This is a genomic window from Modicisalibacter sp. 'Wilcox' (assembly GCF_010993675.1).
GTDB lineage: Bacteria > Pseudomonadota > Gammaproteobacteria > Pseudomonadales > Halomonadaceae > Modicisalibacter > Modicisalibacter tunisiensis.
Window position 1 is genome coordinate 1 of record NZ_WNXF01000007.1, and the last position, 114007, is coordinate 114007.

The window sequence follows — 114007 nt, forward strand, 5'->3', positions numbered from 1 at the left end:
GTCCCTCCACCCCGGCAAGTCTTCTCCATACTGCCCGTGTTGGGTCATTTCCAACATACAAGCGACTTCAGTCGCGACGGGTCGACCGCCGGGCACCGCCGTCGGGAATAACCCCCTCCCACAGGTTGGGGATGCCTGCACCGGAGAACCGGGATTTGTGTGGGAACGACTTCAGTCGCGAGGAACCGGCCACGGGGCCACCGCCGTCGGGGATCAATCCCCTCCCACGAGACCACCGATCAGGTCGGGCAGCATGGACAAGCCGTTGTGGGAGCGACTTCAGTCGCGAGGAACCCGCCACGGGGCCACCGCCGTCGGGGATCAATCCCCTCCCACAAGACCACCGATCAGGTCGGGCAGCATGGACAAGCCGTTGTGGGAGCGACTTCAGTCGCGAGGAAAAGCCATCAAAGCCACACTGCATCCCAGTGAGGATATTGCCCCACAGTCTCGACCAGACCAGCCCGCAAGGGATTGGCAATGATATAGCGGGCCACCGTCTTCAGGTCCTCCTCGCGACGAAGCAGCCGATCATGAAAGCCAGTCTCCCAGACAGGTCCCTGACGTTGCAGGTAGTGATTGATGCTCCGGGCAGAGCGCCCCTTGAATCGCCTGACCACCTGACTCAGAGAGCGCACATCGCCCAGGGTGAACAGCCAGTGCACGTGATCCGGCATGACGACGAAACTCTGCGAACACAGCCATGCTTCTTCATGCAGTTGCTGCATTTCACGAATGACCAATCGCGCTGCCCGCCAGTCCACCATCAGAAACGACCGCTGATGGGTGCAGGTGGTGACAAGGTAAGCATGCCCGGGCATGGAGCGGCGTCCTGAGCGCAATGCACGATATCCCGGTGCCGCATCCAACCATTTTCCTCCCCTGTTCAGCGCCACTCTGAGCCTCCGCCTGGATGTACAAGCTCATCAGGATGCTCATGGCCGGGACACCCATCCCGGCAACGCTCGTTTCGTGCCTGACTCATCGCGACTGAAGTCGCTCCCACAAGCATCTGCCTTCCCGATACCATTGGACTTCGCCTTGTGGGAAGGGATTACCGCCGTCAACACAGCCCCCGGTGGCCGATTCATCATGACGGGAGCCGCTCCCATCACTATTACCGCAGTCCCGCTGCTTCCGACAGCCCTGGCCTGGCGGCAAACTCGCCCTCCTCTCTCACGCCGGCTCGGCGCCCGGATTTTTCTGCAGCTGCTGGAGGCCGAGCCCGGCGAGGATCAGCACCAGCCCCACCAGGGTCGAGGCGAGAATCGGCTCGCCGACCACCCAGTGCAGCAGCAGCAGCGAGACCGGCGGCGAGAGGAAGATCAGATTGGCGACCCGGGCGGTGCGCGAGACCTGATGCACCGCCATCTGCCAGAGCACGAAGGCGAAGCCCATCTCGAACAGCCCCACGTAGACCCCGGCGCCGAGGCTCGCCCAGCCGTGCCAGGCGAAGCCCGGGCCGGCGGCGACGATCAGCGTCAGCACCGGCAGGCCGACGCTGAAGTTCTGCCACTGGGCGATGAGCGGCTCGCGGTGATCGCGGGCGTTGAGCAGCCAGTAGAGCGCCCACAGCAGGGTCGAGGCCAGCGCCAGCAGCACGCCGAGCGGGTCGGCGAAGGCGACGTCGAACACCCGGCCCCGAGTGGCGATGGTCCATACCCCGGCGTAGGCGACCAGCCCGGCCAGCACGTCGCGCGGGGTCAGCCGCTGGCCGAGGATCGGCACGGCGAGAAACGCCATGGCCAGCGCCCAGGTGTAGTTGAGCGCCATGGCCTCCTGACCGGGCAGGCGGTCGTAGGCGGCGAACAGCGTCAGGTAGTAGGCCACCGGGTTCATCAGCCCGGCCCACAGCGCGGTGCGCCAGCCGCCACGCAGCGCGCTCGTCAGCTGGCCGCGATGCGCCACCAGCGCGCCGATCAGCAGCCACGAGACCAGCGCGGCGATCCACATCAGCTCGACCGGGGTCATCGTCGTCAGGGCCAGCTTGAAGGCGGTGGCCACGGTCGACCACAGCCCCACCGCCCCCGTGCCGTAGAGTATCGCGCGCTGATCCCGGGTCATGGTCGCTCCCTGCTTGTCTGATCCTGCGGGTACATTAGGATGATGCCGGACAGCCTAACCGGCCCATGCCCGGCTGGCGACCGCGTTCCCCCTTCACCCCCCCGACCCGCAGGAGACGCCATGGTGACCGCTTCCGCTTCCCTCGATCCGCCCGCCAACGGCAGCGCCTTCGTCAGCGCCTATCGCCTCGACGCTCGGGGCGGCGGCACGGCGCTCGACGACGCGACCCTGCGGCGGGCCTGGCATGAGGACGAGGCGCCGCTGTGGCTGCACCTGGACTTCCGTCAGGCGGATGTCACCGACTATCTGCAGACGGTGGCCGAGCTCGACGAGGCGGTGATCGAGGCGCTGCTCGAGCCCGACACCCGGCCGCGGGTCGCCCGCTTCGGCGATGGCGTGGTCACCACCCTGCGCGGGCTGGGCCTGGAAGCCGGGGCGCGGCCGGAGGAGATGATCTCGCTGCGCGTGTGGGTCACGCCCCGGAGGCTGATCACCCTGCGACGCCTGCCGCTGCGCGCGGTCAGCGTGGTGCGCCAGCGCATCGATGCCGGCGAGGGGGCGCTGTCGATCCCCGATCTGCTGGCCTGGCTGGTCGAGACCCTGGTCGACCAGGTCGGCGACGTCACGCATCAGCTGGAGGACCGCATGGCCGAGCTGGAGGACGCCCAGCTCGGCGACACCGACATCGACGCCGACGACCTGACGCGCCTGCGCCGCCCGCTGATCACGCTGCGCCGCTTCATGGGGCCGCAGCGCGACTGCCTGGCCCAACTGGCTCAGGGGCCGACCTGGCTCGACGAGGACAGCCGGATCTCGATCCGCGAGAGCGCCAACCAGCTGTCACGCTACGTGGAGGATTTCAACGCCATGCAGGAGCGTGCGCTGATCCTGCAGGAGCAGCTGTGGAGCGAGCACAACGAGCGCCTCAACCAGCGCATGTACATGCTGGCGATCATCACCACGGTGTTCCTGCCGCTGAGCTTTCTCACCGGCCTGCTGGGGGTGAACGTCGGCGGCATCCCCGGCGCCGACAGCCCTCACGGCTTCGCCATCTTCCTGCTGATCACCCTGGGGCTGGGCGTGGCGGTGATGGTGCTGCTCAAGCGCAAGCGCTGGTGGTAGCCGTCCGGGGCCTGACTGGAAGCTAGCTGAACGGCCGCGGGAGCGACTTCAGTCGCGACGAATCGGCCACCGGGCACCGCTGTCGGGGATGAATCCCCTCCCACAAAGCACGAATGCCTCACCGAAAAGCCAGTGCTTGCGGGAGCGACTTCAGTCGCGATCAATCGACCACCGGGCACCGCCATCGGGGATGAATCCCCTCCCACAAAGCACGAATGCCTCATCGAAAAGCCAGTGCTTGTGGGAGCGACTTCAGTCGCGATCAATCGGCCACCGGGCACCGCCATGGGGATGAATCCCCTCCCACAAAGCACGAATGCCTCACCGAAAAGCCAGTGCTTGTGGGAGCGACTTCAGTCGCGATCAATCGGCCACCGGGCACCGCTGTCGGGGATGAATCCCCTCCCACAGGATGGCCAGGCGAGCCTAGCGATCGACATGCCCGAGGTCGCGCTCGGGATCGAGCCGGTCGCGGACCCGGCGCTTGAGTTCCTTGACGTCGGGGAACCCGCCGTCGCGCTTGCGCTCCCAGAGCGGTTCATCGTCGTAGAGCACCTCGAAGTGACCGCCGTGACTGGGCGCCAGCGCCACCTCCGCAAGGTCCTCGCCGAACGTGGAGAGCAGCTCCTGGGCGTACCAGGCGGCGCGCAGAAGCCAGTTGCATTGCGTGCAATAATGGATGCGAATATGGGCCATGAGGACCTCCCGGGGTTGAGCATGGCTCGATGATAACAAGCAGCAGCGCCCGGCGACGCCCCGGGCAGCGACATTCAGCAGACGAGGGAACGCGACATGGGTGATGCCAACGCCAGCCAGTCCCGGCTCTACGAGTGGCTGACCGGCGACGAGGACGCCCGGATGTGCCGGGATATCTCCGAGGCCGCCTGCAACGAGCAGCCGGGCAACTTCTTTCGTCATCTGCTGGCCTCGCTGGGCAACAAGCTGGCCGACGAGCTGTCGAGCGCCCGACTGGTGCTGCCGTGGCTGCTGGGGGCCATCGGCGCGCCGGTGTGGATGGTGGGGCTGCTGGTGCCGATCCGCGAGGCCGGGGCGCTGCTGCCGCAGGTGCTGATCGCCGGCGTCGCCCGCCGCCTGCCGCAGCGCAAGTGGATCTGGGTGATCGGCGGGCTGATCCAGGCGTTCAGCGCCGCCCTGCTGGCCGCGCTGGCGCTGCTCGGCCACGGCGGCCTCGGCGGCGCGCTGGTGCTGGCGGTGCTGGTGGCGCTGTCGCTGGCCCGCGGGCTGTCGTCGATCGCCACCAAGGACGTGCTGGGCAAGACCATCGCCAAGCAGCGCCGCGGCAACCTGATGGGCTGGAGCGGCAGTGTCGCCGGCGCCGTGACGCTGGCCGCCGGGGCGGTGCTGATGCTGTTCAACGACCGCCCCGGCCAGCTGGCGCTGGCGGTGCTGCTGGCCGTCGCCGCGCTGGGCTGGCTGGTCAATGCCGCCTGTGCGGCCGCGATCCGCGAGGAACCCGGCGCCGTCGAGGGCGGCGAGAGCGCCTGGCAGAGCCTCGGCGAGGGCATCGCCCGGCTGCGTCGCGACCGGGCCTTCCAGCGCTTCAACCTAGCCCGCGCCCTGCTGCTGTCGAGCGCCCTGGCGCTGCCCTACATCGCGCTGCTGGGCCAGCATCAGGGCGGAGCGCAGCTGGGCGGGCTGGGCGTGCTGATCCTGGTCTCGGGCATCGCCGGAATGATCGCCAGCCCCGTCTGGGGCAAGCGCGCCGATGCCTCCAGCCGCCGGGTGATGCGCGATGCCGGCCTCGCCGCCGCCGTCTGCTGTCTGGCCGCCGCGGCCGTGGCCTGGGCGCCGGGCGCCTGGAGCGCAACGATCTGGCCCTACGCCCTGCTCTACGGCGCGCTGGTGATCGCCCACGCCGGGGTGCGCCTGGGCCGCAAGACCTATGTCGTGGATCTGGCCGGGGCCGAGGACCGCGCGCTCTACGTGGCCCTGTCGAACACCCTCACCGGGGTGCTGATGCTGCTGGTCGGCGGCCTGATCGGGGCACTGGCGCAATGGATCGGCAGCGCGGCACTGCTGCTGGTGCTGGCGGGCTGCGCGCTGGCGGCGGCGTTCTGCGCCCACGGCCTGCCCGAGGTCGAGTCGTGACACGTCGCCGCGTTGCATTCCCGTCATCCACTGGTCAAGATGACGGCAAAAACGCCGTCGGGATCTCCCGCCACGGCCATCGTCAAGGACAGCCGCACCATGAAACGACCGCCGATGATCGACGCCAAGCTCCTGGAACGCATTGTCGATGCCTCCGAAGACGGCATCGTGGTCGCCGAGCAGGAGGGCGACGAGCACATCCTCATCTACGTCAACCAGGGCTTCGAGCGGCTGACGGGCTACAGCACCGACGAGATCCTCTACCGCGACTGCCGCTTCCTGCAGAATGACGACCGCGATCAGCCGGCGCTCGCGCGCATCCGCCAGGCCCTCGCCGAGAAGCAGCCGTGCCGCGAGGTGCTGCGCAACTACCGCAAGGACGGCAGCCTGTTCTACAACGAGCTGTCGATCACCCCGGTCTTCGACGAGCAGGACCAGCTGACCTATTTCATCGGCGTGCAGAAGGACGTCACGCCGCTGATCGAGGCCCTGGAGGAGCTCGAGACCCTCAAGGCCGAACGCAACGCCGGCTGAGCGCCTGCCGGGGCCTCGGCGGCCCCGGAAAAAACATCGACCTCCCCTCTTGTGCACGGCGCCGAGTGACGCTATATAGCGAGCAGAACAGTCCGGGCACGTTCGCCCGCCAGCCAGGGTCATGGGAGGTCATCATGAGCCGTGAGTCCTTCATCGAAGAAGCCGACTTCTTCGACGCCGTCAACGACGCGCATTTCTCCCGTTCACGCACCAGCCGCCACGATACGCTGCGCGCCCGTCGCCGGGTCGAGGCCCTGCTGGAAGAGCGCCGCCTGAAACGCGCCATCGAGGATGACTGGCTCAACGAGCTGGACGGCGAGGAAGAAGAGGAAGAGTGAGCCACGGATCGGCCGCGGCCGCCGCGGTCGATAACCCGGTCCACTGGCCTTTCGAGGTTGCCGCCACTATCATCGGTGGGCTTTACCTTCATCTCCAACCGACCGGATATCCATGGCGCAATACGTCTTCACCATGAACCGGGTGGGCAAGATCGTGCCCCCCAAGCGCGAGATCCTCAAGGATATCTCGCTGTCCTTCTTCCCCGGCGCGAAGATCGGCGTGCTCGGCCTCAACGGCGCGGGCAAGTCGACGCTGCTGCGGATCATGGCCGGGGTCGATACCGAGTACACCGGCGAAGCACGGCCCATGCCCGGCCTGAACATCGGCTACCTGCCCCAGGAGCCCGAGCTCGATGACAGCAAGACGGTGCGCGAGACCGTCGAGGAAGCCGTCAGCGAGATCAAGGACGCCCAGACGCAGCTGGATGCCGTCTACGCCGCCTACGCCGAGCCGGACGCCGACTTCGATGCGCTCGCCGCCGAGCAGGCGCGTCTGGAGAACCTGATCGAGGCCGCCGACGCCCACAACCTGGAGCGCAAGCTCGAGGTCGCCGCCGAGGCCCTGCGTCTGCCGCCCTGGGAGGCCAACGTCGGCGTGCTGTCCGGGGGTGAACGCCGCCGCGTGGCACTGTGCCGCCTGCTGCTCTCCAATCCGGACATGCTGCTGCTCGACGAGCCCACCAACCACCTGGACGCCGAATCGGTGGCCTGGCTCGAGCGCTTCCTGCACGACTACTCGGGCACGGTGGTGGCGATCACCCACGACCGCTACTTCCTCGACAATGTCGCCGGCTGGATTCTCGAACTCGACCGCGGCCACGGCATCCCCTTCGAGGGCAACTACTCCAACTGGCTGGAAGCCAAGGAGAAGCGCCTCGAGCAGGAAGCCAAGCAGGAAGCCTCGCGCCAGAAGGCGATCAAGCAGGAACTCGAATGGGTACGCAGCAACGCCAAGGGCCGCCAGGCCAAGAGCAAGGCGCGCCTCAACCGCTTCGAGGAGATGCAGTCCGGCGACTTCCAGAAGCGCAACGAGACCAACGAGATCTACATTCCGCCCGGCCCGCGTCTCGGCGACAAGGTCATCGAGCTGCACGGTGTCACCAAGCGCTACGGCGACAAGCTGCTGTTCGAGGACCTGTCGTTCCAGGTGCCCAAGGGCGCGATCGTCGGCATCATCGGCGGTAACGGCGCCGGCAAGTCGTCACTGTTCCGCCTGATCAACGGCACCGAGACGCCGGACGCCGGCGAGGTGGTGGTCGGCGACACCGTGCAGGTCGCCTACGTCGAGCAGATGCGCGACGCCCTCGACAACAAGCAGACCGTCTGGGAAGCGGTGTCCGACGGCCAGGACATCCTCAACATCAACGGCTACGAAGTGTCGTCGCGGGCCTACGTGGGCCGCTTCAACTTCAAGGGCAACGACCAGCAGAAGCGCCTGTCGGAGCTGTCCGGCGGCGAGCGGGGGCGCCTGCAGCTGGCCCAGACCCTCAAGCAGGGCGCCAACGTGCTGCTGCTCGACGAACCCTCCAACGATCTGGACATCGAGACGCTGCGCGCCCTGGAAGAAGCCCTGCTGGCCTTCCCCGGCTGCGCGCTGGTGATCTCCCACGACCGCTGGTTCCTCGACCGCATCGCCACCCACATCCTCGCCTACGAGGGCGACTCCGAGGTGGTGTTCTTCGAGGGCAACTACAGCGACTACGAGGCCGACCATCGCAAGCGCGTGGGCAACGACACGCCGCACCGCATGAAGTACAAGCGCATCGACGCCTGACGGCATCGCGGCATCGATCGCTTGACACAGACGGCCCGCGGGGACAACCCCGCGGGCCTTCTTTCGTGGAGAGCTTGCGTGAAGAGCCCGCCCCGCCCTATCGCCGGCTGCGGATGAGCGACACGATGAACAGGATCAGGAACACCACGAACAGGATCTTGGCGATGGTCGCGGCGACGCCCGCGACGCCGCCGAAGCCCAGCACGGCGGCGATGATGGCAATGACGAGAAAGATGATGGCGTAGTTGAGCATGCGTGTCGTCCTTGTATCGGCAGGGTTTCCCTGTGATCGATTCGGCCGGTCCGGGCCGATGGCCCGCCCTCGGCCATCGATCACGCGACTTGAGAATCGTCGGGAAATGCCCAAGCGTCAAGGACGGACGGCGCCGCTCGCCGTCAGTAGAAGCCCGGCTCGCCGCGCGGGCGCGTCTTGAAGCGCCGGTGCAGCCACAGGTACTGCTCGGGGTGGCGACGGATCGCCGCCTCGATCACCGCGTTGATGCGCGCGGCATCGGCGACCTCGTCGCCGCTGGGGAAGCCGTCCAGCGCCGGCAGGTACTCCAGGGTGTAGGTGCGGTCGTCCGGGTTGCGGTGGAAGATCAGCGGCATCACCGGGGCGCCGGTCATCCGCGCGATCTTGGCGGTGAGCTTGATGGTCGCCGCCTCGATGCCGAAGAACGGGGCGAAGACGCTGGCCTCGCGCCCGAAGTCCTGATCCGGCGAGTACCACACCGCATGACCGGCCTTGATGCGCCGCACCACGCCGCGCAGGTCGTGGCGATCGATGGCCCGGCCGAAGATGTGCGAACGCGCCCGGGTCATGAAGCGCTCGAACAGCGGATTGTCGTGGGGCCGATAGACCACGTCGGCGGGAAAATACAGCGAGTGCAGCGCCCCGCCGAGGTCCAGCGTCGAGAAGTGGATGCCGATGATCAGCGCGCCCTTGCCGCGGGCCAGCGCCTGGTGCATGTGCTCCTCGCCGCGGAAGGTCACGCGGTGGCGCAGGTGCTCGGGGTCGCGACACCAGCCGGTGGCGGTCTCGAGGATGCCGATGCCGTTGGCGAGGAAGGTGCGCTTGACCAGCCGCGCGCGCGCGTCATCGCTCAGCTCGGGAAAGCACAGCCGCAGGTTGGTCTCGGTGATGTGGCGGCGCCGCCCGGCGAACCGCCAGGCCAGCCAGCCGATCAGCCGCCCCGCGGCCAGCTTGAGCCGCCACGGCAGCCAGGCGCCCAGGCGCATCAGGCCGATGGACAGCCAGGTGGGCCAGTAGCGGGGATGGGCGAAGGACGGCGAGGAGGACGAATCGGCCATGGAAACGATAACTTCCTGCTGAGAAAAGTGCCTAGTTTACCCAGCGGCACCGGATTCGTCAGCGCGCCGGCCGGGAGGCGAGCCGGTTCGTGCTGAGCCACGTTCCTGTGGAAGCGACGTCAGTCGCGATGAACCAAGTACTTGTGGGAGCGACTTCAGTCGCGAGGAACCCGCCACGGGGCCACCGCTGTCGGGGATGAATCCCCTCCCACAAGACCACCGAACAGACCGGGCAGCATGGACAAGCCGTTGCGGGAGCGACGTCAGTCGCGACACGACACTCGCTCCATGTCAGGAGGACTGGTAATACCGCGGCACCCGCGGCAGGATGCCGGTCATCAGCGTGTAGCTGATGGTGTCGCAGTAGCGGGCCACTTCGTCCACCGAGAGCACGGCGCCGCTGTCGTCACGCCCCCACAGCACCACCCGGCTGCCGATACCGGCGTCCGGCAGGTCGGTGAGATCCACCGTGGCCATGTCCATCGAGACCTTGCCCGCCAGGGCGCAGCGCTGGCCGTCGACCAGCACCGGCGTGCCATCCACGGCATGGCGGTCGTAGCCGTCACCATAGCCGACGGCGATCACGCCGATCCGTGAACGCCGCGGCGCCCGCCAGCGGCCGCCGTACCCTACCGGCTCGCCGGCGTCGATCTCGCGCACGGCGATGATCTCTGAGCGCAGCGTCATCACCGGGTGCAGGTCGCGGGCGGCGTCGTTGTCGCCTTCCAGCGGGTTGCTGCCATAGAGCATCACGCCGGGGCGGTTCCAGGCGCCGTGGGCCCGCGGCCAGGCCAGGGTCGCCGGGGAATTGGCCAGGCACAGTGGCGCGCCGAGCTGACCGGCCAGCGCCTCGACCTGGGCCATCTGCTGCTGGAAGTAGCCGGGATCCAGGGCATCGGCGGTGGCGAAGTGGGTCATCAGGTGCAGGTCGGTGACCCGCTCGGGCGCCGAGCGCAGGCGTTGCCAGGCCGCCGCGGCCTGTGCCGGCGGGAAGCCCAGGCGGTGCATGCCGGTGTCCACCTTGAGCCAGGCGGGAATCGGCCGGCGCGGGCGATGGGCCAGCAGCGCGTCGAGCTGCCAGTCGCTGTGCACGGCGACCCACAGGTCCAGCGCCTCGACCCGCTCGAGCTCGTCGGCGGAGAAGATGCCCTCGAGCAGCACGATCGGCTGCCGGATGCCGGCGGCCCGCAGCGTCTGTGCCTCCTCGAGGCAGGCCACGGCGAAGGCCGGAGCCAGCCCCTCGAGCGCCCGTGCGCAGGCGACGGCGCCATGGCCGTAGGCGTCGGCCTTGAGCACCGCCAGCGCCCGGCTGCCGGGCGCGAGCTCCTGAGCCAGGCGGTAGTTGTGACGCAGGGCGGCGAGATCGATGTCGGCGTGCAGCGGCCGGGCCATGGCGGGACTCCTGACAGGGCAAAAGACCTCATTATTTAGCAGCCGCCCGGGGATTTCACCCCTGATAACACCCAAAGAAGAGGCCCCGGACAGATGATTCATCTGCCCAGGGCCTGCCGGCGTACGGGATCACTCGGCCGGCGGGGTCGGCGGCGCGCCGATATCCATGACGGCGGCGTCCCCGTCGCCCGCGTCGGCGGGCAGGTCGAGACGCACGTTCTCGGTCTCGCTCAGCCAGTCGTTCACGGTGCGCAGCGCCTCGGTATCCAGGGTGCCCGACTCGCGGCGCAGCCTTAGCATGTCGGTGACGTAGGCATAGCGCGACTGGGCGTAGCTGGCCAGGGCGTCGTAGAGGTTCTGCTCGGCCTGCAGCACGTCGACGATGTTGCGCGTGCCCACCTGGTAGCCGGACCGGGTCGCCTCGAGCGCGCTGCGGTTGGAGACCACCGCCTGGCGGCGCGCTTCCACCGTCTGCACGTCGTTGACCACCTGGGTGTAGAACGAGCGCACCTGCTGGGTGGTCTGGCGGCGCTGCGCCTCGAAGTCGTACTGCGAGGCCTCGAGCTTGTAGGTGTTGCTCTTCACCTGGGCGCTGGTGCTGCCGCCGTGGAAGATCGGCACGCTGGCCTGCAGGCCGATCTCGGCCCCGGAGTTGTGCCCCGAGAGATAGTCGATGTCGTTGTTCGAGTAGTTGTAATCGGCGTAGGCGTCGAGCGTGGGCAGATGGCCGGCACGCGCGATATCGACGTTGTCGCGGGCGATGTCGATCCCCTTGCGGGTCGCCAGCAGCGTGGGATTGTTTTCCATGGCCATCGACACCCAGGCATCGCGGGTCGCGGGCCTGGGCGTCTCGATGGGAATATCGCCGGCCAGCCCCTCGATCGAGTCGTAACGCTTGCCGGTCAGGCGTTCGAGGGCCTCGAAGCTGACCTGCAGGTCGTTGGCGGCGGCGATGCGCTGTGCCCGGGCCAGATCGTAGGAAGCCTGGGCCTCGTGCACGTCAGTGATCGCGATCAGCCCCACCTGGAACTGCTCCTTGGCCTGCTCGAGCTGGCGACGAATGGCCTTCTCCTGGGCCACGCGGGCGGCAAGGATGTCGCGCGCCTGGAGGATCGCGAAATAGGCATCGGACACGTCGAAGAGCACCTGCTGGCGCGTCTGCTCCAGGGTCAGCGACTGCTGGTCGACCTGCTTCTCGCTGCGCTTGAGCTCATACCAGTTGGTGGCGTCGAACAGCGCCTGGGTCGCCTGAACGCTGACGCTGGCCGAGTTGTAGTTGTCGTCGCTGGGTGTGGCAGTGGGCTGGGGCTGGCTGCTGGTCTGCCGATCGAAGGTGCGGTTGTTGGCGACGCGGGCCTGGGCGTCGATCTGCGGCAGCAGGTCGCCGCGCTGCACGTCGCGGCTGGCTTCGGTGCTCTGGTAGGTGGAGCGGGACGAGGCCAGCGTGGCGTTGTTGTCGAGGGCGTCGCGGGCGATCGACCAGAGATCGGCGGCCTGGGCGGGCGAGGCGAGTGCCGCCGCCACCAGCAGCGGCAGCAGGCGCCAGCGAGCGCCGGGCACGCGCGAGCGACGCGTGAAGAGAGCTTGTCGGGACGGCATCAGTATTATTTCCTTTCACTAGAAGCAAGCCGAAACGGCATTATACATACAATGCCGCATGTTAGATTGCGAATCAAATGCGTGAAACGCCCGCTGCAACGACGAACGCGGGCCGGGGCCCGCGTTCGTCGTCATCGTTGCCTTGTCGCCGCCGGGGTCACTCGAAGATGGCGTCCAGGGAGAGCCCCTGCTTCTCGAGCACGCGGCGCAGCTTCTTCAGCGCCTCGACCTGGATCTGACGGACCCGCTCGCGGGTCAGGCCGATCTCCTCGCCGACTTCCTCGAGGGTGGCCGCCTCGTGGCCACGCAGGCCGAAGCGGCGCACCACGACCTCCATCTGCTTGTCGGTCAGCTCGGCCAGCCAGTCCTCGACGTGCTCCTTGACGTCGACATCCACCAGCGAGGACTCCGGGCCGCTCTCGTTCTCGTCGGCCAGGGTCTCGATCAGCGGCTTGTCGCTTTCGGTGCCCAGCGGGTAATCCACCGACGAGATGCGCTCGTTGAGACCCAGCATCTTCTTGACCGTGGCCACCGGCTTGTCGAGAAACTCGGCGATCTCCTCGGCGGTGGCCTCGTGATCGAGCTTCTGGGTCAGCTCACGGGCGGCGCGCAGGTAGATGTTGAGCTCCTTGACCACGTGGATCGGCAGGCGAATCGTGCGGGTCTGGTTCATCAGCGCCCGCTCGATGGTCTGGCGGATCCACCAGGTGGCATAGGTGGAGAAGCGGAAGCCGCGTTCCGGATCGAACTTCTCGACGGCGCGGATCAGGCCCAGGTTGCCCTCCTCGATGAGGTCGAGCAGCGACAGTCCGCGATTGAGGTAGCGGCGGGCGATCTTGACCACCAGGCGCAGGTTGGATTCGATCATGCGCTGCCGGCCGGCCGGGTCCCCCTTCTGTGCCAGGCGGCCGAAATGCACCTCCTCCTCCGGGGTCAGCAGCGGCGAAAAACCGATCTCGTTGAGATAGATCTGGGTGGCATCCAGACTCTGGTGGTAGTGGTTGTCCTCGCGGCTCAGCGCCTTCTCGAACGCTGCCTCTTCCTTGGCATCCGCGTCATCGTCAATGACCTGCACCTCGTCATCCGTATCGTTGAGATCGACATCCTGAAGGTCCCGTTCAAGCATGCTCATGTCGCTACCCCGTTAGTCTGCTGCTCGGCTGTGCAGCCGTGATTCGGCTCGGTGTTGTTATTGTCGACCTGTCTCTGGGGCGACCGGATGTGCGGTCGTCCGTCCCTGTAACAGGAAGCCGCCAAGGCGGCTTCTTTCCACTCCCCTCGCCGCGGCGCCTCAGCGCGCCGGCAGGTAGTCGAGGGGATCCCGAGGCTGGCCATCCTTGCGGACCTCGAAATGCAGCTTGACGCCATCGGCATCGGAGTTGCCCATCGTGGCGATCACCTCACCCGCCTTGACGACATCGTTTTCCTTCACCCTCAGGCTGTCGTTGTGCGCGTAGGCACTCAGGAAATGGTCGTTGTGCTTGAGGAGGATGAGGTTGCCGTAGCCGCGTACGCCACTGCCTGCATAGACGACGATACCCGGGCCGGCAGCCTTGACAGGTTGCCCCTTTTGCCCGGCGATATCAATGCCGGCGGTGATGTTAGAGTTGTCAGAAAAACGTCCAACGATCTTGCCCTCGGTCGGCCACTGCCAGGGGATGTTCGCCACCGGCTGATAGCTGCGCTGCGCCGGTTTCGGCGCCTCGGCACCGCCCGCGACCGCCGTGCCGGCATCGGCCTGCTTGCCACTGTCAGCCTGCGTCGTATTGGCGGATGCCACCTTGGCGTCCTGGCCAGTATCGCCGCCGCCCGATGACACGGCGGTGTCGGTTTTCTTGCGCGTGGACGACGACGCGGATGCGGTGGCGACCTTCGGCGTGTCCGCGCTCGCCGTGTCGCGGGACGCCGAGGCGGTCGTTGATGCCTTGTCGGCCGTCCCGGACGGTTCGCTCTTGCTTGAGCCCGCGTTTTCATAGACCGGGCCCGGGGCTTGCATCGTGCCGGAACGGGTACCGACGCCGGCGGCCGTGGCCAGCGCCCCGCGCGCCGGCGAGCCGTCATCCTGCGAACCGGCCGCCGCCGTACCGGAAGCCTCGCCCCCGGTGCCGGCCAGCAGCCAGTCGGGATTCTGCGGCGATGCCGCGCCGCCCGCGCTGCCCGCCCCATCGCCGGTACGGGCCACCGCCGGCGCGGCACTACCACCGCTCGGCGCACCGGCGTCGGCGGACTCGCTCAACCGCAGGGTCTGGCCGGGCTGGATGCGATAAGGCGGCGTGATGCCGTTGAGGCGCGCCAGCTCGCGGAAATCCATGTTATTGCGCCAGGCGATGCCGTAGAGGGTGTCGCCCGCCTCCACGGTGACGGTCTGCCGGGGTGCCTGTTCCCGGCTGGTCGACAGATCGCTGACCTGGGGCGGGGCCTCGGGGGCCGCACAACCTGCCACCGTCAGCGACAGCATCGAGATCACAACGGCCTTGCGCATGGGCTCATGACTCCTTGAAAGATGACGTGGAACGTTCCCCCACCGCCAGCACCAGCACCAGGCCGACGGCCATCAGTGCCAGGGCCGCGGCCAGCTGCGCCGGCTCGCCGGTCAGGGCGCTGTAGTCGCCGGGCAGCAGGTAGCGGTAATCCAGCGGGATCACCTGCTGGTCCGGCCCCAGCTGGTAGCTGACCATCTCGCGCCAGGGCCACAGCAGCGGCAGCGAGCCGAGGATGAAGCCCACCAGCAGCTGCAGCGTCGCCGTGTGGTAGTGGCGGAACAGCCAGGACAGCAGCCGCGACATGGTCAGCAGGCCGACCAGGCAGCCGGCGCCGAACTGGAGGATCAGGCCGGCATCCATTCCCTTGATGCCGGTCATCACCGTGCCGTAAAGCCCCATGGTCAGCAACAGGAAACTGCCCGAGACGCCGGGCAGCAGCATGGCGCTGATGGCGATCGCCCCGCCGACCATCAGTCGCAGGCTGCCCAGGCCGGACAGCGCCGGCATCAGGCTGGGCAGCCATTGCGCCAGCAGCATGCCCACCGCCAGCGGCAGCACGTGCCACAGCCGCCAGCCATCCACATGGCGCATCACCACCACGGCCGAGGCGGCGACCAGGCCGAAGAAGAAGGCGTTGAGCAGCAGCGGGTGCGCCGCCAGCAGGTAGGTGACCAGGTGCGCGACGCTGATCAGGCTGGCGGCGATCCCGGCGAGCAGCGGCAGCAGGAAGGCCAGGTTGAGGTGCGCCACCAGCCCGCGCGCACCGCCGCGGCGCCAGGCCGTCCAGGCGGTGGGGCCGAACCGGCGGATGGAGTGGATCAGCTCCTCGTAGATCCCGGTAATGAAGGCGATGGTCCCGCCGGAGACGCCCGGCACGGCGTCCGCCGCCCCCATGCCCGCGCCCTTGAAGAACAGCTTAAGCGCTCGTTTCAACGCCCGACTCCTCTGGATCAATGTCAAAAAGTGGCCGCCCCGTGAACGCTCCGTCACACCGGGATACCCGCACCGGCATCACTGGATGATGCCCTCCAGCAGCGGCACGAAGCGAACCTGTTCGAGGCGCTGCTGCGCATAGCCGTCACCGCGCCGCACGATGCGGGTCAACCACTGGACGCCGTCGGCATCCGCCAGCGGCGCGACCAGGGTCCCGCCATCGCTCAACTGCGACAACAATGCGCCGGGAAGTTCACTCGCGCAGGCGGTCAGCAGGATGGTGTCGAAGGGGGCGGCTTCGGGCCAGCCGTGGGCGCCGTCGGTCAGCCGCAGGCGCACGTTGTGCGCACCGAGCCTGGCCAGGCGCATCCGCGCCCGGGTCTGCAGGCTGCGGATGCGCTCCAGCGACCACACCGTCTCGACCAGCCGCGACAGGATCAGGGTCTGGTAGCCGGAACCGGTGCCCACCTCCAGCACGCGCCGCGCGCCGCCGGCCAGCACCAGCTCGCTCATGCGCGCCACCATCCAGGGCTGAGATAGCGTCTGACCGAAACCGATGGGCAGCGACGTATCCTCGTAGGCGCGATGCGCCAGCGCCTCGTCGATGAACAGGTGGCGCGGCTCGCCGGCCAGCGCCGCGAGCACCCGGGCGTCCTTGATGCCGGCCTCGGCCAGGCGCCCCACCATGCGATCGCGGGTGCGCTGCGAGGTCATGCCGATGCCGCTGAGCTCACGCGAGTCGTGACAGCGCATCGAGCCAGCCCTGTACGTCATGCAGCGCCCCGTGGCGGGTCAGGTCGGTCTGCAGCGGCGTGATCGAGACATAGCCCGCCTCCACCGCGGCGAAGTCGGTATCCGGCCCGTCGTCGGCATTCTCGCCCACCGCCGCGATCCAGTAGCGAGTGCGTCCGCGCGGGTCGGTGACCGCCAGCGGGCGCTGCGCCGGGCCGCGATAGCCCAGCCGGGTGACGCGAAAGCCGCGCACGGCCTCCCACGGGCAGTCGGGAACGTTGACGTTGAGCAGGCTGCGCGGCGGCAGCGACAGCGAGTCCGCCGCGCCCACCAGACTCGCCGCGACCCGCCCGGCGGTGTCGAAGTGACGCGAGCCCGCCAGCGACACGGCGATCGCCGGCATGCCCAGGTTGCGGCCTTCCATGGCGGCGGCCACGGTGCCCGAATAGAGCACGTCGTCGCCCAGGTTGCTGCCGTGGTTGATCCCCGAGATCACCAGGTCGGGCCGCTCGTCCCAGACGCCGTTGACCCCCAGGTAGACGCAGTCCGCCGGCGTGCCGTCGACGCTGTAGAAGCCGTTGTCCAGCGCGGTCAGCGCCAGCGGCCGGGTCAGGGTCAGCGAGTTGCTGGCTCCGCTCTTGTCGCGGTCCGGCGCCACCACGCGTACCCGGGCGTGGTTCACCAGCGCCTCGTGGAGCGCCTTGAGCCCCGGGGCGTGAACGCCATCGTCGTTGGAAAGCAGCAGTTTTCGCATCGATCGGTCTCCTCGGGCCGCAGGCTACAGGGTGGGATGACACAGCAGCTCGCGCAGCACGGCGGTGGCGAAGGCCCCGCGCGGCAGGGTGAAGGCAAGCATCGCCGTCTCGCCGTGGTGATGCAGCTCGGCCGCCGCCGGACGCACCCGCAGGGCGCGACGCGCGGTGCGCACGCCGCTCGCCGCCAGCGCCGCGCACAGGCCCGCATGGGCCTCGCCGAGGCACTGCTCGAGCGCGGCGGCCGTCTCGCGCGCCGTGCTTTCCCCCACGCCCCACAGCGGCCCGGCCGGATGCACGTCCCCCGTCGCGACGCGCGAGGCCAGCTCGGCGTCCGGCGTGTCGGCCACGAACAGGCTCTGGGTGCCGTCGAGCATCAGCACCTCGCCCGGCAGCGCCCGGTCCCAGTCGCCGCGGCGCACCCGCTCGGCCAGCAGCTCGTTGAACAGGTAGCTGCGCGCCGCCGAGAGCATCATGCCCTGGCGGTCGTCGCGCTTGCGCCACCCCCGGGCGAGTATGCCACAGGCGCGCTGCAGGTTACGGCCTTCGGGGCCGAAACGCTGGGGGCCGAAGTAGTTGGGCACCCCCGCCTCGCGGATGCGTTCCCAGCGCGACGCGAAGGCGGGATGAACGACCGCCGACCCACCGAGGCGCAGGCGAAAGCGGTTGCCGCGATGCACGCCGCGCTTGAGCTTGCGCGGATGGCGGGCCTGCTCGAGCAGCGTCACCTGCGCCGCGGCCAGCCGCTCGGCCAGGTCCGTCGGGGCCTCGCGCCCCGGCAGATGCACCGACAGCCACTGCCGGGTCACCGCGAAGCGATCCTTCATGCCCGCGTAGCCGACGTCCCGCGGCGTCACCTCGCAGGCCCGAGCCACCCGGCGCGCCAGCTCGGGCGTGCCCAGGTCGCGCTTTTCCAGCCACAGCCAGAGATGCTCGCCCTCGCCTTCCGGAGCGAAGCCCAGCCACTCCTCGACCACGAAGTCCTCGGGCACGAGGCGGTACTCGCCGGCGACCGGCGGGTCGCCATGGGCCCGCGGCCAATCGGGGGGCCAGGCCGGAACGGGAATCGTGTGCCTTGTACTCACCCGGCCGCCTCCGTCGTCGTCAGCAGCACCACCGCCTCGGCGGCGATGCCCTCGCCGCGGCCGGTGAAGCCCAGCCGCTCGGTGGTGGTCGCCTTGACGTTGACCGCGTCGCGCGCCACGCCCAGGTCGCCGGCGATGGTCTCGCGCATGGCGGGAAGGTGGGCGGCGAGCCGCGGCGCCTGGGCGATCACCGTGGCGTCGATATTGGCGACGGCGTAGCCCGCCTCGGCGACCCGCGCCATCACGTCGCGCAGCAATGCCCGGCTGTCGGCACCGGCCCAGCGGGGGTCGGTATCGGGAAAGTGCCGGCCGATGTCGCCCAGCGCGCACGCGCCCAGCAGGGCATCGCACAGGGCGTGCAGCAGCACGTCGCCGTCGGAGTGGGCGATGACGCCGTGATCATGGGCGATACGCACGCCGCCGATCATCACCTGGTCGCCCTCGCCGAAGCGGTGAACGTCGAAACCGTGGCCGATTCGCATCATGCGGGAGTCTCTCCGGAACAGGCAGGGGCCTCCTGGGCGGCGAGAATCTGCGCCGCCAGGGCAAGGTCTTCGGGATGGGTGATCTTGAGGTTGTCGCGGCGCCCGGCGACCAGGCGCGGTGCCAGGCCCAGCGCCTCGACCGCCGAGGCCTCGTCGGTGACCGCCACGCCGGTGGCCCGGGCATGGTGCAGAGCCCGGCACAGCAGGCCGTAGCGGAAGCCCTGGGGCGTCAGGGCGTGCCACAGCCCATCGCGGGGCTCGGTGGCGACGATGCGCCCGGCGGCGTCGGCGCGCTTCATGGTGTCGGCCACCGGTGCGGCCAGCAGCGCGCCGACCGGCTCGTCGGCCAGCGCCTCGCGCAGGCCCGCCAGATCCGCCGGATGCACGCAGGGCCGTGCCACATCGTGCACCAGCACCAGATCGTCGTTCGCGGCCTCCTCGGCCAGCGCGTCCAGCGCATTGACCACGCTGTCGGCGCGCTCGGCGCCGCCCTCGACCCGCCGCCAGTCGGCGAAGGGCACCATCGTCGGCGAGAACCAGGCGTCCTCGGCATCCAGGCACAGGCACAGCCGCGCCTCGGGGAAGGCACGATGCAGGCGCTCCAGGGTCCGCGCCATGACGCTGGCGCCGGCCAGCGTCAGGTACTGCTTGGGCCGGGCGGCCCCCATGCGGCGACCGCGCCCGGCCGCCGGCACGATCAGCCATACCCGCTCGCTCATGGTCCCGCCTCCGTGTCCGTCCCGGGCCGGCTCGGTGCCGGCTCGCCGTCGGGCACCGACACCTCGGGTACCCAGAAGAACTGTTCATCCTTGCGGATCATGCCGATATCGCTGCGCGCCCGCTCCTCGATGGCGTCCAGGCCGTTCTTGAGGTCGATCACCTCGGCCGCCAGACGCTGGTTGCGCTCGCGCAGGGTCGCGTTTTCGTCGTCCAGGGTATCGGCACGCGCGCGGATGTGGGTGAGTTCGCGCACGCCCCCCTCCCCCAGCCACAGGCGGTACTGCAACAGGCCGAGCAGCGCGAGCAGCACCACGGCGAGCCACTTGAGCATCGAGGCCATCCCTTCCAGTCGAGGCAATCCGGCGCATTATGCCATCATGACCGATGACTTGCCGACGACCGGCGGTCACGATGTCACCCGACAGTCAGGAGCCCTGCATGTACAAGCTTGCCTTCTTCGTCCCCGTCGAGGACGCCGAACCGGTCAAGGAAGCGGTGTTCGCCACCGGCGCGGGCCGCATCGGCGACTACGAGGCGTGCTGCTTCCAGACCCGCGGCAGCGGACAGTTCCGCCCGCTCGCCGGCGCCGACCCGCACATCGGCCGGGTCGGCGAGCTCGAGCACGTCGAGGAGCTGAAGGTGGAACTGGTGTGCGAGGACGGCCGCATCCGCGACGCCGTGGCCGCCCTGAAGACGGCGCATCCCTACGAGGAACCGGCCTACGAGGTGTGGCGGCTGGAAGATCTATAGTCGGAAGTAAGCATTAACGCTGATCATGCTATTTAGAGGGTGTTTACAAAACAGTCGAACGACGGCAAGACAAGGCGAAATTGTCCGAGAAAGCGGACTGGGCTCGCACGCGAGTTTACGAACAGTAAATGAGCATTTCGAGGTCAATTTCAACGCAGTATTGCCGAGTGCAGACGTTTTGTAGACTCCCTATCAGGCACTGCCGAAGTAACGCTCTCTATCCTCCGGACTGATATCGCTCATGTGCAATGGATACGCACCGTGCCGGCGGTCGCTGAAATAGTGGCGCAGGGTGCGTTCGATGGTCGGGAAGGCCAGCTCGTCCCAGGGGATCTCGTCCTCGCCGAACAGCGCCACCTCGAGGCTCTCCGACCCGGCCGCGAAGCCGCCTTCCAGGTCGGCCAGGAAGATCATGAAGACCTGATTGATGTGCGGCAGATTGATCAGGGTGTAGAGGCCGTGAATCGCCACCTCGGCACAGGCTTCCTCGCGCGTCTCGCGGGCGGCGGCCTCGAGCGTGGTCTCGGCGTTTTCCATGAAGCCGGCGGGCAGGGTCCAGTAGCCGCGCCGCGGGGCGATGGCGCGGCGGCAGAGCAGGATGCGGCCGTCGTGAACCGGCAGCGTCCCGGCGACGATGCGCGGATTCTGGTAGTGGATGCTGCCGCAGGCATCGCACAGGTAACGGGGTCGATCATCGCCCTCGGGGATGGCGAAGCGCACGGGTTCGCCGCAGTGGCTGCAGAAGTTCATGAGGTCCTCTTGCGGCAGGCGAGCATTGACGGCCCGGAGGTAGCTGGGTACAAGGAACAAAATCCGCGGAACGTCCATGTTAGAGAAACTCCACGAGCGCCTGCAAGCGCACACGCCCCGTCGACTCAATCCGGCCCTGCCCCAGGCGGCCGTGCTGATCCCGCTGGTCACGCGATCGGTGCCGACCCTGCTGTTCACGCGCCGTGCCGGCCACCTGCACCAGCATGCCGGCCAGGTCGCCTTCCCGGGCGGCAAGCGCGAGCCCGGCGATCCCGACCTGCTGACCACCGCCCTGCGCGAGGCCGAGGAGGAGATCGCCCTGCCCCCCGCGCGGGTACGCTTGCTCGGCCGGCTGAGCGACGTGCTGTCGCTGCACGGGCTGAGCGTCACGCCCTTCGTCGGGCTCATCCCCCCGGACCTGCCGCTGCGCCCGCAGCTCGACGAGCTCGACACCATCTTCGAGGTGCCCCTGCCGCTGTTTCTCGAGGACCGCCGCAGTCACACCGATGTCATCACCGTCAACGGCCACTCCTGCTATGTGCCCAGCTACGCCGCCGAGGGGCATGTGATCTGGGGGCTGTCGGCGATGATGCTGGTGGAACTGCTCGCCGAGGGCTTCGGCTGCCCGGTCAGCCTCGACGCGCCGCCGCCCGGCAGCCGCCTGCACCACCACCCGGAACGGCGTCGCTCGGTTCCCGACCTCGATGACTGAGCCCGGCTGCGTTTCGCGCCGCCCCCCTCACGCCCGCAACCACCGCCCCACGTCATGGATGCCCTGCCGATGCCCCTGGATGCCGCGACGCTCAACCGCCTGATCGACGGCCTGGTCGACCACGGCTACTTCGTCGGCCCCGATGTGATCGACGCCGGGCTGTGCCGCGCCCTGCACGCCGAGCTGGCCCATCTCGCTGCCCACGACGGCCTGAAGGCGGCCGGCATCGGCCGCGGCGAACAGCATCAGTTGCGCCGCGACATCCGCGGCGACGCGATTCGCTGGCTGACCCGCGACAGCCAGGCCCAGCGCGACTACCTGGCACTGATGGACGACCTGCAGCGCCAGATCAACCGCACCCTCTACCTCGGCCTGTTCGAGTTCGAGGCGCATTTCGCCCGCTACCCGCCGGGCACCTTCTACCGCACCCATGTCGACAGCTTCCAGGGGCGTGCCAACCGGGTGATCTCGACGGTGCTCTACCTCAACCCCGGCTGGCCGGGCAACGGCGGCGGCGAGATGGTCATCTATGCCGACGACGCCAGCCGCGAGCTGGCTCGCATCCCGCCCGAGTCCGGCACCTTCGTCTGCTTTCTCGCCGACCGGGTGCCCCACGCGGTGCTGCCGACGCGTCACCCCCGCGCCAGCATCGCCGGCTGGTTCCGCCGCAACGCCTCGCTGGGCGGCCATGTCGACCCTGCCCGCTGAGGCCGGCAGGAAGCCGCCCGTCGCCTGCCGGCACAGCGAGGAGGCCGATTAGCCCGCGTCGCCGAAACGCGCGGGACGCTTCTCGACGAAGGCGCTCATGCCCTCGTGCTGCTCGGTGCCGGCGAAGCCCAGCGCGAACAGGCTGGTCTCCAGCGCCAGGGCACTGTCCAGCGGCTGATTCATGCCGTCGTGCACCGCCTGCTTGGCGGCGCGCACCGCCTGCGGGCCGTTGGCGCCGAGCTGCCCGGTGAGCTCGTCGACCAGGGTTTCCAGCTCCTCCCGGGGCACCACCCGGTTGACCAGCCCGATGCGCAGGGCCTCGGCGGCATCGATCCGGCGCCCGGTGGTGATCAGATCCAGGGCCATGGCCGGGCCGACGCGCCGCGGCAGGCGCTGGGTGCCGCCGAAGCCCGGGATCACGCCCAGCCCCACCTCGGGCTGGCCGAAGACGGCATTGTCGCCGGCCACCGCCCAGTCGCAGGCCAGTGCCAGCTCGCAGCCCCCGCCCAGGCAATAGCCGTTGACCAGTGCCACCACCGGCACCGGCAGCCGCTCCAGGCGCTTCAGGGTGGCCAGGGCGTTGACGGCGAAGCGGCGGGCCTGGTCGGGGGTCTTGTCGCGCATCTCGGCGATGTCCGCCCCGGCCACGAAGGCCTTGTCACCGGCCCCGGTGATCAGCACCGCCCGCAGGTCGCCACGCGCCTCCAGGGCGGCCAGGGCGGCATCCAGCTCGCCGAGCAGCTCGCTGTTCAGGGCGTTGAGCGCCCGGGGCCGATTCAGGGTCAGCCGGACCACGCCGGCGGTGTCCTCCTGCAGGACCAGTGCCTCTTCCATCACCCTCTCCTCGTCAGTCGCATGATCCCTGGAGAATAGGTGCCCGGCTTTCGCTCCCGCCATTACCGAAAAGCCGCAAGCGGCCGGGTCACTCGCTGTCCGCATGGCTGACTCGCGGCCGCGTGGCGGTCGCCGCGTCGTGCGACTCCGACGCGTCCGCCTCCGGCTCGGCCACGCTGACGGCGTCCGGCTCGGCGACCGGCACATCGGGCACCAGCCCGGAAAGATCCTCGATGTGCTCGTGCTCGATCGCCCCCTGCACCAGCGCCTCGGTCACGTTGAGCTCGGCACCCACCACCGTCTGCGGGGGATTGGGCGTGAACGGCGCCATCGGCACCGGGGCGGGCCGTCGGCTGCGTCGCCAGGTGAAGAACAGGGCCAGGAAGGCGCCCACCCCGGCCAGCGCGGCGAACAGCCCGGCGTCGCCCGTGCCGCTGATCACCGCGGTGATCAGCGGCGGGCTGACCACCGAGCCCAGGGCGTTGATCAGCAGCAGGCCCTGGCTCATGCGCACCAGTGCCCCGGCCGGCGCCCGGTCCGCGGCATGACTGACGGCGACCGGGTACAGGGCGAAGATCCCGCCGCCCAGCAGGAACAGCAGTCCCGCCAGCCCAACAGGCTGCGTGGCCAGCGAGATCACGCCCAGCGACAGCGCCAGGCAGGCCAGGCCGATCAGGATCAGCACCAGCTGGCGATCATGGCGATCCGACCAGCGGCCGATCGGGTACTGCAGCAGCATGCCGCCGAGCACCACCACCGCCATCATGAGGCCGATACGTTCCACCGCCAGGCCGCTGCGCTGCAGGTACAGCGGCAGCAGCGAATAGACTGCCGCCACCGCCACTCCCGAACCGAAGCACCCCATCACGCCGGTCGGCGTCAGCCGGATCAGCCGCAGCGGCGGCAGCGGCTCGGCATGCTCGATCAGCGGCGAGACCCGCGGGATCACCGCCATGGGCAGCACCGACAGCGAGGCCAGCAGGCCGACGATCATGAAGGGCGCCTGTATCCCCGCACCCTCGGCGGCCCCCAGCAGCAGCTGGCCGACCACGCCGGCCCCGTACAGCGCGATCATGTACATCGCCAGCAGCCGACCGCGCACCCGAGGGTCCGCGGCGGTCAGCAGCCAGCTCTCGATAACCAGATAGACCCCCACCGTCGCCCAGCCGCCGATCAGGCGCAGCCCGAACCACCAGTACGGATTCAGCCACAGCCCGGCGAGCAGTACCGTGACCGCCACCAGCGAGGCGAAGCCGGCATAGGCGCGGATATGGCCGATGCGCAGCAGCAGCCGGTCGTTGAGCACGGCACCGATCGCCAGGCCGATGAAGTAGGCCGACGAGACCCAGCCGATGGTCGGCGCCGAGGCGCCGGCGGCGTCCAGCCGCAGGGTGATCAGGGTGGCCAGAAAGCCATTGCCGATGCCCAGGATGAATAGCCCCAGCAGGGGAGCCAGGGCCATGGCCAGCAACTGTGATGACATGCGCGATGCCTCGAGCGCGAATGGGAGCAAGTCGGGAATGGGCGCCCGCACCATGCCGACGGGGGAGTCGGGCCGAGCACCGCGCGCGACTATACGTGGGTATGGACCCGGCGCAAAGCGTTTTCCAGGCGTGGCCGCGCGTCGGTTCCGCTTGCGCCGACAAGGCCGGACGGGACAGGATATCTCAGGCGCTCTGCCGACCGATCATCGATCGTGCGGCGTGTCGGCCGTTGCGGCCACATGCACGCACTGCCACGGGGGAAGACATCATGCTAGCGGGCCTGGATCATCTGGTCGTCGTGGTCACCGACATATCCCGAGCCGTGGACTTCTACACCCGCGTGCTGGGCCTGGAGGTGCGCTACCGCGATATCGAGCGGGTCGACCTGATGCTGGACGACCTCGCCCTGCGTCTGCATCAGGTGGATACCACCATCACGCCGCGTGCCGGCTGCCCCACGCCCGGCAGCCTGGACATCTGCTTTCGCAGCCTGCTGCCGCTGGAGTCGGTGCAGGCCCATCTCGAGGCGCTCGACATCGAGCTCGAGGCCGGACCCGTGGCGCGTCAGGGCGCATCCGGGCCGATCGTGTCGCTGTACCTGCGCGATCCGGACAACAACCTGATCGAGCTCTGTCGCCCCGAACGCTGATCCCGACCCACAAGGAGCCCCGCCATGGCCCGCGACCCCGTCGCCGACACCCCGCACTCCTCGGATACCACCATGCCGCTGGTGGTCTACATCCTGCTGCTGGCCGGCTTCGTGGTGGGCATCACGCCGTTGATCGGCGTGGTGATCGCCTACGTCTACCGCGGCAAGGGGCCGGCGTGGCGCGATGCCCACTACCGCTACCAGATCCGCACCTTCTGGATCGGCCTGCTCTACAGCCTCGTCGCCGTCGCGCTGTCGCTGCTCGGCATCGGCCTGCTGGCGATGATCGTGCTGGCCGCCTGGCTGATCGTGCGCTGCGTGAAGGGCATGATGGCCCTGCAGGAACGCCGGCCGCCGGCCCGGGTCACCACCTGGGCCTGGTAGATCGCCGGGCGGCTGATACTCGCCCGGTATCCGCGCTATACTGCCCCGCTTTGTGAGCCGTGATAGCCGTTCCATGAGCGAGACATCCCGTTCGAGCCTTCTCAAGGCCCGCGCCATCCAGGCCCTGTGGCACCTGCTGTCGCACGGGTCGCCGGCCACCCTGTGGCGCCTGGCCCGCCGCCTGGGACCGCTGGTGCACCGCTTCAGCCCCCGTGAGCGCCAGGTGACCGAGGCCAACCTGCAGGTCGCGTTTCCCGACCAGGAGGCGTCGACGCGCCGCCGCCTCGCCCGCGACAGCCTGCGCCACTCCTCGGCGACGATGCTCGAGCTGGGGCTGGCCTGGATGGCGCCGCCGGCCCGGGTCGAGCGGACGATCCGCGCCGTCCACGGTCGCGAGCTGCTGGATGCGGCGCGCGCCGAGGGGCGCGGCGTGATCGTCCTGGCGCCGCACTTCGGCAACTGGGAAGTCCTCAACTTCTGGCTGTCCAGCCACTTTCCCTTCACCGCCATGTATGAACCCCCCAAACTCGACGCGCTCGACCCGGTCATCCGTGCCGGCCGCGAACGCATGGGGGCCTCGCTGGTGCCCACCAACCCGCGCGGCGTCGCCGCCCTGCTCAAGGCGCTCAAGCGCTGCGAGGCGGTGGGCATCCTGCCCGACCAGGAACCGGACTGGCGCGGCGGGGTCTTCGCCGACTTCTACGGCCGCCCTGCCTACACCGCCACCCTGCTGCCCAAGCTGGTGGCGCGCACCCGGGCTCGGGTGGTCACCGGCGTCGCCCGACGCACCACCGGCGAGGGCTTCGAGATCCACTTCCTGGATGCCGACGCCCGCGTCCACGACGCCGACGAGACCATCGCCGCCCGCGGCGTCAACGCCAGCGTCGAGGCGGTCATCGCGCTCGACCCCGCCCAGTACCAGTGGGAATACAAGCGCTATCGCAAGACCCCCCAGGAACAGCAGGACGACCCCGACCATCGTCGCTATCGACTCTATCATCGCTGACTCGCTGCCCCCGGTGACGGGCAGCGGCTACACTGGCGAGACGCATCCACGCTTCCGGAGGTTGTGCATGGCGGCCCGGCTCCCCGCTCGCATCCGGCGCGGCGCGCTGTTCGCCGCGCTGCTGATGGCCCCCCTTGTAACCACACTCGCCGAGGCACAGCCCGCGGCCCGGGAGACGCTCGCCGTGACCGGCACCCCTCGACGCCTCGAGGCGCCGGCCGGCGTGCACATCGACAAGCGGGTCGCGCTCGACTATCCCCGCCTGATCAGCCTGGGGCAGGACGGCGAGATGTTCATCGGCAGCAAGGCCGGTATCGTCTATCGGCTGACGCCGCCCTATGACAGGGCGCAGGAACTGGTCCACCTCGACGACTACCCGCACAGCGCCGTGCGTCGCGGCGACGCCCTCTACGTGGCCACCACCGACGCCCTGCTGCGCGCCGACTACCACACGGGGGCAGCCCTCACCGCCGCCGACTTCCGCGAGGTGGCGGCGATCCCCGGGGGCGGCGGCCACAACTCGCGCTCGCTGAGCCTCGGTCCCGACGGCCGGCTCTATGTCTCGCTGGGCATCCAGGGCAACTGCTCGAACCAGTACCTGGGCAGCGGCTACGGGCCCGACCGGCGGCGCGGCGGCGTGATGGTGCTCGACGAGAGCGGCGCCGAGCCCGTCTGGCGGCCCTACGTCAGCGGCCTGCGCAATCCCGTCGGCCTGGCCTGGCGCGACGACGCCACCCTCTACGCCAGCAACAACGGCCCCGACCACTGGGGCTTCGAGCGTCCCCGCGAGGTGCTGGTGCGCGCCGAGCCGGGACGCTTCTTCGGCATGCCCTGGTTCCAGTGGATCGATAACAAGGTGACGCGCGACGACTGCATCGGTGTCGCTCCGCCGAAACCGGCAAGCGAAGTCACGCCACCGGTCGCCACCTTCCCGGCGCGCAGCGCCCCGATGGGTCTGGCCTTCCTGCCCGACGGCCACCCGCTCGGCGTCGACCTGATCGTCGCACTTCACGGCAGCTGGGCCACCGCTCCCACCGGCGGCGCGGGCGGCGATCCGGCGACGCGCCGTGAACCGGCGCTGATGGGCGTGCGTCTGGACAAGACCGGCCGCCACGGCGAGGCGGTGCCGCTGGTCACCGGCTTCCAGGACGCCGCGGGCCGGCGCTGGGCCCGCCCGGTGGGCGTCGCGGTGGGGCCCGACGGCGCCGTCTACTTCACCAGCGATAGCGGCGAGACCGGGCTCTACCGGCTGACCGTCGACACCTCAGGGGAGAATTGACCATGCTCAGGCAATCCCGCATGCACTCGCCGCTCGGCGAGATGCTGCTGCGCGCCGAGGGCGACGCCCTTACCGGGGTCTATTTCGTCGGCCAGCGCCACTATCCCAACGACATTCTCGGCGACATCGACGACGCGGCCACCGGCGACGCCCCCCTGCTTGCCGAGGCCGGGGCCCAGGTCGATGCCTATTTCGCCGGGCGCCTCGAGCGCTTCTCGCTGCCGCTCGCGCCGTCGGGCAGCGACTTCCAGCAGCGCGTCTGGCAAGCCCTCGCCGCCATTCCCTACGGCGAACGCGCAACCTACGGCGAACTCGCCCACCGGCTGGGGCTGGCGCCCGGCGCGGCCCGCGCGGTGGGTACCGCCGTCGGACGCAACCCGCTGACCATCGTGGTGCCCTGCCACCGGGTGGTCGGCAGCAAGGGCGCCCTGACCGGCTACGCCGGGGGGCTGGAACGCAAGCGCGCGCTGCTCGACCTCGAGGCCGGGCAGCGCGTCGAACCCGGTGTGGCTCAAGCCTGATCGCCGGCACCCGGCGCTGCACCTGCCCGCCGTGGTGCCGGCTTGAAGAGGATCAGCCACAGCGCCACGGCGATCAGCGCGCCGCCGATGCCGTGGGCCAGGGTCACCCGCTCGCCGAGGAACAAGGCCCCCCAGAGCACGCCGAACGCCGGCACCAGCATGGTCACCGTCAGTGGCTTGACCGGCCCCAGCTCCTGCAGCAGGCGGAAGTAGAGCAGATAGGCCAGCGCCGTGCAGGCCAGCCCCAGCGCCAGCATTGCGCCCCAGACGTCGGGTTGTACCCAGGTCGACAGCGACGGCCGGGTCGCGACCTCGGTCACCATCAACGGCGCCAGCGCCAGGCTCGCGCCGAGCTGGGTGCCCAGCGCCAGCAACCGCGAATCCAGCCCGCCCCGCTCGGCGATGAAGCGCTTGACCAGAAAGCCCGACAGCCCGTAGCAGCCCGCCGCCACCAGGCAGGCCAGCGCACCGCCCGCAAGCTGCCAGCTCAAGGGTACCGGGCCGGCCTGCACCAGCACGCCGACGCCCACCACGCCCAGAGAGACGCCAATCAGCCGCTCGCGGGTCATTGCCTCGGAAAAGAAGGCCGCGCCGATCATCACCCCCATCAGGGGCGTGGTGGCGTTGAACATCGCCGAATAGCCGGCCGGGAGCACCTGGGCGGCGAGACAGAACATCGCGAAGGGCACCCCGGAGTTGACCACACCGATCAGCAGCGTGGCCCGCCCCCTGCCCTGGAAGCGCCACGGCACACGCAACACCGCGAGAATCGCCATCAGCCCCAGCGCCCCCAGCAGCACACGGAAGAAGGCGGTGGAGAAGGCGCCCAGTGCCGGTGCAGCGATGCGCATGAACAGAAAGCTCGCACCCCATAGGGCGGAAAGCAGCAACAGGCGAAGCGAGGCATCCAGTGGCATGGCGGGTTCCCGGCGTAGTGATCGAATCGACGCTTATATTACCCGCAATGCCGCGCCGCGACCGGTCGCTTTCGGCCAACGAAGCCTCACCGCAGCCGCTTGACCCGCCGCCCGCCCTGCACCAGACTGCTCCGGCGCGTGAATTGCGCGCAACGCTTGACGGGGTGCCGGTGGAACCGGCTGAGATCACCCTATGCCCGCGGGCATCACGGTGGATCCCGATGAACCTGATCCGGCTAGTACCGGCGTAGGGATCAAGCGGAGGACCCGAACCGTGCTGTCCGCCATCCGGCTCCTTCCCGCCTACGCTGTGCGCCGCCCAGACCGTGTGGAGCACAAGAGCATGTCCAACGATACCTCCCTGACCCGCCACGCCCTGGCCGAGACCGCGCGCGTCGACGCCGCCGCCGTGGCCCCGCTGCCCGGTTCACGCAAGGTGTACGTCGAAGGCTCGCGGCCCGATATCCGCGTGCCCTTCCGCGAGATCAGCCTGTCGCCGACCCGCACCTCCGGTGCCGACGAGGAGAACCCGCCGCTGCTGGTCTACGACACCTCCGGCCCCTACACCGACCCGGAGGCCGCCATCGACCTGCGCAAGGGGCTCCCCGAGCTGCGTCGCGCCTGGATCGAGGCCCGCGGCGACACCGACTACCTCGACGGCCCGACCTCGGAGTATGGCCGCCGGCGCGCCAACGACCCGCGCCTGGCCAACCTGCGCTTCGACCTCCAGCGCACCCCGCGCCGCGCGAAGGAAGGCCGTAACGTCACCCAGCTGCACTATGCCCGCCAGGGCATCGTCACCCCCGAGATGGAATTCATCGCCATCCGCGAGAATCAGCGCCGCCAGGCGCTGGGGACCGACGAGGTCGAGCGCATCCTCGGCCACCAGCACCCGGGCGAGAACTTCGGCGCCCGCCTGCCCGAGGAGATCACCCCGGAATTCGTGCGCGACGAGGTGGCCGCGGGCCGCGCCATCATCCCGGCCAACATCAACCACCCGGAATCCGAGCCGATGATCATCGGCCGCAACTTCCTGGTGAAGATCAACGGCAACCTGGGCAACTCGGCGGTGACCTCCTCCATCGAGGACGAGGTCGACAAGATGACCTGGGGTATCCGCTGGGGCGCGGACACCATCATGGATCTCTCCACCGGACAGAACATCCACGAGACCCGCGAGTGGATCATCCGCAACGCCCCGGTGCCCATCGGCACCGTGCCGATCTACCAGGCGCTGGAGAAGGTGGGCGGCGTCGCCGAGAATCTCACCTGGGAGATCTTCCGCGACACCCTGATCGAGCAGGCCGAGCAGGGGGTGGACTACTTCACCATCCACGCCGGCGTACTGCTGCGCTACGTGCCGCTGACCGCGAAGCGCACCACCGGCATCGTCTCCCGCGGCGGCTCGATCATGGCCAAGTGGTGCCTCTATCATCACCGCGAGAGCTTCCTCTACGAGCACTTCGAGGAGATCTGCGAGATCTGCAAGCGCTATGACGTCGCCTTCTCGCTGGGCGACGGCCTGCGCCCCGGCTCGGTGGCGGACGCCAACGACGCGGCCCAGTTCGCCGAGCTCGAGACCCTGGGCGAGTTGACCCGCATCGCCTGGCGGCACGACGTGCAGGTGATGATCGAGGGCCCCGGCCACGTGCCGATGCACCTGATCAAGGAGAACATGGACAAGCAGCTTGCCGAGTGCGACGAGGCGCCCTTCTACACCCTCGGGCCGCTGACCACCGACATCGCACCGGGCTACGACCACATCACCTCCGGCATCGGCGCGGCGATGATCGGCTGGTACGGCTGCGCCATGCTCTGCTACGTCACGCCCAAGGAGCACCTGGGGCTGCCCAACAAGGACGACGTCAAGACCGGCATCATCACCTACAAGATCGCCGCCCACGCCGCCGACCTCGCCAAGGGCCACCCAGCCGCCCAGCGTCGTGACAACGCCCTGTCCAAGGCGCGCTTCGAGTTCCGCTGGGAGGATCAGTTCAACCTCGGCCTCGACCCCGACACCGCCCGCGAGTACCACGACGAGACCCTGCCCAAGGACTCGGCCAAGGTGGCCCACTTCTGCTCGATGTGCGGGCCCAAGTTCTGCTCGATGAAGATCAGCCAGGAAGTGCGCGACTACGCCAAGGACAAGGGGCTCGAGGGTGACCGCGAGGCGGTCGAGCGCGGCATGGCGGAACAGGCCGAGAAGTTCCGCGAGCAGGGCGCCGAGCTGTACAAGGAGGTGTAAGAAGGCTTGTGACGTGGCTATCTCATGACGACACCTAGGCCCGACGCTAAAGGGAATCGGGAACAGGTCCGAAGAGGGGTCCGACGCCAGGCCGAAAAGAGATCCCTCCCATTTCGGCATTCCCGCCATCCATGGCGGTCAGATAGCGTCGGTAGCCTCCAGGGAAGGATTCATGGCGCCCCGGAGGGCCGGCCCCGCTCGCAGGCCTGTCGACGATTCGCTCCGCGGGCCGAGCCATTGGCGCAAACGTCCATATCCCCGGCAGGGCTCTTCACGCTCCCAACGGCGATCCACTCGCCGGTGCTTCCCTCGATGTCGGTGACGGCTCCGCCCTGCCGCCGGGCCGGGCCCGCAGCAGGCGCAACGCATTGAGCGTGACCAGCACGGTCGCCCCGGTGTCGGCGAGGATCGCCAGCCACAGCCCGGTGATGCCCAGCACGGTGGTGACCAGGAAGATCCCCTTCAGACCCAGCGCGATGGCGATATTCTGGCGGATGTTGGCCATGGTCTCGCGGGCCAGGCCGATCATCGCCGCGACATCGCCCACCCGGTTGCGCAGCAGCGCGCCGTCGGCGGTCTCCAGGGCCACGTCGGTGCCCGAGCCCATCGCCACGCCGACATGCGAGGCGGCCAGCGCCGGGGCGTCGTTGATGCCGTCGCCGACCATCATCACCCGCTCCCGCGCGGCCAGCTCGCGGATCATTGTCACCTTGTCGTCGGGCAGCAGCCCGGCGCGGTGTTCGAGCCCCATGTCACCGGCGATTGCCGCTGCCGTACGCGGGTTGTCGCCGGTGAGCATCAGCGAGCGCACGCCCATGGCGTCCAGCGCGCGCACCGCCTCGACGGCATCCGGCCGCGGCTCGTCGCGCAGCGCGATCAGGCCGACCGCCACGGCGTCGTCGATCACCACCACGGCGGTCTTGCCGGCCTGCTCGCACTCGGCGATGCGCGCGCTCAACGCCTCCGGCAGCGCAACCTGCTCGGCGGCATGACGCGGCGAGACGACCTGCACACGCCGTCCTGCCAGGCGCGCCGCCATGCCCTGACCGGCGATGACCTTGGCCTCGCTCACCCGGGTCAACGGCAGCTCGCGTTCCTGCGCGTGCCGGAGGATCGCCTCGGCCAGCGGGTGGCTGGAGCCCTGCTCGACACTCGCGGCCAGCGCGGTGACGGCATCGGCCCCACCCGCTTCGTCGGCCGGAATGACATCGGTGACCACTGGCTGCCCGGCGGTCAGGGTCCCTGTCTTGTCGAAGGCCACCATACTGGCCCGGGCGGTCGCCTCGATCACCGCACCGCCCTTGAGCAGCAGACCGTGGCGCGTGCCCACCGACAGCGCCGAGGCGATCGATGCCGGCACCGAGATCACCAGCGCGCAGGGGCAGCCGATCAGCAGCAGCGCCAGGGCGCGATAGGTCCACTCGCCCCAGGCGCCGCCGAAGGCCAGCGGCGGAATCACGGCGACCAGCACCGCAATCCCCACCACGATGGGCATGTAGACACGGCTGAAACGGTCGACGAAGCGCTCGGTGGGCGCACGGGCCTCCTGGGCTTCCTCCACCAGTCGGATGATCCGCGCGATGGTGTTGTCCTCGGGAGGACGGGTCACGCGGACGCGCAGCACGGCGTCGCGGTTGATCGATCCGGCGTAGACGGCAGCCTCGACGCCCTTGGCCACCGGCACCGATTCGCCGGTCACCGGCGATTCGTCGATCGCCGAGTCGCCCTCGAGGATCTCGCCGTCCGCGGGAATCCGATCACCGGGACGCACCACCACCACCTGGCCAACCTTGAGCTGCGCTGCATCCACCGAACGGGTCTCGCCGGCCTCGGTCTCGAGCCGGGCGCTGCGGGGCACCAGATCGGCCAGCGAACGGATGCCCGCCCGGGCCCGGTCGGCGGCCACGCCTTCGAGGATTTCACCGATCGAGAACAGAAAGATCACCAGCGCCGCCTCCTCGGCGGCGCCGATGATCAGGGCGCCGCTGGCGGCGATGGTCATCAGCATCTCGATGGTGAAGGGCATGCCGACCCGGGCGGCGGTCAGCGCGCGCCGAGCGATCGGCACCAGCCCCACCAGACAGGCGGCGAAGAAGCCCCAGTAGGCCACTGTCTCGCCGCTGAACAGCCGCAGCAGCGTCGCGGCGGCCAGTGCCCCGCCACTGGCCAGTACCAGCCGCCCCTTACCGGTGGCGTACCAGCGCGGGCGCGACGCTTCGCCCGAGCCTGCCTCGGTGGCCGAGGTCTCGCTGCGCAGCGCCACCTCGTAACCCAGCTGGCTCACCGTGGTCGTGACCGTCTCGGCCGAGGTCCGCGCCTCGTCCAGTGACAGCGAGAGGGTCTCGTTCATCACCGAAACGCGAATGTCGGCGACGCCGGGCAGCTTTTCCAGCGCGCCGCGAATCGTTGCCGCGCAGCTCGGGCAGTCCATGCCGCCCACCGACCAGACCCGCTGGTCCTCAGCGGGTGACGCCGGCGCCTCGTCCGCGCCAGGTTCATGACCGCCACAGCAGTCGCCGGCGGCGTGATCGTGACCGTGGCCGTGGCCGTGGCCGTCGGCATGCTCGTGCCCCGAACAACAGTCGTCGGCATCGTGGCCAAGCTGATCATCATGGCCATGGTCGTGGGTGTGCTCGTGTCCCGAACAGCAGCCGGCGCCGTGTTCGGCACCCCGGGGCGCCGTCCGGGGCGCAGTACGATGAACGCCATAGCCCAGACGCTCGACGGTCGTCTCGACCATTTCCGGACTCGTCTGCTCGCCCTCCAGTTCGAGGGACAGGCGTTCCTTGATGACCGAAACCTGAACATCGCTGACGCCTTTCAGGCGCTCCAGCGCACCGCGGATCTTGCCGGCACAGCTCGGACAATCCATGCCCTCGACACGCCATTCGTGATGCCCTGCCATGGTCTGCTCGGTTACCGCCATTGGAAATCCCCTCGTGTCGCCATGCCTATCGCTGACGCAAAGGCTATTGTCTGTAGCTGCTACAGACTCAACCCCCGCATCGTCATGGACCCCGACCCCGCCTTGCGGTAGCTTAGGCGGCTCGTGATTCCACGGATCCAAGGAAGAGACAGTCGATGCAATCCCAGCGATTTCGGCGGATCGCCGCGGCCCTGATGGGGAGCGCCCTGCTCCTGTGCGGCGCCGCGACGGCGCGGGCGGCCGAGGATGCGCCCCCCGTCGGCCACTACCCGCTGCCCGAATCGGGCGACATCGTCGGACACACCCAGATCGTCACGGCCAGCCATGACGATACCGTGGTGGATATCGGCCTGAACCACGGCATCGGCTTCGATGCCATGCGCCTGGCCAACCCGACGCTCAACATGTGGCTGCCCGGCGAGGGCACCGACGTGGTGGTGCCGACCCGCTTCATCCTGCCGCCCGGCCCCCGCCAGGGCGTGGTGATCAACCTGGCCGAGAAGCGCCTTTATTTCTACCCACCGGCCGGCAAGGACGAAGCCGCCCGCGTGGAGACCTATCCGGTCGGCGTGGGGCGCATGGACTGGCAGACACCGCTGGGCACCACCACCATCACCACCAAGATCGAGAACCCGGCCTGGTACCCGCCACAGAGCATCCGCGAGGAACGCGCCAGGACCGGCAAGCCGGCGCTGCCGCGGGTGGTGCCGGCCGGCCCGGACAATCCGCTCGGCGACTACGCCATGCTGCTCGACATCCCCGGCTACATGATCCACGGCACCAACCGGCCGCGCGGCGTGGGCATGCAGGTCTCCCACGGCTGCATCCGCATGCTGCCCCGGGACATCGACAACCTGGTGCATCGCCTCCCCGACGGCACCCAGGTTCGTATCATCAATCAACCGGTCAAGCTCGGCTGGGACAACGGCCTTCTGTACGCCCAGATCTATCCGCCCGCCGAGGGCGAGAGCCAGGCACAGGAAGTCAGCGATGCCCTGGCGGCGGTAAACAAGGCGGTCAAGGGCAAGGATTTTCTGGTGGACTACGCGCACCTGATGGCGGAGCTGAAGTCACCCAGCGGCCGGGTCACGCCGCTGCTGCTCGAGGGCCGCCCCTTCCCGCTGCCCGAACCGCTACCGACCTTCCTCGACCGGGTCGACGCCGTGCAAGGCCTCTACGATCGCCTGCCCGGCGCTCTCGCCGGCTGAGAGCTGGATCGCCGGGCGCGCGTGGTCAACAGCACCCCGGCGATCACCACCAGGCTGCCGAGGATCTGGGCGGGCAGGATCACCTCGCCCAGCAGCCACCAGGCGCCGAGCATGGTGAACACCGGCAGCAGGTTGAGAAAGACCGCCGCCTGCGACGGCCCGACATCGGCGATGGCGCTGTTGTAGAGCAGCAGCGCCACCACCGACGGGAAGACGCCGAGATAGGCCAGCCCCAGCCACTGTTCGCCGGTCAGTACCAGCGGTTCCGGGCGCAGCAGGTTCTCGATCCAGGCGATCGGCCCCATCACCGCCGTGGCGATGACCAGCATCACCAGCAGCCCGCCATAGCGCGGGAACTTGGCCATGTGCGACTTGACCAGCAGCGAGTAGCCGACCCACACCAGCACCGCCAGCAGCATTACCGCATCACCGCCGTTGACCCCGGCCAGGCCAGCGCCGGCCGCACTGCCCAGGGTGATCACCGCCACCGCGCCCGCCAGCGACAGCACCACCCCCACCCATTGCGCCGTTCGCGGGCGCTCGCCCATCAGCAGCACGCTGAACAGCAGCGTCACCACCGGGATCAGGCTCTCGAGAATCGACACGTTGGTGGGCGACGTATGGCCCAGGGCCACGTAGATCAGGGCGTTGAAGAAGGCCACCCCGGTCAGCGACAGGCCCACCAGCGGCTTCCAGTGACGGCGGAACAATGGCCAGTCACGCCGGGCCTGATGGGCACCGATGGGCAGCATGAGGCACAGGGCGATCGAGACCCGGCCGAAGGACAGGGTGAAGGGCGGCAGGTCGCTGAGCGCCTTGCCCACCAGGATATTGCCGGCAAAGATCACCACGGTCAGCAGCAGAAACAGATAGGGTCGCAGCGTCGTCACTCGGCTCTCCGGGCAGTCATCGTCGAACGCTTACGGTAACGCGGCGCACGCCGGGAAGGAATCACGCCCGGCGACGGCAAAAACCCCCGTGCCGCTCTGGTCGAAACCCCTGTCACCGAATACCCTGAATGCCTTCCCGCGTTTGTGTCGATTGTGGACTCTATTTAGGAGACGAAAGATGCCCGGCCTGCTTCCCGATGTCGATCCCGATGGCCTGCTCGAATATTCGGTGGTCTACACGGACCGTGCCCTAAATCACATGTCACAGGCCTTCCAGAATGTGATGCGCGACCTGTCGCGCTCCCTGAAGGCCGTCTACAAGGCCGAGGCGGTGGCCATCGTGCCCGGCAGCGGCACCTTCGGCATGGAGGCGGTGGCCCGCCAGTTCGCCACCGGCAAGCGCTGCCTGGTGCTCCGCAACGGCTGGTTCAGCTACCGCTGGACCCAGATCTTCGAGATGGGCGACATCCCCGCCGACAGCCAGGTGCTCAAGGCCCGGCGCCAGGACGACGGGGCCCGCGCGCCCTTCGCCCCGGCACCGATCGACGAGGTGGTGGCGCAAATCCATGCCGACAGGCCCGATCTGGTGTTCGCCCCCCACGTCGAGACCGCCAGCGGCATGCTGCTGCCCGACGACTACCTTCGCCGGGTCGCCGAGGCCGTCCACGCGGTCGGCGGGCTGCTGGTGCTCGACTGCATCGCCTCCGGCACCCTGTGGGTGGACATGCAGGCCACCGGCGTGGACATCCTGATCAGCGCCCCGCAGAAGGGCTGGAGCGCCTCGCCCTGCTGCGGCCTGGTGATGCTCGGCGCCGAGGCCCGCCGGCGCATCGAGGCCACCACCAGCACCAGCTTCGCCGCCGACCTGCGCAAGTGGCTGTCGATCATGGAGGCCTACGAGAACGGCGGCCACGCCTACCACGCGACCATGCCCACCGACGGCCTGACCCGGCTGCGCGACGTGATGGCCGAGGCCGAGGGCTACGGCCTCGAGCGGCTGCGCGACGCCCAGTGGGAGCTCGGCAATCGCGTGCGGGCGCTGCTCGTCGAGCGCGGCTTGCCCAGCGTGGCGGCCGAGGGCTTCCAGGCGCCGGGCGTGGTGGTCAGCTACACCGACGACGCCGGCCTCGCCGGGCGCTTCATGGCCGCCGGCCTGCAGGTCGCCGCCGGGGTGCCGCTGATGTGCGACGAGGGCGAGGACTTCCGGACCTTCCGCATCGGCCTGTTCGGCCTCGACAAGCTCTATGACGTCGAGCGCAGCGTGGCCACGCTGGAAAAGGCGCTGGACAGCCTGTCAGGGTAACGCGAGATGAGCAGGGGGCGCGACACCGCCCCCGTCGACCGGATCACGAGAGACAAGGATAAAAAAAGCCACACGCACGAGCGTGTGGCTTTTTCATGAATCGGCCGGGCATCGGCCGAATCAGCGCAGCGAGGTCCACAGCACCGGCGAGTCGGGCAGCTGGAAGTCGATCGACATCATCACGCTCAGAGCGGTGATGGTGAAGATCGAGAAGACGAAGACCTTCTTCGCCCAGGCCTCGTCGTTGCCGGACCGATAGCCGGCCAGCGCCATGTACAGCCAGTAGCCGCCCATCGCCGCGGCGATGATGAAGTAGCCGTACCCGGCATAGCCGGCCAGGCTCAGCATCAGCGTCGCCCCCAGGAAGGCCAGGATGTAGCCGATGATGTGGTGCTTGGCGGTCTTCACCCCCTTGAGCACCGGCAGCACCGGAATCGAGGCCGCCCGGTAATCCTTGAAGCGGAAGATGGCGATGGCGTAGGAGTGCGGCATCTGCCAAAGGCAGAAGATCAGCAGCAGGGTCAGCGCGCCGAGGTCGAACTGGTTGCTCACGGCCACATAGCCGACCACGGGTGGTGCCGCGCCGGACAGGCTGCCCACCAGGGTGCCGTAGACCGAATGGCGCTTGAGATAGAGGCTGTAGAGCCCGACATAGACGCCGAACCCGATGGCCGCGAACAGCACGGCCAGCAGGTTGGTTCCCCAATACAGGACCGAGAAGCCGGCGACCCCCAGCAGGGTCGCGAACACCAGCGTCGCCCGCGGCGAGACCAGCCCCTGGACGAGAACCCGGTCGCGGGTCCTCTCCATCAGGCGGTCGATGTCGCGATCAATGTAGTTGTTGAACGCGCACCCCGAGGCGATGACCAGTGCCAGCCCGACCACCGTGGCGAGAAGGAGGAGCGGGTCCACCTCCCCGCGGGCGGCGAGAAAGAACCCGCCGGCCACGGAGATCAGGTTGCCGAAGATGATCCCCGGCTTGGTCAGGGACAGATAGCGTTTGATCATCACGATCAGCCGCTCACATCATGTTGAGCATGAGGTTGTGCATGATCCAGATCGAGCCACCGACGATCAGCACCAGGATGATGCCCGCGAAGATGATGGCATTGAAGTTCCAGCCATCCTCGGACTTGGTATCCAGGTGCATGAACATGACCAGCTGAACGAGTACCTGCAGCACCGCCATGATCAGGATCGTCACGACCGTGGTCGAGGTGCTGAACCCGCCGCTCATCACCACGCCGAACGGGATCACCGTCAGCACGATCGACAGGATCAGGCCGGCCACGTAGGACTTGACGCTGCCGTGGCTGGCACCACCGGGTGCGTTGTGAGAACCACTCATATCACAGAACCCCCATCAGGTAGACGATGGTGAACACGCAGATCCAGACGATGTCCAGGAAGTGCCAGAACAGGCTCAGGCACATGATCCGCGGGCGAGTCACGTCGGTCAGCCCCTTGGTGGACACCTGGAAGATCATCACCAGGATCCAGATCAGGCCGAAGGTCACGTGGGTACCGTGGGTGCCGACCAGGGTGAAGAACGACGACAGGAAGGCACTGCGATCCGGGCCGAAGCCTTCCACGACCAGGTTATGGAACTCGTAGATCTCCATCCCCACGAAGCCGGCGCCCAGCAGGAAGGTGATCACCAGCCAGTTGCGCACCTGCTCGGTACGGTCGTCGTTCATGGCCAGCACGGCCATGCCGTAGGTGAAACTACTGAACAGCAGCAGGAAGGTCTCGACCAGCACGAACGGCAGTTCGAAGATCTCCTCGGGCGTCGGACCGCCCGCCGTGTTCGGCGAGAGCACGGCATAGGCGGCGAACAGTGACCCGAAGATGATCAGGTCACTCATCAGGTAGATCCAGAAACCGAAGACCTTGATGGCGCCGGTATCGTGGTGCTCATGCTCGGGAGCATGAGCGCTGTGGTTGGTGAGAGTATCGGTAGCCATATTACGCCTGCATCTCCAGCCGTTTGTGGTGCTCGCGTTCGATGCGCTCGACCTCCGCCGCGGGGACGTGGTAGTCGATATCGTCATTGAAGATGCGCATCAGGAAGGTCACGAACATCCCTGCGGCACTCAATGCGGCCAGCCACCAGATGTGCCAGATCAGGGCGAAGCCGAAGACGATACTGATGATGCCCATGATCGGACCCGCCGCGGTGTTCTTCGGCATGTGCACGTCGTGATACTGCGTCGGTGCCTGCGCGGCGAAGCCTTCCTGCTTCTTCATCTCCCAGAACTGGTCGATGGAGTTGACTTCCGGCAGATGCGCGAAGTTGTAGTACGGGGGCGGAGAGGACACGGCCCACTCCAGGGTACGGGCATCCCACGGGTCACCGGTGACATCGGCATTCTTCTCGCGATCACGGATACTGACGATCAGCTGGATCACGGTGCAGAGAATGCCCAGCAGGATGATGACGGCACCCACCCAGGCGACGATCATCAGCGGCTGCCAGCTGGCGTTCTCGTAGGACTGCATGCGCCGCATGGCCCCGTAGAAGCTCAGCACGTACAGCGGCATGAAGGCCATGTAGAAGCCGATCAGCCAGCACCAGAAGCTGCGCTTGCCCCACTTCTCGTCCAGCTTGAAACCGAACGCCTTGGGGAACCAGTAGGCATAGCCCGCCATCATGCCGAACACCACGCCGCCGATGATCACGTTGTGGAAGTGCGCGATCACGAACAGGCTGTTGTGCAGCACGAAGTTGGCGCCCGGGACGGCCAGCATCACGCCGGTCATGCCACCCAGGGTAAAGGTGATGATGAAGCCGATGGTCCACAGTACCGGCGAGGTGAACTGCACCCGGCCGCGGTACATGGTGAACAGCCAGTTGAAGATCTTCACGCCCGTAGGTATCGCGATGATCATCGTGGCAATGCCGAAGAAGGCATTGACGTTGGCGCCGGCACCCATGGTGAAGAAGTGGTGCAGCCAGACCATGAACGACAGGATGGTGATCGCCACCGTCGCCCAGACCATGGTGTTGTAGCCGAACAGGCGCTTCTTGGAGAAGGTCGCGATGACCTCGGAGAAGACGCCGAAGGCCGGCAGGATCAGGATGTACACCTCGGGGTGACCCCAGGCCCAGATCATGTTGACGTACATCATCTGGTTGCCGCCCAGGTCATTCGTGAAGAAATGCATGCCCAGGTAGCGATCCAGCGTCAGCAGCGCGATGGTCGCGGTCAGGATCGGGAAGGAAGCAATGATCAGGACGTTGGTGCACAGCGCCGTCCAGGTGAAGATCGGCATGCGGAACAGCTTCATGCCCTTGGTGCGCATCTTCAGGATGGTGACGAAGAAGTTGATACCGGTCAGCGTCGTGCCGATCCCCGATATCTGCAACGCCCATATCCAGTAGTCGACCCCGACACCGGGACTATAGGCCGTCTCCGACAACGGCGCATAGGCCAGCCAGCCGGTCTTGGCGAACTCGCCGACCACCAGGGAGACGTTGACCAGGATGACGCCCGCCGCGAACAGCCAGAAGCTCAGGTTGTTCATGAACGGGAAGGCCACGTCGCGTGCGCCGATCTGCAGCGGCACCACCAGGTTCATCAGACCGATGACCATGGGCATGGCAACGAAGAAGATCATGATCACGCCGTGGGCGGAAAAGATCTGGTCATAGTGCTCGGGCGGCAGATAGCCTTCGGCGCCGCCCGCGGCGATGGCCTGCTGGCTGCGCATCATGATCGCATCGGCAAAGCCGCGGATCAGCATGACCAGAGCCACCAGGAAATACATGATGCCGAGCTTCTTGTGGTCGATGGAGGTGATCCACTCCGACCACAGATAGCCCCACTTGCGATAATAGGTAATCAGGCCGACCACAGCGGCGCCGACGATCCCGATGACCGCCGCCGTCACCATGATGATCGGCTCGTGATAGGGTATCGCTTCTAAGCTGAGTTTTCCGAACATAACGTTACTCCGCTGCCTCCGCGCTCATGGCCACTTCGTCATGCTCTCCTGCATGCGCGCCTTGACCGCCATCTCCATAACGGAAGCTGTCGATGATGTCTTTGTACAGACTCGGCGAGACGTTCGAGTAGTACTGAACCGGCACGTCTTCGCTCGGCTCGGCCAGCTGACGATAGCTGTCGGGGAATGACAGGGTGTCGTCGTTGGCGTTTCGAACCTTGTCGACCCAGGCCTGGAAGTCCTGCTCGGACGTGACGTGCGCGTCGAAGGTCATTCCCGCGAAGCCGGCACCACTGAAGTTGGTGGAACGACCCGGATAGATGCCCTTCTCGTTGGCGCTCAGGTGCACATCGTTGTCCATGCCGGCCATGGCATAGATCTGACTGCCCAGTGTGGGAATCATGAACGAGTTCATCACCGAGCCGGAGGTCACGCGAAAGTGCACCGGCGTATCCACCGGGAAGGCCACTTCGTTGACGGTGGCGATGCCCTGCTCCGGATAGATGAACAGCCACTTCCAGTCAAGCGAGACAGCCTGGATCTCCAGCGTGTCTTCCTTGTCGGCCAGCGGCTTGTGCGGGTCGAGCGAGTGGGATGTCTTCCAGGTGAGGATCGCCAGGAAGAAGATGATGACGCAGGGTACGAGCCACACCACCACTTCGATCTTGTTGGAGTGCGACCAGTCCGGTGCGTACTTGGCCATCAGGTTGCTGTGGCGATACCGCCAGGCGAACAGCAACGTCATGACGATGACCGGAATCACGACGATCAGCATGAGTCCGAACGCCGTCAGGATCAGCGACTTGAGCTCACTGCCGATTTCCCCCTTGGGGGCCATCAATGCCGATCCGCAGCCACTCAGCAGCAATGGCAACAGAAGCGGCAAGATGTTGAAAATACGTGGGTATTTCTTTTTCCTCATCTCGCGACCTCGTCAGAGCATGAAGACGATCACCGACAAATACCGCTGCGCCAGGCCTCGTGGAGAAACCTGGCGCAGGCGACGTTTGCCACGACGCCTGTCCGGCAAGTCGACAGGGCACGTGCACACTGTCCGGCAGTCGCTATTCAGAGATGGCGTGCTGGGCAGGTGCCAGCGAGCGTCGATAGGCTGATCTGCCCTTGCCGCAGAACGCGCGCATTGTCGATGAATGGCGGATGAATGAGAAGAGACGATTTGCCGCAGGGTGTCGCACCTTGACGCGCACCGCGGCGTGACATAGCGAGGCGGCAATCGGCGAGCCGCGCGACACGCCTTTGACATGCCCTCGCCTTTCGGGTTCCCTCTCGTGGCACTCTCCCTGATCCTGTACCGGAGTCCCCTGCCATGACAAGCATAATGAGCCTGGTCGGGATGGCCACCCTGATCCTGATCGCGGTGCTGTTCTCCTCCAACCGCCGCGCCATCCGCCTGCGCACCGTGGGCGGTGCCTTCGCCATCCAGGCCGGCATCGGCGCCTTCGTGCTTTATGTGCCCTTCGGCCAGAGCGTTCTCAAGACCGTCTCCGATGCGGTCAGCCAGGTGGTCGCCTACGCCGACGACGGCATCAATTTCCTCTTCGGCAGCCTCGCCGATCCCGGCAGCGGCGTGGGCTTTATCTTCGCCATCAAGGTTCTGCCGGTGATCATCTTCTTCTCCTCGCTGATCGCCGTACTCTACTACCTGGGCATCATGCAGCGGGTGATCCGGCTGCTCGGCGGACTGTTACAGAAGGTGCTGGGCACCTCGCGCACCGAATCGATGTCGGCCACCGCCAACATCTTCGTCGGCCAGACCGAGGCGCCACTGGTGGTACGCCCGTTCATCGCCGGCATGACCCGCTCGGAACTGTTTGCGGTGATGTGCGGCGGCCTGGCCTCGGTGGCCGGCTCGGTGCTGGGCGGCTATGCCGCACTGGGCATCCCCATGGACTACCTGGTCGCCGCCTCCTTCATGGCGGCGCCCGGCGGACTGCTGTTCGCCAAGCTGCTGATGCCCGAAACCGACACCCCGGACGACGACACCCGTCACGTTGAGCAGATCGAGGCCGAGGCAAAACCCTCCAACGTGCTCGACGCCGCCGCCGAGGGGGCATCCTCGGGGCTTCGACTGGCCGCCAACGTGGGCGCCATGCTGCTCGCCTTCATCGCCCTGATCGCGCTGATCAACGGCATTCTCGGTGGCATCGGCGGCTGGTTCGGCGTGGACGGCCTGAGCCTGGAACTGATCCTCGGCTGGCTGTTCTCGCCGCTGGCCTTCCTGCTCGGCATCCCCTGGCACGAGGCCACGGTAGCCGGCTCCTTCATCGGTCAGAAGCTGGTGGTCAACGAGTTCGTCGCCTATGTCAATCTCGCCCCCTACATCAGCGGCGACCAAGTGGTGGCCGCCACCGGCGAGGCGATGAGCGCCCATACCCAGGCGGTGCTGTCGTTCGCGCTGTGCGGCTTCGCCAACCTGTCGTCGATCGCCATCCTGCTCGGCGGACTGGGCAGCATGGCCCCCGGCCGGCGCCACGAGATCGCCCGCTTCGGTCTCAAGGCGGTGCTCGCCGGCACCCTCTCGAACCTGATGTCCGCGGTGCTCGCCGGGTTCTTCATCAGCCTGGCGGCCGCCGGCTGAGCCATTCCGACGGCGCGGACGACCGAGGCCCGTGCCGCATCAGACCAAGGATGCAGCCCTCACGCCTGTCACCGGCCGGGGGGTTCGTTATACTCGGCCTCCCGACACCATGCCGCTCACCGCCCGCCGACGGGAGTCGTCGATGCCGCCATCGTCCTTCACGCCGTTCGAGCTGCTGCTGCTGAAAAGCCGCAACCAGACGGACACCGCCGCCCTGCTGATGCTGGCCTGGATCCTGGCCAACAAGGCGCGCGCCCTGCCGGAGGACCGCGACTACCTCGACACCCTGGCCGGCGACTTTCATCACGGCCATGCCCTGTCGCCGCTGATCGAGACCGCCGCCACCCAGGACATGGCGGCCATCCAGCTGGCCGCCGAGGTGCTGCAGAAGGACTGGCAGGGCGAGCCGGCACATCCCTTCCTGCGCCAGGCCATTGCCCTGGCGACCAGCGGCGGCCCGCCCTCGCACCGCAATCATCACGTGCTGCGCTTTCTCGCCGACCTGCTGGGCGTCGCGCCGGGGGCCCTGTCGGCCCTGTTCAAGAGCGTCACCGGCCAGCCGCTGCCACGCCCGGAGGACCCCAGCCGCGCCGGCTACTGGGCCGAGCGCGAGCATCGCCATCAGCGCCGGGCCCACGCCGACGACACCGCGCAGGCCCGGGCCGAGGAAGACGCCCGGCATCGCCGGGCGTCGGAGACCCGGCGTCGCGAGGAAGCCGAGGCAAGAGCCCGCCGTCAGGCCGAGGAGGAAGCCCGGCGACGCGACGAGCAGACCCGCCGGCACCGCGAGCGGGAACGCGCCGACCGGGCCCGCCGACAGCGCGAACGCGCCCAGCAGCGCCGGCACGAGGAGGAAGCCGCGCGGCGGCGACGCGAGCAGGAGCGCGAGCGGCAACGGGGCCAGGAACACGACGGGACCCGGCCTCCGCCGAGCTTCGACACCGCCCACGCCCTGCGCGTGCTGGGCCTCGATGACCGCGCCTCGCGAGGCGAGATCAAGCGCGCCTACCGCCGCCTGGCGCAGCTGCATCACCCCGACCGCTTCCACGCCCAGGGCGAAAGCCGCATGGCGCTGGCCTCCCGTCAGTTCCAGCGAATCCAGAAAGCCTACGAGCACCTGATGCAAGATGCGCGATTTGTATAAACGCCTGGGCGTGCCGGCCGACGCCTCGCCCGAGACGCTCGACACCGCCATCGAGGCCTGCCGACACACCGCCCTCCGGCAGGACGCCGACGCCGTGCTGCGGATCCCCGCCCGGCGCGAGGCCTACGACCAGCTGCACGCCACGCTCGGCGATCTCGGCCGGCTGCGCGCCCGCCTGGGACTGACCCACGCCCCGCACTGGCAGGATGACGTGGCCAACGACTTTTCGCAGGATTCCGACCGCAGCCTGTCGCGTCACCAGGAACTCGCCGACAAGCTCGATGCCCTGGTCGCCGGCGGCGACACCTCCGCCGCGTCACGGCGTCCCTGGCGGTGGGCCGCCGCCCTGCTCGGCGCGGCGCTACTCGGCCTGCTGGCGGGTGCCTGGCTGTGACCAGCCGCAGGCTACATGGGGTCCGCATCGCCCTCGTCGGGGGGTGCCATCCCGTGCCGGCGCCGAATGTCGGCGGGCGTGCCGCCCGATCCGGCGCTAGCGGCCGGGTTCTCGAGCACCACGCTCAACCGCGGCAGCGACAGGTCCTGGCCGGTCTCGTCGAGCCGCTGCTTGAGGCGCAGGTTGAAGGCCCGGGCCACGTCCCACTGCATCAGCGGGCTGGTGCGCATGCGTACCCGCAGGATCGCCGCCCCCTGGTCGAAGCTCTCGATCCCCTGCAGCTCCAGCGGCGACCAGATATGGTGGCGCATCATGGGGTCCTGGCGCAGGCCGTCGGCCACCTCCCGCACCAGCTCGATGGCCGCCTCGATGCGCATGGTGTGGGGCACGCGGATGCGCATCAGGGCGATGCCGAACTCGCGGGCGAAGTTCTGGATGCCCTTGATCTGGCTGAAGGGAATGATGTGCACGATGCCGTCGAGATCGCGCAGGCGCACGGTACGCAAGCTGAGCCCCTCCACCGTGCCCATGTGACCGCCGACGTCGACGAAGTCGTCGATCGACAGCGAGTCCTCGATGAGGATGAACAGCCCGGTGATCAGGTCCTGGACCAGGGTCTGGGCACCGAAGCCGATCGCCAGGCCGATCACCCCGGCGCCGGCCAGCAGCGGCGTGACGTTGACGCCCAGGTTGGCCAGCCCGACAATCGCCGCGATGATGAAGATGGTGGCAAACACCACGTTGCGGATCATCGGCGTGATGGTCTGGGCCCGGGCGCTGTTGACGCGCCGCCCCCGCGAGCGACCGCTGCCGCGCAGGGCCCGCTGGATCGCGGTATCGGCGAAGATCCAGGTCAGCCAGGCCAGCAGCACGGTCAGGCCGATGCGCAGCAGCGCCTGGCCGATGCGCGCACTCACCGCCCCCTCCGCGCCGATGCCGAACAGCGACAGCCCCCAGATCCGCAGCGACAGCTCCGCGAACAGCCCCCAGCACAGGAACTGCGCCAGGGTGTAGCCGAAGCGCTCGAGGCGTCGCCGGTACTGGGACTTGCGCCGCCGCCGGGTGGCACGCTCGGCGTGACGGCGCAGCCCACCGCTGACCACCAGGGTGAGCACCAGCAGGGCCGCGCAGAGGATAGCCCGGGTGAAGGCGCCGTCGGCGTCGCCGGCCGAGACGAAGATGGCGACCAGCGAGGCGACGATCAGCAGCAGCGCCGGGATGTGCCAGAAATGCCCCAGCACGTTGGCCAGGTCGCGCAGCGAACTGTTGTCACGCCGGTGGGAATAGGGGCGATTGAGAATCAGGTGCTTGACCGGCCGACGCAGCCGAATGACCAGCGCACCGCTGATGAGCCCCGCCAGCACATTACCCATCACCGACAGCCAGTCGGCCAGGCTGGGGCCCAGCAGAGTCGTAAGCCGATCGCTGTTGGCGGCGTCGCCGAAGGCGGCCAGCACGCCGATCCAGAACAGGCGCTTCGGTGCCTGGCGGCGCAGCAGCTGGACGGCGACCCGCCGGTGCCCGTGGGTGAACACCGAGATCACCGTATCGAATACCGTGGCGAGCAACTGGCCGCAGAGCGTGACGTAGGCGATGACCAGCACCACAGCCCGGGCCGGACTCAGCGGTACCAGCCAGCGCAGCCCCAGCAGCATGATCAGGAAGGCCAGCCCCCAGGGCAGCACCTTGCGCAGGAAATGCATCACCAGCATCGCCGGGCGCGGCTCGGGTGGCAGGTTCAACGGCCAGTCGTAGCGTCGTGCCAGCAGCCGCCCCGCTGCCATCAGCATAAGCAGCAGTCCCAGCCAGATCGCCGTGAGAACCGCCGCCTCGACGCCCTGGCGGATCGCCTCGCCGCGCCCCATCCCGGCGATCAGGTCGCTCAGGTCGTCCAGCGCCCATTCGCTGCGCCGCCCCCAGATATCCAGTGGCGACTGCCCCGCCTCGGCCTGCTCGCCCAGGTCGGTGAGCGAATCGGCCAGGGCGCCGAGCAGGCCATGGTGGCGTTCTCCCTCGCCCTCCTCGGCGGCGGCACCGGTGGTCTCGCGCAGGGCCTTGAGCTGCTCGAGCAGTTGGCCGCGCCCGGCGTCGCTCTCCAGGGTGCCGATCACCCGATCCAGCGAATCCCGCAGCTGCTGCGGGTCGGGGGCGGGCTCGGACGATTGATCACCGCCACCGAACCCCGACGGCAGGCCCTGGGCCAACACTACGGGGCAGATCAAAACGACCAGCAGGCAGAGCACCTGCCCCAGATGCTTCAACGACATGCCACCTCCCTAGGCTGTGCATCGGCATCCCGAAGCCTGACGCCTGTCAACGACAAAGCCAAGACCCGAGGGCCTTGGCTTTGCGTGACGAGGCAATCATTCACGGATCAACCGCGTTCGCCGACCTCCGTGCGAGCGTTGTCGACGTCACGCCCGACCCAGCGCGACAGCGTCTGGGTGACCTTCATGATCAGGACATAGGTGGCCGGCACGAAGACGGTCGCCAGCAGCGTGATCGAGATCATCCCGCCGACCACCGGCGTGCCGATCTGATTACGGCTTGCCGCGCTGGCCCCGGTAGCGAGTGCCAGCGGCAGGGTACCGCCGATGAACGCCAGTGACGTCATGACGATCGGACGGAAGCGCTGGCGTGCCGCCACCTTGGCCGCATCGACCACCGACAGTCCCGCATGCTTGCGCTGCTGTTCGGCGAACTCGACGATCAGGATGGCGTTCTTCGCCGCCAGGCCGACCACCACCAGCAAGCCCACCTGCAAGTAGACACTGGTGCTCAAGCCAGCCAGGTAGACCGCCAGGATAGCGCCGACGAAGGCGAACGGCACGGCGGAAACCACCGCCAGCGGCAAGGTCCAGCTTTCGTACTGCGCAGCCAGAATCAGGAACATCATGATGACGCCGAACGACAGTGCCAGCGTCGCCGCCGTGCCCACATTGGCCTGCTGATAGGCCTCACCGGACCAGCCCATGGCGTAATTCGTCCCTAGTGTCTGATCGACGACTTCCTGCATCGCCTGCACGGCCTGGCCGGAACTGTATCCCGGGGCGGGTCCGCCGGAGAACTGTGCCGCCGGATAGGTATCGTAACGCTGCAGGGTGGTCGGCGCCTTGCTGCGCTCCAGCGTCACCAGCTCGGAGAGCGGGATACGCTGACCGTCACCACCGCGCACATAGACCTTGCTGAGGTCATCGGGATGGCGGCGGAAATCGTCCTCCGACTGCAGGTAGACCTGGAAGTTGCGACTGGACCGCGTGAAGTAATTGACGAACGAGCTACCGAAGGTACTGCTCAGGGTCGTATTGAGATCGTCGATATCGACCCCGAGACTACGCACCTTGTCGATGTCGACCTTGGCCGAATAGGACGGCACGTTGACGTCGAGCGTCGAGAAGGCCTGACCGATCTCTGGACGCTGATTGGCCGCCTGCATCACCTTCATGGCGGCCTGGGCCAATTCCTGCGGCGAGTCCCCCTCGAAGGACTGCAGGTAGCCCGTGAAACCACCGGTCGGCGATAGCCCTTGGATCGGCGGCATGTTGAAGGCCATGGTCTGCCCACCGGGTATCTGGGCACCGAACTGCATCATCTTGCCGATCAACTGGTCGGCCGTGATGTCGCGCTCGGCCCACGGCTTCATGGTCACGAAGATCGTGCCCTTGGCCGTGTTGGCGGAACTCGACAGGATATCGAATCCCGGGATGCCCACCACGTAGTTGATGCCGGGAATCTCGTCTTGCAGCCGCTGGCTGAGCTTCTGTACGTAGGTTTCCGTCCTGGCGAAGGAGGATCCCGCGGGCAGCGATACGGAGCCGATCGCCACGCCCTGGTCTTCCGTCGGCAGCAAGCCACTCGGCAACTGCGCATAGATGCTCCAGGAGATGACACCGACGGCCACGAGCCCGACCACCGCGAGCCAGAGCTGGCGGATCAGGAAGTGGGTGATGGCCATGAAGAGATCGGTGATCTTGTCGAAGGCCTTGTTGAACCAATCGAACGGTTTCTTGATGACCCGCACCAGCTTCGCTTGCCGGATGCGCGCCTGATTCTTGAGGAACAGGGCACTGATCGCCGGCGTGAAGGTCAATGCCACGATCGCCGAGATCGCCACCGAGATGGCGATGGTGATCGCGAACTGCTGGTACATCTGTCCCGTCAGACCGCCCATGAAGCCGACCGGCACGAAGACCGCCGACATGATGAACGCCGTGGCGATGACCGCGCCGGACACCTCCTTCATGGCCAGGAAGGCGGCACTGAGTGGCGTGGCCTCCTCGTCTTCCTCCATGATTCGCTCGACGTTCTCGATGACCACGATGGCATCGTCGACGACGATGCCGATCGCCAGGATCATGCCGAACAGCGACAGCAGGTTGATCGAGAAGTCCAGCAGATACATGCCGGAGAAGGTGCCGATCACCGAGATCGGTACCACCGACATCGCCACCAGCGTCGACCGCCAGCTCTGCAGGAACAGAAACACGATGACGGCCACGAGGATCAGCGCTTCCATGAAGGTGTTTTCCACCGACTCGATGGAGGCGTTGATGAACAGCGTGGTGTCGTAGGGAATCTCGTAATCCAGCCCCGGCGGGAAGCGCTTCTTGAGCTGGGCCATCTCGCTCTTGACCTCGGCGGCGACCTCCAGGGCATTGGCGCCGGGCTGCAGGTAGATGGCGATCGGCGCGATCGGGTCGTTGTTGACGTAACCCTGAACGCCGTAGGAGTTCTTGCCCAGCTCGACCCGGGCCACGTCGCTCAGGCGCAGAGACGACCCGTCCTGGTTGGTCCGCAGCACGATGTTGCGGAACTGATCGACGTTCTCGAAGCGGCCTTCCGTGGTGATCGTATAGGTATAGGGCGTGGGATCGCTCTGCGGCTCCGCGCCCAGCTTACCGGCCGCCACCACCGAGTTCTGGGCGCGAATCGCCGCGGAGACTTCCGCCGGTGTCAGATCGTATTGCGCCAGCTTGTCCGGATTGAGCCAGACGCGCATGGCGAACTCCTGGCTACCCAGGACTTCCGCCTGCCCAACCCCCGACAGTTGATTGAGCGAATCGGTGATATTGATGTTGGCGTAGTTGGTCAGGTACAGCGAATCGTAGGCCTCGCTGCTGGACGTGATGGCCACGAACATCAGCACGCTGGAAGCGCGCTGCTCCACCGTCACGCCCTGGGACTGGACCTCGCTGGGCAATTGCGACAACGCCTGCTGAACGCGGTTGTTGACATTGATCTGGGCCGTCTGCGGATCGGTACCGATCTCGAAATAGACGCTCATCGACATCTGACCGCTGTCGGAACTCGACGAGGTCAGGTAGATCATGTCCTCGGTGCCGTTGATCTCCTGGGCGAGCGTCGAGGCCACGGTGTCCGAGACGGTCTGGGCACTGGCGCCGGGATAGGTCGTCGAGACGCTGATCGTCGGCGGCACGACCTGCGGGTACTGTTCAATGGGCAGGACCCGCACCGCCATGATGCCGATGAGCGTGATGATCACCGAGATGACGGTGGCGAAGATCGGCCGCCTGATGAAAACGCTGGAGAAATTCATCCGTTGTCTCCGCCCTCGCTATCCGCCGAGGCCTGGTCGCCGCCGCCGGACGCTTGATCGCCTTTCTGGCCGGCACCCTGGCCTTGACCCTCGCCTGTCTGGCCACCGCCCTGGCCCTGGGTGCCTTGACCCTGACCGGTTTCGGGATCGCCATCGAAGGGTTGAGGCTTGATCTTGTCCCCCGGGCTGATGCTGCCGATGGCGCTGACGATGACCCGGTCGCCCTTTTGCAGGCCCTCGGTGATGATCTGCCACTCATCGGAGCGCTGGCCCAACGAGACGAAGCGCGCCTGCGCGGTGTCCTGATCGTCGAGAATCAGCACCTGGGGACCCTTGAGTCCTTCGGTCACGGCCACCGCGGGCACGGCGAAGACGTCATAGCGTTTCACGTCGGTCAGCGACACGCGAACGAACTGGCCCGGCAGGAAGAGATAATCGGGATTGGCGAATTCGGCCTCGGCCTGGACCGTGCTGGTGGACTCGTCGACCCGCGAACCGAGAAAGTCGATGCGCCCGGTCAACTGGTTGGGCTCCGTGCTCGCTCCGCCGGTCCCCGGGGCCGTGAGCACCGCGCCCATCGCTTGATCCGGCGTCTGACGCTGCTGACGACGCAATTCCAGGGCATCGATCGCGGGCAGCGAGAAGCGCACGTCCAGCGGATCGAGCGGTGTGATCGTCGCCAACGCCTCGGGGGGCTGGACCAGACTGCCGACATTGACCTGGCTGAGACTGATCATGCCGCTCGCTGGCGCGCGCACTTCGGTGTAGCTCAGGTCGATCTTGGCCGCATCGAGCGCCGCCTTGGCCTGGGCCAGGGTCGCCCGGGCCGAGCGCAGGTTAGCTTTGGCGTCATCGAGCTGCTGCTGGCTCACGGAATTCTGCTTGTACAGGCGCTCATAACGCTCGGCATCGCGCTGGGTACGATAGACCTCGGCCTCGGCGCTCTGCACGTCGGCCTCACGCTGGCGCACCGTCGCCTGATAGGAGTCGGGTTCGATGGTATAGAGCAGATCGCCCTTCTCGACCCGGGTGCCCTCCTGATAGTGACGCTCCTCGAGGATACCCTCGACGCGCCCCATCACGGTGACTTCGCGATTGCTGCGAACCAGGGCAGGATACTGTTTGTCGAGTTCCAGATCGCGCGGCGCCACGGTCATTACCTGGGCGGGGCGCGCCGGGGCCTGTCGGGCCTGGGCGGCATCCTGCTGCCCTCCCGAGTCGCCCTCCCCGCAACCGGCTAGCAGCGCGACGAGCGCGAGCGGCAGGAACCGCTTGCGGCTCCGGAGCATCACGGCATCCATCATGGTATCCCTTGGTCGAAAACGAATGGACGCAAGACTACATCCATACAACCATGAATGTAAATATTGAGGCATTAGGTTAAGATGACTTCAAAAAAGCTTCCCCATTCCGTTTTCCAGAGCAGCCAGTTGCCATGCCCAGACGCACTAAAGCCGAAGCCGAAGCGACCCGGGAAGCCCTTCTCGATGCGGCCGAAGCGCTGTTCTACGAGAAAGGAGTCGCTCGCACCTCGCTCGAGCAGATCGCCCGCCACGCCGGCATGACCCGCGGCGCGGTCTACTGGCATTTCAAGAACAAGGCGGATCTCTTCCACGCCCTGCTGGATCGAGTCCGCCTGCCCTTCGAGGACCTCGCCCGCGCCATCGAGGCGACCCACGACGACCCCTCGCCGCTGGAATGCATCCGGCTGGCCTGCCACGAGAGCTTCGCGCGCCTGCAGGAGCCCCGCTACCAGCGCATTCACTCGATCATCATCCACCGCTGCGAATTCTTCGGCGACATCGATCCCCTGGAGATACAGCGCCAGATGAAGCGGGATTGCCTGGACTCGATGCTGGATACGTTTCGCGAGGCCAAGCGCTGCGGCCAACTGAAGGACTCCCTGTCCCCCGAGCTGGCCACCGACATGCTGCAATGCTGCATCGGCGGCCTGTTCCACGACTGGCTGCGCGATCCCGAGGAATTGCCGATCGACGAGCGTGGAAGGGTGGTGGTCGATACCCTGTTCGACTTGATGCGGGCTTGAAGGGGCAATGGCTCATGTTGCAATACAGCATAGACGCTACACTGCGAGTATGCGCAACGAGGATGAGTGGTCATGGATGCTCTCGAACTGATTCGCTTCCGCGCTCTCGAGGTGGCGGTACGCATCTGGCACCCCCGGGGCCGGCACACGCTGGTCGCCTGGCACGGGCTGTCGCGTCACGGCGGTGACTTCCACGACCTGGCGCGACACCTCGGCCCCGACTGGCGAGTGATCGCCCCCGACACGCCCGGGCGCGGGCTGTCGAGCTGGTCGCTGTTTCCCGCCCACGACTACCTCTATAGCCATTATCAAGAGGTCGCGTTGGCGGTGCTCGATCACTTCGCGCTCGAGCGGGTGGCCTGGCTGGGTACCTCGATGGGCGGCCTGCTGGGGATCCTGCTCGCCGGTTCGGAGAGCGGACGTGCGCGTATCTCGCGGCTGATCGTCAACGACGTGGGACCGGAGATCGATGCCGACAGCCTGGCCCAGCTGGCCAGCTACTTCGCCGTGCCGCATCGCTTCTCGACCTTCAGTGAACTGGTGGCCGAACTCAGGCATCACTATGCCGAGTTCGGTATCGAGGGTGAGGAAGCCTGGCGCCGGCTCGCGCTGGAGAGTTCGCGCCGGTTGATCGACGGCAGTTGGGGGTTTCATTTCGACCCGCGCATCGCCGAGCAGTTTCTCCACGACTCGCCACAGGACCTGTGGCCGACCTGGCAAGCCATCGAGTGCCCGCTGATGGCGATCCGCGGCGCCCGCTCCGACATCCTCTCGGCGACGACCCTGGCCCAGATGCAGGCCGAGCAACCGGAACTGACCCTGCTCGAGGTTCCCGGCTGCGGTCACGCCCCGATGCTCAACCAGCGCGATCAGGTCGAACCGATCCGCGCCTTCCTCGCCGGACGCCCGACACCCGGCGCCAGTCTCGCCGCGCGCCTGCGTCGGGGATGGACGCGACTGCGCGGCGTCGACGGAACGACGCCTGAGTGATCAGGCCAAGGCATCAAGGGTACGCATCACCGCTGACCGGTAGCCGCCGCCGAACAGGTAGAGGTGGTTGAGCAGCGGATAGAGCTGGAAGAGCCGCTCGCGACGCGGCCAGTCCGCCGGCGGTTCACCGTCCCAGTAGGCCTCGAAGAACGCCGCGCCGGGCCGGCCGAACAGCGTCAGCATGGCCAGGTCCACCTCGGGGTAGTGGTAATAGACGGCCGGGTCGATGAGCGCCGGGCCCTCGGGGGTGTGCAGCACGTTGCCCGACCACAGGTCGCCGTGGATCAACCGCGGCTCGGCATCCGCCAGCCAGCGCTCGAGATCGCCGGCGATCCGCTCGAGGGCCGCGAACGTCGCGTGGTCGAGCAGTCCGCGCTGCCGGCAGGCCTCGCCCAGCGCCAGCAGGCGATGCTCGCGCTGGAAGACCCGCCCGTCGGTACACGGCGTGTTGCGCTGCGGCGTGGGGCCGCAGCGATTGTCGCGGGGCCAGCCGTGATAGGGGCCCGCCACGCCGTGCAGGCGACGCAGCCCCTCGCCGAGCCGGGCGGGCTGCCGCGGCGTCCCGCTTGGCGACCACCGCCCCCTGCCGCGTCTCGAGGCGGCTCACCGCGGCGATGTCGCCGCCGGCCAGCGCCCGCGGTTCGCCGACGACCTCCAGGCCCAGCGCCGCGAGGCGCTCGCGCCAGTCTCCATGGGCCATGCGCCACTCCCTCCCGTCAGGTGCCTTGCGTCAAATGGTGGGTGTCAGCTGGCCTCGGGCTCGCTGCGGGCGACCCCGGGCGTGCCGTCGCGCGGCGTGCGTCCGCTCAGTTCCTTCTGGAACAGCGAGCGCAGCTCCGCCATCGCCGCCCGGTCGTTGGCGACCAGCGTCTCCACGTCGTGGCGGTCCTTGTAGGAATCCTGGAACAGCCGCACGTCGAAGTCGCGGAAGGTGCGCACCGCATCCATGGCGTTGGAACTCGGATAGCCGAGCCCCTTGAGCACCTCGAAACTCATCTCCATGCTCGCCGCAAAGGTCTCGCGAATCACCACCTCGACGCCCAGCTCCATGAGCTCCCAGGCGTGATGGCGGTTGCGGGCCCGGGCGAGGATCTTGAGCCCGGGAAAGTGGGCCCGAGCCTGGCGCACGATCCGCGAGGTGGTCTCGGCATCGTCGACGGCAACCACCAGCAGCTGCGCGCGTTCGGCGCCGGCGGCCCGCAGCAGGTCGAGACGCGAGGCGTCGGCATAGTAGATCCGCGAGCCGAAGCGACGAATGAACTCGACCTGGCGGATATTGGGGTCGAGGGCGGTGAACAGGATGCCCTGACTCTTGAGCACCCGCGCGACCATCTGGCCGAAACGCCCCAGCCCCGCGATCAGCACCGGCGGCGACTGATCGCCGAAGTCGCCGTCGTAGGGGCGCCGGTCCCTGAAGCGCGCCCCCAGGCGCTCGCCGGCCCGGTAGAGAAACGGCGTCAGCGCCATCGACAGGGTCACCGCGGCGATGCACAGGCTGGCGATGCGCGCCTCGAAGACCCCGGCACTCACCGCCGCGGTGAGCAGCACGAAATCGAACTCCCCGCCCTGGGCGATGACCGCCGCCAGGCGCGGCACTTCGGAGCGGGGCAGGCGCGCGACGAGCCCCACCAGCGCCACCACCGCGAGCTTGCCGATCACCAGCCCGGCGGCGATGCCCAGCACCCACGCCAGGTTGTGATAGACCAGCGGCAGATCCACCGACATGCCCACGGCGATGAAGAACAGTCCCAGCAGCAGGCCCTTGAACGGCTCGATGTTGGCCTCGAGCTCGTGGCGGTAGGCGGTGTCGGCAAGCATCACCCCGCCGAGGAAGGCCCCCAGCGCCATCGACAGCCCCGCCCAGTCCATCACCAGCGCCATGCCCAGCACCAAGAACAGGGCCGCGGCGGTGAACACCTCGTGGACATCGCTGCGCGCCACGAAGGCCAGCACCCGGGGGAACACCAGCCGCCCGAACAGGATCGCCGCGACCACCATGCCCACGCCGCGCAGCACGGTCAGCCAGGCATCGCCGGAGGCGAGGCCGATGTCGCCGGCGAACAGTGGCAGCAGCGCCAGCAGCGGAATCACCGCCAGATCCTGGAAGAGCAGGATGGCGAACGCCGTCTGGCCGTGCGGCGCGGCCAGCTGATGACGCTCGTTGAGCACCTGCAGGGCGAAGGCGGTCGACGACAGGGCCAGGATCAGCCCCAGCAGGACCGCGCGGTCCAGCGCCAGGCCGAGCGCCAGTCCCAGCGGGGTGAGCAGCGCCGCACAGCCGATCAGCTGCAGGCTGCCCAGGCCGAACAGCCGGCGGCGCAGTTGCCACAGGCGTGCCGGCTCGAGTTCGAGGCCGATGATGAACAGCAGCATCACCACGCCGAACTCGGCGAAGTGCAGCACCGTCTCGGGCCTGGCGATGAAGCCGCTCACCGACGGGCCGAGCACCAGCCCGGCGGCCAGATAGCCGAGGATCGAGCCCAGCCCCAGCCGCTGGAAGAGCGGTACCGCGATGATGGCCGCCCCCAGCAGGACGGCCGCTTCGAAGAGAAAGTCCATGCTCCTGATGTCCTTTGCATTGCCTGCGGGCATGCTAGCGCCCCGCCCGACCCTCAGCCAGCGGCATCGTCCCGGTCGCGGCGAAACGGCAGCCGGGCCTCGACATGATGCTGATAGGCGGCGATGTGCTCGCGCTCCTCGGCGCAGAAGCGCGCCACTGCGTCGCGGAAGCCGGGATGGGCGATGTAGTGCAGCGAACGCAGACGGCGCGGCGCGAACCCGCGGCTCACCTTGTGCTCGCCCTGGGTCCCGGGGTCGAAGCGCGTCAGCCCCTTCTCCAGACAGTGCTCGATGCCCTGGTAGTAGCAGGCCTCGAAGTGCAGGCAGTCGGCCTCCACCTCGCTGCCCCAGTAGCGCCCGTAGAGGGTGTCGCTGCCCTGCACGCAGAGCGCGGCCGCCACCGGGCGGCCGCCGTGACGGGCCTGCACCAGCAGCAGAGTCTCGGGCATCGTCGCCCGCAGCCGGCGGAAGAAATCCCGCGACAGGTAGGGCTGCTGGCCGCGCTCGTGATAGGTGATCCGATAGCAGCGGTAGAAATGCTCGAGCGCGGCGGCGTCGATCGCCTCGCCTTCCAGCCGCACCATCTCCAGGCCCTGTTCGGCCACCCGGCGGCGCTCGCGTCGCACTTCCTTGCGGCGCTTGGCGCTCATCGCCGCCAGAAAGCCGGCGAAGTCGCCGTAGCCGGCATCCCGCCACTGGAACTGGACCGACGCCCGCTCGAGCAGGTCGGGGCGCACCGCCAGCCAGTCGTCGACCTCCTCCGACTCGGCGAACAGCAGGTGCCAGCTGGACAGCGAGGCGTCGCAGCAGGCCGCCGCCAGCTCGGCGATCACCGCCCGCCGGGAAACGCCCGGCGCGATCAGCAGGCGAGCGCCCGGGGCGGGCGTGAACGGCACCGCCGTCAGGCCCTTGGGATAGTAGTCGCCACCGGCACGCTCCCAGGCATCCGCCCAGGCCCAGTCGAAGACATACTCGCCGAAGGAGTGCACCTTGCGATAGCGCGGCAGGGCCGCCACCAGCGCTCCCTCGCGGCGCACGACCAGGTGGGCCGGCGTCCAGCCGGCAGCCGGCGTGACCGCCCCGGAGGCTTCCAGGGCGTGCAGGAAGGCATGGCGCAGGAAGGGCTGATCGGCCGGCACCAGCGCGTCCCAGTCCCGCGCGGACACGGCCTCGAGGGCCGGCAGGGTGTCGATCGTGAAGTGCATTCGGCAAACTCCTTGACGGCGGACGGGAGCGGCGGCACTGCCGCGACGCCGATCGTGTCCCCACGGTCGACGTCGCGATGCTAGGGTATCCCCATGCCCTGCTCGAGAGAAACCATGACACCAGCCCCGCACCCCGCGCCACCCGACGACGGCCCCGTCAATGCCATGGCGATCGCCGCCTTCGCCCTGAGCGTGCTGGCGGTGTTCGTCACGCCCGCCGCCCTGGCCGGCGTGGTCTGCGGCCACCTGGCTCGTCACCAGATTCGCCGGCGTGGTGAACGCGGCGACAGCTGGGCGCTGGCCGCGCTGATCATCGGCTACCTGCTGATCGGGCTGACCGCCGCCGGATTCGTGTTGTTCGGTGGTTTCGTGGCCACGTTTTTCGGCATCATGGCCGGTGCCGGCTGAGCCGCCGCACAGGCCGCCATTTTCAGGAGGAGACCGCATGGAGCCTTCGGCCGATCACGCACTGAAGACGCTATTCGCCACCCAGCGCCAGGCCTACGACGCGCATCCCTACCCGGCGCTGTCCGTGCGCCTGGGACGGCTGGCACGCCTGGCCCAGCTGACGCGTCGCCATGCCGGCGAGATCGAGGCCGCCATCGCCCGGGACTTCGGCCATCGCTCCGGCGTCGAGACACGCCTGGCCGAACTCACCACCCTGCAGCAGGCCATCCGGCATGCGCGTCGTCACCTGCGGCGCTGGATGCGCCCGCGCCGCGTCGGGGTCGGCTGGCGCTTCTGGCCGGCCCGCGCCGAGATCCATTCCCAGCCGCTGGGCGTGGTGGGCATCATGGCGCCGTGGAACTACCCCTGGAACCTGGCGCTGCTGCCGGCGGTGGATGCCCTGGCCGCCGGCAACCGGGTCATGATCAAGCCCAGCGAGCATGCCCCGGCCACCGCCGAACTGCTGCAGTCGCTCGTCGCGCGTTACTTCGATCCGGCCGAACTGGGGGTGGTGACCGGCGACGCCGACACCAGCCGGGCCTTCGCCGCCCTGCCCTTCGATCACCTGCTGTTCACCGGCTCCTCCGAGACCGGCCGCCGGGTCGCGCAGGCGGCGGCCGCCAACCTGACCCCGGTGACCCTGGAGCTGGGCGGCAAGTCGCCGGCAATCCTCGACGAGACCACCGATCTCGACGACGCCGCCCGGCGCATCGCCTTCGGCAAGTGGTTCAACGCCGGCCAGACGTGCATCGCCCCGGACTACGTGCTGCTGCCCCAGCGGCGCCTCAACGCCTTCGCCGAGGCCCTGGAGCGCGCGGTGCGGCAGCTGTATCCCGATCCGGCCGGCAATCCCGACTACAGCGCGCTGCTCGGCAGCGCCGCGCGCGAGCGGCTGATCGCGCTGCGCCGCGAGGCCGAGCAGCGCGGCTGCCGGGTGATCGAGATCGGCGGAGACGACGCCACGTTCGCGGCCGGCGGCAAGCTGGCGCCGACCCTGATTCTCGACCCCCAGCAGTCGCTGCGGGTCATGCGCGAGGAGATCTTCGGACCGCTGCTGCCGCTGGTCGGCGTCCAGGACATGGACGCCGCGGTGAACTTCGTCAATGCGCGCCCGCGTCCGCTGGCGCTGTATGCCTTCACCGACAACCCCGCCCATCGGCGACTGCTGCTGACCCGCACTCACTCGGGCGGACTGGTGATCAACGACACCCTGTGGCACATCGCCCAGCCCGCCCTGCCCTTCGGCGGTATCGGCACCAGCGGGCACGGTGCCTATCACGGTGAGCACGGCTTCCTGACCTTCAGCCATCAGCGCAGCGTATTCCGCCAGTCCCGGCACAGCAGCGTCACCCGCCTTCATCCGCCCTATCGGCGCTGGCTGCTGAGGCTGATGGGCCTGTTCTAGCCGCCGGGATTCCGCGCCGGCCCCCGGCCCGACGTCACTTGCCGTTGAGGGTCTTGTCCAGGGTCAGCAGCGCCGCCTGCCAGGACGCCGCGTCGGCGGCCGCATCGTAGCCGAGCGGCAGGCCGGTGCGTTCGGCGACCGCATCGGCGTCCGGATTGGTGAAGCTGTGCCTGGCGTGCGGATAGTTGATGACCTTGACCGTGGCCCCCTGGGCCTTCAGCGCCTGCGCCATGTCGGTCAGCGCCTCGCGCTTGACCAGCGGGTCCTCGGCGCCGTTGTGGATCTGCACCACGCCATCGAACGGCTGCGGCTTGCTGACCGCCTGGGCGGGGCTGCCATGGAAGCTGATCGCCGCCTTGATCGGCATCCCGGCCAGCGCCATGTTCATGACGATGCCGCCGCCGAAGCAGTAGCCGAGCGCCGCCATGCGATCGCCGCGCACGAACGGCTGCTTGCGCAGCCTGGCCATGGCGGCTTCCAGCCGGGCCCGCGCCGAGGGCCAGTCCTGCATGACCTGACCGGCAAACTTGCCGGCCTCGTCGGGATGGGTGGTCGAGCGGCCATCGCCGTACATGTCCACGGCCAGGGCGACAAAGCCCAGTGCGGCCAGCTGGTCGGCACGGTCGCGGGCATAGTCGTTGAGCCCCCACCACTCGTGGACGACCAGCACGGCGGGGCGCGGCTTGTCGTCGGCGACATTGCGCGCCAGATAGCCCTGATAGCTCTGACCGCCGGTTTCATAGGTGAAGGGTTCGCCCACCACGCGCGGGCCCTGTTCGATCGGCACGGCGGGGGCCTCGGTTGCGGCCAGTACCGGCGCCGCCAGCAGGGCCAGCAGCGCGGGCAGGAGGGACACGAACGTGAGCAGCATGCGCATGGTTTCTCCTTGTTCGACTTGCTTGTTCGGCATGTTCGGCTATCGCCCCGGGGCCGGTTCGGCGAGGGCCTGGTGGACCCGGTTGCGGCCATGACGCTTGGCGGCATAGAGCCCCATGTCGGCCCGGTGCATGAGTGCCTCGGCCGTCTCGTGGTCACGCCGCTCGGCGACGCCGAAGCTGACCGTGAAATTGAGCCATTCGTTATGGAATTCGACCATGGCGTTCTCGAACTTGCGACGCAGCCGCTCGGCCAGCACCACTGCCTCCTGCAGCGACTGCGCCGACAGCAACAGGGCAAACTCCTCGCCGCCGATACGGCCGAAGATGTCCTCGGCCCGCAAGGTACTGCGGCAGATGTCGCCCAGGCTGCTCAGCACCAGGTCGCCGGCGGCGTGCCCCCAGGTATCGTTGATGGTCTTGAAATGGTCGATGTCGAAGATCACCAGCGACAGCCGGGTCGCCAGGACGTCGGCCTGCTCGAGAGCCGAGTTCAAGCAGCCCAGGAAGGCACCGCGATTGAGCGCCCCGGTCAGGCTGTCGGTGGTCGAGAGCTCATGGAGCTTGCGCTCGTGGCGCTTGCGGTCGGTGATGTCGCGGGCCACCGCGAGTATCCATTCATAGCGCCCGTTGAGGGGGCTGATGTAGGGGGAGCAGGCCGTCTCCAGCCAGATGTAGTGGCCCCTGGCATGCCGGGCACGCAATTCGATGCGCAGATTGCTGCCCAGCCGCGAGGTCTCGTGGATATACCGCTGGGTGCGCGGCGCATCGTCGGGCGGCAGCAGCTCGATCAGCGGGCGCTGCTGGATCGCCCGGGGCGCATAGCCCAGCAGGCGCTCGACCGAGGGCGAGGCGTAGCGGCAGAGCCCGTCGGCATCGATCAGCAGGATCAGGTCGCTGACGTTCTCGACGATGAAGCGATAGCGGCGCTCGTTCTCGGCCAGCGCCAGCTGCGCCTGCTTGCGCAGCGTGACATCCTCGCAGAAGCCGTGCCAGAGGGTGCTGCCATCCGCCTGGCGCTCGGGCGTGGCCTGCCCCTGGACCCAGAGCTGATAGCCATCGGGGTGACGATAGCGAAACTCGTGGCGCCAGACGCTCAGGCGCCGCGCGCTGCGGTTGATGCTGCGCCACAGCCCCTCGACGTCTTCCGGATGTACCCGCTCCAGCGCCGCCGTCGCCTCCTGCAGGACGGCTTCCGGCGGCAGCCCGAACAGGCGCCGGATACCGGCGCTGACGAAGGGAAAGTCGAGCCGGCCGTCGGGGGTCAGCCGACACTGGTAGAGGGTGCCGGGGAGCTGCTCGCTGAGCTTCTCGAAACGCTCGAGCAGCGCCTGGCGCTCGGTGACATCGACCAGCGACCCCACCAGCTCCACGACCCGGCCGTCCGTGTCGCGATGCAGGACGAGATCATCCTGCAGGTGATGGCGGGAACCGTCGAGATGCGTCAGGGCATAGTGCAGGGTCAGCCGGGAATCGCCGTTGCGGCGGGCCTCGGCCAGGCGTGTCAGCAGCCGCCGGCGGCATTGGGAATCGAGGCATTCCAGCCATCGCCCGGGCTGCTCGCGCAGCGCGTCACGCTCGATGCCGCACAGCGCCGCCACATTCAGGCCCAGGTAGTGGACCTCGCCCTGCCACCAGTCCGCGCTCGTCGCGTAGACCACGGCGGGAGACGCACACAGCATGGCGTCCATGAAGCGCGGCAGGAACTGCAATGACGTCGCCGGCATGCTCATCGTGTCCCCTCTTTCCCGTTCCCTGGACCTGTCGCTCACCACACGCCTGACAGGCAGGCGACGTCAGTCGCCGCCGCGATCCCCGGACACGCGACGCCGGGGGATATCGGCCGACGACTCGGCGGCCCCCTCCTCGTCGTGGCGCTCATCGGCGCGGCGTGCGCGACCGCCCTTCAGGGGAGCGGGCGGAACCCCGGCCCCGGTACACCCGGCCGCCAGCGCCGCCAGTTCGCGATGGCTCATGACCACGCGCTCGGCGCCCGCGCCTTCGACCCAGAGGATCCACAGTGCGGGCGCCTCGCGGGTCTGGTCCACGCCGACCACGCGCCCTTCGCGCTGTCGTTCGGGATCACGCAGGGTCGCACCGATCAAGAGATGAGCCTGAGCAACACAGTCACGCATGATGGCGGTTCGCACGGTCGTCAGGGCCCGCGGCGTCACGCTGCTGCGCGTGATGACACGCTGACCCGGTGGATGAATCGAGAGTTGTTGTCCCAGTGTATCAGCTAATCCTGCATTCGGGACGCAATGCAAGTCCAGCCTAGCAGGGCGGGCGATGCCACGTAGCGGCAATCCGGGCGACCATGACGCACGACAAGGATTCCGGGCCCGGCCGGCGGGACGAAAAAAGGGTGCCTCCAGGGCACCCCAAGCACTCGCTAACCTAACCGCGATTCATTCACAGACTAAGGCGGCGGCGCGACGGCAAACCGTCCGTGCGGAGCCGTGAGTGCGCGAAGCCGTGCTGCCCCCGCGCCGCCACACCGGGTGGGATACGTCGTCAGGCCGCAGCGGCCTGCATGGCCAGCGCCGTATCCAGCATGCGGTTGGAGAAGCCCCATTCGTTGTCGTACCAGGCCATGACCTTGACCAGGCGGCCGTTGACGCGGGTGTGGTTGGCGTCGAAGGTGGAGGAATGGGCGTCGTGGTTGAAGTCGATCGACACCAGCGGCTGGGCGTTGACCGCCAGCACCGGCGAGTCGGCCGCGGCCTTCTCGACGATGGCGTTGATCTCCTCCTTGCTGGTCTCGCGCCCGGCCGTGAAGGTCAGGTCGACCAGCGAGACGTTGATCACCGGCACCCGCACCGCCAGGCCGTCGAGCTTGCCGTCGAGCTCCGGCAGCACCAGACCCACTGCGGCGGCCGCGCCGGTCTTGGTGGGAATCATCGACTGCGTGGCGCTGCGCGCCCGGTACGGATCCTTGTGATAGACGTCGGACAGATTCTGGTCGTTGGTGTAGGCGTGCACGGTGGTCATCAGGCCGTTGTCGATGCCCACGCTGTCGTTGAGCGCCTTGGCCACCGGCGCCAGGCAGTTGGTGGTGCAGGACGCATTGGAAACGACACGATGATCGGCGCTCAGCACGTCATCATTGACGCCATAGACGATGGTAGCATCGGCATCCGGGCTGGGTGCCGAGATCAGCACGCGCCGGGCGCCGGCCTCGAGGTGCTTGCCGGCATCGGCCTTCTTGACGAACAGCCCGGTGCACTCCATCACCAGGTCGATCTTCAGCTCGCTCCACGGCAGCCGGGCAGGATCACGCTGGGCCAGGATCTGGATACGGTCGCCGTCGACCGTCAGCGTCTCCTCGTCGTGGGACACCTCGTGGCCGAACCGTCCGTGCACGCTGTCATGCTTGAGCAGATGCGCGTTGAGCGCCGGGTCGCCGAGGTCGTTGATGGCGACCACCTGCACACGATCCCGATAGCCGTTCTCGTAGAGTGCGCGCAGCACGTTGCGACCGATGCGTCCGAAACCGTTGATGGCGACACGCAGTGTCATGGTGGCCTCCTTCGATGCGACTGGCGTGAACCCGGTACATGGCCGCCGTCCGGTCCGACAAGGAACGGCCGGGAGGCAACCACGATGAAATAATCCTACGCTTTGCCCACAATCTGGCCCAAAGGATGACGACGTTCAAGTAATTTTTTTGGTAAGTTTACACACATCCTTACTCCACGACCGCGAAAAGAGGTTGCCATGGCCGTCAACGACACCGTCTCCCGCGTGACCCGGCGCATCCGCGAACGCTCCGCGCAGCGGCGCGCCGACTACGAACGCCACATGCAGGCCCAGCATCGCCACGGCGTGCACCGCGGCGAGCTGTCCTGCGGAAACCTGGCCCACGGCTTTGCCGCCTGCGGCCCTCAGGACAAGAATCAGCTCAAGCTGATGAACAGCGCCAACCTGGGGATCGTTTCGTCATATAACGACATGCTCTCGGCGCACCAGCCGCTGGCGCCCTTCCCCGACATGATCAAGGACGCCGCGCGGCAGATGGGCTCCACGGCCCAGTTCGCCGGCGGCGTGCCGGCCATGTGCGACGGCGTGACCCAGGGCCAGCCGGGCATGGAGCTGTCGCTGTTCTCGCGCGACGTGATCGCCATGGCCACCGCGGTGGCGCTGTCGCACAACATGTTCGACGCCGCGCTCTACCTGGGCATCTGCGACAAGATCGTGCCGGGGCTGTTCATCGGCGCCGCCCGCTTCGGCCACCTGCCGGCGATCTTCGTGCCCGGCGGCCCCATGACCAGCGGCCTGCCCAACAAGGAGAAGGCCCGTGTCCGCCAGCGCTACGCGGAAGGCAAGGCGGGGCGCGAGGAACTGCTCGAGGCCGAGTCGGCCTCCTACCACAGCCCGGGCACCTGCACCTTCTACGGCACCGCCAACTCCAACCAGCTGATGATGGAGATGATGGGCCTGCACCTGCCCGGCGCCTCCTTCGTCAACCCCGGCACGCCGCTGCGCGAGGCGCTGACCCGCTACGCCGCCGAGCAGGCGGTGCGCAACAGCGAGCCGGGCGGCAACTACCGGCCGTTCTGGCAGCAGATCGACGAGAAGGCGATCGTCAACGCCATGGTCGGCCTGCTGGCCTCGGGCGGCTCCACCAACCACACCCTGCACCTGGTCGCCATGGCCGGCGCCGCCGGGCTGACCGTCACCTGGGACGACTTCGCCGAGCTCTCCGCGGTCACCCCCAGCCTGACCCGCATCTATCCCAACGGCCAGGCCGACGTGAACCACTTCCAGGCCGCCGGCGGCATGAGCTTCCTGATCCGCGAGCTGCTCGACGCCGGCCTGCTGCACCGCGACGTGCCCTGCGTGTTCGGCGGCGACCTGTCCGACTACACCCGGGAACCGTTCCTCGAGGACGGCAAGCTGGTGTGGCGCGACGGCCCCGCCGAAAGCCACGACCTCGACGTGCTGCGGCCGGTTTCCGAGCCGTTCTCGCCCACCGGCGGGCTGGCCGTGCTCGACGGCAACCTGGGCCGCGGGGTGATCAAGATCTCCGCGGTCAAGCCCGAGCTGCGCCGCGTCGAGGCGCCGGTACGCATCTTCAGCGATCAGCGCCAATTGAAGTCGGCCTTCGAGGCCGGCGAGCTCGATCGCGACGTGGTGGTGGTGGTGCGCTTCCAGGGCCCGCGCGCCAACGGCATGCCCGAACTGCACCAGCTCACCCCCTTCCTGGGCGTGCTCCAGGATCGCGGCTACCGGGTCGCGCTGGTCACCGACGGGCGCATGTCGGGGGCCTCGGGCAAGGTCCCCGCGGCGATCCACGTCACCCCGGAAGCCTACGACGGCGGCCCGCTGGCCCGCCTGCGCGACGGTGACGTGATTCGCCTCGACCCCGAGCACGGCGAGCTGCGTGCCCTGGTCGACGACGCCGAGTGGCAGGCCCGCGAGGCGGCCACCACCGACATCGAGGAGTACCGCTACGGCATGGGCCGCGAGCTGTTCGCGGGCTTTCGCAGCCTGGTCGGCGGCGCCGAGGACGGCGCGGCGACCTTCGGCGGCTTCGAGGCCCGCGACGTCGACGAGGGCCCGCAGGCATGACGCGCCCGGCCCTGATCGGCGATATCGGCGGCACCAACGCCCGCTTCGCGCTGGTGACGCCGGACACCTTCACGCCCTACGCGATCCGCACCCTGGCCTGCGCGGACTATCCGACGCTGGAGGCGGCGATCCGCGCCTATCTGGAGCAGGTCGACGCCACCGGCGAGCGCGCCCCGCGGGAAGCCTGCCTGGCCTTCGCCTGCCCGGTCCACGATGACGAGGTGTGCATGACCAACAACGCCTGGCGCTTCTCCAAGCGTCAGGTGAAGGCGGCACTCGGCCTCGAGCTGTTCAAGGTGATCAACGACTTCACCGCCCAGGCACTGGGCGTGCCCCACGTCGCCGAGGACCAGCGGGTGGCGATCGGCGCGGGCCGGGGCGAGCCGCACCGGGCCTGCCTGGTGATCGGCCCGGGCACCGGCCTCGGTGTGGCCGGGCTGTTTCCCGGCCGCCACGGCTGGATCCCCCTGCCCACCGAGGGCGGCCACGTCACCTTCGCCCCCACCGACGACGAGGAGCAGGCCCTGCTCGACTACTTCCGCGCCCGCTACGGGCGCGTCTCGGTGGAGCGCGTGCTGTGCGGCCAGGGGCTGCTGGATCTCTACCACGCCCACGCCCTGCTGGCCGGCCGCGAGGCCGCCCTGTCCTCGCCGGCCGCCGTCACCGAGGCCGCCGGCCGGGGCGACGTGCTGGCCGGGCGCACGGTGCGCCGGTTCCTGAAGATCCTCGGCGATGTGTGCGGCGACGCCGCCCTGACGCTGGGCGCCCTGGGCGGCGTCTATCTGTGCGGCGGCATCGTGCCACGCCTGCTCGACTACGTGGCGGACAGCGGCTTTCGACGTGCCTTCGCCGACAAGGGCCGCATGAGCGCTTACAATGCCAACATTCCGGTGTGGGTGGTCACGGCGCCCTGGACGGGGCTGCTGGGCGCCTGCGAGGCATTGCACAACGAGGAGGTCGAATGATTCCCGCTTCTCTGCGCGAACGGCTCGACGCGACGCGGGGCCAGCGCCACGACGTCTGGGCCGGACGCGACATCTGGCTGGCCAACGAAGCCTGGGGCGAGCTGATCGTCAGTCTGCAGGGCGCCCAGGTGCTTCACTATTTACCGGCCCCCGAAACCGGGCCAGCCGCAGGCGCTCGCCCGGTGCCCACGGCCGATGACGGCTGGCTGTGGGTCACGCCCACGCCCCAGCCGCTGCCCGGCGCCATCCGCGGCGGCATCCCGCTGTGCTGGCCGTGGTTCGCCGACGAGCGCTTCGCCGACGAATCCCCGGAGCGCAACGGCCCGCTGCACGGCCCGGCGCGCAAGGCACACTGGCGCCTGGAGGCGGTCGATGAACACGAGGAGGGCGTCGAGCTGCACCTCTCCCCGACCGAACGCCTGCACGGCCAGCTGGTGCCGCGGGCGGTCATCCAGGCCAACGCCCGCCGCCTGCACGTGGAACTGGTGACCGAGCATACCGGCGAGACCCCGGTGAAACTCACCGGCGCCCTGCATACCTACTTCAGCGTCGCCGACGTTCACGCCTGTCGCGTCGAGGGGCTGGCCGGGGCGCGCTATCTCGACAAGCTCGACGGCTTCGCCGAGCGGGTCCAGCAGGGCGAGCCGGGCGTGCGCGGCCCCCTCGACCGCATCTATGCTTCCAATCGGGCCCCGGTGCTCGACGACGGCCGGCGACGGCTGCGCATCGCCAAGCAGGGCAGCGACTCCACGGTGGTCTGGCACCCGGACACCGCCCTGCCCGACGACACCCCGGCCGAGGCCGGCCGGCACTTTTTGTGTGTCGAGACCGCCTGCACCCGGGTCGATCCGGTGTGGCTGGTGCCCGGCGCCCAGCACGTGCTGGCCACCACCCTGAGCCGCGACGAGGACAGTCCGTCATGAGCGAAGCAGCGGAGTTCGACGTCCCCTTCCTGCTGGGCATGATGCACCTGCACGAGGCCCACACCCTGGATACCCCGGCGCGCCTGGCCGACTGGATCGAGGCCCGCCTCGACGAGGGCCTGCACTGGTTCGACCACGCCGACATCTACGGCGGCCGCGAGGGCGAGCGGCGCTTCGGCGAGGCGCTGCGCGAGCGTCCCGCACTCGCCGCCCGGGTACGGGTGGTGACCAAGGCCGATATCGTGCTGCCCGAACTGGACACCTCGCCCCACGGCGTCAAGCACTACGATACCTCGCCCGACTACCTGACGGCGGCCGTCGAGGCGTCGCTGGCGCGCCTCAACGTCGAGCGTCTCGACCACTTCCTGATCCACCGCCCCGACCCGCTGATGGAGGCCGAGGCCACCGCCGAGACCCTGGATCGCCTCGTCGACAGCGGCAAGGTCGGCGCCGTCGGCGTCTCCAACTTCCTGCCCGAGCAATGGCGGCGCCTGCAGCGCGCCATGCGTCACCCGCTGACCGCCCATCAGCTGCAGCTGTCGCTGGCCCACGCCGAGCCGCTGTTCGACGGCCTCTACGACGCCCTGCGAAACGACGGCCAGCGCCCCATGGCCTGGTCGCCGCTGGGCGGCGGCACGGTGTTCGAGGACGTGCTGGGCAGCTCGCTGGAACGGCTTGCCCGTGAGCTCGGCGCCTCCCGGGGCGGCATCGCCCTGGCCTGGCTGCGCCGCATTCCCGGGCGCCCGGTGCCGGTCATCGGCACCCTGCGTGAACCGCGCATCCGCGAGCTGCTGCGCGATGGCGAGGTGGCCCTCGACCGGGCGACCTGGTTCGCGCTGCTCGAGGAGGCCCGCGGGCACCGCGTCGCCTGACGGGGGTGGCCCCGGCCGCCCCGTGACAAGCCCCGCGGCCTCTGCGAAGATCGGGTGACACGATTCACCCAGGTCGTGGCACGGTCCACGCCGCGATTACCGACACAACAAGAGGACACGCCCCATGTTCCAACTCACCCGCAGCGTCACCTGGCGCGCCCTCCAGGCGCTTTACCGGGAGACCGCCAACGACCGCATCCGCGACTACTTCGCCGCCGACCCGGCGCGCTTCGACAAGATGAGCCTGCGTGTCGGCGGATTGTTCCTCGACTACTCCAAGCACCATATCTCCGAGGCCGTGCTGGCCAAGCTGCTCGAGCTCGCCGACCACTCGGCACTGGTCCAGCGCCGTGCGCAGATGTTCTCCGGGGACATCATCAATGTCACCGAGGACCGCCCGGTGCTGCATACTGCCCTGCGCAACCTCGGCGACGACCCGGTGGTGGTCGACGGCCACGACGTGATGCCCGAGATCACGCGCACCCGCGAGCAGATCCGCGCCTTCTCCGAGGCGGTGCGCGACGGCAGCTGGAAGGGCTACAGCGGCAAGCGCATCAAGGACGTGGTCAACATCGGCATCGGCGGTTCGGACCTGGGGCCCAACATGGCCTGCCGGGCCCTGCTCAAGCACCGCCATCAGGACCTCAACTTCCACTTCGTCTCCAACGTCGACGGTGCGCATATCCAGAAGGTCCTGCGCCGGCTCGATCCGGCGACCACGCTGTTCATCGTCTCGACCAAGACCTTCTCCACCCAGGAGACGCTGCTCAACGCCAAGACCGCGCGGCGCTGGTTTCTCGACAACGCCGGCGAGGACGCCGACGTCGGCGCGCACTTCGTCGCCGCCTCCACCAACCGCAAGGCGGCGATGGCGTTCGGCATCCGCGAGGAGAACGTCTTCGAGTTCTGGGCCTGGGTCGGCGGGCGCTACTCGATGTGGTCGTCGATCGGCCTGCCCATCGCCCTGTCGATCGGCTTCGACGGCTTCATGGCGCTGCTCGAGGGCGCCTACGAGATGGACCGCCACTTCATCGAGGCCCCCAACGACCGCAACATGCCGGTGCTGATGGCGCTGATCGGCATCTGGTACATCAACTTCCACGGCGCCGAGACCCAGGCCATCGTGCCCTACGATCAGGCCCTGCATCAGCTGCCGGCCTTCCTCCAGCAGCTCGACATGGAGTCCAACGGCAAGTCGGTGGACATCTTCGGCCACCCGGTCGACTACAAGACCGGGCCGATCGTCTGGGGCCAGACCGGCTCCAACGGCCAGCACGCCTTCTTCCAGCTGCTCCACCAGGGCACCCGCTACGTGCCGATCGACTTCATCGCCTCGCTCAAGCCCGACCAGGGCATGGAGGAGCATCATTTCGCCCTGCTCACCAACATGCTCGCCCAGGCCAACGCCTTCATGGAGGGCAGCCAGCAGGGCAGCCAGCTCGACCCCTACAGCTGCCCGGGCAACCGCCCGTCGAGCACCCTGCTGCTCGACGAGCTGACGCCGCGCAATCTCGGCGCGCTGATCGCGCTCTACGAGCACAAGGTGTTCGTCCAGGGGGTGATCTGGAACATCAACTCCTTCGACCAGTGGGGGGTACAGCTGGGCAAGCGCATCGCCGGCGAGATCAGCGAACGCATCGACGAGCGGGTCCAGGACTTCGATGCCTCGACCCAGGGCCTGCTGGCCCTGGTGCGCCGGCACGTCCCCGGCCACCAGGACACCGACGCGACGCCCGAGGCCGCTCAGGGCAAGGGCAAGGCCACCAGCCGGAGCAAGCGCTCATGATCCCCGTCATCGCCTTCGGCGAGGCGCTCGTCGACATGCTCTCCAGCCGCCTCGGCGACGATACCACCGATGGCCCGGAAACCTTCACCCCCTACGCCGGCGGCGCCCCGGCCAACGTCGCCGTGGCCTGTGCACGGCTCGGGGTACCCAGCCGCTTCCTGGGCATGGTCGGCGACGACCGCTTCGGCCGCTTCCTGACCGCCGAGATGGCCAGCCACGGCGTCGACACCTCGGGCGTGGTGACGACGCAGGAAGCCCGCACCGCGCTGGCCTTCGTCTCCCGCGACGCCGACGGCGAGCGCACCTTCGACTTCTACCGGCCGCCCGCTGCCGATCTGCTCTACCGCCTCGAGCACCTGCCGGCGGGGGTGTTCGCCGAGCCGGCGATCGTCCACCTGTGCAGCAACAGCCTCACCGAGGAAGCGATCGCCGAGACCACCCTGGCGCTGGCCGACATCGCCCGGCGCTCGGGCAGCCTGGTCAGCGTCGACGCCAACCTGCGCCACACCCTGTGGCCCGGGGGGCAAGTCGACATCGGCCGCGTCACCGCCCTGCTCGATCGCGCCGACCTGCTCAAGCTCTCCGCCGAGGAGGTCGAGGCACTGCGCGGCGGCCATTCGGTGGCGGCCTGGCTCAACCAGCGCTTCGCCGCCGGCGTGAAGCTGATCGTGATCACCGACGGCGGCGCGGACGTGGCGGTGCATCGGCTCAACCAGCGCCTCGCGATCGCCCCACCGCCAGTCAGCCCCGTCGATACCACCGCCGGCGGCGACGCCTTCATCGGCGGGCTGCTCGCCCAGCTGGCCGAGGACGCTGTCACGGCCGGAACCTTCGCCGACTGGTGCGACGACACGGCACGCCTCGAGCGGGCGGTGGACGTGGCCTGCCGCTGCGGCGCCCACGCCGTGACCCGCCCCGGCGCCTATGCCGCACTGCCGGCGAAGGCGGATCTCGAGCGCTTCCGGGGCGAGGCGAAGTAGGCGGCGTTCTACTCGGCGGTCAGCCGCCGCGTGAGCCAGTCGCCGATGTCGGCGATCTGCTCCGGGCACAGCGCGTGAGCCATGGGATAGGTGCGATAGTGCGCCGGCAGCCCCAGCTCGCGCGCCCGCTCGTAGCCGGCACGGCCCAGCGACTCGGGCACGATCGGATCGAAGGTGCCGTGGTGCACCTCGACCTCGAGGGCCTGGTTGGCGTCGGCGACATCGAGCGTGTCGCCGGTGGCGAAGTAGGTGGACATCGCCAGCAGCCCCGCCAGCGGATGCGGACAGGTCAGCGCCGCCTCGTAGGCCACCGCCCCGCCCTGCGAGAAGCCGGCGACGATGATCCGCCGGCTGTCGATCCCCGCGTCGCACTGAGCATCGATCAGGGCCTGCACGCTGCGTGCCGAGGCCCGGAGCTGCTCGACGTCGACCTTGCGTGACAGATCCATCTCGAGGATGTCGTACCAGGCCGGCATGCGCATGCCACCGTTGACGGTCACCGGCCGGCTCGGCGCGTGCGGCAGCACCACCCGCAGGGCCAGCTCCTGCGGCAGGCCGAGCGCCGGCACCAGCGGTTCGAAGTCGCCGCCATCGGCCCCCAGGCCGTGCAGCAGAATCAGTGCGGCGTCCGCCGCCTGCCCGTGGCGGGATTCGATCACCAATGGCTCGCGTGCCATGCCATTCTCCTTGAGCAAATTTCAGGGGCGGGACAGCTTCTACCCACCGACGTCACATGGTGTGCATTTTGATATGGATATCAAGAAAACCTATTTATAGTAATAAAAAATAGGTTTTATATTCCCACTAATACTTAGCCGTTAGGGAAGACCATGAATCTCCAGCAGCTTCGCATCGTACGCGAGACGGTGCGACAGAGTTTCAACCTCACGGAAGCGGCCAACGCTCTTTTCACTTCCCAATCGGGGGCCAGCAAGCACATACGCGATCTGGAAGACGAGTTGGGCGTCGAATTGTTCGAGCGCCGGGGAAAGCGCATCTTGGGTCTCTCGTTAGCTGGCAAGTCGCTTGTGGACACCATCGAGCGCATTCTGCTGGATGTCGAGAACCTCAAGCGCTCAGCCTATCAGCTCGCCCATCAGGACCAGGGCAGCTTGGCCATCGCGACCACACATACTCAAGCGCGTTATGCACTTCCACCGGTAATAGCTCGCTTCAAGGAGGCATTTCCCAAGGTCCATCTGGAACTGCACCAATGCAGCCCCGGTGAAATCGTGTCTCTTCTCAAGGCTGGCAAGGTGGACCTGGGCATAGCCACCGAAGCCTTGCACCAAGAGGGACAGCAATTCGTCTGTTTTCCTTTCTACCACTGGTATCACGGCGTGATTGTTCCCGAGACCCACCCGTTGACGCGCGAGGTCAAGTTGACGCTAGAGCGTATCGCCGACTACCCGATCGTCACCTATCACGAAGGATTCACCGGTCGCGCCCGAATCGACCAAGCCTTTGCCGAAGCCAACGTCTCTCCCGACGTCGTACTCACGGCATTGGATGCCGACGTCATCAAGACCTATGTCGAGCTCGACATGGGCGTCGGCCTGATCGCCTCGGTCGCGTTTCACGCCCAGCGCGACCATGGCCTGAAATTGATCGACGCTTCACACCTATTTCCATGCAATACGACCTACATCGCCCTGCGGCGAGGCCATTTCCTGCGCAGCTTCGCCTACCAGTTCCTCCAGCTGTGCCACAACGATCTCGATCCCGAAACCGTGCAGCGTGCATTGAGCCCAGCGCTGGGCGGCTAGCCAATATTCTTTTCTGCGATAAACAATCCTTTTTTTATTCGTTCATGAATCGCCCTCCTTGCGGTTAGATACTGATATCTCATCAAGCCAATCATCCAGCTGGCCTCATGCGTCACTGCATCCGCAAGAAAGGAGTTCTCATGCTGCATCTTTCACCGACCATCAAGCACTGGCTGGCCCTGGGCGTCCTGGGGTCCTCGATCCTCTCGGGAAGCGCGCTGGCCAAGGATATCGAACTGCTCAATGTCTCCTACGACCCCACGCGGGAGCTCTACAAGCAGTACAACGCCTGGTTCGAGGATTACTGGAAGGAGCAGACCGGCGACACCCTTCAGGTCAAGCAGTCGCATGGCGGTTCCGGCGGGCAGGCACGCTCGATCATCGATGGCTCGCCCGCCGACGTTGCCACTCTCGCGGTCTCGGTGGACATTCAGGGTATCGTCGAGAACTCCAATCTGATCGAGCCCGGCTGGCAATCGGAACTACCTTATAACTCGGCCCCTTATACCACCGTTCAGGTGTTCCTGGTTCGCGAAGGCAACCCCAAGGATATTCACAACTGGGACGACCTGGTGCGCGAGGATGTCCAGGTCATCACCCCCAACCCCAAGACCTCGGGCGGCGCGCGCTGGAACTTCCTGGCAGCGTACGGGTGGGCACTGGATCAATACGGCAGTGAAGACAAAGCCCGGGACTACATCAACAAGCTGTACAAGAACGTCCCGGTACTGGATTCCGGCGCGCGGGGGGCGACCAATACCTTCGTCCAGCGCCATATCGGTGACGTCTTGATCACCTACGAGAACGAGGCGCTGCTGGCCACCGAGGAACTGGGGCCAGATCAGTTCGACATCGTGGTACCCAAGAAGACGGTGCTGGTCGAGACCCCGGTTGCGGTGGTCGACGCCAATGCCAAGAAACACGGCACCACGAAAGTTGCCACGGCCTATCTGGAAAAGCTGTTTGAACCCAAGGCCCAGAAAATTGCCGCGGAGAACTATTACCGCCCCCGCGACAATGACATTCTCGCCGAGTTCAGCGATCGCTATGCCGACGTCGACACCTTCACGGTGGAGGAAAAATTCGGCAGCTGGGAGAAGGCTCAGGCCAAGTTCTTCGATGATGGCGGCGTCTTCGATCAGATCTATCAACCCCAGGGATGATCATGACGCCCTTCGTGTTTACGCCGGGCCATGGGATGGCTCGGCGTCCTGACGTTGCATGCCCCATCAACGCGCACAGCAGCGAGGTACCGCTATGAGTGTCTTGGCGTGGCGACGCCCTTCGCTGATGCCCGGCTTCGGCCTGAGTGTCGGCTACACCGTGGTGTATCTGAGCCTGATCGTGCTGATCCCCCTCTCGGCGGTCTTCATCGAGACCTCGGAACTGGGCTGGGGGCGTTTCTGGGACACAGTGAGCGCACCGCGGGTCGTCGCGGCGTTGCAGACCAGCTTCGGGGCCTCGCTGATCGCCGCCACCATCAACGCCGTGTTCGGCCTGCTGGTGGCCTGGGTGCTGGTTCGCAACCCATTTCCCGGGCGCAAGCTCATCGATGGCCTGGTCGATCTGCCGTTCGCCCTACCCACGGCCGTGGCGGGCATCGCGCTGACCGCGATCTATGCCCCGACCGGCTGGATCGGCCAGTGGCTGCAGCCGCTGGGGCTGCAGATCGGCTATCAGCCGGCGGGGATCGTCGTGGCGCTGATCTTCATCGGCTTGCCGTTCGTGGTTCGCACCGTGCAACCGATCCTCGAGGATCTCGACCCCGAATTCGAGGAAGCGGCGGTCAGCCTCGGCGCCAATCGCTGGACCACCTTCCGGCGCGTCGTTCTGCCCGAACTCTGGCCGGCGCTGCTGACCGGTTACGCCCTGGCCTTCGCCCGTGGCGTCGGGGAGTACGGCTCGGTCATCTTCATCGCCGGCAACATGCCCATGGTCTCGGAAATCGCGCCGCTGCTGATCGTCACCAAGCTCGAGCAGTTCGAATATGCCGAGGCCACCGCCATCGCCGCCGCGATGCTGGTGCTGTCGTTCGTCATCCTGCTGTGCATCAACGGTCTTCAATGGTGGCGCACCAATCGCCACGCCGCGTAGCCAAGGAGATCTGTCAATGAAGATCACTACCGTCAACGGTTCGTCACCCACCGCGCATGCACGGCCGACTGACGCCAGGCAAGCAGCGTGGCCACGGATTGTGATGACCGGAGTGGCACTGGGCTTTCTGCTGGTCTTTCTGGTTTTGCCGTTGATCGCGGTGATGACCCAGGCCCTGGCCAAGGGATTCGGAACCTACATGAGTGCGCTGTCCGATCCGGCGGCCTTGCACGCCATCTATCTCACCCTGATCGTAACGGCCGTCGCCGTACCGCTGAACCTGGTGTTCGGGGTGGCCGCAGCCTGGACAGTCACCAAGTTCGATTTTCGCGGCAAGAGCCTTCTGGTCACGCTGATCGACCTGCCCTTTGCCGTCTCGCCGGTGATCGCCGGACTGATCTACATCCTGCTCTATGGGGCACATGGCTGGCTGGGGCCGTGGCTCGATGCCCATGACATCAATATCGTCTTCGCGCTGCCCGGCCTGGTGCTAGCGACACTCTTCGTCACCTTCCCCTTCGTCGCCCGTGAGCTGATTCCGGTCATGGAGGCCCAGGGGCGTGCCGAGGAAGAAGCGGCGCTGTCGCTGGGTGCCTCGGGCTGGCAGACGTTTCTGCGTGTCACGCTGCCCAACGTCAAGTGGGGGCTCATGTATGGCGTCATCCTCTGCAGTGCACGGGCGATGGGTGAATTCGGTGCCGTCTCCGTAGTCTCGGGGCATATCCGCGGCGAGACCAACACGATGCCGTTGCATATCGAGATTCTCTACAACGAATACCAGTACGCGGCCGCCTTCGCCGTGGCTTCGCTGCTCGCCTTGCTGGCGCTGGTAACCCTGGCCGCCAAGGCCTTCGTGGAATGGCGCGCCAGCCGTTCTCATGCCCTTTATGATTTGGAGGCCTCGCCGACATGAGCATCACCGCACGCGCTATTACCAAACGCTTCGGAGCCTTCACGGCACTCGACGATATCAATCTGGACGTCGAGAGCGGTGATCTCATCGCCTTGCTGGGGCCGTCTGGGTGCGGCAAGACTACGCTGCTGCGCGTCATCGCCGGGATGGAATTTCCCGACGAAGGCGCGGTCCTGCTCGATGGCGAGGACATGACCCATGCGCATATCCAGCGCCGCGAGGTCGGCTTCGTCTTCCAACACTATGCCCTGTTCCGGCATATGACGGTCTTCGAGAATGTCGCCTTCGGCCTGCGCTCGCGGCCGCGCCGGGAACGACCTTCCGAACAGGCCATTCGCCACAAGGTTCACGAACTCCTCGAGCTCGTTCAACTGGGGTGGCTGGCCGATCGTTTCCCCGCCCAGCTGTCTGGCGGACAACGCCAGCGCATCGCGCTGGCGCGGGCACTGGCCATCGAGCCGCGCTATCTCCTGCTCGACGAACCGTTCGGGGCACTCGATGCCAGCGTACGCAAGGAGCTACGCCGCTGGCTGCGTCATCTACATGACGAATTGCACGTCACCAGCCTGTTCGTGACCCACGACCAGGAGGAGGCCATGGAAGTCGCCAGCCGCATCGTGGTGATGAACAAGGGCCGCATCGAGCAGGTGGGCACCCCCGAGGAGATCTACGATCACCCAGCTACTCCATTCGTCTCGACCTTCATCGGTAACGTGAATGTCCTGAAAGGCCACATTAGCAATGGCAGACTGTTGTCCGGCGACTGGCAGTTGCCACTGGGCGAAGACACGCCGAGCGTGGCGAAGGGCGCGTCCATCACCGGGTATGTTCGCCCCCACGACATCGCACTGTTACGACCGCAAGCCACACCTGAAGCCGCCGGTCTGCCACGCGGCCGTGTGCATCATATCCAGCCGATGGGCGGCACCTATCAGTTCGAGATCGCCCCACTCGATCCGGTCGAGCTGCTCGACAAGTCGATTCTCGAGGTCGAGTTGTCGCGTCGCGATGCCGCCCACTTGAACCTCGCCGTGGGCGAGACCGTCGCCATGCAAGCGCTCACCATCCACTGGTACGAGACCGCCGTGTCGCAGGCTGACGGCGACAGGCAACAGGAAGAGGTATCGGCCGAGACACCTCGCCGAGCCGTCGCGACATAGCGATCGCTGACAGAGCGTGGTGCTCATCACGGAACGCTAACGGCGTCCTTGCCGGGCGCCGTTAGCGTTTCGGCTGACCGCGCATGTTGAATCGTTAGCGCGCCGCCAGCCCAGAAGCCGGGCGAACAAGATCAGCGGCCATTTCGTCGACTATCGGCCCGCTGACAAAGCCCAGCGAAAGACGCCTGAGGCGCGCCAGATCGTCACGCCGGTGAATATTCGGCCACCAGCTCGCGATGCCGCTGCGGTGCGCATCGTTTAACCAATGCGCCAGCCTTGAGTCGCCTATTGCCTCGTCTTCTAACGAGGCCCTTGCCAGCCCCTGCGGTGTGGCCCAGCGCACGCCAAGCTCATGAAGGCGTAACCAGACATCGCTCGCCAATTCAAGCGGAAGCTCATCGGCCAGCAAGGCGTACCCGCGGCGATGGAAACTGACCGCCGCCTCGCGCGCGTGCGGGTCACCCAGCAACGCCTTACCACGCTGACGCAGAATGATCCGCGACGGTCGCAGGCCCAAACGCTCCAGTAAGCTCTCGAATACCGCGCCGTGCGAGGACCCGACAGCCTGAATATGCCGGCTGTGAACGGAAACGATCAATGGCCGGGACGAATCCGAGTGGCTGTTGAGAAATTCCAGCGCCTGCAGCGTCCTCAGGAAGCGATCCAGAAAGACCACATCCTCCGTATTCCAGGTCAGGAAATAGAGCGCCTCGGTCGAGAGCGGCTGGCCCTGATCGGTCCGTATGTCGAGCCGTCCCTCGTAGGCGGCTGGCTGCATATTCTCCAGCTCCAGGATTGGCTGCAAGCAGGGATAAATTACATGATCGGCCAGCCGTGCCCACACCCGCCCCTTGTCATAATAGAACCGAGCGTAACGATTCAAGCTGGCATGTACGTTGAAGTCATCGAGATGAGCGTTGAAATAGTCGACGACGCGAGTCAGTGGCATGACCTGATACTCCTGAAAAAACAACGTTATTGTCCCCGCACCATTCCCCAGCGCCTGACGGTCAGCCGTTCGAAGGTATCGAAGATCAGGTTCTCGACCAGCAGGCCGATCACGATCACCACCACCAGACCGGCAAATACCTTGTCGGTGTAGAGTTCGTTACGGTTCTGGAAGATATACCAGCCCAGCCCGCCGCCACCCGAGGAAGCGCCGAACACCAGTTCGGCGGCGATCAGCGTGCGCCAGGCGAAGGCCCAGCCGATACGCAACCCCGCCAGCAGTGACGGCAAGGCGGCCGGGATCAGGATCAGCGCCACATACCGCAGCCCACGCAGGCCGTAGTTTCGCCCCGCCATCCTCAGGGTCTCGCTCACCCCCTGGAAGCCGGCATGAATGTTCACCGCCATGGCCCACAATACCGAATGAATCAGCACGAATATTAGACTGGCTTCGCCCAGCCCGAACCACAGCAATGCCAGCGGTAACAGGGCAATCGCCGGCAGCGGGCTGAACATGGAGGTCAGCGTCGTCAACAGATCTCGACCAATGCGCGTCGATACCGCCAGGGTGGTCAGCCCCAGCGCCAACAGCGATCCCAGGGCGTAGCCCTTGATCAACACACTCAGTGATACGCCGATGCGCGCCAGCAACGGGCCAGCGAAGAGACCGTCCCATAGTGCCCGTACCGTGGCACTCGCGCCGGGCAACATGAGCGGATTGCCTTGATAGCGAGCCGCGCCTTCCCAAAGCAGCACGAGCCCCACCAGGATCAGCGCCTTGCGCACGGCCGGCAGACCCCATAGGTGCTGCCAGCGGCTGCGTTGGGCCATCAGATCGCGGGTATCGATCGGCGGCAGCTCATAGAGCCGGTCAGGCCTTTCCCCCCGTTCTTCGGCGGGCACGGAACGTAGCGTCATGATCGAGCCTCCCGCGTTACCGCATCGTCGGCTTTCGCTTGATGCTCAAAGAGCAGTTGATGAATCCGCTGAGTACGTGCTCGCGTCGCCTCGCTACCATGGTTGTTCAAGGTATCCTCCTCGCAGCCAAGCTCGGCACGGACACGCCCCGGATGAGGCGACAGCAGCAGGATACGGTTGCCGATGACCTGAGCCTCCTCGATAGAATGAGTGACAAACAACAGGGTGAAGTGCACGTCATCCCACAAGGCCAGTAGCTCTTCCTGCATCTTGCGTCGGGTCAAGGCGTCGAGTGCGGCGAAGGGCTCGTCCATCAGCAGTATACGTGGCTGCATGGCCAGCCCCCGGGCGATCGCCACGCGTTGCTTCATGCCACCAGACAGGGTATGCGGATAGGCATCAGCGAAGCCCGACAGGCCGACCTTTTCCAAGGTTTCCAGAGCGCGAGTCTCGGCGGCATCCCGCGCCAGGGTCCTGGACGCGAGCAGCGGAAACATCACATTCTGCTTGACGGTCTTCCAGGGCGGCAGTTGATCGAATTCCTGAAATACCACGATACGATCCGGCCCGGGGGCGTGGATCGAGCGTCCATCGAGTCGGATCTCGCCCTCCACCGGGGCAAGAAAGCCGGCCACCGCCTTGAGCAGTGTCGACTTGCCGCAACCCGATGGCCCCAGCAGCACGAAACGATCGCCCTCCTGCACATTGAAACTGACCTGCTGAGCGGCCTTGACCACATGTCGCGCCGTGCGGTACTCGAGGCTTACGTTATCCACCGCCAGCCGCGGCTGTTCCGGCGGCGACGGCGTCTGTTGCGGCGCCTCGGCGGCTGGCCGTGGCGCGAGCGCGTCGGGCGTCTTGAGTGTGTCGGGCTTCTTGAAAGCGTCGAGGGTGGCCATGTCAACTCCCTTCCCAGTCATGCGCCTCGGGGAAGAAGTAGTCCTTCCAAGAGGCCGGTGAATGCCGAATGGCGCCTACGTCATGCAGAAATTTCGCCAAGGGATAAGTATTGTTCGGTACCGGCGAGAAGTTGATCGCATCGTCGGTAATGATGTCCTCGAGGAAATCGTTATCGAGCTTTGAACCGGTCACTCGCTTGTAGGTCGCGACTGCTTCGGCCGGATGATCGGCAATGAATTCGCTGGCCTGTTGCAGCGCGTCGAGAAACGCCTGATAGAGCTCGGGGTTATTCTTGCGATAGGCGGCCGTGGCATAGAGCAGTACCGGCGATACCGGCCCGCCCAGGATGTCGTAGGAATCGAGCACCTTGTGCACATCGGGGTCCGCCAGTTCCTGATACTGATAGGGCAGGTTGGAGAAGTGCGCCGTCAGTTCAGTGCCGCCGCTCACCAACGCATTGGTGGCGTCCGGATGCGGCAACGACACGGTCAGGTCATCCAGCTTGGCGTAGTGTTGCTGCCCGAATGCCTTGGCAGCTGCCATCTGCAGAAAGCGCGCCTGAACCGAGACCTTGACCGCCGGCACGGCAATGCGATCGTGCTCGCTGAAGTCGGCCAGCGTCTTGACGTCGGGGTTATTGGTGACCAGATAGGTCGGAAAGTTGCCCAGCGAGGCAATCGCCTTGACGTCGAGGCTGCCTCGGGTGCGATCCCAGGCCGTCAATAGCGGCCCTACCCCGGCGGCGGCGATGTCGATGCTGTCGGAAAGCAGCGCATTGTTGACGTTGGCGCCCCCTGAAAGCTGCTTCCACTCGACATCGAGCTCGATGCCGGCCTGCCTGGCCTCCTTCTTCAACAGGCCCTGGTCACGAATGACGTGCAGCGGAAGATAGACGATGCCGTACTGCTCGGCGATACGGACCGTCTCGGCAGCCTGAGCCTGAGCGCAAGCCGCCAACCCCATGCCCGCTACGCCAAGCGAAACCAGGCCGGCCGTGAATAGTCGATAGCGGGTTGGCCGTGTCATGTTCGCGTCTGTCATATCGTCTCCTGGTAAATGCATCTTCATCAGAACTGACAGCCTATCGAGCTGCCACAACCGCCAGCCAATCACTTATTTCGCAATGCTTTTCAAAAAATATGGGTTGGCTTCGCGCAGTTACATAATCTGCCAGTGGCTGATTAGCTAATCGAATATCGGTATTTTTCAACGCGTCCAATTCGATCAAGGATAGACACCAAGGCTTCAGCTATCCGGCATCCGTTATCTCCACCAGAACGTTGCGAGGCAATCACACCATGAGCTATCAATCGTTTCGAGTCATTCCAAGCGCCGGACATATCGGTGCAGAAATTCAAGGCCTTGACCTGAGCAGTGAATTGACACCACTGCAGTGGCGCGAGATTCATAAAGCGTTTCTCGATTATCAGGTACTTTTCTTTCACGACCAGCACCTGACGCGTGATCAGCACATTGCCCTGGGCAAGCATTTCGGTGAACTTCACATCCACCCGATGGTCAGCGGTCCCGAGGGTTACCCGGAAATTTTTCCGATCGAGGCGAACAAGGATTCATCGGACAATCCCCGCGAGGTCAAGGCAGGAAAGCGAGCCGTCAACGGCAATGACTGGCATTCAGACGTTTCCTGCGACGAGCAGCCGCCATTGGGCAGCATCCTGTATCTGAAGGAAGTGCCAGCCGCCGGAGGCGACACGCTATTCGCCAGTAGCTACGCCGCCTTCGAAGCTCTTTCGCCGGCCATGCAGCGTTTTCTGGAAGGACTTACCGCCCGCCATTCCGGAGAGGCCAATTACCGCTATCGCTACGGCAATCAGCGTCCTCAGAATCGCGAATGCTTCGGTTATGCCAATGGCAGCGAATACCCGGAAGCCATTCATCCGGTGGTGCGCACCCACCCGGAAACGGGCCGCAAGGGGCTTTTTGTCAACCGTGGATTTACCGCCGAAATTCTCGAACTGACCCCGTCGGAAAGCGAAGCGCTGCTGGAGTTTATTTATCGGCATCAGGAGACCCCGGAGTTCACAACACGCTTTAGCTGGCGCAATAACTCGCTTGCCTTCTGGGACAATCGCTGCGTTCAGCACCGAGCATTATTCGACTATGCCGGAAAGACCAGGCGCGGTGAACGAGTTACTATCAAGGGAGACCGTCCCTTTTTATCTCTTGATTCAAAGAATCAACACTGGGATCTAGTCGGCTCCTAAACTTGGCTACGGGAGGCATGACATGGCAATAATTATTAATGAAAAATGCCACTATCTTATCGTACCCGGATGGAAAGGCTCAGGTTCAGACCACTGGCAAAGCCATTGGCAAGCCGTTCTACCCCAAGCCTCGCGCATCCAGGTGACTGACTGGGATCTGCCCCGCTTCGATGATTGGATTGAGGCGATCGAGCGTGCCGTTTCCAGACTCGAAGGACCGATAGTGCTCATCGCACATAGCCTGGGCTGTATCAGCATTGCCCATTGGACTACGCGATCAGCGTTCACATACAAAATAGCCGCAGCCATGCTGGTGGCCCCCGCCGATGTAGAACAAGGGCCGGCAAGGAGAAACCTGAAAGCCTTTGCCCCCATCCCCGGAACCCCGTTACCTTTTACGAGCCTGGTGGTGGGATCGACCAACGATTGGTCGGCATCTAGACAGCGAATAGAACACTTCGCCAATGCCTGGGGAAGCATCTGCCATATTATCGCCAATGTCGGCCATATCAATGTTGAATCGGGGCACAGCCATTGGCCTGAGGGACTTTATCTCTTGAGCCACCTGACCCGAGAAATCGCACCAGAAACACCTGGCACCCATTACTGTGAGGACCAGCATTCACGATTTAGAACGGCCAGATCCGTGGGATCAGCAGCAGCGAGGTGATCCCCACCAGCACGCTCAGCGGCCCCCCGACGCGCAGGAAGTCGCCGAAGCGATAGCCGCCCGGGCCGTAGACCATCAGATTGGTCTGGTAGCCCAGCGGCGTCAAAAAGCTCGCCGAGGCGGCGAACATCACCGCGATGGCGAACGGCATGACGCTCACCCCCAGGCTCTCGGCGCTGGCGGTGACGATGGGAAAGGCAATCACCGCCGCGGCATTGTTGGTCACCACTTCGGTGAGCAGCGCGACCAGCACATAGGCGCCGATCAGCATCAGGTAAGGGTCGCCGCCGGCCAGCGTCATCGCCTGCTGCGCCACGGCCGCCGCCGCCCCGGAACTCTCCAGCGCCGCGCCCAGGCCGAACGACGCGCCGATGGTCAGCAGCACCTGGGTATCCAGACCGCGCTTGGCCGCGCCCACCGAGCAGCAGCGCGTGAGCAGGCTCGCCAGGGCGCCGAGCATCGCCGCATTGAGCATGCTCAATACGCCGAAGCTGGCCAGCACCACCACGCCGACGAGGATCGTCCACGCCAGCCAGGCCTTTTCGTGCACCGGGCGCGCCTGGCCGTTGACCTGGCTGATCAGCAGGAAATCCCGCGACTGGCGATGGCGCTCGATGAATGGCGGACGCACTTCCAGAAGCAGCACGTCGGCCGGCTGCAGGCGAATCTGCCCCAGGTTGCCGTCGACCCGCTCGCCGTTGCGGCAGACTGCCAGCACCGCGGCGCCGTAGAGCGTGCGGAAGTGTCCCTCGCGGATACGCTGGCCGATGAACTGGCACTGATCGGAAACCACCGCCTCGACCAGCCGGCGCTCGCGAAAATCCTTCTGCAGGTTCGACTCGCCGAGGCTCGACGGCCGCAGGCCGCGGAACTGCTGCAGTTCGATGGCCGCCTCGCTGGTGCCGGCGAACACCAGCCTGTCGCCGGCCTTGAGCTTCTCGCCCGGACCGACGACGCTGACCACGTTGCCGCCGCGCTCGATCTCGACCAGGAAGAGGCCACGGAGATGACGCAGCCCGGCCTCCTCGACCGTCTTCTCGACCAGCGGGCCCTCCGGGTCGACCGCCATCTCGATGGTGAACTCGCGCGGATTCTCGAAGGCCTGGGCGGCGCTGCGCCGGTTGGGCAGCAGCCAGCGACCGGCGAACAGCAGATAGCCGAGCCCCACCAGCGCCACCGGCACGCCGACCCAGGCGATGTCGAACAGGTGTAGCGAGGCCTGCGGGTAGCGCGCGGCGAGCAGGCCGTTGACCACCAGGTTGGTGCTGGTGCCCAGCAGTGAGCAGGTACCGCCGAGAATCGAGGCGAAGCTCAGCGGGATCAGGAAGCGATGGGCCTTCAGGTCGAGCCGCCGGCTCCAGCTCATCACCGCGGGCACGTAGGTCGCCACCACCGGGGTATTGTTGAGGAAAGCGCTCATTGCCGAGACCGGCAACAGCAGTCGTGCCATGGCACCGGACTCGCTGCGGGGACGCCCCAGCACGTAGCGGATGATCAGATCCATGCCGCCGGTCTCGCGAATGCTGGCGACCAGCACGTACATGAACGCCACGGTGAACAGACCGTCGTTGGAGAAGCCGGCCAGTGCCTGCTGCGGGCCGATCACGCCCAGGGTCAGCAGAACGATCACCCCACCGAGCAAGATCATATCGGCGCCGATACGCGTCGTGCCCATCAGCAGGAACACGATGGTGACGGTCGCGAGCGAGATCCAGGCATCGGGAGACATGGCGGTCCTGCGGCTGAAAGAGATTCAGTCCGCATTTTGACCGCCCTGCTTTATATCATGAAGTTATTTGTGGAAATTTGGCTAGACCTTAATCGCCTAAGCACTTTCAGTGGACGGCGGCTTCGCCCCGCCCAGTCCCCACCAGGCCCTGAGCGACTGAGTGGGCATCGTCTGGCGACGCTCGGTCTCGGGGAGCAACGATTCGGCGTCGACATCGGCCGTTTCGTCGTTCGGCGGATTCGCCTCGAGCTGCTCCAGCCGCGTAAGCACCCACGGTGGGTTGACCTCGGCAGGAATGCACACCAGCCCGTGACGCTGCATCCATTCGCCCGCCCGAATGCTGCTGGTATAACGCAGCAGCGGTGCCGAGGCGACCATGCCCAGCAACACCGGTGACAGCCACCAGAAGAACAGCGGTGCGAAGTAATAGCTGACGCCGCCCCAGAGCAGGCCCAGCAGGGTCATCGCCCCGGTGCGCCGCCACGCCACGCTCCACGGGATCAGGCGACCGCCGCGGACCTGCGAGCTCCACGACACGGTGCGTCCGGCCAGCACGCTGACCACGAACCAGGCGTGGAAGGCCATCATCAACGGCGCGATGAGAATCGAGAAGAGCACCTCGACCAGCGCGCTGAACGCCAGGCGAACGCCACCGCCGAAATCGCGACGTCGCTGGAGCAGGCCGACGATCACCCCGAGCAGCTTGGGCAGCAACAGCATCAGCACGGTGATCACCAGCAGCGAGGCGATCATCGCCACCTTCGATTCCGGCCATTCGGGGAATAGCTGGTAGCCCTCGTTGAAGAAGCGCACCTTGGCGACTGCCCGCACCACGGCGTCGACGGTACTCAGGCCCAGCATGATCAGCCACAGCAGCGAGGCCATGTAGGCCAGCGCACCGAGCAGGAAGTGCAGGCGGTTGATCGGATGTAGCCCGCGCGCGAGCAGCAGGCGCAGATGCTGCATGTTGCCCTGGCACCAGCGGCGGTCGCGCTTGGCGTAGTCGACCATGTTGCCCGGCAGTTCCTCGTAGCTGTCCTCGAGGCCGGCGTGGAGCCTCACCTCCCAGCCGGCGCGTCGCAACAGCGCCGCTTCGACGAAGTCGTGGCTGAGGATCTCGCCGCCCATCGGCGCCTTGCCGGGCAGCGGCGGCAGCCCACAGTGGTTGACGAAGGCCTCGATGCGGATGATCGCGTTGTGCCCCCAGTAGTTGGCGGTATCGCCCTGCCAGACACTCTGTCCGGCCGCCAGCATGGGGCTGTAGAGCGTGGCGGCGAACTGCAGGAAGCGGCCGAACAGGGTGTTGGAGCGCGCCGGCAGCGGCACGGTCTGCAGCAGCCCCAGCCGCGGGTTGGCCTGCATGGTCGCCGCCAGGCGCACCAGGGTCTCCCCGCCCATCACGCTGTCGGCGTCGAGCACGATCATGCTCTCGTAGGCGTCGCCCCAGCGGCAGCAGAACTCCGCCAGGTTGCCGACCTTGCGGCCGATGTTGCGCTCGCGACGCCGGTAGTAGAGCGTCAGCCCGCCGGGCATGCGCTCGCTCAGCGCCGCCGCGGCGCGACGCTCGGCGTCGGCGATTTCCGAATCGGTGGTGTCGCTTAGCAGGAAGACGTCGAAGGCGTCGGCCTTGCCGGTGGCCGCCAGCGAGTGGCAGGTCGCCTCGAGCCCGGCGATCACCCGGGCCGTGTCCTCGTTGTAGACCGGCATCACCAGGGCGATGCGCCGGTTCGGGTCGAGGGTTTCCGACAGCGGCGCGGCCCGCTTGAGGGTCAGCGGGTCACGCCGGGTGATGACGACCAGAAAGCCCGCGATCGCCGACCAGAACGACATGGTCAGCCAGGCGAACATGCACACGAACAGGCCCAGAATGGCGCCTTCCAGCACCGTCAGGCCGTTGGCGCGCAGGATGTCGAACATCATATAGGCGCCCTGCAGGCTGGTCACGATCGCCAGGGTGAAGAACACCAGCCGCCGCAGGCCCAGCATCGGCATGCGCTGGGCCGGCGGGGTCGAGCGACCGGCCGTGCTTGCTTCGGCAGGCGCGGCGATCGACGATGAGGTCGACTCCGGCCGCTCCTGAAGCGCGACATCGGGGGACGTGCCCACGCCCTGGCTCACCCCCGGGGCGCGGGGATCAGTTTCATAGGACATCGGGATTCCACAGATAGCTCCAGGTTTCGGTCAACCGCTGACCACGCAGCGTCAGGGACAGCTGCATGTCGGCGGACGCGTCTTGCGGGTCCAGCGTGAACGCGGCTCGCCAGGTGTCGCCGTCGGGCAGTGGCCGGACGCGAAGATCGCTGACCTTGCCCTGGCTGACGTTGAGATCGGCCTGCACCGGCTGCGAGGCATCCAGCCCGTCCAGCTCGCCGCCGCGGAAGTCGACGATGAAGCGCCGCAGGGTGTGCGGCGGCGGCTCGGCCTGCCCCGGGTCCGCCGCCCAGCCGTTGCGCATGCGGATCGCGCGGCCCAGCGTCTCGCCGGGCACGGTGGCGTCCCGGGTGGCGAGGCGGTAGCGATAATGGCGGGTCTGGCCGGCCTTGAAGGGCGTATCCGGCACCCAGTAGGAGATGATGTTGTCGTGGATGGTGCGCTCGGTGGGGATCTGGACCAGCTCGACGCCGCCCTCGCCCCAGTCGCCCTCGAGCGGGTCCACCCACAGACTGGGACGACGCTGGTAGGCGGCATCCAGGTCCAGGTAGTGCTCGAAGTCGCGATCCTGCTGCATCAGGCCGAAGCCGCGCGGGTTGGTGTCGCGCAGCTGGGTGACGTTCAGCGACGGCGGGTTGGACAGCGGCCGGCGAATCCACTGCCCGCTCGAGGTGTTCATGAGCAGGCCATCGGAATCGTGTGCCTCGGGCCGGTAGTCGTCGAAGTCCTCCAGGCTGTTCTCGCCGTGCAGGAACATGCTGGTCAGCGGCGCGACGCCGAGCTTGCCGACATCCTGGCGGGCGAACAGCCGGGCATCGACATCCACCACGGTCTGGCGACCGGCATGCACATCGAACCGGTAGGCGCCGGTGACCGAGGGGCTGTCGAGCAGCGCCAGCAGGGTCATGGTCGAGGCATTGGGCTCCGGGCGTACCAGCCAGAAGGCCCGGAAGGTCGGGTACTCCTCGCCGCCCTGGGTCGCGGTATCCACCGCCAGCCCGCGGGCGGACAGGCCGTAGCGCTGCCCGCGCCCGACGAGCCGGAAGTAGGAGGCGCCCAGGAAGACGGCGATCTCGTCCTTGTAGTCCGGCGTGTTGACCGGATAGTGCAGCCGCAGGCCGGCGAAGCCCAGCTTGGCGGGATCGATCTTCTCCACCTTTTCCTTCAGCGCCGCCGACTCGCCGCGGTATTCGAACATGCCGGGGTCGAAGGCCAGATCCTCGATGCGGCCGCCCTTGAGCACGTGCATCTCGACCGGGTTGTCGTAGAGAAAGCCGGGGTGGAAGAACTGGACCTCGAAGAGCCGGTCATCCCGCCACAGGGCATGCTCGGGCCGGAAGCGAATGTCACTGTAGGTGTTGTGATCGAGCTCCTTGAGAAAGGCAGGCAACCTGGATTGCGGGGCCTGATAGTCGCCGTCGGCAAGCTTGCGGGCCCGCTCGACGACATGCTCGAACAGCGCCTGGGGTGTCCAGTCCTCGCGGGGGGACGGGTCCGGCGACGAAAGCGGAACCTGCTCGGCGGCCCTGGCCGGCGCCGAATCCGTTCCGCCAGAGGGCGTTTCCTGGGCATTGGCCACCGGCAGGCCCGCGCACGCGAGCCCCAGCGCCAGATAGTGCCACACATTCATGGGCGTTCCTCATTCCCAAAATTGACAATGCGTCCCTTCCGTTCACTGCCCACAATATAGCGGTTTGGCACTCGCTGCGCGTTCGCGCCATGATGGGCCTTCCCCATGCCGGCCGGTGGCGGTCACCGGCGAGGAGTCGTCCCCTGTCTCGAGGCCTGTTGATTCTTGTCGTCGTCGAAGGCTGGCTGCTCGCCCTGAGTCGCCTGGCCCCCGCCATGACCGGCGGCGGATGGCCGGCGCTCGAGGGGCTGTGGCTGGTCCTGGCGCTGTGCCTCGCCGGCCCCGGCCTGCGCCGGTGGCTGGCCTGGCCGGCGGCCTGCGCACTGGGGCTGGCGACGCTGCTGGCCCTGCTCGATGACCTGTCCCGACTGAGCCTGGGGCGCGCCTTCAACCCGCTGCTGGATGCCAGCCTCGTTGGCCCAGCCTACCATCTGATGGTCGATAATGTCGGTAAGTTCCTTGCGCCGCTGCTCCTGTGCGCCGCCGGGGCAGCCATCCTGGCGCTGACCTGGGGCGGGGCGCATCTGCTGGGCCGGCTTCCGACCGCGACGAGCCGGCCACGACGCGGCGCGCTCGTCGCCCTGCTCGTGCTGTCGTTGCCCGTGGCGGCGTCGGGTCACGCTGCCACCCCTCTGATGACCCTGGTCATGCGCCACTGGCAGCAGGGCGTGGAGACCCGCCAGGCCTGGGCCGCCTTCCGGCAGCAGCTCGCCGACGGCCACGCCCGCCCGGCCGCGGCGCTGCCGGGGCTGGCCGGGCGCGACGTGAGCCTGGCCTTCATCGAGTCCTACGGGGTCTCGGCCCTGTTCGACCCGCGCTATGCGCCCGTCATCGCTCCCCGGCTGGCGGCCATGCAGCGCCGCTTCGACGCCGCCGGCCTGCACGTCGCCACCTCGCGGCTGACCTCGCCGGTGCAGGGCGGCCAGTCCTGGCTGGCCCATGGCACGGTCATCAGCGGGCTGTGGCTGACCAGCCAGCGGCATTACGACCTATTGCTGACGCGCGACAGCCCGACCCTGATCGACGATTTCCGGCTGACCGGCCACAGGAGCGTGGCCATCATGCCGGCGATCACCGCGCCCTGGCCGGCCGGTCGCCGGCTGGGCTACGACATCCGCCTGGCCGCCCGGGACATCCCCTACCGGGGACCGGCGCTCAACTGGGTGACCATGCCCGACCAGTACACCTGGCGGTTCTTCGCGGACTACCGGCGCAGCCAGTCACGGCCGCTGTTCACCGAACTGGCGATGATCTCGAGCCATGCGCCCTGGACGCCGATTCTGCCGCTGCTGGATGACTGGGATGACCTGCAGGAGGGGCGGCGCTTCGACCGCTGGGCGACGGCCGGGCCGGCACCGGAAGTGCTGTGGCAGGACGCGGGGGACGTGCGTCGCCACTATATCCGCGCCATCGACTATGCCCTGGCCGCGATGGCCGGCTTCGCCGAGCGCTACCTGGGCGAGCACCAGCTGCTGATCGTGCTCGGCGATCACCAGCCGGCCCCGCTGATCACCGGCGACAAGGCCAGCCGCGACGTGCCGATCCACGTCATCAGCCGCGACGTCGCGCTGATCGCCCGCTTCGAGGCGGCGGGCTTCCGGCCCGGCCTGTGGCCGAGCGACGCGCCGGCGAGCCGGCGCCAGGATGCGCTGCGCGGCCTGCTGCACCGGCTGTTCGGCGCCCGCTCCCGGCAGGGCATCGCAGTTGGCTCTGACAAGGGGCTATCGAAGTGAGTTTACCAACGCCTGATCCGTCGACAGGTCCCGGAGCGCCGGACCGATGAGGGGTGCTGTGAACCCCGGGAAGCCGACCCGGCTCAGAAATCCACCACCAGATCGCCCTTGGGCCGGCTGCAGCAGGACAGGATGTAGCCCTCGGCGATATCCTCGTCGGTGATCCCGCCGTTGTGGTCCATCTCCACCTCGCCGGACTTGAGCCCCACCCGACAGGTGCCGCAGATGCCCATGCCGCAGGCCTTGGGGATGTGCAGCCCCAGCTTGGAGGCCGCGGCATGCACCGTCTCGCCCGGCTGGATACGCACGCTCTTGCCGGTGCCGGTGAATTCCACCTGCACCATGTCGCTGTAGTCGAGATCCTCGGCTTCCGCCTCGGCCTGCTCGGCCAGCTCGCGCACGTCCTCGCGCACATCCAGCGGCGTGGCACCGAACGACTCCTGATGGTAGTGCGCCATGTCGAAGCCGTTGCTGCGCAGAATCTTCTTGACGGCGTTCATGTAGGGCGTCGGTCCGCAGCAGAAGATCTCGCGCTCGAGGTAGTCCGGCACCATCAGCTCGAGCATCGCCTGGGTCAGGAACCCCCGGTAGCCGGTCCAGGCCTCGCCGATGTCCGACTTGTTCTCGCAGACCACGTGCAGCTTGAACTCGGGCAGGCGCGAGAACATGTGCACCAGCTCGCGATGGAAGATCACGTCGCCCGGCGAGCGCGCGCTGTGGACGAACTCGACGTCAATGTTGGCATTGGTGTCGAAGAACCAGCGCGTCATCGACATCAACGGCGTGATGCCCACGCCGCCGGACAGCAGCAGCACCTTGTCGGCCGGGTGATCGATGGCGTTGAAGTCGCCCACCGGTCCGTGCACGGCGAGTTCGTCGCCGACCTTGAGGTTGTCGTGCAGCCAGTTGGACACCTTGCCGTCGGGCAGGCGCTTGACGGTGATCGAGAAGCTGTAGGGAATCGATGGTGAACTGGAGATGGTATACGAGCGCATGATCGGCTCGCCCTCGATCTCCAGCTCCAGGGTGACGAACTGCCCGGGCTTGAAGAAGAACAGCACCGGCTGCTCGGCCATGAAGCAGAAGGTTCGCACATCCAGGGTTTCCTGGATCACCTTGACGCAGCGCACCCGGTGGCGGCCATTGGTCCAGGTCTGAGTGGTAACCGGGTTGAAGAAGTTCATTGTCATTGCTGTCTCTGCCTGCCGGATCGTGAGCTGCCGGAACCCTGGCCCGCGAGGGCCGCGACGCCGCCCTCGATCTCGTCCCCGAGGGATCGCCGTACGGCAATTCTGGGTAGGCGCGCGCCGGGCCACTTGTCTGGCAACGACGCACGCATGCCCGTCAGGCCATGCACCACCGCGCTGCGCGACGACCACGTCGCCCTGAATATCGGCTCGTGTCGCCTCCAGACAACCTCGTCCTCGACCGCTCCGCCACACTCGGCACAAGCCGAGGTGACAACAGGACGTCGCCCGCCGGTACCACGCCTCTCGATTTCTCGACCCACACGACCCTAATCGCCGTCCTCGGGGGAGGCCGCGATGCATGAGGATTCCACGCCATGGACCTGATAGCCCAGACTGCCTTCGATGACCCACTGGCCAACGTCAAGGAGGCCACCGCCAACCTGCTTCACGAACGCGACCGGCACTTCTCGCTGCCCCAGGCGTTCTACAATGACCCGCGGCTGTTCGCGCTCGACATGCAGGAGATATTCACCAAGGAGTGGCTGTTCGCCGGCATGACCTGCGAGATTCCCGCCAAGGGCAATTTCATGACCGTCGAGGTCGGCGACAACTCGGTGATCATCGTCCGCGGGGCGGAGGGCCGGATTCACGCCTTCCACAACGTCTGCCGTCACCGGGGCTCGCGGCTCTGCGTCAAGGACAAGGGCAAGGTGGCCAAGCTGGTCTGCCCCTACCACCAGTGGACCTACGAACTCGACGGCCGGCTGCTGTTTGCCGGCACCGACATGGGCGACGACTTCGACCTGTCACTCTACGGGCTCAAGCCGGTTCACGTGCGCAGTGCCGGCGGCTTCCTGTTCATCAGCCTCGCCGAGCAGCCGCCGGCCATCGACGACTTCCTGGCCACCCTCGAGACGTATCTCGAGCCTTACCGGATGGACGAGGTGAAGGTCGCCGCGGAGTCGAGCATCGTCGAGCAGGCCAACTGGAAGCTGGTGATCGAGAACAACCGCGAGTGCTATCACTGCAATGGCGCACATCCGGAACTGCTCAACTCGCTGCAGGAATTCGACGACACCGACGACCCGCGCGCGACCGAGTCCTACAAGGCGCTGGTGGCACGCAAGCAGGCCGACTGGGAGGCCGAAGATGTGCCCTGGCAGCTCGCCCGCATCGGCAAGCGCAACCGCCTGACGCGCACCCCGCTGCTCGACGGCACGGTGTCGATGACCCTGGACGGCCAGCCCGGCTGCCGGAAGCTGATGGGACGTCTGACCAGCCCCGACATGGGCTCGCTGCGCATCCTCCACCTGCCCAATTCCTGGAACCACTTCATGGGCGATCACGCGGTGGTCTTCCGGGTCCTGCCGCTGGGGCCGCAGCGTACCCTGGTCACCACCAAGTGGCTGGTGCACAAGGATGCCGTCGAGGGCGTCGACTACCAGCCCGACGAGTTGCGCCGGGTATGGGACGCCACCAACGATCAGGATCGCCGCCTGGCCGAGGAGAACCAGCGGGGCATCAACTCCGTGGCCTACCAGCCCGGCCCCTACTCCGAGACCTATGAGTTCGGGGTGATCGATTTCGTCGACTGGTACAGCGAACGCATGCTCTCCAACCTCGGTCATGCCCCGGCGCTGCACCTGGCCCGCGGCTGACGCCCCGCCGACAGCCCCACCGCTTCCCGTGTCGCGCACGGCATTCCGCCCGGCCACCAGGCCGGGCTTTTTCGTGGAGCGTGCTTCCACACCCTAAACTCCGCGATGCATCGGCCGATAACTCCCCACGGGGGCAACGAGCCCGACTCGTCATCGCCCCCTTCATGGCCCCGGAGAGGGCCAGTCACGCCAGCTAAAGCCAAGACAAGGCAGGATTCCAGCGTCACCGCACGCCGGCGCGGCGGCGCCCGACGCAGCGGCGCCCGACGCAGCGGCGCCCGACGCAGCGGCGCCCGACGCGACGACATGGAAATTCCTGCCGCAAACGATACCGATAACGCCACACCCCCTTGATGCAGGAGTCCCACTTGTCATGAGTCGCAACATCCTGACCAGACGCTGGTCGTCGCTCGGCCTGCAAGCCAAGGTCATGATCCTGGTCCTGGTGCCCCTGATGCTCGTCACCAGCGGCCTGGTCGCCCTCACCATCCTCGATCGCATCGACGACAACCAGAAGACCCTGGCCGAAGAGCGCCAGATGCTCATCGATGCGCGCAAGCAGTCGGTCAAGAATGTGGTCGAGACCGCCAAGTCGGCAATCGAGCCGATCGTCGCCGAGGCCGGTCCCGACGACCAGGCCGCCAAGGAGCGTGCCAAGGACATCCTGCGCCGACTGCGCTTCGACGGTAACAACTACGTCTTCGTCTACGACTACCAGGGCACCAACCTGGTCCTGCCCCACAATCGCAAGCTGGAAGGGACCGACATGCTGGACAAGGAGGATGCCCAGGGGCACTTCCTGGTCAAGGACATGATTCAGGTCGCCAAGAACGGCGGCGGCTTCTATCAGTACCTGTGGCCCAACCCCAATACCCGGCAGCCGGAACCCAAGTACTCCTACGCCGCCGGTATCCAGAAATGGGGCTGGATGCTCGGCTCCGGGGTCTATGTCACCGAAATCGACCAGGCCATGGCGGAGATTCGTGCCACCGCCGCCGCGGAACTGCGCACGGCGATCATCCGGGTGGTCCTGCTGGGCCTGGGCATGCTGGTGATCGTGGCGCTGGTGGTCGGCTACCTGGTCCGGCGCACCGTGCGGCCGCTGCGCGAGACCGCCGAGGCCATGAAGGACATCGCCAGCGGCCGGGGCGACCTGACCCGGCGCCTGCCGGTACGCAGTGACGACGAGATCGGTGCGCTGGCGACCCAGTTCAACGCCTTCGTCAGCCGCATGCAGGAAACCCTGCGCGAGGTTCGCGCCAGCACGCGCAGCGTGAGCCAGGCCGTCGGCCACATCGCCCACAGCAGCCAGGAGCTCTCCAGCCGCACCGAACAGGCCGCCGCCAACCTGCAGCAGACGTCTTCCTCCATGGAGGAGATCACCGCCACGGTCAACCACTCCTCCGAGTCGGCCGCCCAGGCCAACCAGCTGGTGCAGTCGACCAGCCGTGTGGCGCAGGACGGCGAGACCGCCATGGGTCAGGTCGAGCAGACCATGCGCGACATCAATGGGTCGGCCGAGAAGATCAGCGAGATCATCACCATGATCGACTCGATCGCCTTCCAGACCAACATCCTGGCGCTCAACGCCTCGGTCGAGGCGGCGCGGGCCGGCGAGCACGGTCGCGGCTTCGCGGTGGTCGCCGAGGAAGTCCGCTCCCTGGCCAGCCGCTCCAGCGAGGCCTCCAAGGAGATTCGCGAGCTGATCGACACCTCGACGCGCCATACGCAAACCGGCGCCGACCTGGTGCGCAATGCCGGCGAGACCATGCGCGAGATCGTCACCAGCGTGACCCGGGTCTCCGACGTGATCGCCGAGATCAGCGCCGGCGCCAAGGAGCAGAGCAGCGGCATCGGCCAGATCAACACGGCGGTCGCCGAGATGGACACCATGACCCAGCAGAACGCCTCCATGGTCCAGCAGACCTCCATGGCCGCCGAGGACATGCGCCATCAGGCCGAGAACCTGTCCCGCCTGATCAACCACTTCGTGCTCGGCGACGACACCGCGCCCGCCGCCCCCGCGCTGGGGTCGACGCGCCGGCCGTCCACCGCCCTGCCGCCGGCCCGCGAGTCATCCCGCTCCCGCGCCGAGCCGGCTCGGGAACCGGAAGAGGACGCCTGGGAGTCCTTCTGAGCCACCGGTCCGCCGGGCACGGCCCGGCGGACCGGCTGCCTGTCACGACGAGGCCGCCGGCCGGCCCGCCCTGGCCGGCAGCGCCGCGAAGAAGTCGCGCCACGCCAGCGGGCGCTGGAAGTAGTAGCCCTGCAGCAGATCCGCGCCCATCGCGCGCAGAATCTCCACCTCCTCGGCAGTTTCCACCCCCTCGATGACCACGCCGCGGCCCAGCCGCTTCACCAGGTAGAGCAGGCCATCCATGATGCCGCGGGCCTCCTGCGCGTCGCGATCGCTCAGGCCGGCGATCAGCGAGCGGTCGATCTTGATGCTCGAGAAGGGGATCTCCTTGAGGAAGCTGATCGAGGTGTAGCCGGTGCCGAAGTCATCCAGGGCCACCCGGAACCCCGCCCGACGCAGCCGGGTGATCTCGGCGGTCAGCGTCGAGCGATCGAGCAGCTTGACGTGCTCGGTCAGCTCGAAGGAGATGCGCCCGGGATCGATGCCGTGGCGGGCGGTCAGGGCCAGGGCCGTGTCCACGAAGCGCCGCGTGTAGAGCTGCTTGGGCGAGAGGTTCAACGACAGGTAGTCGAGCTGCGCCAGCGCCGGCTCGTCGGCCAGCCGCGCGAGCACCGTCTCCAGCGCCCAGTCGCCGAGCTTGATGATCAGGTCGCTGGCCTCGGCGATGGGAATGAACACGCCGGGGCTGATCGGCCCGCGCTCGGCATGCTCCCAGCGCAGCAGCACCTCGCCGGCGCACCAGCCCCGACGCTCGAGCGAATGGATCGGCTGGATCGCCAGGCTCAGGCCCGCCCCGCCCGCCGCGAGCGCCTGTTCCAGCAGGTTGGAAAGCTCCGCGTGATACGTCTGGGCGTCGAGCATGGCGCTCGTGAACTCGACCAGGCTGTCCTCGCGATCCTCCTTGGCGGCATACATGGCGGCATCGGCGCACTTCAGCAGCTGTGCGGCGCTCCGGGCATGCAGTGGATAGTGGGCGAGGCCCATCGAACAGCCCAGCGTGTACTCGTTGCCGCCGACCTCGAAGGGGCGCTTCAGGGCTCTCAGCAGCAGCTCCGCCAGCTCGTGGCAGGGGGTTTCCCGGCCGCAGAGAATCAGGAACTCGTCGCCGCCCATGCGCCCCACGGCCGGCTGGCGTCCCGCGCTCTCGCGCAGACGCGCGGCGAACAGGCGCAGCAGCGTATCGCCCTGGGCGTGGCCGAAGGCGTCATTGATTTCCTTGAAACCGTTGAGATCGATGTAGATCGCCGTGAACGGCTCGCCGTCGCGAATGCGCTCGTCGAGGGCGGCGAGCATCGCCTGGCGATTGTAGAGGTTGGTCAGTGCATCATAGGTCGATTCGCGACGCACGCGGCGAATCTGGCGCTGCTTGATGCGCAGGTGGACCCAGGCCCCCGGGGCGCCGGTGATCAACAGCAGGCTCAGCCCGCCGATCAGCCATCCGGCCCAGCGCGACACCAGGCCCGGCGTCTCGCCCAGCACCTTGACGTCGACGCCCTCGGGCAACCGGTCAAGCAGCTGCGGCTCCAGCGACAGCTGCTGGGGCACCATCAGCGGGGTCGGCGAGCCCGCCTCCCGAGAGACACGCCGGGCCACCTGCTGCGAGAGGCTCGCCACGTTGACGAACGAACCGCCCACGCAGCCGAAGGGGGTCAGGTAATCCAGCGCGCAGAAGACATCGCCCAGCTGCCGGCGAAAATGTGACGCCAGCGAGTCGACGGCGTGATGAGTCGCCAGCTGCAGCGGCGCATCCAGCGCCACGATCGCATACTCCGAGGCATCGACATCGTCGTCGTACAGGGAACGCCAGGTGCGAGCCGCCACGCTCGCGAATCCCATCGCCTCCACCCGGGGCATTATCTGGTGGCGGAGGCGCAGGCCGGCGCGGGTCGCCGAATGCACCAGCAGCAGCCGGTTGCGGCCGCTGATCTCGCGCGCCAGCTGCACGGTATCGATGACCGCCGAGTGGGTATCGGCGAGCACCACGCCCTCGCGCGCGGCAACCTCGGCCAGCCCGGGATCGTTGACCCCGATGGCAATCGGGTGCCGGTCGGGGAACCAGCTCGCGTACTCGCGATAGAAGCGCAGCGCCGGGTCATCGAGCAGGATCACCCGGTCGTACGGCGCCAGGCGGTTGCCGTTGCTGTAGAGCGCGAAGTTCTTCAGGTAACGGGCACGCGGCAGGTCGCGGGCATCCAGATAGTGGACGCGCACCCGGTTGACCTTGCCGCGCAGGTAATAGGTCAGATTGCTGACCAGGCTGTCCGTCCATTCGTCGCCGTCATGGTACGAGGCCAGGATCAGCACGTTGCTGACTGGATGGCCCGTCGGCACGGCCGGGGGCGGCACCTGCGCCAGCCCCGGCCTCGCCAGGGTCAATGCCATCAGGCCGAGAACGAGGAGAAGCCCAGCTTTCATCGCATGCCTGTGGGGTCGATGAATGAGACAGGCGGCGAGGCTTGCCCACCGCCAGCACGAGAGAACGCATGCCGCGTGGCGAAAGCCGCGCATTATAGGTCCCGGCCGCCGGCGATGCCACGCTTGCATGGCGACCGACAGGGCCATCGCAGTTAGCGTTGTCGGCTCGGGACTGAGCCGTCGACAAGCCTGCGAGGGGGCGCTGTGACCCCCTGCCTGGGCGCTACCGACGCCATCCCCGGCGTCGGACCCTCTCTTCGGCCTGCCCCCGGCCCCCCTCGTCATGCCTAACTGTGATAGCCCTATGGTGACCGATGGACGATCCCGGGAATCACGACCTCGCCGCCCGCACAGGCCCGGGCGGCCGACCCACGCCCCGCTGCCGGCGTCAGCGCAACGCCGGCAGCATGAAGTGCTCGATGGCCTGGCGCACCGACGGCAGCATGACATCGGTATGCGCCATGAGCTCCTCGATCAGCGCCGGCAGGCCGGGCACCCCGACCTCGAGATGCTTGCGTATCGCCATCCTCGCGCAGGTTTCCGGGCAGGCATGCTCGGGCAGACGAATGTCCAGCGCCTGCAGGCGTGAACGGAAGTCATCGCCGTCGATCAGTTCGACAATCATCATCACCGTCCCCTCCCGTCGTCGGATGCCGGCCCCGGCCGGCACACATGGGCTTTCACCTTGATACTCACCTGTCGGCGGCCGGCATGCAATCGCGCCCGTCGGCCGCCTGCCGGGCATGACCAGCTCCAGGTCGCAACCAGACAACCCCGGCGCGTTGCGCCGCGAGCATGTACGCCCGCGTCGGTTTCAGGCAATCACGCCACCCGGGTCGGGCGAAGAATCGCCGAGTCGCGCACGCCGCGCGCCACCGCGTTACAACAACACAAGAGGAACGCCCATGAAACACGATGAACCCGCCCTGCGGCCGGGGCAGGACAACACGCAAGTGCTGGGGCTCGACTTCCACCATCCGGTCTTCCCCCTGTCGGCGGTCGCCATCCTCGGCTTCATCATCTATGCCCTGGTCTACCCGGACGCGGCCAATACCCAGATGGTAGCGGCCCGCACCTGGGCCATCGAGCATTTCGACTGGCTGTTCATGATCGCCGGCAACCTCTTCGTGGTCTTCTGCCTGGCGATGATCGTGTTGCCGGTGGGCCGCATTCGCCTGGGCGGCCCGGCGGCCCGCCCCGAGTTCTCCTACCCGTCGTGGTTCGCCATGCTGTTCGCCGCGGGCATGGGCATCGGTTTGATGTTCTGGAGCGTCGCCGAGCCGGTGGCCTACTACACCGCCTGGTACGGGACGCCGCTCAACGTGCCCGCCGGCACCCCCCAGGCGATGAGCGCCGCCATGGGCGCCACCCTCTACCACTGGGGCCTGCACCCGTGGGCGATCTATGCCGTGGTGGCCCTGTCGCTGGCCTTCTTCGCCTTCAACAAGGGCCTGCCGCTGACCCTGCGCTCCGCCTTCCATCCGCTGCTGGGGGAACGGACCCGGGGCTGGCCGGGCCACATCATCGACATCGTCGCCGTGCTGGCGACCATCTTCGGCCTGGCCACCTCGCTCGGCCTCGGCGCCACCCAGGCCGCCGGCGGCCTGGCCTATCTGTTCGGTGTCCCCGACACGCTGGGCACCCAGATCGCGATCATCGTGGTGGTCAGCGCGATCGCGCTGTTCTCGGTGTGGCGGGGGCTCGACGGCGGCGTCAAGCTGTTCTCCAACATCAACATGGTGATCGCCGCCGCCCTGCTGCTGTTCGTCATCGTTGCCGGCCCGACGCTGACGATCCTGGCCGGCATCGGGGGCGCGACCCGCGACTACCTGACCCACATCCTGCCGCTGTCGAACTGGATCGGCCGCGATGACACGACCTGGCTCCACGGCTGGACGGTCTTCTACTGGGCGTGGTGGATCTCCTGGTCACCGTTCGTCGGCATGTTCATCGCCCGGGTCTCCTACGGGCGCACCGTGCGCGAATTCCTGATCGCCGTGCTGCTGGTTCCTACCCTGGTGACGATCGTGTGGATGAGCGCCTTCGGGGGCACCGCCCTGCACCAGGCCGCCAGCGGGGTCGGCGCGCTGGCCGGGGGCATCGACGATGTCTCGCTGGCAATGTTCCACATGCTGGCGCAGCTGCCCCTGAGCGGTATCACCTCGAGCCTGGCGATCGTGCTGGTGCTGGTGTTCTTCATCACCTCGTCGGACTCGGGTTCGCTGGTGATCGACAGCATCACCGCCGGCGGCAAGCTCGACGCCCCGAAGAGTCAGCGCGTGTTCTGGGCGACGCTGGAGGGCATGATCGCCGGTGCCCTGCTCTATGGCGGCGGCAATCAGGCCCTGGATGCGCTGCAGGCAGGTGCCGTCACCACCGGGCTGCCCTTCACGGTGGTGCTGCTGGCGATGTGCTTCAGCCTCTACAAGGGCCTGCACGACGAGCACCGGCTCACCCTGGCCGCGGCCGCTTCCTGAGGGCCACACACGACAACGGGGCGCCGCGGCGCCCCGTTGTCGTCACGTCCGGGCCATGCCCGGCACGGGTCCGGTTCAGGACTTGTTGGCCATTCCCTGGACCCGCTTCATCAGCTCGGGATCCTGCTGGATCGCCTGGCCGATGGCGTTGAAGGTCTCGACGGTCAGGCCGCTGTCCTGCACGACGGACACCATCTTGTCATTGGCTTCCTTGCGGATCGCCTGCTGCTTGGACTGGTCGTCGGTGCCCTGCAGCTTCTGGGTGTATTTCTGCGAGATCGCGGCGATCTGCTGCGACGCATCGGCGAACTGCTGCAGTTGCTCATCGGTGAAGTCCTGCGCCGTCGGCGCGGCCTGCTGCGTCTGCTGCTGAGCCTGGCCGCCGGTGTCCTGGGCCATGGCGGGGGCCGAGATCATGCCGGCCGTGAGCAGCGTCGCAGCGAACAGGGCTGTGAGCTTTTGCATCGATAACCTCCAGATTGAGTGTAACGTGTACGGACTCTGACGGCGGTGTTCCGCGAGGGTTCCTGAATTTCCTGTAACGTATTGAAAATTCAAGTTCCACCGCCTCTACATCCGTCGGCCGGGAGCGACAGGCCGCCCCCGGGACGCTCAATCCCGCTCGAGCCAGGCGATGATCGCCTCGATTCCCTCCAGCAGTGACCGGCTCGCCGGGTGCTCGCGCACCGGGCCTTGCGCCTCGAGCAGGCTGGCACCGTCGAAATCAACATAGGCCAGGCGTGCCGTCAACTGCTCCGGCCGACAGCCGAAGGCGCTGCCCGGCAGCAGGGCCACGCCCGCCTCGTCGAGCAGCCGACGCGTCAGCTCGGCGCTGGTGGTGATCCCGCGCCGGGCCAGCGACTCGCGGAAGGCCCCGAAATCCGGGAACAGATAGAAGCCGCCATCCGGCGCATGCACCCGCACCCCGGCCTCGCCCAGCCGACTCGCGCAGAGCTGCCCCAGCTCGGCCAGGATCATGCGCTGGCGCTCGACATAGGCTCTCAGCGCCGGGGTCAGCGTATAGGCGGTGATGGCCGCGTACTGGACGGGGCTGGTCACGCTCGACCAGGTTTCCGAGGCCAGACCGATGATGCGCTGGAACAGCGCGTCGCCCAGCGCCGCCGGCACATGCATGACGCCCAGCCGCCAGCCGCCGGCCCCGCACCACTTGGACAGGCCGCTGGTGGTCACCGTGCCCTCGGGGTAGTCGCGGGCGAAGGCGCGATGTGCACCGGCATGGTCGAGCATCGCGTAGATCTCGTCGGCCAGCACCAGTACCCCGTGGCGGCGGGCGACCTCGGCGAGGCGCTGCTGGCTCTCGGCATCCGGCGACAGCCCCGTGGGGTTGCCCGGCGCGTTGAGAATCAGCACCTTCAGCCGTTCGGGAGCGTCGCGGCAGCAGGCGTCCAGCTGCTCGGCGGTCACCTGCCAGCGGGTCGCGAAGTCGGCCTCGAGGCGCACCGCGCGCTGCCCCGCCAGACGCGCCTGAGGCGCGTAGGACACCCAGGCCGGCGCGGGAATGAGGATGTCCGCCGCCGGCAGCGACTTCATCAGGGCGAACAGCAGCAGCTTGCTGCCCGGCCCCACCACCACGCGCGACGCCTCCCAGGCCGTCCCGTCGGTGTCCCGATGGAACGCCGCCACCTGCTCGCGCAGCGCCGGCAGCCCCTGCACGGGCAGATAGGCCTTCTCGCCGGCATGCTCGGCAAGCGCCGCCACCGCCGGCGCAAACACCGGGAACGGCGACTGGCCGAAGCCGAACTTGTGGATGCGGCGTCCGCCCGCCTCGAGCAGACGCGACTGCTCGTTGATCAGCAGGGTATCCGAGGACGGCGTGGCCGCCTCGGCCTGCCGATAGCCGGCCTCGAGCCGCTGGGCGAGAGACGCCGACTCGGCGGGAAAGGGTTCGGACGTGTCGTCGTGATGGATCGCGGTGGTCATCGTGGCCTCCTTGGAAGGCGCTGGGGGTGGGGATCGCCGGGTCATTCGATGTTCAGGCGGGCGATCAACGCCTCGCGACGGCGGATCGCCGCCACCGCCTCGCTGCCCATTTCCCGGGCCAGGCGGGAGAGCAGCAGCTCCACCAGCAGGAACAGACTGCTCATGGGATTGAAGAAGAACGGCCCCTCGGCGGGCGCCGTGAGGGTGCAGTCGGTGAGTCGTGCCAGCTGGGAGCGGGCGTGATTGGTCAGGGCGATCAGCCCCGCGCCCTGCTCCACCGCCAGACGGCAGTAGTCCACGCTGATGCGGGTCTCGGGGCGGAAGGCGATGCCGATCACCAGATCGCTGGCGTCCAGGTGCAGGGCCTGTTCGACGGTGACGCCCGCCTGGGACGACACCAGCTGCACGTCGCGGCGCAGGTAGTCGAGGTAGTAGGCCAGGTAGTGCGCGGCGCCGTAGCTGGCCCGCAGCCCCACCACGTGCACGCGGCGTGCGCTCAGGATGCGTTCGACGGCACGCTCGAGGCAGACCGCGTCGAGCCCGCTGACGGCCGCGGACAGGTTGGCCATCTCCTGCTGCCAGAGCGCCTGGTCCTGGAAGGCATCAGGGCCCGCCTCGGGCGTCTCGCCGAAGTCCAGCAGGCGCTCGGCGCGGGTAGAGTAGAAGGTGCTGCCGGTGAGGTCGCGGCGGAACAGCGCCTGGAAGGCCTTGAAGCCGGAGAAGCCCAGGGCCTGCGACAGGCGCGTCAGCATCGAGGCATTGGCGCGATGACGCTCGGCCAGCTGCGAGATGGTCGACACGCCCACCTGTTCCGGCTCGGCCACCAGCGACTCGAGCAGCGCCAGCGCCCTGGGCGACAGGCGCGGCAGGGCCGCATCGCCCTCGCGCAGCCGGGGCAGCCAGGCCTGCAGCGTATCGAAGTCGGCGGGGGCCGCGTCCTGCTTCATGGTCATGCCTCTTGCCCGATCATGGCCTCAGGCTAGGATGGCCGGCGGCGATTTGCAAATAAATTTTCAAAATGAAAATTTATTATCATTTCCGGTCGTCGGGCCACCGATCCAGCTCGCCGCCAATGAAAACGGGCGCCCGCAGGCGCCCGTGTCGTGAGCCGTCGCTTCCCCGCCAGGCGACGGGAACGCCACGATCAGCCGTAGACCAGGTCCGGCAGCCAGGTGATCAGCGCCGGGAACACGATCACCAGGAACAGGCCCAGCGCCTGGATGCCCAGGAACGGCAGCGACGAGCGGAAGATCTGCGCCATGGTGATGTGCGGCGGACAGACCCCCTTGATGTAGAACAGCGCATAGCCGAACGGCGGGCTCAGGAACGACATCTGCATGTTGACCAGATAGATGACGCCGAACCACAGCGAGACATCGGCAGCCGAGACCCCGGGCAGGCCGAACAGCCCGTCGAACTCCAGCGGCTGGATCAGCGGCACGAAGATCGGCACCGCCAGCAGCAGGATGCCCACCCAGTCGAGGAACATGCCCAGCGCGATCAGCAGCAGCATCATGATCGCCAGCACGCCGTAGGGCCCCAGCCCGGCGCCCGAGATCAGCTCCTGCACGAAGCTCTGGCCGCCCTGGAGGATGTAGAAGCCGACGAAGATGGTCGCGCCGAAGATGATCCACATCACCATCGCCGTGGCCACCAGCGTGGTCATGCACGCCGCATGCAGGTTGGGCCAGGTCAGCCGGCCGTGCATGGCGGCCACCACCATGGCGCCGAAGGTGCCGATGCCGGCCGCCTCGACCGGCGTGGCCAGGCCGGTGAAGATCACCCCCAGCACCACGACGACCAGGGTGATCGGCGCCAGCATGTTGCGCAGCAGACGCAGCTTCTCCTTCATGCTGACCCGGTCCTCGGGCGGCAGGGGCGGCGCGGTGCGCGGGTTGAGCTTGCCGCGGAACCACACGTAGAAGGCATACATGCCGGCCAGCATCAACCCGGGAATCAGCGACCCCAGGTACAGCTCGCCCACCGACTGCTGGGCGACCACGCCGTAGATGATCGCCAGGATCGACGGCGGAATCAGGATGCCCAGCGTGCCCCCGGCCATGATCGAGCCCAGGGCGATTTCCGGGTCGTAGTTGCGCTTGAGCATCGCCGGCAGCGCGATCAGGCCCATGGTCACCACCGCCGCACCGATCACGCCGACCATCGCCGCGAGCAGCGTGGAGGCGACGATGGTGGCGATCGCCAGGCCCGCCTTGAGGCCGCCCATCCACTTGTAGACGACGTCGAACAGCTCCTCGATCAGACCGGCCTTCTCGAGCACCGCCGCCATGAAGATGAACAGCGGGATCGCCGAGAGCTGGTAGTTGGTCATCATCGGGAAGATGCGCGAGGGCATCATGTTGAGCATGAACTGGTCGCCGACGAGGTAGAGGAAGATCACCCCCAGCCCGCCGGTGACGAACGCCAGCGGCAGCCCCGCCATCAGCACGATCATCAACGAGCCGAACATCAGCGCGGTGAGCGCGCCGATGCCCACGTTGGCCAGGCTGTGCTCGACGCTCAGGGCAAAGGGCTGATAGTCGTTGACCACGATGTTGACGATCTCGAACAGCGTGATCGCCCCCAGCACGATGGCCAGGATCACCAGGAACCAGGCGAAGGGCACGTTGCCGTCACGCGTCGGCAGGGCGTGGCGAAACGACTGATAGTCGCGGATCAGCTGCGCCAGGCCCTGCAGCAGCAGCAGCAGCGCCCCGAGGAACAGCGTGAACTTGATCGGGTAGTACTGGATCGCCCACTCGGTGAACGACACCTCGTTGGCGTAGCCGCTGGCGAAGAACACGCCGTTCTGGTCCATCGACTGCGAGAAGAAGGTCCAGCCGGTGGTCAGCAGCGCCAGCGCGAAGACGAAGAAGAAGATCGAGGTCATCAAATCCAGCGCCGCCTTGGTCAGCGGGCGGCCCCGGGTGTAGAGGATGTCGACCCGCACGTGCCCGCCCTCGCGCAGCGCATAGGCGCCCGCCAGCAGGTACTGCATGCCGAACATCAGGAACATCGACTCGTGGACCCAGTTGGTCGGCGAGTTGAGGGCATAGCGGACGAACACCTCATAGCAGTAGGCGAACGGTGCGATCAACGCCCAGTAGGCCACGTAGCGTCCCGAGAACCCGGAGATCCTGTCGATGATTCGCGTCAGGCCATTGCCCGGCGGATGAAAGGCGCCCTCGTGCGACGATACCGGCACCTCGCCGGCCGTCGAACCGCTGACCCGACCGCCACGCCGAAAGCTGCGATCGACCAGGAACATCACTACCAGCGGCAGGACCAGCAGGACCGCCCAGTACAGCCAGTGAGGCAGCACGAAATTGACTTCTAGGTTCATTGCACCTCTCCCGTCAGCGCGGCCAGGGAACCGCGACGGTGCCAAGCATTCATGTCGTCAGAGTGCCCCGCCGCCGGCGCTGCCGGGGCGGGGAGAGTCCGGCAGGCGCCGGGTCAGGCGTCCAGCGAGTAGTCCTTGATGTCCTCGTCGGTCACCAGGGCCACCGCCGGGTCCTGCATGGTCTTCAGGTGGGCGCGGAACAGCTTGGCGGCGTCCGGGTCCTTGTTGGCCCACTTGAACCACAGCGGGATCGCCGCCTTGCGGAAGCGGTCGGCGTCGTCCTCGGAGAGGTGGATGATCTCCACGCCCTTCTCGCGGTACTTGGGCCAGGCCTCGGCGTTGGCCTTCTGGATCGCCGCGTAGTGATCGCGGGAATAGGCCGAGACCAGCTCGTGCATGAGGTCCTGGGTCTGCGGCGACATGCGCTCGTAGACGCGCCGGTTGACGGCGATGTCCATCAGGTCGACGGCCTGGTGCAGGCAGGGCGTGGAGGGCGGGCCCATGATGATGTACTTGGCCACCTGCCAGAAGCCCAGCTCGTAGTTGACCGCCGCGCCGGTATAGTCGGCCGCGTCGATGGTGCCCTTCTCCAGCGCCGGGTACACCTCGGAGCCGGGCAGCAGCGTGGTCCGCGCGCCGATCGAGGCGAAGGTCTCGGCGACGATCCCGCCGGGCATGCGCAGCTTGATGCCCTTGAAGTCGTCGAAGCTTCTCAGCGGCACCTTGGAATGGATCAGGTTGAGGTCGTGGTGGACGTAGCCCAGCAGTTCCTGGCCCTGCTTGTGATAGAGATCCTTGGCAATGCCGAAGCCGCCGTAGGCACCGAACATCATGTCCCACTGGTGCGGCATCGACAGCCCCATCGGATAGGCGGTCAGGAACACCCCGGCGGGCATCTTGCCGGGCCAGTAGACGGTGAACCAGTTCTGGCCGTCGAGCACGCCGTTGCGCACCGCATCGGCGACCTCGAAGGCCCCGGCCACCGCGCCGGCCGGGAAGGGCTTGATGGTCACCTCTCCGCCCGTCAGCTCCTGGACGCTGTTGGCCCAGGTCTCGAAGGTCTTGTACCCGGTCGTCCCCGGCTGCCAGGAGGACTGCATACGGATCTGGATGCCCTGCTGGGCCTGGACGTTGCCGACCCAGGGGGCCGCGACGGCGGCGGCGGAGCCCACGGCGGCGCCCTTGAGGAAGCGGCGCCGCGTGGTGGATTGCGACACCGTCGCGCTCAGGTTATCGGTCGCTTGAGCATCGGTGGCAGGCGTCTTGGGCGTTTTGTCTTGCATGGCAAGGTCTCCTGGGAATCAGGCCACCCTGGCGGATGCAGGGTGATGTGGCTTGTTGTTCTACCCGTTCTGCCTGACGCGGCAGTACGTCCCGCTGTTCACAGTAGCCGAGTTGCGTTGGCTGACCACTGGCGTCGTCAACGCTTACGGCCACCCCCGATGCCGCCCGACACCCGCCAACGGGCCGCCGGCCACGCCCCGTGCGGCCCGCTGTGGTCATACCAGTTATCCAGCCAATTCAACCTTTTAGACCAAAGCACGACCTTCCGCGGCCGCTTCTGTGCCCGGCCCGGGGCCCCGCGAGAGAGAGCCATGAACGCCACCGGGGCATTTCCCGCCCTTGCGGGCCGGCTTTCCTGCCGACTCGGCCACCGCCGGGCACGCCCCGTCGGCAGGCCGGGGTATACTGCCGGGTAGCCGATCCGCCACTATCCACCCTTGCAAAAGCACACGACGAGCGGTCGCCCGACACCGCCTCCGTAGCCACCAGGGAGCGTTACCATGACCCACTGTGCACGCGTCGACGGCCACTGCGGTCGCTGCGACCAGCCCCTGCCGTTCGATTTCACCATGGCCTTTCAGCCCATCGTCGACGTCGACGAACGCCGTGTCGTGGCCCACGAGGCCCTGGTCCGCGGCAACCAGGGCGAATCGGCCTGGCAGGTCCTGCAGCAAGTGAACGACGCGCTGCTCTACCGCTTCGACCAGGCCTGCCGTGTCAAGGCCATCGAACTGGCCAGCCGCCTTAAAATGCAAGCCATGCTGTCGATCAACTTCCTGCCCAACGCCGTCTACGAGCCGGCCGCCTGCATCCAGGCAACCATGGAAGCCGCCCGGCGCCACGCCTGGCCGACCGAGCGAATCAACTTCGAGATCGTCGAGAGCGAGGCCGTTACCGACCGCCAGCACCTCAAGCGCATCGTCGACGACTACCGCCAGATGGGGTTTTCCACCGCGCTGGACGATTTCGGCGCGGGTTACGCCAATCTCGACCTGCTCACCGAGCTGCATCCCGACACCCTCAAGCTCGACCGTCAGCTGGTGATGGGGATCGACAGCCATCCGCGCCGCCAGATGCTGGTCGAGACGCTGGTCGCCCTCGCCGACCGGCTCGGTTGCCGGCTGATCGCCGAGGGCGTGGAAACCCCGGCCGAGTCACGCTGGCTCTATCGGGCGGGGATTGCCCGCCAGCAGGGCTACTACTTCGCCCGGCCGGCGGTGGAAGCCCTGCCGAGCGTACCGCCCGAGCGCTTCAGCGAGGTTCACGGCGACGGACGACCGGCGGGGTGACCGGCGGCCGGGCGGCAAGGCAGCGCAAAACAATGAGCGTTTATATAATTATCAGGCTATGGTATTTTGGCGCGACGAGACCCCGCGCTGTCGCGGGTTCAGGGATTCGACTCGAGAACACATCGCCATACCATGCCCATGTCACGCTACGTCACGCCGCTCGCCCTGCTGTGTACCGGCCTGCTCGCCTCGCCGTTCGCCGCCGCGACCGACCTCTATTCGCTCAAGGTCAGCAACGACCTGTTCTCGTCCAGCGAGGATGGCCACTACTCCAGCGGAGTCGAGCTCAGCCGCACCACCCTGCCCGAGGCCGACCACTGGTCGCGGCGCTTCGCCGACTGGCTGCCCGGCTGGCAGGCCGACGATGTCGATGCCGTCAGCTATCACCTGGCGCATCAGATCTACACTCCCAACGACATCAGGCGCCGCCATCCACGCGGCGACGATCGCCCCTATGCCGGGGTGCTGCTCGGCGGGGTCTCGTTCTTCGCCGATGAGGAACACGATGGCTGGCGCGAGGCCTCGATGCTCGACCTGCAGCTCGGCTGGGTGGGCCCCGCCGCGGGCGGCGCCGTGCTGCAGGACCGCGTCCACAAGATGACCGGCAGCGACGACCCCAGGGGCTGGAGCCACCAGCTCGACAACGAGCCGCTGCTCGGGGTCGCCGGCAACAAGGCCTGGTGGTGGCAGGACCGGCTGGCCGGGCTGGAGTGGGAGTACGGTCCCAGCACCTCTTTTCAGGTCGGCAACCTCTACGACTACGTGGGCGGCGGTGGGGCGATTCGCTTCGGCGAGGGTCTCGACAAGAGCTTCGGCATTCCCAGCGTCGCCCCGGCCCTGGGCGGACGCCAGGGCTTCCGGGCCGGTGGCGGCTTCGGCTGGTACGGTTTCCTCGGGGTCGAGGGGCGCTACATGGCCCACAACCTGCTGCTCGACGGCAACTCCTTCAAGGACAGCCCCAGCGTCGACCGGCGCGAATGGGTGGGCGACCTGAGCGCCGGCGCCGTCATCAGCTGGGACAACTGGCAGATCGCCTTCACCAGCGTCTGGCGTACCCGCGAATTCGAGAGCCAGGACAGCGCCGACCACTTCGGCTCGATCACCCTGTCGAAATGGCTGTAGCGACCGGCGTCTGCCGGCGAGGCGGATCGTCGCGAACCTAGCCGATCCCGACCCGGCCGCGGCCGGCCTGCTTGCCGCGATACAGGGCCCGATCGGCGGCGGCGATCAGTGCCTCGGCGCTCGCCTCGCCACCGCGGCTCGCGGCGACGCCGAGGGTCAGGGTAGGACGCCGGGGATCGCTCCGTGCCGACTGGATGACCCGCTCGCAGAGACGCTCGGCGATCTGGCGGGCCTCCTCGTGGCCGGCGCCGGGCAGCACCGCGAGGAATTCGTCGCCGGCGTAGCGCCCCACCTGGTCATCGCCACGCAGCTGGCTGCTCAGGACCTGCGCCACCCAGTTCAACGCCTGATCCCCCGCCGCATGGCCGTACTGATCATTGATGGTCTTGAAACGGTCGACGTCGATCATCAGCACGCCCACGCTCCCCTGGGTGGCGGCACTCGCGGCCAGGGCCGCCTCGAGTGCCGCCAGGATTCCCCGGCGATTGGGCAGGCCGGTGAGCGCATCCTGGTTGGCGGCATCCTCGGTGACCCGCTTCCAGGCCACGAAGTGACGAGCCATGGCATTCAGGTAGCCGGCCACGGCCCCCAGCTCGTCGCCGGCGTCCGTGTCGGCGCGCGCCGTGAGATCGCCCGCGCCGAGCCGCTGAACGGTCCGCCCCAGGGCACGCACCGGGCGAACGATGGAGTGGACGATCAGCACGAGCCCCGCGGTCGCGATCAGCAGTGTCACTCCCCAGGCACCGACCAGCCACTCGAGCTGGCGCTGCTGGGTCTGGACGGCCCGCGCCGCCCGTCGCTTGATGGCCGTCGACAGATGGGTCTGGACCTGCTGCAGATCACCGATGGCGGACGCGAGACGCCGGCGGACACTGACAAAGCCCGGCGTGTCACCGGCCAGGTGCAGGGGGCGAGCCTGCTCGACCAGCCCCTCGATGGCCGGCCGTGCGGCCTGCCAGGCGGAACGGGCCCGAGCGACGCTCTGCCGCGACAGGTCGCGATCGGGTGTGGTGCCGGCGAGCTGTGCGAACAGCCGGTCGACGGCACCGGTCAGGCCACCGTAGTCGGGCACGGGCTCGCCGGTCTCCGCCGCCAGGACATCGGTCAGGGCACGCTGCAGGTCATACTCGAGGGTGGCCAGCGGCACCAGCAGCGTCACCGCTTCCTCCACGGAGCGATGCAGCCGGGCCTCCTGACGCTCGAGCACCACCACGCTGACGACGATCAGCACCGTCATCGGCACCACCAGAACCGCCACCGCCATCGCCAGCCGTTTTCCCACCGAGAGCCGCCGCAGCAGCGACTCGACCTTGCGCAATGCTCGCTTCATGGATCTCGCGGACTCGCGTCTTGCCACGCCGGGCGTGTGCATGAATGAGGCCCAATTGGGCCGCATTCCCGAGATCATGACAAGTCGAGTCCACTCACCGCTTAGCGCCGCAGCACGCCCTCTTCATGAAGCAGCTTGAAGATCGCCTCGGCGCCCTGCTCGGGCGTCGCGTCGGTCAGCACCTGCCCGCCGCCGCCTTCCGCCTTGGCGGCGGCGGCCTTGAAGCGATCCCGCGCCGAGGCGGCCTTGACCACCTTGAGCCGCTTGGGACGCGGCCGCGCGGGCTCCAGCGTCCAGTCGGCCAGCGCCGTGTCGGGGCGCGACGCCTGTTCGCTGACAGCCAGCGCGCCGCGCCGGGCCGGGCCGAAGGCACTCTGGCGAGGAGCGGGTGCCGCCTCGTCGACGGTGATCACCGCCGGCAGGCGAAGGCGCAGCCGGCGACGCTGGCCGCGCGGCAGCGCCTGCAGCAGGGTGACATGCTCCGGCTCGACGCGTTCGATCTCGGCCAGCCCGGTGACGATCGGCCAGCCCAGCGACTCGGCCAGCAGGTAGGGCAGCAGCCCCGAGCCCTCGCCGGTTTCCGCCCGGGTGCCGCACAGCAGCAGCCGCGGCGGAGCCTCGCGCAGCGCGTCCGTCAATGCCGGCAGGACATCGGCATCGCCGGCCTGCTCGATCAGCGTCAGCGCCTCGAAGCCCATGCCCAGATAGCCCCGCAGGGCGGCCTCGCTGTCGGTCTCGTGGTGCCCGGCGTGAATCAACTGCACCCGGGCATGGTCCAGGGCGAGCGCCGCCTCCACGGCACGGGCATCCTGATCGGCCCGCCGGGTCCGGCCGGTCACCGGATGGCGGCCGATCGAGACCAGCACCGCCACATCCAGCGCCCCGGCGGCGTTCTTCGTCGTCTCATGCGGCATCACGCTTGCCTCCGTCTTCCTGGCGCGCCTGCTCGACGCGCGTCACCAGTGCCTCGAGAATCGCCGCGCTGTCGCCGATCACGGCCAGATCGGCCCGCTTGATCATGTCGCAGCCGGGGTCGACGTTGACGGCCACCACCTTGTCGCAGCGCTGGATCCCCTGCAGGTGCTGGATGGCGCCGCTGATGCCCACGGCCACGTAGACCCGCGCGGTCACCCAGGTGCCGGTGGCGCCCACCTGGCGGTCGCGCGGCATGAAGCCGTCGTCCACCGCCACCCGCGACGCCCCCTCGGTGGCGCCGAGCGCCGTGGCGGCCCGGTGGTAGCCCTCCCAGTCGCGGATGCCGTTGCCGGCGGCGAGGATGAACTCCGCCTCGCCCAGCGCCACGCTGGCCGGATCGACGGCCACCGCGCCCAGGTCCTCGACCCGCGAGAAGGCCTCCGGCAGGGCCGGCGGCGCGAGCGGGCGTGCCGCATGCACGGTCTCGCTGACCGGCTCGGCACACTCCGCCAGCGCCAGCGCCACCCGCGGCAGGTCGCGCCGGATGTCGAGCGAGCCCGCCGCGCCGCGGCAGGTGGCATGCCAGCCCAGGGCGCTGCCGGCGTCCGGCTCGATCTGCCAGAGTCCGGCGGCCGGTCGCTCGCCCAGCCGCGCCGCCAGACGGCGGCCGAGCTCGCCACCGCCCAGCGCGGAGTCCGGCAGCAGCCAGTGACGCGGTGACAGCGACTCCTCGATGGCACTCAGCGCCGCGATCCGCGCCTCGGGCGCATAGCCGGCAAGGCGCGGTTCATCGAGGGTGACCAGGCGATCGACGCCGGCCTCGGCAAAGCCGCTCTCGCGGGCCTCGCCGAAGACGATCGCCACCACCGCCCCGGGCGCCTGCGGGTCGGCATCGGCCAGCCGGCGGGCCAGCCCCAGCAGGTCACGGTCGTGGGACGACAGGCGGCCCCCGGCGAGGTCGGGCACCACCGCCACCAGGAACGCCGGCGACTCGATCTCGACACGCTGCCGGGCCGGCTGGCCGTCGCCACGGTCGCCCGCCGACGACCGGCCGGCGCCCTGCTGCACGCCACTGCGATCGATGCGCTTGATGCCGTTGGGGCCGGTGAAGCCGACGGCATGCGGATCGCGGCGTATCCGGCCGTTGGGGCCCGGCCACTCGCTGGGCGCGGCGCCCTCGCCCAGCTCGGCGAGCACGTCGAGATGCTCGGGGTGCAGACGGTTGCGAGCGATCCACTCCTTGCGGGGATCGCGGCGGATGATGTCGCTCATGCGGCCTCCTCCTCGGTGACATGCCGCCGGTCCTTCACCGGCGCACTCTCGTCCAGGGCATCGGCGACCAGTTCGGCGATATCCTTGACCGCGGCACGGTCGTCGGCCACCACGCCCTCGAGCATGGCGGTGCACTGCGGGCAGCCCACCGCGACCAGATCGGCGCCGGTTTCGCTCACGTCGTTCATGCGCATGTCGGGGATCCGCTGCTTGCCGGGGATGTCGGTGATCGGCGCGCCACCGCCGCCGCCGCAGCAGCGCGAGCGATAGCCGGAACGCGCCATCTCGACCCGCTCCACGCCGAGAGCGTCGAGTACCGCTCGTGGCGCGGCGTATTCGCCATTGTAGCGGCCCAGATAGCAGGGGTCGTGGTAGGTCACCCGACCCAGCCGACTGGCCTTCAGGGACAGCCAGCCGGCCTCGAGCAGCTCGTTGATGTAGGTGCTGTGGTGGCTGACCTCGTAGTTACCGCCCAGCTCGCCGTATTCGTTCTTGAGCACGTGGAAGCTGTGCGGGTCGCAGGTGATGATGCGA

The 114007-nt window shown here is 67.5% G+C and carries 98 protein-coding genes, 1 pseudogene and 1 riboswitch (1 of these 100 cut by a window edge); of the genes and pseudogenes, 42 read left to right on the forward strand and 57 right to left on the reverse strand.

Annotated features, from left to right (window positions below; genetic code table 11):
• Positions 1–407: 407 nt before the first annotated feature.
• Both G7A98_RS08085 and G7A98_RS08090 read right to left on the reverse strand, forming a co-directional pair.
• Positions 408–896: a transposase gene (locus tag G7A98_RS08085; protein ID WP_224419963.1), complete on the reverse strand. Its 489-nt coding sequence runs from the start codon at positions 894–896 to the stop codon at positions 408–410.
• Positions 897–1176: 280 nt separating this feature from the next.
• Positions 1177–2064, reverse strand: coding sequence for a DMT family transporter (locus G7A98_RS08090; RefSeq protein ID WP_163649157.1), 888 nt, complete (start codon positions 2062–2064; stop codon positions 1177–1179).
• 120 nt (positions 2065–2184) lie between these two features.
• Between G7A98_RS08090 and G7A98_RS08095 the strand changes: the two genes are divergently transcribed.
• The gene (locus G7A98_RS08095; RefSeq protein ID WP_163649158.1) at positions 2185–3186 is read left to right on the forward strand and encodes a zinc transporter ZntB; all 1002 of its coding nucleotides are present in this window, start codon (positions 2185–2187) and stop codon (positions 3184–3186) included.
• Between the two features lie 426 nt (positions 3187–3612).
• Here the strand turns inward: G7A98_RS08095 and G7A98_RS08100 are convergent, their stop codons facing one another.
• Positions 3613–3882, reverse strand: a complete 270-nt coding sequence (locus tag G7A98_RS08100) for a SelT/SelW/SelH family protein (protein WP_163649159.1) — start codon at positions 3880–3882, stop codon at positions 3613–3615.
• A gap of 96 nt (positions 3883–3978) precedes the next feature.
• Between G7A98_RS08100 and G7A98_RS08105 the strand changes: the two genes are divergently transcribed.
• The 4 genes from G7A98_RS08105 (at position 3979) to ettA (ending at position 7941) form a co-directional block, all read left to right on the forward strand.
• On the forward strand, positions 3979–5295 hold the full coding sequence (locus G7A98_RS08105; protein WP_163649160.1) for an MFS transporter: 1317 nt from the start codon (positions 3979–3981) through the stop codon (positions 5293–5295).
• A 99-nt stretch (positions 5296–5394) separates the two neighbouring features.
• The gene (locus G7A98_RS08110) at positions 5395–5829 is read left to right on the forward strand and encodes a PAS domain-containing protein (RefSeq protein WP_163649161.1); all 435 of its coding nucleotides are present in this window, start codon (positions 5395–5397) and stop codon (positions 5827–5829) included.
• Positions 5830–5963: 134 nt separating this feature from the next.
• The gene (locus G7A98_RS08115; protein WP_163649162.1) at positions 5964–6167 is read left to right on the forward strand and encodes a hypothetical protein; all 204 of its coding nucleotides are present in this window, start codon (positions 5964–5966) and stop codon (positions 6165–6167) included.
• Between the two features lie 112 nt (positions 6168–6279).
• Positions 6280–7941 carry an energy-dependent translational throttle protein EttA gene (ettA, locus tag G7A98_RS08120; RefSeq protein ID WP_163649163.1) on the forward strand — a complete coding sequence of 554 codons (1662 nt, stop codon included), beginning with the start codon at positions 6280–6282 and terminating at the stop codon, positions 7939–7941.
• Between the two features lie 97 nt (positions 7942–8038).
• Here ettA and G7A98_RS08125 read toward each other — a convergent pair whose 3' ends face one another.
• From G7A98_RS08125 to ftsB, 13 genes are all read right to left on the reverse strand, one after another.
• Entirely contained in the window at positions 8039–8194 is a 156-nt protein-coding gene (locus G7A98_RS08125) for a DUF1328 domain-containing protein (RefSeq protein WP_163649164.1), read from the reverse strand.
• A 143-nt stretch (positions 8195–8337) separates the two neighbouring features.
• A complete protein-coding gene (lpxL, locus tag G7A98_RS08130; protein WP_163649165.1) occupies positions 8338–9252 on the reverse strand; it encodes an LpxL/LpxP family Kdo(2)-lipid IV(A) lauroyl/palmitoleoyl acyltransferase in 915 nt (304 codons plus the stop codon).
• Positions 9253–9543: 291 nt separating this feature from the next.
• Positions 9544–10644: an alanine racemase gene (gene alr, locus G7A98_RS08135; RefSeq protein ID WP_163649166.1), complete on the reverse strand. Its 1101-nt coding sequence runs from the start codon at positions 10642–10644 to the stop codon at positions 9544–9546.
• A gap of 129 nt (positions 10645–10773) precedes the next feature.
• Complete coding sequence (locus G7A98_RS08140) at positions 10774–12243, reverse strand: TolC family outer membrane protein (protein WP_163649167.1); 1470 nt, start codon at positions 12241–12243, stop codon at positions 10774–10776.
• Between the two features lie 157 nt (positions 12244–12400).
• Positions 12401–13375, reverse strand: a complete 975-nt coding sequence (gene rpoS / locus G7A98_RS08145) for an RNA polymerase sigma factor RpoS (protein WP_163649168.1) — start codon at positions 13373–13375, stop codon at positions 12401–12403.
• A 159-nt stretch (positions 13376–13534) separates the two neighbouring features.
• Positions 13535–14725, reverse strand: a complete 1191-nt coding sequence (locus G7A98_RS08150; RefSeq protein ID WP_163649169.1) for a peptidoglycan DD-metalloendopeptidase family protein — start codon at positions 14723–14725, stop codon at positions 13535–13537.
• A gap of 4 nt (positions 14726–14729) precedes the next feature.
• The gene (locus G7A98_RS08155) at positions 14730–15659 is read right to left on the reverse strand and encodes a DUF368 domain-containing protein (RefSeq protein ID WP_163649170.1); all 930 of its coding nucleotides are present in this window, start codon (positions 15657–15659) and stop codon (positions 14730–14732) included.
• Between the two features lie 78 nt (positions 15660–15737).
• The gene (locus G7A98_RS08160; protein ID WP_240464707.1) at positions 15738–16433 is read right to left on the reverse strand and encodes a protein-L-isoaspartate(D-aspartate) O-methyltransferase; all 696 of its coding nucleotides are present in this window, start codon (positions 16431–16433) and stop codon (positions 15738–15740) included.
• Positions 16390–17145 (reverse strand): 5'/3'-nucleotidase SurE, encoded by a 756-nt coding sequence (gene surE / locus G7A98_RS08165; RefSeq protein ID WP_163649171.1) that lies wholly within the window; start codon positions 17143–17145, stop codon positions 16390–16392. Before surE ends, G7A98_RS08160 begins: the two co-directional genes overlap by 44 nt.
• Positions 17146–17169: 24 nt before the next feature.
• Entirely contained in the window at positions 17170–18228 is a 1059-nt protein-coding gene (locus G7A98_RS08170) for a tRNA pseudouridine(13) synthase TruD (protein WP_240464708.1), read from the reverse strand.
• On the reverse strand, positions 18225–18710 hold the full coding sequence (gene ispF / locus G7A98_RS08175) for a 2-C-methyl-D-erythritol 2,4-cyclodiphosphate synthase (protein WP_276207491.1): 486 nt from the start codon (positions 18708–18710) through the stop codon (positions 18225–18227). Before ispF ends, G7A98_RS08170 begins: the two co-directional genes overlap by 4 nt.
• Entirely contained in the window at positions 18710–19432 is a 723-nt protein-coding gene (gene ispD / locus G7A98_RS08180; RefSeq protein ID WP_163649173.1) for a 2-C-methyl-D-erythritol 4-phosphate cytidylyltransferase, read from the reverse strand. Before ispD ends, ispF begins: the two co-directional genes overlap by 1 nt.
• Entirely contained in the window at positions 19429–19764 is a 336-nt protein-coding gene (gene ftsB, locus G7A98_RS08185) for a cell division protein FtsB (protein WP_163649174.1), read from the reverse strand. The genes ispD and ftsB overlap by 4 nt, the downstream gene beginning before the upstream one ends.
• 107 nt (positions 19765–19871) lie before the next feature.
• On the opposite strand from ftsB, the gene G7A98_RS08190 reads away from it, so the two are divergent.
• On the forward strand, positions 19872–20183 hold the full coding sequence (locus tag G7A98_RS08190) for an NGG1p interacting factor NIF3 (RefSeq protein ID WP_163649175.1): 312 nt from the start codon (positions 19872–19874) through the stop codon (positions 20181–20183).
• A 192-nt stretch (positions 20184–20375) separates the two neighbouring features.
• On the opposite strand, the gene G7A98_RS08195 is transcribed toward G7A98_RS08190, so the two are convergent.
• Positions 20376–20933 carry an NUDIX hydrolase gene (locus tag G7A98_RS08195; protein WP_163649176.1) on the reverse strand — a complete coding sequence of 186 codons (558 nt, stop codon included), beginning with the start codon at positions 20931–20933 and terminating at the stop codon, positions 20376–20378.
• 76 nt (positions 20934–21009) lie between these two features.
• Here G7A98_RS08195 and G7A98_RS08200 point away from each other — a divergent pair, with 76 nt between their 5' ends.
• A complete protein-coding gene (locus G7A98_RS08200) occupies positions 21010–21645 on the forward strand; it encodes a CoA pyrophosphatase (RefSeq protein WP_163649177.1) in 636 nt (211 codons plus the stop codon).
• A gap of 69 nt (positions 21646–21714) precedes the next feature.
• Complete coding sequence (locus G7A98_RS08205; protein ID WP_240464709.1) at positions 21715–22353, forward strand: 2OG-Fe(II) oxygenase; 639 nt, start codon at positions 21715–21717, stop codon at positions 22351–22353.
• 48 nt (positions 22354–22401) lie between these two features.
• On the opposite strand, the gene G7A98_RS08210 is transcribed toward G7A98_RS08205, so the two are convergent.
• Both G7A98_RS08210 and G7A98_RS08215 read right to left on the reverse strand, forming a co-directional pair.
• Positions 22402–23187: an enoyl-CoA hydratase-related protein gene (locus G7A98_RS08210; RefSeq protein WP_163649179.1), complete on the reverse strand. Its 786-nt coding sequence runs from the start codon at positions 23185–23187 to the stop codon at positions 22402–22404.
• 88 nt (positions 23188–23275) lie between these two features.
• Entirely contained in the window at positions 23276–24670 is a 1395-nt protein-coding gene (locus tag G7A98_RS08215; RefSeq protein ID WP_163649180.1) for an MFS transporter, read from the reverse strand.
• Positions 24671–24939: 269 nt separating this feature from the next.
• Here G7A98_RS08215 and G7A98_RS08220 point away from each other — a divergent pair, with 269 nt between their 5' ends.
• From G7A98_RS08220 to G7A98_RS08240, 5 genes are all read left to right on the forward strand, one after another.
• On the forward strand, positions 24940–25320 hold the full coding sequence (locus G7A98_RS08220) for a VOC family protein (protein WP_163649181.1): 381 nt from the start codon (positions 24940–24942) through the stop codon (positions 25318–25320).
• Positions 25321–25344: 24 nt separating this feature from the next.
• Entirely contained in the window at positions 25345–25704 is a 360-nt protein-coding gene (locus G7A98_RS08225) for a hypothetical protein (RefSeq protein ID WP_163649182.1), read from the forward strand.
• Positions 25705–25777: 73 nt separating this feature from the next.
• Positions 25778–26710, forward strand: coding sequence for a lysophospholipid acyltransferase family protein (locus tag G7A98_RS08230; protein WP_163649183.1), 933 nt, complete (start codon positions 25778–25780; stop codon positions 26708–26710).
• A 67-nt stretch (positions 26711–26777) separates the two neighbouring features.
• Entirely contained in the window at positions 26778–27989 is a 1212-nt protein-coding gene (locus tag G7A98_RS08235; protein WP_163649184.1) for a PQQ-dependent sugar dehydrogenase, read from the forward strand.
• 2 nt (positions 27990–27991) lie between these two features.
• Complete coding sequence (locus G7A98_RS08240) at positions 27992–28510, forward strand: methylated-DNA--[protein]-cysteine S-methyltransferase (RefSeq protein ID WP_163649185.1); 519 nt, start codon at positions 27992–27994, stop codon at positions 28508–28510.
• On the opposite strand, the gene G7A98_RS08245 is transcribed toward G7A98_RS08240, so the two are convergent.
• Positions 28501–29427 carry an EamA family transporter gene (locus tag G7A98_RS08245; RefSeq protein WP_163649186.1) on the reverse strand — a complete coding sequence of 309 codons (927 nt, stop codon included), beginning with the start codon at positions 29425–29427 and terminating at the stop codon, positions 28501–28503. The two genes, G7A98_RS08240 and G7A98_RS08245, sit on opposite strands and share 10 nt — an antisense overlap.
• Before the next feature lie 150 nt (positions 29428–29577).
• A riboswitch (TPP riboswitch) is annotated at positions 29578–29698 on the forward strand.
• A gap of 72 nt (positions 29699–29770) precedes the next feature.
• Here G7A98_RS08245 and thiC point away from each other — a divergent pair.
• Entirely contained in the window at positions 29771–31672 is a 1902-nt protein-coding gene (thiC, locus tag G7A98_RS08250; protein ID WP_163649187.1) for a phosphomethylpyrimidine synthase ThiC, read from the forward strand.
• A 271-nt stretch (positions 31673–31943) separates the two neighbouring features.
• On the opposite strand, the gene G7A98_RS08255 is transcribed toward thiC, so the two are convergent.
• On the reverse strand, positions 31944–34598 hold the full coding sequence (locus G7A98_RS08255) for a heavy metal translocating P-type ATPase (protein ID WP_205596242.1): 2655 nt from the start codon (positions 34596–34598) through the stop codon (positions 31944–31946).
• A 155-nt stretch (positions 34599–34753) separates the two neighbouring features.
• Here G7A98_RS08255 and G7A98_RS08260 point away from each other — a divergent pair, with 155 nt between their 5' ends.
• Entirely contained in the window at positions 34754–35806 is a 1053-nt protein-coding gene (locus G7A98_RS08260) for a L,D-transpeptidase family protein (RefSeq protein ID WP_240464710.1), read from the forward strand.
• Here G7A98_RS08260 and G7A98_RS08265 read toward each other — a convergent pair.
• A complete protein-coding gene (locus tag G7A98_RS08265; RefSeq protein ID WP_163649188.1) occupies positions 35773–36696 on the reverse strand; it encodes a DMT family transporter in 924 nt (307 codons plus the stop codon). The two genes, G7A98_RS08260 and G7A98_RS08265, sit on opposite strands and share 34 nt — an antisense overlap.
• Before the next feature lie 178 nt (positions 36697–36874).
• Between G7A98_RS08265 and G7A98_RS08270 the strand changes: the two genes are divergently transcribed.
• Positions 36875–37999, forward strand: coding sequence for an aminotransferase class V-fold PLP-dependent enzyme (locus tag G7A98_RS08270; RefSeq protein ID WP_163649189.1), 1125 nt, complete (start codon positions 36875–36877; stop codon positions 37997–37999).
• 120 nt (positions 38000–38119) lie between these two features.
• On the opposite strand, the gene cyoE is transcribed toward G7A98_RS08270, so the two are convergent.
• The 5 genes from cyoE to cyoA are packed head-to-tail and all read right to left on the reverse strand — an operon-like array spanning position 38120 to position 42866.
• Positions 38120–39007, reverse strand: coding sequence for a heme o synthase (gene cyoE, locus G7A98_RS08275; RefSeq protein WP_163649190.1), 888 nt, complete (start codon positions 39005–39007; stop codon positions 38120–38122).
• A gap of 13 nt (positions 39008–39020) precedes the next feature.
• The gene (cyoD, locus tag G7A98_RS08280) at positions 39021–39347 is read right to left on the reverse strand and encodes a cytochrome o ubiquinol oxidase subunit IV (RefSeq protein WP_163649191.1); all 327 of its coding nucleotides are present in this window, start codon (positions 39345–39347) and stop codon (positions 39021–39023) included.
• Between the two features lies 1 nt (position 39348).
• Positions 39349–39963, reverse strand: coding sequence for a cytochrome o ubiquinol oxidase subunit III (locus G7A98_RS08285; protein WP_163649192.1), 615 nt, complete (start codon positions 39961–39963; stop codon positions 39349–39351).
• Position 39964: 1 nt separating this feature from the next.
• Positions 39965–41944, reverse strand: coding sequence for a cytochrome o ubiquinol oxidase subunit I (gene cyoB / locus G7A98_RS08290; protein WP_163649193.1), 1980 nt, complete (start codon positions 41942–41944; stop codon positions 39965–39967).
• 4 nt (positions 41945–41948) lie between these two features.
• Positions 41949–42866 (reverse strand): ubiquinol oxidase subunit II, encoded by a 918-nt coding sequence (gene cyoA, locus G7A98_RS08295; RefSeq protein ID WP_163649194.1) that lies wholly within the window; start codon positions 42864–42866, stop codon positions 41949–41951.
• A 405-nt stretch (positions 42867–43271) separates the two neighbouring features.
• On the opposite strand from cyoA, the gene G7A98_RS08300 reads away from it, so the two are divergent.
• From G7A98_RS08300 to G7A98_RS08310, 3 genes are all read left to right on the forward strand, one after another.
• Complete coding sequence (locus tag G7A98_RS08300; RefSeq protein ID WP_163649195.1) at positions 43272–44543, forward strand: NupC/NupG family nucleoside CNT transporter; 1272 nt, start codon at positions 43272–43274, stop codon at positions 44541–44543.
• Positions 44544–44685: 142 nt separating this feature from the next.
• Positions 44686–45687, forward strand: coding sequence for a J domain-containing protein (locus tag G7A98_RS08305; RefSeq protein WP_163649196.1), 1002 nt, complete (start codon positions 44686–44688; stop codon positions 45685–45687).
• On the forward strand, positions 45671–46081 hold the full coding sequence (locus tag G7A98_RS08310) for a hypothetical protein (protein WP_163649197.1): 411 nt from the start codon (positions 45671–45673) through the stop codon (positions 46079–46081). Before G7A98_RS08305 ends, G7A98_RS08310 begins: the two co-directional genes overlap by 17 nt.
• 11 nt (positions 46082–46092) lie before the next feature.
• On the opposite strand, the gene G7A98_RS08315 is transcribed toward G7A98_RS08310, so the two are convergent.
• The 3 genes from G7A98_RS08315 to G7A98_RS08325 all read right to left on the reverse strand — a co-directional run bounded on the left by G7A98_RS08315 (position 46093) and on the right by G7A98_RS08325 (position 52927).
• On the reverse strand, positions 46093–48348 hold the full coding sequence (locus G7A98_RS08315; RefSeq protein WP_163649198.1) for a mechanosensitive ion channel family protein: 2256 nt from the start codon (positions 48346–48348) through the stop codon (positions 46093–46095).
• Positions 48349–48455: 107 nt separating this feature from the next.
• Positions 48456–51638 (reverse strand): multidrug efflux RND transporter permease subunit, encoded by a 3183-nt coding sequence (locus G7A98_RS08320; protein WP_163649199.1) that lies wholly within the window; start codon positions 51636–51638, stop codon positions 48456–48458.
• Positions 51635–52927 (reverse strand): efflux RND transporter periplasmic adaptor subunit, encoded by a 1293-nt coding sequence (locus G7A98_RS08325; protein WP_240464712.1) that lies wholly within the window; start codon positions 52925–52927, stop codon positions 51635–51637. Before G7A98_RS08325 ends, G7A98_RS08320 begins: the two co-directional genes overlap by 4 nt.
• A gap of 146 nt (positions 52928–53073) precedes the next feature.
• Between G7A98_RS08325 and G7A98_RS08330 the strand changes: the two genes are divergently transcribed.
• A complete protein-coding gene (locus G7A98_RS08330; RefSeq protein ID WP_163649200.1) occupies positions 53074–53685 on the forward strand; it encodes a TetR family transcriptional regulator in 612 nt (203 codons plus the stop codon).
• A 72-nt stretch (positions 53686–53757) separates the two neighbouring features.
• Entirely contained in the window at positions 53758–54675 is a 918-nt protein-coding gene (locus G7A98_RS08335; protein WP_163649201.1) for an alpha/beta hydrolase, read from the forward strand.
• Here the strand turns inward: G7A98_RS08335 and G7A98_RS08340 are convergent.
• From G7A98_RS08340 to G7A98_RS08350, 3 genes and pseudogenes are all read right to left on the reverse strand, one after another.
• Positions 54676–55375: pseudogene (locus G7A98_RS08340) on the reverse strand (fructosamine kinase family protein).
• A gap of 44 nt (positions 55376–55419) precedes the next feature.
• A complete protein-coding gene (locus G7A98_RS08345) occupies positions 55420–57234 on the reverse strand; it encodes a monovalent cation:proton antiporter-2 (CPA2) family protein (RefSeq protein WP_163649202.1) in 1815 nt (604 codons plus the stop codon).
• A 53-nt stretch (positions 57235–57287) separates the two neighbouring features.
• Entirely contained in the window at positions 57288–58439 is a 1152-nt protein-coding gene (locus G7A98_RS08350; RefSeq protein WP_163649203.1) for a GNAT family N-acetyltransferase, read from the reverse strand.
• Positions 58440–58553: 114 nt separating this feature from the next.
• On the opposite strand from G7A98_RS08350, the gene G7A98_RS08355 reads away from it, so the two are divergent.
• Together G7A98_RS08355 and G7A98_RS08360 are read left to right on the forward strand one after the other, a co-directional pair.
• Entirely contained in the window at positions 58554–58847 is a 294-nt protein-coding gene (locus G7A98_RS08355) for a DUF4190 domain-containing protein (protein ID WP_240464713.1), read from the forward strand.
• Positions 58848–58884: 37 nt separating this feature from the next.
• Entirely contained in the window at positions 58885–60291 is a 1407-nt protein-coding gene (locus tag G7A98_RS08360) for a coniferyl aldehyde dehydrogenase (protein ID WP_163649204.1), read from the forward strand.
• Between the two features lie 34 nt (positions 60292–60325).
• Here the strand turns inward: G7A98_RS08360 and G7A98_RS08365 are convergent, their stop codons facing one another.
• From G7A98_RS08365 to gap, 4 genes are all read right to left on the reverse strand, one after another.
• Positions 60326–61168 carry a dienelactone hydrolase family protein gene (locus G7A98_RS08365; protein WP_163649205.1) on the reverse strand — a complete coding sequence of 281 codons (843 nt, stop codon included), beginning with the start codon at positions 61166–61168 and terminating at the stop codon, positions 60326–60328.
• Positions 61169–61207: 39 nt separating this feature from the next.
• Positions 61208–62899: a sensor domain-containing diguanylate cyclase gene (locus G7A98_RS08370; RefSeq protein ID WP_163649206.1), complete on the reverse strand. Its 1692-nt coding sequence runs from the start codon at positions 62897–62899 to the stop codon at positions 61208–61210.
• A 63-nt stretch (positions 62900–62962) separates the two neighbouring features.
• The gene (locus G7A98_RS08375; RefSeq protein ID WP_163649207.1) at positions 62963–63301 is read right to left on the reverse strand and encodes a hypothetical protein; all 339 of its coding nucleotides are present in this window, start codon (positions 63299–63301) and stop codon (positions 62963–62965) included.
• 379 nt (positions 63302–63680) lie between these two features.
• Positions 63681–64685 carry a type I glyceraldehyde-3-phosphate dehydrogenase gene (gene gap / locus G7A98_RS08380; protein WP_163649208.1) on the reverse strand — a complete coding sequence of 335 codons (1005 nt, stop codon included), beginning with the start codon at positions 64683–64685 and terminating at the stop codon, positions 63681–63683.
• Between the two features lie 198 nt (positions 64686–64883).
• Between gap and edd the strand changes: the two genes are divergently transcribed.
• The 6 genes from edd to G7A98_RS08410 all read left to right on the forward strand — a co-directional run bounded on the left by edd (position 64884) and on the right by G7A98_RS08410 (position 72263).
• The gene (gene edd, locus G7A98_RS08385) at positions 64884–66737 is read left to right on the forward strand and encodes a phosphogluconate dehydratase (protein ID WP_163649209.1); all 1854 of its coding nucleotides are present in this window, start codon (positions 64884–64886) and stop codon (positions 66735–66737) included.
• Entirely contained in the window at positions 66734–67702 is a 969-nt protein-coding gene (gene glk / locus G7A98_RS08390; RefSeq protein ID WP_163649210.1) for a glucokinase, read from the forward strand. Before edd ends, glk begins: the two co-directional genes overlap by 4 nt.
• On the forward strand, positions 67699–68625 hold the full coding sequence (locus G7A98_RS08395; protein WP_163649211.1) for a D-hexose-6-phosphate mutarotase: 927 nt from the start codon (positions 67699–67701) through the stop codon (positions 68623–68625). Before glk ends, G7A98_RS08395 begins: the two co-directional genes overlap by 4 nt.
• Positions 68622–69497: an aldo/keto reductase gene (locus G7A98_RS08400; protein ID WP_163649212.1), complete on the forward strand. Its 876-nt coding sequence runs from the start codon at positions 68622–68624 to the stop codon at positions 69495–69497. Before G7A98_RS08395 ends, G7A98_RS08400 begins: the two co-directional genes overlap by 4 nt.
• Before the next feature lie 124 nt (positions 69498–69621).
• A complete protein-coding gene (pgi, locus tag G7A98_RS08405; protein ID WP_163649213.1) occupies positions 69622–71283 on the forward strand; it encodes a glucose-6-phosphate isomerase in 1662 nt (553 codons plus the stop codon).
• Positions 71280–72263: a carbohydrate kinase gene (locus tag G7A98_RS08410; RefSeq protein ID WP_163649214.1), complete on the forward strand. Its 984-nt coding sequence runs from the start codon at positions 71280–71282 to the stop codon at positions 72261–72263. Before pgi ends, G7A98_RS08410 begins: the two co-directional genes overlap by 4 nt.
• A gap of 8 nt (positions 72264–72271) precedes the next feature.
• Here G7A98_RS08410 and G7A98_RS08415 read toward each other — a convergent pair whose 3' ends face one another.
• On the reverse strand, positions 72272–72940 hold the full coding sequence (locus G7A98_RS08415; protein WP_163649215.1) for an alpha/beta fold hydrolase: 669 nt from the start codon (positions 72938–72940) through the stop codon (positions 72272–72274).
• A gap of 153 nt (positions 72941–73093) precedes the next feature.
• Here G7A98_RS08415 and G7A98_RS08420 point away from each other — a divergent pair, with 153 nt between their 5' ends.
• From G7A98_RS08420 to G7A98_RS08440, 5 genes are all read left to right on the forward strand, one after another.
• Positions 73094–74029 (forward strand): CysB family HTH-type transcriptional regulator, encoded by a 936-nt coding sequence (locus G7A98_RS08420; RefSeq protein ID WP_163649216.1) that lies wholly within the window; start codon positions 73094–73096, stop codon positions 74027–74029.
• Between the two features lie 140 nt (positions 74030–74169).
• The gene (locus G7A98_RS08425) at positions 74170–75192 is read left to right on the forward strand and encodes a sulfate ABC transporter substrate-binding protein (RefSeq protein WP_163649217.1); all 1023 of its coding nucleotides are present in this window, start codon (positions 74170–74172) and stop codon (positions 75190–75192) included.
• A gap of 94 nt (positions 75193–75286) precedes the next feature.
• Positions 75287–76123, forward strand: coding sequence for a sulfate ABC transporter permease subunit CysT (cysT, locus tag G7A98_RS08430; protein ID WP_163649218.1), 837 nt, complete (start codon positions 75287–75289; stop codon positions 76121–76123).
• 103 nt (positions 76124–76226) lie between these two features.
• Positions 76227–77036, forward strand: a complete 810-nt coding sequence (gene cysW / locus G7A98_RS08435) for a sulfate ABC transporter permease subunit CysW (RefSeq protein ID WP_224416648.1) — start codon at positions 76227–76229, stop codon at positions 77034–77036.
• Complete coding sequence (locus G7A98_RS08440) at positions 77033–78196, forward strand: sulfate ABC transporter ATP-binding protein (RefSeq protein ID WP_163649220.1); 1164 nt, start codon at positions 77033–77035, stop codon at positions 78194–78196. The genes cysW and G7A98_RS08440 overlap by 4 nt, the downstream gene beginning before the upstream one ends.
• A gap of 94 nt (positions 78197–78290) precedes the next feature.
• Here G7A98_RS08440 and G7A98_RS08445 read toward each other — a convergent pair whose 3' ends face one another.
• Genes G7A98_RS08445 through G7A98_RS08460 form a run of 4 tightly spaced genes read right to left on the reverse strand, consistent with a single transcriptional unit; the run spans position 78291 to position 82003 of the window.
• Positions 78291–79145, reverse strand: a complete 855-nt coding sequence (locus G7A98_RS08445; RefSeq protein ID WP_163649221.1) for a hypothetical protein — start codon at positions 79143–79145, stop codon at positions 78291–78293.
• Positions 79146–79171: 26 nt separating this feature from the next.
• The gene (locus G7A98_RS08450) at positions 79172–80062 is read right to left on the reverse strand and encodes an ABC transporter permease subunit (RefSeq protein ID WP_163649222.1); all 891 of its coding nucleotides are present in this window, start codon (positions 80060–80062) and stop codon (positions 79172–79174) included.
• Entirely contained in the window at positions 80059–80961 is a 903-nt protein-coding gene (locus G7A98_RS08455) for an ABC transporter ATP-binding protein (protein ID WP_163649223.1), read from the reverse strand. Before G7A98_RS08455 ends, G7A98_RS08450 begins: the two co-directional genes overlap by 4 nt.
• Position 80962: 1 nt before the next feature.
• Positions 80963–82003, reverse strand: coding sequence for an ABC transporter substrate-binding protein (locus tag G7A98_RS08460; protein ID WP_224416647.1), 1041 nt, complete (start codon positions 82001–82003; stop codon positions 80963–80965).
• A gap of 257 nt (positions 82004–82260) precedes the next feature.
• Here G7A98_RS08460 and G7A98_RS08465 point away from each other — a divergent pair, with 257 nt between their 5' ends.
• Both G7A98_RS08465 and G7A98_RS08470 read left to right on the forward strand, forming a co-directional pair.
• Entirely contained in the window at positions 82261–83187 is a 927-nt protein-coding gene (locus tag G7A98_RS08465; protein WP_163649224.1) for a TauD/TfdA family dioxygenase, read from the forward strand.
• A 22-nt stretch (positions 83188–83209) separates the two neighbouring features.
• Entirely contained in the window at positions 83210–83857 is a 648-nt protein-coding gene (locus G7A98_RS08470; protein ID WP_163649225.1) for an alpha/beta hydrolase, read from the forward strand.
• On the opposite strand, the gene G7A98_RS08475 is transcribed toward G7A98_RS08470, so the two are convergent.
• The 3 genes from G7A98_RS08475 to G7A98_RS08485 form a co-directional block, all read right to left on the reverse strand.
• Positions 83817–85586: an SLC13 family permease gene (locus G7A98_RS08475; RefSeq protein ID WP_163649226.1), complete on the reverse strand. Its 1770-nt coding sequence runs from the start codon at positions 85584–85586 to the stop codon at positions 83817–83819. The genes G7A98_RS08470 and G7A98_RS08475 overlap by 41 nt on opposite strands.
• 96 nt (positions 85587–85682) lie before the next feature.
• The gene (mdoH, locus tag G7A98_RS08480; RefSeq protein ID WP_163649227.1) at positions 85683–87737 is read right to left on the reverse strand and encodes a glucans biosynthesis glucosyltransferase MdoH; all 2055 of its coding nucleotides are present in this window, start codon (positions 87735–87737) and stop codon (positions 85683–85685) included.
• A complete protein-coding gene (locus tag G7A98_RS08485) occupies positions 87727–89367 on the reverse strand; it encodes a glucan biosynthesis protein (protein ID WP_163649228.1) in 1641 nt (546 codons plus the stop codon). Before G7A98_RS08485 ends, mdoH begins: the two co-directional genes overlap by 11 nt.
• A gap of 158 nt (positions 89368–89525) precedes the next feature.
• On the opposite strand from G7A98_RS08485, the gene G7A98_RS08490 reads away from it, so the two are divergent.
• On the forward strand, positions 89526–91100 hold the full coding sequence (locus G7A98_RS08490) for a hypothetical protein (protein ID WP_163649229.1): 1575 nt from the start codon (positions 89526–89528) through the stop codon (positions 91098–91100).
• Between the two features lie 83 nt (positions 91101–91183).
• Here the strand turns inward: G7A98_RS08490 and G7A98_RS08495 are convergent, their stop codons facing one another.
• Positions 91184–92290, reverse strand: coding sequence for a hybrid-cluster NAD(P)-dependent oxidoreductase (locus tag G7A98_RS08495; protein ID WP_163649230.1), 1107 nt, complete (start codon positions 92288–92290; stop codon positions 91184–91186).
• Between the two features lie 374 nt (positions 92291–92664).
• On the opposite strand from G7A98_RS08495, the gene G7A98_RS08500 reads away from it, so the two are divergent.
• On the forward strand, positions 92665–93948 hold the full coding sequence (locus G7A98_RS08500; protein ID WP_163649231.1) for an aromatic ring-hydroxylating dioxygenase subunit alpha: 1284 nt from the start codon (positions 92665–92667) through the stop codon (positions 93946–93948).
• A 373-nt stretch (positions 93949–94321) separates the two neighbouring features.
• Positions 94322–96085 (forward strand): methyl-accepting chemotaxis protein, encoded by a 1764-nt coding sequence (locus tag G7A98_RS08505; RefSeq protein ID WP_163649232.1) that lies wholly within the window; start codon positions 94322–94324, stop codon positions 96083–96085.
• Between the two features lie 42 nt (positions 96086–96127).
• On the opposite strand, the gene G7A98_RS08510 is transcribed toward G7A98_RS08505, so the two are convergent.
• Both G7A98_RS08510 and G7A98_RS08515 read right to left on the reverse strand, forming a co-directional pair.
• Complete coding sequence (locus tag G7A98_RS08510; protein WP_163649233.1) at positions 96128–98500, reverse strand: bifunctional diguanylate cyclase/phosphodiesterase; 2373 nt, start codon at positions 98498–98500, stop codon at positions 96128–96130.
• A 388-nt stretch (positions 98501–98888) separates the two neighbouring features.
• Positions 98889–99128 (reverse strand): hypothetical protein, encoded by a 240-nt coding sequence (locus G7A98_RS08515; protein ID WP_163649234.1) that lies wholly within the window; start codon positions 99126–99128, stop codon positions 98889–98891.
• A 277-nt stretch (positions 99129–99405) separates the two neighbouring features.
• Between G7A98_RS08515 and G7A98_RS08520 the strand changes: the two genes are divergently transcribed.
• Complete coding sequence (locus tag G7A98_RS08520) at positions 99406–100977, forward strand: BCCT family transporter (protein WP_163649235.1); 1572 nt, start codon at positions 99406–99408, stop codon at positions 100975–100977.
• Positions 100978–101052: 75 nt separating this feature from the next.
• Here G7A98_RS08520 and G7A98_RS08525 read toward each other — a convergent pair whose 3' ends face one another.
• The 5 genes from G7A98_RS08525 to dctP all read right to left on the reverse strand — a co-directional run bounded on the left by G7A98_RS08525 (position 101053) and on the right by dctP (position 107544).
• Positions 101053–101442 (reverse strand): DUF4168 domain-containing protein, encoded by a 390-nt coding sequence (locus G7A98_RS08525; RefSeq protein ID WP_163649236.1) that lies wholly within the window; start codon positions 101440–101442, stop codon positions 101053–101055.
• Positions 101443–101589: 147 nt separating this feature from the next.
• Positions 101590–102918, reverse strand: a complete 1329-nt coding sequence (locus G7A98_RS08530; RefSeq protein WP_163649237.1) for an aminotransferase class I/II-fold pyridoxal phosphate-dependent enzyme — start codon at positions 102916–102918, stop codon at positions 101590–101592.
• A gap of 41 nt (positions 102919–102959) precedes the next feature.
• The gene (locus G7A98_RS08535; protein WP_240464714.1) at positions 102960–103865 is read right to left on the reverse strand and encodes a MurR/RpiR family transcriptional regulator; all 906 of its coding nucleotides are present in this window, start codon (positions 103863–103865) and stop codon (positions 102960–102962) included.
• Between the two features lie 197 nt (positions 103866–104062).
• Positions 104063–106261, reverse strand: a complete 2199-nt coding sequence (locus G7A98_RS08540; protein WP_163649239.1) for a TRAP transporter large permease subunit — start codon at positions 106259–106261, stop codon at positions 104063–104065.
• Between the two features lie 113 nt (positions 106262–106374).
• The gene (gene dctP / locus G7A98_RS08545; RefSeq protein ID WP_163649240.1) at positions 106375–107544 is read right to left on the reverse strand and encodes a TRAP transporter substrate-binding protein DctP; all 1170 of its coding nucleotides are present in this window, start codon (positions 107542–107544) and stop codon (positions 106375–106377) included.
• Positions 107545–108045: 501 nt separating this feature from the next.
• Here dctP and G7A98_RS08550 point away from each other — a divergent pair.
• Both G7A98_RS08550 and G7A98_RS08555 read left to right on the forward strand, forming a co-directional pair.
• Entirely contained in the window at positions 108046–108834 is a 789-nt protein-coding gene (locus G7A98_RS08550; protein WP_163649241.1) for an EAL domain-containing protein, read from the forward strand.
• A 132-nt stretch (positions 108835–108966) separates the two neighbouring features.
• Complete coding sequence (locus tag G7A98_RS08555) at positions 108967–109956, forward strand: lipid A deacylase LpxR family protein (protein WP_224416632.1); 990 nt, start codon at positions 108967–108969, stop codon at positions 109954–109956.
• 37 nt (positions 109957–109993) lie between these two features.
• Here G7A98_RS08555 and G7A98_RS08560 read toward each other — a convergent pair whose 3' ends face one another.
• The 4 genes from G7A98_RS08560 to G7A98_RS08575 form a co-directional block, all read right to left on the reverse strand.
• Entirely contained in the window at positions 109994–111286 is a 1293-nt protein-coding gene (locus G7A98_RS08560; RefSeq protein ID WP_163649242.1) for a diguanylate cyclase, read from the reverse strand.
• Positions 111287–111387: 101 nt separating this feature from the next.
• Complete coding sequence (locus G7A98_RS08565) at positions 111388–112200, reverse strand: electron transfer flavoprotein subunit beta (RefSeq protein ID WP_163649243.1); 813 nt, start codon at positions 112198–112200, stop codon at positions 111388–111390.
• A complete protein-coding gene (locus tag G7A98_RS08570) occupies positions 112190–113473 on the reverse strand; it encodes an electron transfer flavoprotein subunit alpha/FixB family protein (protein WP_163649244.1) in 1284 nt (427 codons plus the stop codon). Before G7A98_RS08570 ends, G7A98_RS08565 begins: the two co-directional genes overlap by 11 nt.
• On the reverse strand, positions 113470–114007 hold the end of the coding sequence (locus tag G7A98_RS08575) for a (Fe-S)-binding protein (RefSeq protein WP_163649245.1). 1433 nt of this gene lie beyond the right edge of the window; the window shows 538 of its 1971 coding nt (coding positions 1434–1971); its start codon lies off the right edge, out of view; it ends in the stop codon at positions 113470–113472. The genes G7A98_RS08570 and G7A98_RS08575 overlap by 4 nt, the downstream gene beginning before the upstream one ends.

What these genes read in the sequence shown, in the direction of transcription:
- G7A98_RS08090 (WP_163649157.1), bottom strand. Translation starts at nt 2,064, where the DNA reads ATGACCCGGGATCAGCGCGCGATACTCTACGGCACGGGGGCGGTGGGG.
- G7A98_RS08350 (WP_163649203.1), bottom strand. Translation starts at nt 58,439, where the DNA reads ATGCACTTCACGATCGACACCCTGCCGGCCCTCGAGGCCGTGTCCGCG.
- G7A98_RS08570 (WP_163649244.1), bottom strand. Translation starts at nt 113,473, where the DNA reads ATGAGCGACATCATCCGCCGCGATCCCCGCAAGGAGTGGATCGCTCGC.
- gap (WP_163649208.1), bottom strand. Translation starts at nt 64,685, where the DNA reads ATGACACTGCGTGTCGCCATCAACGGTTTCGGACGCATCGGTCGCAAC.
- G7A98_RS08495 (WP_163649230.1), bottom strand. Translation starts at nt 92,290, where the DNA reads ATGACAATGAACTTCTTCAACCCGGTTACCACTCAGACCTGGACCAAT.
- G7A98_RS08245 (WP_163649186.1), bottom strand. Translation starts at nt 29,427, where the DNA reads ATGCCACTGGATGCCTCGCTTCGCCTGTTGCTGCTTTCCGCCCTATGG.
- G7A98_RS08510 (WP_163649233.1), bottom strand. Translation starts at nt 98,500, where the DNA reads ATGAAAGCTGGGCTTCTCCTCGTTCTCGGCCTGATGGCATTGACCCTG.
- G7A98_RS08535 (WP_240464714.1), bottom strand. Translation starts at nt 103,865, where the DNA reads ATGAAGCAGGACGCGGCCCCCGCCGACTTCGATACGCTGCAGGCCTGG.
- G7A98_RS08190 (WP_163649175.1), top strand. Translation starts at nt 19,872, where the DNA reads ATGTACAAGCTTGCCTTCTTCGTCCCCGTCGAGGACGCCGAACCGGTC.
- G7A98_RS08400 (WP_163649212.1), top strand. Translation starts at nt 68,622, where the DNA reads ATGAGCGAAGCAGCGGAGTTCGACGTCCCCTTCCTGCTGGGCATGATG.
- G7A98_RS08205 (WP_240464709.1), top strand. Translation starts at nt 21,715, where the DNA reads ATGCCCCTGGATGCCGCGACGCTCAACCGCCTGATCGACGGCCTGGTC.
- G7A98_RS08325 (WP_240464712.1), bottom strand. Translation starts at nt 52,927, where the DNA reads ATGCTCCGGAGCCGCAAGCGGTTCCTGCCGCTCGCGCTCGTCGCGCTG.
- dctP (WP_163649240.1), bottom strand. Translation starts at nt 107,544, where the DNA reads ATGCAAGACAAAACGCCCAAGACGCCTGCCACCGATGCTCAAGCGACC.
- G7A98_RS08200 (WP_163649177.1), top strand. Translation starts at nt 21,010, where the DNA reads ATGTTAGAGAAACTCCACGAGCGCCTGCAAGCGCACACGCCCCGTCGA.
- G7A98_RS08475 (WP_163649226.1), bottom strand. Translation starts at nt 85,586, where the DNA reads ATGTCTCCCGATGCCTGGATCTCGCTCGCGACCGTCACCATCGTGTTC.
- lpxL (WP_163649165.1), bottom strand. Translation starts at nt 9,252, where the DNA reads ATGGCCGATTCGTCCTCCTCGCCGTCCTTCGCCCATCCCCGCTACTGG.
- G7A98_RS08550 (WP_163649241.1), top strand. Translation starts at nt 108,046, where the DNA reads ATGACCCACTGTGCACGCGTCGACGGCCACTGCGGTCGCTGCGACCAG.
- G7A98_RS08555 (WP_224416632.1), top strand. Translation starts at nt 108,967, where the DNA reads ATGCCCATGTCACGCTACGTCACGCCGCTCGCCCTGCTGTGTACCGGC.
- mdoH (WP_163649227.1), bottom strand. Translation starts at nt 87,737, where the DNA reads ATGTCCTATGAAACTGATCCCCGCGCCCCGGGGGTGAGCCAGGGCGTG.
- cyoB (WP_163649193.1), bottom strand. Translation starts at nt 41,944, where the DNA reads ATGTTCGGAAAACTCAGCTTAGAAGCGATACCCTATCACGAGCCGATC.
- G7A98_RS08500 (WP_163649231.1), top strand. Translation starts at nt 92,665, where the DNA reads ATGGACCTGATAGCCCAGACTGCCTTCGATGACCCACTGGCCAACGTC.
- G7A98_RS08470 (WP_163649225.1), top strand. Translation starts at nt 83,210, where the DNA reads ATGGCAATAATTATTAATGAAAAATGCCACTATCTTATCGTACCCGGA.
- G7A98_RS08110 (WP_163649161.1), top strand. Translation starts at nt 5,395, where the DNA reads ATGAAACGACCGCCGATGATCGACGCCAAGCTCCTGGAACGCATTGTC.
- G7A98_RS08285 (WP_163649192.1), bottom strand. Translation starts at nt 39,963, where the DNA reads ATGGCTACCGATACTCTCACCAACCACAGCGCTCATGCTCCCGAGCAT.
- G7A98_RS08095 (WP_163649158.1), top strand. Translation starts at nt 2,185, where the DNA reads ATGGTGACCGCTTCCGCTTCCCTCGATCCGCCCGCCAACGGCAGCGCC.
- ftsB (WP_163649174.1), bottom strand. Translation starts at nt 19,764, where the DNA reads ATGCTCAAGTGGCTCGCCGTGGTGCTGCTCGCGCTGCTCGGCCTGTTG.
- G7A98_RS08525 (WP_163649236.1), bottom strand. Translation starts at nt 101,442, where the DNA reads ATGCAAAAGCTCACAGCCCTGTTCGCTGCGACGCTGCTCACGGCCGGC.
- G7A98_RS08230 (WP_163649183.1), top strand. Translation starts at nt 25,778, where the DNA reads ATGAGCGAGACATCCCGTTCGAGCCTTCTCAAGGCCCGCGCCATCCAG.
- G7A98_RS08410 (WP_163649214.1), top strand. Translation starts at nt 71,280, where the DNA reads ATGATCCCCGTCATCGCCTTCGGCGAGGCGCTCGTCGACATGCTCTCC.
- G7A98_RS08225 (WP_163649182.1), top strand. Translation starts at nt 25,345, where the DNA reads ATGGCCCGCGACCCCGTCGCCGACACCCCGCACTCCTCGGATACCACC.
- G7A98_RS08375 (WP_163649207.1), bottom strand. Translation starts at nt 63,301, where the DNA reads ATGCGTGACTGTGTTGCTCAGGCTCATCTCTTGATCGGTGCGACCCTG.
- G7A98_RS08310 (WP_163649197.1), top strand. Translation starts at nt 45,671, where the DNA reads ATGCGCGATTTGTATAAACGCCTGGGCGTGCCGGCCGACGCCTCGCCC.
- G7A98_RS08415 (WP_163649215.1), bottom strand. Translation starts at nt 72,940, where the DNA reads ATGGCACGCGAGCCATTGGTGATCGAATCCCGCCACGGGCAGGCGGCG.
- edd (WP_163649209.1), top strand. Translation starts at nt 64,884, where the DNA reads ATGGCCGTCAACGACACCGTCTCCCGCGTGACCCGGCGCATCCGCGAA.
- G7A98_RS08370 (WP_163649206.1), bottom strand. Translation starts at nt 62,899, where the DNA reads ATGAGCATGCCGGCGACGTCATTGCAGTTCCTGCCGCGCTTCATGGAC.
- G7A98_RS08515 (WP_163649234.1), bottom strand. Translation starts at nt 99,128, where the DNA reads ATGATGATTGTCGAACTGATCGACGGCGATGACTTCCGTTCACGCCTG.
- G7A98_RS08440 (WP_163649220.1), top strand. Translation starts at nt 77,033, where the DNA reads ATGAGCATCACCGCACGCGCTATTACCAAACGCTTCGGAGCCTTCACG.
- thiC (WP_163649187.1), top strand. Translation starts at nt 29,771, where the DNA reads ATGTCCAACGATACCTCCCTGACCCGCCACGCCCTGGCCGAGACCGCG.
- ispF (WP_276207491.1), bottom strand. Translation starts at nt 18,710, where the DNA reads ATGCGAATCGGCCACGGTTTCGACGTTCACCGCTTCGGCGAGGGCGAC.
- G7A98_RS08460 (WP_224416647.1), bottom strand. Translation starts at nt 82,003, where the DNA reads ATGACAGACGCGAACATGACACGGCCAACCCGCTATCGACTATTCACG.
- G7A98_RS08520 (WP_163649235.1), top strand. Translation starts at nt 99,406, where the DNA reads ATGAAACACGATGAACCCGCCCTGCGGCCGGGGCAGGACAACACGCAA.
- G7A98_RS08365 (WP_163649205.1), bottom strand. Translation starts at nt 61,168, where the DNA reads ATGCGCATGCTGCTCACGTTCGTGTCCCTCCTGCCCGCGCTGCTGGCC.
- G7A98_RS08260 (WP_240464710.1), top strand. Translation starts at nt 34,754, where the DNA reads ATGCAATCCCAGCGATTTCGGCGGATCGCCGCGGCCCTGATGGGGAGC.
- cysW (WP_224416648.1), top strand. Translation starts at nt 76,227, where the DNA reads ATGACCGGAGTGGCACTGGGCTTTCTGCTGGTCTTTCTGGTTTTGCCG.
- G7A98_RS08270 (WP_163649189.1), top strand. Translation starts at nt 36,875, where the DNA reads ATGCCCGGCCTGCTTCCCGATGTCGATCCCGATGGCCTGCTCGAATAT.
- cysT (WP_163649218.1), top strand. Translation starts at nt 75,287, where the DNA reads ATGAGTGTCTTGGCGTGGCGACGCCCTTCGCTGATGCCCGGCTTCGGC.
- G7A98_RS08125 (WP_163649164.1), bottom strand. Translation starts at nt 8,194, where the DNA reads ATGCTCAACTACGCCATCATCTTTCTCGTCATTGCCATCATCGCCGCC.
- ettA (WP_163649163.1), top strand. Translation starts at nt 6,280, where the DNA reads ATGGCGCAATACGTCTTCACCATGAACCGGGTGGGCAAGATCGTGCCC.
- G7A98_RS08255 (WP_205596242.1), bottom strand. Translation starts at nt 34,598, where the DNA reads ATGGCGGTAACCGAGCAGACCATGGCAGGGCATCACGAATGGCGTGTC.
- glk (WP_163649210.1), top strand. Translation starts at nt 66,734, where the DNA reads ATGACGCGCCCGGCCCTGATCGGCGATATCGGCGGCACCAACGCCCGC.
- G7A98_RS08565 (WP_163649243.1), bottom strand. Translation starts at nt 112,200, where the DNA reads ATGCCGCATGAGACGACGAAGAACGCCGCCGGGGCGCTGGATGTGGCG.
- G7A98_RS08300 (WP_163649195.1), top strand. Translation starts at nt 43,272, where the DNA reads ATGACAAGCATAATGAGCCTGGTCGGGATGGCCACCCTGATCCTGATC.
- G7A98_RS08240 (WP_163649185.1), top strand. Translation starts at nt 27,992, where the DNA reads ATGCTCAGGCAATCCCGCATGCACTCGCCGCTCGGCGAGATGCTGCTG.
- cyoE (WP_163649190.1), bottom strand. Translation starts at nt 39,007, where the DNA reads ATGATCAAACGCTATCTGTCCCTGACCAAGCCGGGGATCATCTTCGGC.
- alr (WP_163649166.1), bottom strand. Translation starts at nt 10,644, where the DNA reads ATGGCCCGGCCGCTGCACGCCGACATCGATCTCGCCGCCCTGCGTCAC.
- G7A98_RS08505 (WP_163649232.1), top strand. Translation starts at nt 94,322, where the DNA reads ATGAGTCGCAACATCCTGACCAGACGCTGGTCGTCGCTCGGCCTGCAA.
- G7A98_RS08425 (WP_163649217.1), top strand. Translation starts at nt 74,170, where the DNA reads ATGCTGCATCTTTCACCGACCATCAAGCACTGGCTGGCCCTGGGCGTC.
- G7A98_RS08220 (WP_163649181.1), top strand. Translation starts at nt 24,940, where the DNA reads ATGCTAGCGGGCCTGGATCATCTGGTCGTCGTGGTCACCGACATATCC.
- surE (WP_163649171.1), bottom strand. Translation starts at nt 17,145, where the DNA reads ATGCGAAAACTGCTGCTTTCCAACGACGATGGCGTTCACGCCCCGGGG.
- G7A98_RS08115 (WP_163649162.1), top strand. Translation starts at nt 5,964, where the DNA reads ATGAGCCGTGAGTCCTTCATCGAAGAAGCCGACTTCTTCGACGCCGTC.
- G7A98_RS08315 (WP_163649198.1), bottom strand. Translation starts at nt 48,348, where the DNA reads ATGTCGTTGAAGCATCTGGGGCAGGTGCTCTGCCTGCTGGTCGTTTTG.
- pgi (WP_163649213.1), top strand. Translation starts at nt 69,622, where the DNA reads ATGTTCCAACTCACCCGCAGCGTCACCTGGCGCGCCCTCCAGGCGCTT.
- G7A98_RS08560 (WP_163649242.1), bottom strand. Translation starts at nt 111,286, where the DNA reads ATGAAGCGAGCATTGCGCAAGGTCGAGTCGCTGCTGCGGCGGCTCTCG.
- G7A98_RS08360 (WP_163649204.1), top strand. Translation starts at nt 58,885, where the DNA reads ATGGAGCCTTCGGCCGATCACGCACTGAAGACGCTATTCGCCACCCAG.
- G7A98_RS08105 (WP_163649160.1), top strand. Translation starts at nt 3,979, where the DNA reads ATGGGTGATGCCAACGCCAGCCAGTCCCGGCTCTACGAGTGGCTGACC.
- G7A98_RS08235 (WP_163649184.1), top strand. Translation starts at nt 26,778, where the DNA reads ATGGCGGCCCGGCTCCCCGCTCGCATCCGGCGCGGCGCGCTGTTCGCC.
- G7A98_RS08345 (WP_163649202.1), bottom strand. Translation starts at nt 57,234, where the DNA reads ATGGACTTTCTCTTCGAAGCGGCCGTCCTGCTGGGGGCGGCCATCATC.
- G7A98_RS08210 (WP_163649179.1), bottom strand. Translation starts at nt 23,187, where the DNA reads ATGGAAGAGGCACTGGTCCTGCAGGAGGACACCGCCGGCGTGGTCCGG.
- G7A98_RS08150 (WP_163649169.1), bottom strand. Translation starts at nt 14,725, where the DNA reads ATGCGCAAGGCCGTTGTGATCTCGATGCTGTCGCTGACGGTGGCAGGT.
- cyoD (WP_163649191.1), bottom strand. Translation starts at nt 39,347, where the DNA reads ATGAGTGGTTCTCACAACGCACCCGGTGGTGCCAGCCACGGCAGCGTC.
- G7A98_RS08450 (WP_163649222.1), bottom strand. Translation starts at nt 80,062, where the DNA reads ATGACGCTACGTTCCGTGCCCGCCGAAGAACGGGGGGAAAGGCCTGAC.
- G7A98_RS08355 (WP_240464713.1), top strand. Translation starts at nt 58,554, where the DNA reads ATGACACCAGCCCCGCACCCCGCGCCACCCGACGACGGCCCCGTCAAT.
- ispD (WP_163649173.1), bottom strand. Translation starts at nt 19,432, where the DNA reads ATGAGCGAGCGGGTATGGCTGATCGTGCCGGCGGCCGGGCGCGGTCGC.
- G7A98_RS08395 (WP_163649211.1), top strand. Translation starts at nt 67,699, where the DNA reads ATGATTCCCGCTTCTCTGCGCGAACGGCTCGACGCGACGCGGGGCCAG.
- G7A98_RS08530 (WP_163649237.1), bottom strand. Translation starts at nt 102,918, where the DNA reads ATGACCACCGCGATCCATCACGACGACACGTCCGAACCCTTTCCCGCC.
- G7A98_RS08445 (WP_163649221.1), bottom strand. Translation starts at nt 79,145, where the DNA reads ATGCCACTGACTCGCGTCGTCGACTATTTCAACGCTCATCTCGATGAC.
- rpoS (WP_163649168.1), bottom strand. Translation starts at nt 13,375, where the DNA reads ATGAGCATGCTTGAACGGGACCTTCAGGATGTCGATCTCAACGATACG.
- G7A98_RS08485 (WP_163649228.1), bottom strand. Translation starts at nt 89,367, where the DNA reads ATGAATGTGTGGCACTATCTGGCGCTGGGGCTCGCGTGCGCGGGCCTG.
- G7A98_RS08540 (WP_163649239.1), bottom strand. Translation starts at nt 106,261, where the DNA reads ATGAACCTAGAAGTCAATTTCGTGCTGCCTCACTGGCTGTACTGGGCG.
- G7A98_RS08215 (WP_163649180.1), bottom strand. Translation starts at nt 24,670, where the DNA reads ATGTCATCACAGTTGCTGGCCATGGCCCTGGCTCCCCTGCTGGGGCTA.
- G7A98_RS08420 (WP_163649216.1), top strand. Translation starts at nt 73,094, where the DNA reads ATGAATCTCCAGCAGCTTCGCATCGTACGCGAGACGGTGCGACAGAGT.
- G7A98_RS08140 (WP_163649167.1), bottom strand. Translation starts at nt 12,243, where the DNA reads ATGCCGTCCCGACAAGCTCTCTTCACGCGTCGCTCGCGCGTGCCCGGC.
- G7A98_RS08465 (WP_163649224.1), top strand. Translation starts at nt 82,261, where the DNA reads ATGAGCTATCAATCGTTTCGAGTCATTCCAAGCGCCGGACATATCGGT.
- G7A98_RS08455 (WP_163649223.1), bottom strand. Translation starts at nt 80,961, where the DNA reads ATGGCCACCCTCGACGCTTTCAAGAAGCCCGACACACTCAAGACGCCC.
- G7A98_RS08305 (WP_163649196.1), top strand. Translation starts at nt 44,686, where the DNA reads ATGCCGCCATCGTCCTTCACGCCGTTCGAGCTGCTGCTGCTGAAAAGC.
- G7A98_RS08195 (WP_163649176.1), bottom strand. Translation starts at nt 20,933, where the DNA reads ATGAACTTCTGCAGCCACTGCGGCGAACCCGTGCGCTTCGCCATCCCC.
- G7A98_RS08160 (WP_240464707.1), bottom strand. Translation starts at nt 16,433, where the DNA reads ATGACGTACAGGGCTGGCTCGATGCGCTGTCACGACTCGCGTGAGCTC.
- cyoA (WP_163649194.1), bottom strand. Translation starts at nt 42,866, where the DNA reads ATGAGGAAAAAGAAATACCCACGTATTTTCAACATCTTGCCGCTTCTG.
- G7A98_RS08335 (WP_163649201.1), top strand. Translation starts at nt 53,758, where the DNA reads ATGGATGCTCTCGAACTGATTCGCTTCCGCGCTCTCGAGGTGGCGGTA.
- G7A98_RS08330 (WP_163649200.1), top strand. Translation starts at nt 53,074, where the DNA reads ATGCCCAGACGCACTAAAGCCGAAGCCGAAGCGACCCGGGAAGCCCTT.
- G7A98_RS08100 (WP_163649159.1), bottom strand. Translation starts at nt 3,882, where the DNA reads ATGGCCCATATTCGCATCCATTATTGCACGCAATGCAACTGGCTTCTG.
- G7A98_RS08320 (WP_163649199.1), bottom strand. Translation starts at nt 51,638, where the DNA reads ATGAATTTCTCCAGCGTTTTCATCAGGCGGCCGATCTTCGCCACCGTC.